Genomic DNA, 114,539 nt, shown 5'->3' on the forward strand with positions numbered 1-114,539 from the left:
GCGCCGCCAACCAACGTGCCATCAACCGAAGAGGAAGTCCGATGACCGAGCGCTTTGAAACCTTGCAGGTCCATGCCGGGGCCCAGACCGACCCCACCACCAACTCGGTAATTACGCCGATCTACAACACGACCGCCTACGCGTTCAACTCGGCCGAGCACGCGGCGAACCTGTTCGCGCTCACCGAGTCGGGCAACATCTACACGCGCATCATGAACCCGACGACCGACGTGCTCGAGAAGCGCGTCGCCGCGCTCGAGGGCGGCACCGCGGCGCTCGCGGTCTCGTCGGGGCAGTCCGCGGCACTCCTCGCGGTGCTGAACATCGCGGGTGCGGGCGACCACCTCGTCGTATCCTCGTCCATCTACGGCGGCACGTTCAACCTCTTTAAGTACACGCTCGGCCGCCAGGGCATCGATGTCACATTCGTGCGCGACCAGCAGGATGCGGCTGAGTGGCAGGCTGCCATCAAGCCGAACACGAAGCTGTTCTTCGCCAAGTCGATCGGTAACCCGTCGATCAACGTGCTCGACATCGAGCTCGTCTCCGGCGTGGCGCACGAAGCAGGCCTCCCGCTCATCGTCGACAACACCGTCGCGAGCCCGTACCTCACCCGCCCGTTTGAGCACGGTGCCGACATCGTCGTCCACTCAGCGACGAAGTACCTCGGCGGCCACGGCTCGGTTGTGGGCGGCGTCATCGTCGACGGCGGTAAGTTCCCGTGGAGCCAGCACGTCGAGCGCTTCCCCGGCCTCACCGAGCCCGACGTCACGTACAACGGTCTCAGCTACACCGGCGCGCTCGGCGACAGCATCGCGTTCATCATGAAGGCCCGCGTGCAGCTGCTGCGCGACATGGGTACCTCGATCGCGCCGCAGTCGGCCTGGCAGATCATCCAGGGCATCGAGACGCTCAGCCTGCGCATGGAGCGCCACGTGCAGAACGCGCAGGCGATCGCGGAGTGGCTCGAGGAGCACCCCAACGTCGTCAACGTGAACTACCCGGGCCTCGAGTCGAGCCACAACCACGAGCTCGCGAAGAAGTACGCACCTAAGGGCGCGTCGGCGCTCCTCACGTTCGAGGTCGCGGGCGGCCTCGACGCCGGCAAGCGCGTCGTCGAGGGTGTGGACCTCTTCAATCACGTCGTGAACATCGGCGATGTCCGCTCGATCATCACGCACCCTGCCTCGACCACTCATGCGCAGCTCAGCCCCGAGGCGCAGCTCGAGGCTGGCGTCACCCCGGGGCTCATCCGCCTGTCGGTCGGTATCGAGCACATCGACGACCTGATCGCCGACCTCGAGCAGGCAATCGGCTCCGCAGCGAACTAGGCTGTCCCAATGCAGTGGAGTGACTCACTTTTTCGGGAGAGCAATGCCTTCGGCTCGGAGTTGCCGGGCTCGCGGCGAGTCGCGTCCACGATCCGCCCTCCAGCCACGGGTGCGTGGCTGGAGGGCGACAACCCCGGCCAACGGAAGTTCGTCTCGGTCGGGGATTTCGAGTTTGAACACGGCGGTTCGGTGCCGGTGCGCATCGCGTACGAGACGTGGGGCGAGCTCAATGCCGACGCCTCGAACGCGGTGCTTGTCCTGCACGCGCTGACGGGTGACTCGCACGTCGAGGGTTCAGTCGGACCCGGGCACCCAACCGCGGGGTGGTGGCCTGGACTAATCGGCTCCGACCAGCCGCTCGACCCGACGAAATACTTCATCATCGCGCCGAACATGCTCGGCGGCTGCCAGGGCACTACAGGGCCTGCCTCGATCTCCCCCGAAGGCACCGAGTGGGGCGCACGCTTCCCCCGCACGACGATTCGCGACCAGGTCCGCGCGCAGGCACTCCTCGTGGATGCGCTGGGCATTGACCACCTCGTCGCGGTCCTCGGCGGCTCAATGGGCGGGATGCACACCCTCGAGTGGGGCGTCATGTTCGGCGATCGGGTCGACAAGCTCGCGATACTCTCGGCCCCGCCGGTCATCGACGCCATGACGATCGCGCAAAACACGCTGCAGGCGGATGCGATCCGACTCGATCCCGGCTGGTCCGACGGCGAGTACTACGACGCGGCCTCAGGCGACGGCCCGAACCGCGGCCTCGCGCTCGCGCGTCGCCTCGCGATGCTGATGTACCGCTCGGACACCGAGCTGGATGATCGCTTCGGCCGATCCTGGCAATCAGCACTTGCGCCAGACCAGGGCCACGGGCGCTACGCGGTCGAGTCGTACCTCGACTTCCACGGGAACCGGTTCACGCGCCGCTTCGACGCGAACAGCTACATCACGCTCACCACCGCGATGAACACGCACGACGTCGGTCGCGACCGCGGCGGGGTGGATGCGGCCCTCGCCACGATCCAGAACGAGACGCTCGTTGTCGGTATCGATACCGACACGCTCTTCCGGGTCGAGACGCAGCACCGCATCGCGGCGGGCATCCCGAACTCCATCACCGGCGATAACGCCTACGTGATCGAGTCGCCGTTCGGCCATGACGGATTCCTGCTCGAACTCCCAGAGGTCTCGGCGGCGCTCGCCCGCGTACTGAGCTAGCTGGCTAGGCGGACGGCGCCCTGCGTCACCGCGGGAATCGCTTCGACCAGGTCGTCAGGCGAAGCCTTGAGGTTGTTGAGCGCGACGGCGTGAATCGGGCCGTACATCCGATGGTTTGCGGCGAACGCCATCTGCTTGAGTTTGTTCGTGCCAATGTAGCTCTTGAATCGCTCCGGATCCGTGAGCACGAAGACGAGAAATCGCTGCCGGCTGATGGTCATGAACGCGAAGGCCTGCACTTCTGTCCATGGCACCAGGCCGTTCGGCGCCGCGCTCGACGTGCGCTCCGCGAAGCCCTCCGGGCGGAGTTCCAGGCCGGGACGCTTGCCGTTGCGGACGAAGTTTCGGATGATCTCGAACAATCCCAGGCCGAAGAGGAGCACACCGATCGGCCCGACGATGAGCGCGGTGATTCGCCGACCGTTGTCGCGTCCCGATAATGCACCGGGCTCTACGCCCAAGGCCCAGAAGAAGAGCAACGCCGACACCACGACGAACAGCACGGCGAGTACCATGAGCCCGATGATTTTCCCGCGCTTCAGCTGGTAGAAGTACCCCGGCCTCTCGCCACCTGGTCGTGATGTCGCTTGGCCTTCGCCGTGCGTGTTGTTCGGAGCGCCTGCAACGGGCGAGTACTCGTGGGGTCGCGAATGATCGGTCATATCTTCGACCCTATGGGGGTCCACAATCATTTGCGTCGGTCGGTGGTGCCCCGAAGCATCCTGCGCCCGGCTGAAACCTCTCTCGGCCCGGATGGCCACATCCGCCACACCGAGGCGACGAGCAGCCCCAGCACGAGCAGGTTGCGCACCAGCAGCGTCATGACGGCCCACGGCACCCCGGCCGTGACCCAGCCGTAGTACCACGGGTAAATAATCTGGGTGAGCGCCGCTATTGTGAGGCTCACGAGCGCGAGCCAGCGGAACCAGCGGCCGTCCCAAAGCAGCCCGATGATGATGACCGGCGCGAGCCAGGTGAAGAACTGGGGTGAGCCGACCTTGTTCACGAGGATGAAGGTGGCCACGAGCGCGAGCGTCAGGGACGGGAACGCGCGTGCCAAGCGAGTGCCAGCCAGTTTCGCGAGGATCGCGTACACGAGCAGCGCGCCCATGACCACGAACATGAGCGGCGTCAGGATCTCGGAGAATAACTGCGTTCCGGGGCCGGTGATCTGCATCGTGAGGATCTCGCGGTTGAACGCCACGCTGTAGCCCTCGACGCCCGCGGCACTCAGGGCCAACAGGATGCTCGCCGCGAACGACTCGACCTGCAGGCCGCGACCGGTCTGCCCGGTGATGAAGCTCGCGAGGTTGTCGATCGACCACCCCGGCACGAACAGCATGATCGGCACGAGCACGACCGCGCAGGCGAGCAGCGCGCCAACCACGAGGCGCCAGCGCCGACGCAGCAGCACGAATGCCGCTGCGAACGGCGCCGCAGGCCAGATCTTGAGCCACGCGCCGAACGTAAACGCGAAGCCGGACGCCACCGTGCGTTCCCGAATCGTCACGAGCGCGATGATCACGATTGGCACGGTGATCGCATCGATGCGCCCGATACCGATCGGCCCGATCGCGACCATGAACGCGACCCAGAACCAGGCGGTGACCCGGCGCATCCTCGCCCCGAACCCGAGCTGCCGCCGGAACGTCAGCCACCACAGCGCGAAGAGGTTCAGCGCGAGCACGATCACGACCCACGCTTGCGTGTAGTGCTTGTGCCCGCCGAGCACGTCCGCGAGCCACATCGGGAGGAGCGACGCGACCGGGTACACAAACGGTTCGTGGATGCCCGGAATCGAGCCGCTCAGCGTCGCGTGATCGAGCCAGCCGCGATACACGCTCGTCACGTCGTTGAGCGGGGTTGAGGCGTGCCACGACCCGACCCACGCGTAGAGCACGTGCACGAGCGCCATCGCGAGCCAGATCATGGCGTTCTCGAGGGTGATCGCGAGGCGGTGGCGCCTCGAGTAGCTGTGGACCGCGGATGTTACGAGCGGCTTGGCAGGAGCGTCGTTCACCGGGCCAGCACCGCGGCGATCACGGTGGGGATCGCTTCGGCCACGTCGAGGGCGAGGATGGGGGCACCGATGGGCCCGGCGAGCAGTTCTTCGGCCGGCGCGCACATCGCGGCGTGCGGCGGCTGCGCGCCCGCGTTGCGCTGCGCGGCGAGCCATCCGGCCCGGCCGTGCAGCCACACCGCGGCGGCCGCATCCAACGCGAGGTTCGCATCCTCCCCACGCGCGTGCCGCGCCGCGAGGATGCTCCCCAACAGGCCCGCGAGCACGTCGCCAGTGCCGGCCGTCGATAGCCAGGACGTCGGCGCCACCACGCGAAAGCGCGCATCCGCGCTCGCGACGTGCGTGGCTGCGCCCTTCAGCAGCACGGTGCAGCGAAGGGCGTCGGCCGCGAGGGACGCGGCGTGGGCCGGGTCGGCCTCGATGTCCTCACGCGAAAGCTCGGAAATCTCGAGCCGCTTGAACAGCGCAGCGAGTTCACCGGCGTGCGGGGTGATGACCGTCTCGCTCAGCCCGGGCGTCACGAAGGTGAGCGCGCCCGCATCCACCACCGCGGGATACGCGGACCGCCGCGGCTTCGGCATGAGTTCCTGGCGCTCATCCTCACGAATATCGGGGATGCCCGAGCCAATCACGAGCGAATCGCAGCGGCCCAGCCCGCGCACGACTTCGGGCCTTGCGGCAAGCACCGCGCGTCCGACGCGCTCCGGGCCGGTGTAGCGAATCATGCCCGCGCCGGCGCGGCCCGCGGCCTGTGCGCTGAGCACCGCCGCGCCCGGATAGGTCTGCGAGCCGGTCGCGAGCAGTACGACCCCACGGGTGTACTTGTTGTCGCTCGCACCGGGTGTCTGAAGCACCGAGCGCAGGTCGTCGAGAGAAATGTCACGCCACGTTGGGGTCGTCGCTTGTGCCATGCGCCTACCCTAGCGCCGCGCGGTTGCGTCGCGGACCTCGCCGACGAGCTCTTCGATGACGTCCTCAAGGAAAAGGATGCCGAGGGTCTTTCCCGACTTATCGATCACGCGGGCGAGGTGCTTACCCGTGCGGCGAAGCGAGGCGAGCGCATCCTCGAGTTCGGTGCCGACGTACATCGAGGTCAGCGAGCGCACGTCCTCCGCCGGGATCGGCTCGTCGTACAACGAATCTTCGCGCCCGATGAGGTCCTTGAGGTGGACGTAGCCGACCGGCTCGCCGTCGTGCGCGATGATGTACCGCGAGAAGCCCTTCTCGGCCACGGCGCGCTGCACGTCGTGCGGCGTCGCGCCCTCGTCGAGGAGGTAGATGTTCTCAATCGACACTGCGACCTCGCCGACCTTTTTCGTCGTGAACTCGAACGTGTTCGAGAGCGTGCCCGCCTCGTCGGTCAGCACGCCCTCGCGCTTCGACTGCTCGACGATGACCGCCACCTCGTCGAACGTGTAGGTGCTCGTCGCCTCGCTCTTCGGCGTGACCCCGAACGCGCGCAGCACGAGGTTCGCGACCTCGTTCAGGAACCAGATGACGGGGTTGAAGATGCGGGCGATGAACACGAGCGGAGGGGCGAGGATGAGCACGGCGCGATCCGGGATCGAGAACGCGATGTTCTTCGGCACCATTTCGCCGAACACCACGTGCAGGTAGGTCACGAGCACCAGCGTGATCACGAACCCAATGACATTGACCCACTCGGTGCTCATGCCCGTCCACGCGAGCGGGCCGACGAGCAGGTGGTGGATAGCAGGCTCGGAGACGTTCAGGATGAGCAGCGAACAGACCGTGATGCCGAGCTGCGAGGTCGCGAGCATCAGCGTCGCGTGCTCCATCGCGAACAGCGCGGTTTGCGCGGCTTTCGAACCCTGCTCGGCGCGCGGTTCGATCGAGCTGCGGCGGGCGGTGATCACCGCAAATTCGGCCGCGACGAAGAAGGCATTAATCGCCAGCAGGACTACGAGCCAGACGATGCCAATGAAGTCGGAGCTCATGCGCGCGCTCCCTTCTCGTCAGCTTCCCGCTCGCGGCGGATGCGTTCCTCGCGCGTCTCGTAGGTATCGTTCGGGATGAACCGGATGCGGCTAATGCGTCGGCCTTCCATTTCTTCGACGGTGAGGGTGCCCTCGTTCACGGAAATCTGGTCGCCCACCGCGGGGACGCGCGCCAGCTGATGCATCATGAACCCGGCAACGGTCTCGTAGGGGCCGTCCTCGTCGATGTCGATGTTGAGGCGATCGCGCAACTCGTCTGGCCGGAGCAGTCCGTCAAAGCTGATGCGGTCGCGCGTGCGAATGATGTCGACGTGGGCGTGGTCGTGCTCGTCGACGAGCTCGCCCACGATCTCCTCGACCAGGTCCTCGAGCGTGACGATGCCCGCGGTCCCGCCGTACTCATCCAGCACGATCGCGAGCTGGTAGCCCTCGCCGCGCAACTCGCCGAGCAGCGCATCCAGCTCGATCGTCTCGGGCACAAACACGGCGTCGGTCTTGATCGCGCCGACCGGCACCCCGGAGCGGCGCTCACGCGGCACGGCCACGGCGTACTTGAGGTGCGCGACGCCGATGACGTCGTCGATGTCCTCCCCGATCACGGGGAAGCGCGAGAAACCGGTCTGGTCGGCGAGCCGGATGAGCTCCTCCACCGAGGCGTCGGAGGCAATCACGGTCACGCGGGGCCTCGGCGTCATGACCTCGTCGGCCGTGTGCTCGCTGAAGCGGAGCGTGCGGTTGAGCAGCACGGCCTTGTCGGTATCGAGCACCCCGACGAGCGCGCTGCGGCGCACGAGGCTCGAGAGCTCCTCCGCGGTGCGCGCGCCGGACAGCTCTTCCTTGGGCTCGATGCCCATGCGGCGGATGAGCCAGTTTGCGGAATTGTTCAGGGCCTTGACCGGGACGCGAAACACGGCGGTGAACGCGTTCTGCACCGGCACGACGACCTTCGCGAGGGTATCGGGCAGCGCGAGCGCAAAGTTCTTGGGGATGAGTTCGCCGACGACCATCGAGAGGAATGTCGCGACCACCATCGCGATGATGGCCCCGACGCTGCTCACCCAGTCTTCGCTGACGCCGATCGATAGCAGCCAGTCACCCAGGAGCGACGTGATCGCCGGCTCCATCGTGTAGCCGGTGAGGAGCGTCGTGAGCGTGATGCCGAGCTGGGCGCTCGACAGGTGCGTCGAGGTTTCCTTCAGCGCGTTAATGACCGGCGTAAGCCGCTTCTCGCCCTTGGCCCGACGGGCCTCGAGCTCGTGGCGGTCAAGATTGACGAGCGTGAACTCGGTCGCGACGAAAATACCGGTTCCGACACAAAGCAGAAAACCGACGGCCAGCAGTATCCAGTCCATAGTTAGCGCACAGTCTACGGGAGCGACGGAACCTCGAATGCCAGCGCTACCAGGAAACCGGCAGTGGCTTGCCTTCCTCGTAGCCAGCCGCCGACTGGATACCGACCTTGGCTCGTTCGGCGAACTCCGCGAGGTTGCCAGCCCCGGCGTAGGTGCAGCTCGAGCGGACGCCGGTTGTGATGATGTCGATCAGGTCGTCGACGCTCGGCAGGTTCGGGTCCATGAGGATGGTCGAGTTCGAGATGCCTTCCGCGAAGAGCATCTTCCGCGCCCGCTCGTACGCGTCCAGCTTCCCGAACCGCTCCGTGACCGCGCGAGTCGAGGCCATGCCGAAGGACTCCTTATACAGGCGACCCGATTCATCCGTCTTCGCGACGCCGGGCGCCTCGCAGGTGCCCGCGAACCAGGAGCCAATCATCACGGCGCTGCCGCCCGCGGCGAGGGCCAGGGCGACGTCGCGCGGATAGCGCACGCCACCGTCCGCCCACACGCCCGCCCGGTGCGTGCGAGCCGTCTCGGCGCATTCGAGGACGGCCGAGAATTGCGGCCGGCCGACCGCGGTCATCATGCGCGTCGTGCACATCGCGCCGGGACCGACGCCCACCTTCACGATGTCGGCGCCCGCATTGACGAGGTCGCGCGTGCCCGCAGAGGACACGACGTTGCCCGCGACGATGGGAAGTCCCAGTTCCGCCTCGCGCACCGCCGTAATTGCCTTGAGCATAGAACCCTGATGCCCGTGCGCGGTGTCGAGCACGAGCACATCCGCGCCCGCCTCTTGCAGCACCTTCGCGCGGGACACGATGTCGCCGTTGATCCCGAGCGCGGCCGCGACCCGAAGGCGACCCTGGTCGTCGAGATTCGGGCGATAGAGCGTCGAGCGAAGCGCATCCCGCCGCGACAGCGCGCCGACAAGCTCGCCATCCTGCTCCACCGCGACGAACTTCTCCGGGACCTCCTCGAGGCGATCGAAGGCGATTCGCGCATCCCGCAACTCCTCTGCGGCCATCATCGGGGCCGCGAGGTGCCCCAGGTCGGCGAGGTGCGCATCCTCGGGGATGCGCTCGAGCCGGAACGCCTCGAGGATCAGCCTCGTCTCCCCCGCCTCCTGGACGGCGATGGTCTGCCCCTTCACTGCGGGTACTCGGCTCAGGACCTCTGCGACCGTGGCGCTGCCGTCGAAGGCGAACGGCGCCGTCCAGATCGGATGCTGCGATTTGACCCACGCGAGCCCGGCAACCAGATCGGCCTCGTCGAGATCCTGCGGCAATACGGCCAGCCCACCGCGGCGCGCCATCGCGCTCGCCATTCTGGGCCCCGTCACCGAGTTCATGTTGCTCGCGACGAGTGGAATCTGCATCCCCGTCTCGTCGTTCGTCGCGAGGTCGACACCGAGCCGCGAACCGACCTCTGAACGGGAAGGAATGAGGAACACATCCGAGTACGTCAAGTCGTGCTGAGGCTGCTGACCATAGAACTGCATGCCACAACCCTATTGCGTCCCGCGATTACGCCAGCGGAGATCGTGCCCTGCACGTTCAGTTTCGCCAAATTATCGGGCTATGCTGGTTGCTCGAGAGCGCCGAAGTTCACTTCACTTCCGGGCCCGTAATCGAGAAGCAGAAAAGGCGGCGATTCACGAGTGTCGACCCCCACATCCGGACTGGAAACCCCCAGTAACATGCCTGACTACGGAGCCAATGACTGGCTCGTAGCGGAGATGTACGCGAAGTTCCAAGAGGACAAAAACAGCGTTGATGAGGCCTGGTGGCCCACCCTCGAACGCTACGACGCTGCACAAAAACAGCAGCGAAACGGGACCACCACGGCAACACAGGTGAAGGCGCCGCCGGCACCGCCCGCGGCCCCTACGGGAGAGCCAGGCAAGACGCAGGCGAAGACGACGGCACGGCCGGCCCGCCAGCAGCCCATCCCCGCCGAGGCACCGACCGCGAAGAAGGAATCGGCACCCGAGCGCCAGGCCACAGTCGAACCGCTCAAGGGCATGTCGAAGGCCATCGCCAAGAACATGGACATCTCGCTCGAGATTCCGACGGCGACGAGCTACCGCGAGATTCCCGCGAAGCTGATGATCGACAACCGCATCGTCATCAACAACCACCTGCGCCGCACCCGCGGTGGCAAGATCTCGTTCACCCACATGCTCGGGTACGCGATCGTGCAGGCGCTCAAGATGTTCCCGAGCCAGAACGTCTACTACGACATCGTCGACGGCAAGCCGACCATGGTCACCCCGGCGCACATCAACCTCGGCATCGCGATCGACGTCTCGAATAAGGACGGTTCGCGCGGCCTCGTCGTCCCCAGCATCAAGCAGGCGGAGGACATGAACTTCCGCGAGTTCGTGGATGCGTACGAGCAGCTCATCGCGAAGGGCCGCAAGGGCACACTCACCGCCGCAGACCACGGCGGCGCCACGATCTCGCTCACCAACCCCGGTGGCATCGGTACCGTGCAGTCGGCGCCGCGCCTCACCAAGGGTCAGGGTGCGATCATCGGTGCCGGCGCGCTCGACTACCCGTCGGCGTTCCAGGGTATGGCGCAGGAGACCATCGACCAGATGGCGATCTCGAAGCGCATGACCGTGTCATCGACCTACGACCACCGCGTGATTCAGGGCGCGGGTTCGGGCGAGTTCCTCAAGATCGTCTCGGAGCTCCTCACCGGCGGACACAACTTCTACGAGGAAATCTTCTCCTCGCTGCGCATCCCCTACCGCCCGATCAAGTGGTCGAAGGACGTCCACGTCGACCTCGCCTCGGCGGTCAACAAGACCGCGCGCGTGCAGCAGGTCATCAACATGTACCGCGTCCGCGGTCACATGATGGCGGACATCGATCCCCTCGAGTACGTGCAGCGCACGCACCCGGACCTCGAGATCGAGTCGCACGGCCTGACCTTCTGGGACCTCGAGCGCGAGTTCGTCACCGCGGGCTTCGGCACGAAGCGCATGATGAAGCTGCGCGACATCCTCGGTATCCTGCGCGACACGTACTGCCGCACGATCGGCATCGAGTACATGCACATCCAGGACCCGGGCCAGCGCGCCTGGTTCCAGTCTGAGCTCGAGCACCCCTACGTTCCCCCGACGCACGAAGAGCAGCTGCGCATCCTGCGCAAGCTCAACGAGGCCGAGGCCTTCGAGACCTTCCTGCAGACCAAGTACGTCGGTCAGAAGCGTTTCTCGCTGGAGGGCTCGGAGTCGGTCATCGCGCTGCTCGACCAGATCGCAGCGGATGCGACCGAGGCCGAGCTTTCCGAGGTCGCGATCGGCATGGCCCACCGCGGCCGCCTCAACGTCCTCACGAACATCGCCGGGAAGACCTACAACCAGGTCTTCCGCGAGTTCGAGGGCGCCAAGGCCGGCAAGGTCACGGGTACCGGTGACGTCAAGTACCACCTCGGTATCGAGGGTACGTACACGGCCCCCGACGGCCGCGAGATGCCGATCTACCTCGCCGCGAACCCCTCGCACCTCGAAGCGGTCGACGGTGTGCTCGAAGGTATCGTCCGCGGTAAGCAGGACCGCTACGGCGAGCGCAACTACTCGGTGCTTCCCGTCCTCGTGCACGGCGACGCCGCGATGTCCGGCCAGGGTATCGTCTACGAGACCCTGCAGATGTCGCAGCTGCGCGGCTACCGCACCGGCGGCACGATCCACGTGATCATCAACAACCAGGTCGGATTCACGACGACGCCGCAGGACGGCCGCACCTCGATGTACGCGTCGGATGTCGCCAAGGCGATTCAGGCGCCGATCTTCCACGTGAACGGTGACGACCCCGAGGCGGTCGCCCGCGTCGGCCAGCTGGCGTTCAAGTACCGCCAGGAGTTCAACAGCGACGTCGTGATCGACCTCGTGTCCTACCGCCGCCGCGGCCACAACGAGGGCGACGACGCGTCGATGACGCAGCCGCTCATGTTCGACCTCATCGAGGCGAAGCGCTCGGTGCGTCGCATCTACGCCGACAACCTCGTCGGCCGTGGCGACCTGTCGATCGAAGAGTACGAGACGGCGCAGGCCGAGTTCCACGGCGAACTCGAGAAGGCTTTCGCCGAAACGCACAACGCGCACACCGAGTCCATCACGGCGGCCGAGCTGTCGACGGTCGGTTCGCGCGAATCGCAGATCGCATCCGTGCCCGAGACCACCGGCGTCAACCGCGAACTCGTCGAGGCGATCGGCGACGCGCACCAGAACGTGCCCGAGGGCTTTACGGTGCACCCGAAGCTGCAGCGCGTCTTGGATGCGCGGTTCCGGATGACCCGCGAGGGCGGGATCGACTGGGCCTTCGGCGAGTTGCTCGCGCTCGGTTCGCTACTGACCGAGGGCACGCCCGTGCGGTTCTCCGGTCAGGACTCGCGCCGCGGTACCTTCACGCAGCGCCACGCGCTGCTGCACGACCGCCTCACCGACCAGAACTGGCTGCCGCTGCAGAACATCCAGGACAACCAGGCGCGCTTCTCGATCTACGACTCGCTCTTGAGCGAGTACGCCGTGCTCGGCTTCGAGTATGGGTACTCGGTCGAGCGTCCGGATGCACTCGTGCTCTGGGAGGCGCAGTTCGGTGACTTCGTCAACGGCGCGCAGACCATCATCGACGAGTTCATCTCGTCCGGCGAGCAGAAGTGGTCGCAGCACTCGAGCGTCGTCATGCTGCTCCCCCACGGCTACGAGGGCCAGGGCCCCGACCACTCGTCCGGCCGGATCGAGCGCTTCCTGACGCTCGCCGCGCAGGACAACATGACGGTGTCGATGCCGTCCACCCCGGCGAACTACTTCCACCTGCTTCGCCGTCAGGCGTACGCGCGCCCGCGCAAGCCGCTCGTGGTGTTCACCCCGAAGTCGATGCTGCGTCTGCGCGGCGCGACCTCGTTCGTGGAAGACTTCACCTCGGGTCGCTTCCGCCCGGTCCTCGACGACACGCGCATCACGGATACCGCAGCCGTGCGCCGCGTCGTAATCCACTCGGGCAAGCTGCACTACGACCTCAAGCAGCAGCTTGAGAAGAACGGTGACACCTCGATCGCGCTCGTGCGCCTCGAGCAGTACTACCCGCTGCCCCTCGAGGAGCTGCAGGGCGTACTGGCCCGCTACCCGAACGCCGAGCTCGTCTGGGCGCAGGAAGAGCCGGCGAACCAGGGCGCGTGGCCGTTCCTGCAGTCGTCGCTCCTGCCGCACCTCGACCGTCCGGTGCGCGGCGTGACCCGTCCCGAGGCCTCCGCGCCTTCGGTCGGCACGATGAAGGCACACCAGCAGCAGCAGGCGGATGTGATCAGCGCCGCGATCAGCTAGCTAGCCCGCAGGCATGCAGAAGGCCGCCTCCCGATTCGGGAGGCGGCCTTCTTGCTGTAGCTCGTTGAGTAGCGCAGCGTATCGAAACGCTCGTTGAGTAGCGCAGCGTATCGAAACGCGCCCTGCGATACGCGGTTACGCCGCTACTCAGGGACCGGCCAAAGGCTAGTGACTGGTCGCACGCAGGGCTATGCGAACCCGCTCGTGCAGATCAGTGGGCGCAGCCTCGCTATTGCACGTGCGTCGCACGACCTCGGTCAGAACCGTGTGGATGTGTGCTTCGCTCGAGCACTCCTCGCACCCCTTGAGGTGCTCTTCAATTTCGGCCCGGAAGTCCGCGGCAACTTCGTTGCGCAGATAGTCCTCGAGTCCGTCCTTGGCTTTATCGCAACCGCAGTCGCTCACTTGTCTTCCTCCTTCTCGACTCCGATGCCGTACTCGGTCGCGTAGTCCTGCAGCTTTTCGCGCAGGAGCTTGCGACCACGGTGTAGGCGACTCATCACTGTGCCCACCGGGGTGTCCATAATTTCGGCAATTTCCTTGTAGGAGAACCCCTGTACGTCCGCGAGCAGCACGACCATCCGGAACTCGTCCGAGAGGTCGGCCAGCGCATCCTTCACCGCATCCGACGGAAGGTTGTCGAACGCCTCGGCCTCGGCAGAGCGGGCAGACGAGTCGGCGGTGTATGAAGTCGCGCCGCCCAGCTGCCAGTCCTCGAGGTCCTCCAGCGCGTTCGGATACGGTTCGCGCTGTGCCTTGCGGTACTGATTGATGTACAGGTTGGTCTGGATGCGATACAACCAGGCGCGCAAGTTGGTGCCTTGGCGGAATGACCTAAACGACTGAAAAGCCTTTGTATAGGTCTCCTGCACGAGGTCCTGTGCGTCTGCCGGGTTGCGTGTCATTCGCATCGCGTGACCGTACAGCTGATCGAGGAGCGGCATGGCCTGCTCCTCGAAGAGGGCAGCCAGTTCGTCGTCAGTGTATTCCGCGTTGCGAGTCTCGGAAGCGTTCATCACGCTCGAGTCTACGGCGGTACGCCGCAGAGTACTTACTGGCACTTCACCCTCCGTTCACCCGTGTTCGCCCGGTAAGGTGTGTAACCGATGGAGATCTTCAATTATTCCGGTCCCGACTTCGACATCTACGGCGATCAGCAGTCTGACCCGCTTGTTCTTGACGACGGCCCCTGGCCCGCACCGGTTGCGACCGAGCCGCTCGACGTCGAGGTCGAGGTTCCCGGTTCGAAGTCGATCACCAACCGCGAACTCGTGCTCTCGGCGCTTGCCAACGCTCCCTCCACGCTGCGACACCCGTTGCACGCGCGCGACACGCAGCTCATGAGCGAGGCAGTCCGCCAGCTCGGCGCCACGGTTGACGAGGAAGACGGCGGCGGCCGCTACGGCCCCAACTGGGTCATCACTCCCGCCGAGGAACTCGAGGGCGGCGTCACGATCGACTGCGGCCTCGCCGGCAACGTGATGCGCTTCGTGCCGCCCATGGCCTCGCTCGCGCTCGGCCCAGTGACGTTTGACGGCGACAAGGCCGCCCAGAAGCGCCCCATGTCGGGCACAATCCAGGCCCTGCGCGATCTCGGCGTCGACGTGAACGACGATGGTCGCGGTCGCCTCCCGTTCTCGATGTATGGCACCGGCGCCGTCGAGGGCGGCGAACTCGAGATCGATGCCTCCGCATCCAGCCAGTTCGTCTCGGGGCTCCTGCTTTCCGCCCCGCGTTTCGAAAAGGGCCTCACGCTTCGCCACACCGGCAGCTCGGTGCCGTCGCTCCCCCACATCGAGATGACGCTCGAGTCGCTTCGCAACCGGGGCGTGGATGCGCGGATGATCGACGAGCGCACGTGGGGCGTCGAGCCGGGCCCGATCTCGGGCATCGACATGACGATCGAGCCCGATCTCTCGAATGCCGCGCCGTTTATGCTCGCGACCGTCGTCGCGGGTGGTGAGGTGCGCATCCCGAACTGGCCCGACGAGACGACTCAGGTGGGCGACCTCCTGCGCGAGATTCTGCCGAAGTTTGGCGCCCAGGTGTCGGTGGCTGCGGATGGGCTGCTCACCTGCCGGGTCGAGCGCGGCATCATCCAGGGCGGCTCGTTCGAGGGCTTCACGATGGACTTCGCGGATGCGGGCGGGGAGCTCGTGCCAAACATCGCAGCGGTGTGCGCGTTCGCGTCTTCGGAGAGCCGGCTTACGGGCATCGGCCACCTACGCGGGCACGAGACCGACCGGGTCAAGGCGCTCGCGACCGAGCTCACGGCCGTCGGCTCCGACGTCGACGAGCTCGACGAGGCGTTGGTGATTCGCCCCGCACAGTTGCACGGCGCCGAATGGAAGTGTTACGCGGACCACCGCATGGCCACCTCCGGCGCGCTCGTCGGCCTCGCGGTCGAGGGCATCGCGCTCGACGACGTGCAGAGCACCTCGAAGACGCTGCCGCAATTCGTCGAGCTGTGGGAGGGGATGCTCGCGGGCGACACCTCCGCGCCGGTCGAGGTCGATGCGCCCACGAATGGGTTCCTCACGACCGAGCTCTAGGCCGGGGCGGACTTCATGAGCTGGGAACGCACGGACGCGTACGACCAATACGGCCGGTGGTCGGAAGACGATGTGCGCGTGCGCGCGAACCGGAAGGGATCGCGCCCGCGCACGAAGCAACGTCCCGACCACGAGGATGCGATCGACGGGTTCGTCCTGACGGTCGACCGTGGCCGCTACACCTGCCTCGTTGAGGAGGGCCACAAGAAGCGTGAGCGCACGGTGATTGCGACGACCGCGCGCGAGATGGGGCGGAAATCGGTCGTCGTGGGCGACCGCGTGTCGCTCGTCGGGGATGTGTCGGGCGAGCCCGGAACGCTTGCGCGCATCGTGCGCGTTGCCGAGCGCTCGACACTCCTGCGCCGCTCCGCCGACGACTCGGATCGCGTCGAGCGCATCATCGTCGCGAACGCGGACCAGCTCTGTGTAGTAGTCGCCGCGGCGCAGCCCGAGCCGCGGCCGCGGTTGATCGACCGCTATCTTGTCGCCGCCTACGACGCCGGGATCTCGCCGATCGTGATGATCACGAAGACTGACCTCGCCTCCCCCAAGCCCATTCGCGAGCTCGTCGCATCCCTCGAGGTGCCCGTGTTCGAGTCGGCCCTTGGTTCGGACCCCGACCCTGAGTTCCGCGCGATGCTGACCGATCACATCACCGTGATGGTCGGGCACTCGGGCGTCGGCAAGTCGACGCTCGTGAACGAGCTCGTGCCGAAGGCGGGGCGCGCGACTGGTCACGTCAACGTCGTCACCGGTCGTGGGCGGCATACGTCTTCTTCGTCGGTCGCGCTGCGGGTCGAGGATGCGTCGGGTGCCGATGGCTGGATCATCGACACTCCCGGCGTACGCTCGTTCGGCCTCGGCCACATCGACTCGGATGCGGTGTTCATGGCGTTCCCCGGCATCGCCGAGATTGTCGCGGAGTGCCCGCGCGGCTGCACGCACCGCGCCGATGCGCCCGACTGCGAGCTCGACGAGGCTGTGGCGGACGGCCGACTGGATGCGGTGGGCGCTGCCCGTGTCCCCTCGCTTCGGCGCCTGCTCGGGTCCATGGACCCGGACGACGCGGCGCCGGGTGCGCAGCAGGACGCCGAGCAGCCGCCCGAGTAGGCGGCCGCTCGGCCGGTTGCGCTAACCCCTACGGGCGCGGCAGCCCCGGTGGGTTGAGCAGCGACTCGTCGATCGCCTCATCCTGCAGCGACCAGCGGTCGATGACCTCGCCGTACGCGCCGTCCTCGATCGCCGACTGCAGCACGAGCTGCACCGGCTCAATCAGGCCGTTGCCCTTCGCGGTCGTCACGCCGATGTTCGCGGTGTCGGGCCAACCGCCGTTCAGCGTGCCGACGACCTCGGTCTCACCGGTCTGCGCCGCAGCGAACGCGAGCACCGCGTTGGGCGAGAGCAGTGCATCCACCCGGCCCGAGCTCAGCGCGAGCTGCGCGGCCGCGTTGTCGTCGTAGTAGACGAACTCGACGGGATCGAGGCCCGCGGCGACGTTCTCCTCATCCCACTTCTGCAGGATCGCCTCCTGGTTCGTGCCGGAGCCGACGACGATCTTCAGCCCTGCGACATCCTTCGCCTCGGTGATCGACTCGATCGGGCTGCCCGCCTTCACGGCGAAACCAAGCACATCCTCGCGATAGGTCGCGAAGTCGAAGAGGTCCTTGCGCTCCTCGGTGACGGTCACGTTCGAGATCACGACGTCGTACTTGCCCGACTGCACGCCGAGCGGCCAGTCAGCCCAGGCCACCGCCTCAACGTTCAGCTCGAGCCCGAGACCGTCGGCGACGAGCTGGGCGATGTCCGCCTCGTTGCCGAGCACGAGGTTCGGGTCGTCCTCGGCGGCGAACGACAGCGGCGCCACGTACGGGCTGATCGCGACGGTGAGCTGGCCTTCGTTGATCGGCTCGAAGCCGCTCGCCTCGAGCGCATCCACCGCCTCGGCGACCGGGTCGATGTGGGTGCGCGACTCGACATTGGCCGAGCTGAGGTCGACACCTCCGGTCTCGCTCGTGTCGGAATCCGCCGCCGAGGTCGGGTTGGTGCACGCCGTGAGCGCGAGTCCGGCCGCGGCGAGGAGCGGCAGCACCGCGGTGAGTCGCTTACGAATAGTCATTGAGTTCTCCTGAATTTGGGTTTGAAACGTTAGAGATAGCGCCGCAGGAACTCGCGGGTGCGTTCCTCGCGGGGATTGCCGAGCACCACATCCGGGGTGCCCTGCTCGACGATGCGGCCCTCCGACATAAAGACGACGCGGTCGGCGACCTCACGCGCGAACGAGATCTCGTGCGTGACGACGACGAGGGTGCGGCCCTGCTCGGCGAGTTTCCGGATGACCTGCAGCACCTCTCCCACGAGCTCGGGGTCGAGCGCGGAGGTCGGTTCGTCGAAGAGCATTACGTCCGGGTCGAGCATGAGCGCGCGGGCGATTGCAACCCGCTGCTGCTGACCTCCCGAGAGTTGGCGCGGATACCGATCCGCGAGGTGACCAAGGCCCACACGCTCGAGGAGCTCGAGGCCGCGAGCCCACGCATCCGACTTGCTCGAAAGCTTTCGGGACGTGACCGGAATCGTCACGTTCTCGAGCGCGGTGAGGTGCGGGAACAGGTTGAACTGTTGGAAGACCATTCCGATGCGCAGGCGACGGTTAAGGATCTCGCGCTCGGGTAGCTCGAGCAGCGCATCCCCGCGCTCGGCGTAGCCGATGAACTCGCCGTCGATCGTGATTTCCCCGGAGTTGATTGTCTCGAGGTGGTTGATCGTGCGCAGGAGCGTCGACTTGCCGGATCCCGAGGGTCCGAGCAGCGCGACCACCTCGCCCGGCTCGACGGTGAGGTCAATGCCATGCAGCACCTCGACGTCGCCGTAGGACTTGTGCACCTCGCGGATCTCGACCCGGCCGCGGGGGTTGGTGCGCAGGTTGGGCTGCGTGCCGGCGCTGGTCTGGGTTCTCGTGCTGGTGTGGCTGGCGGTGGTGGTCATGCTGGTCTCCTAGCGGCTCGGGGCGGATGCGAGCGCGGGCTCGGATGCGGCGGGCTCGGATGCGGGGGTCGGCGATGCGGGGGTCGCGGATGCGGTGGGCGGGCCGGATGCGGGAGTCGGCACCGGGTCGGGTCGCCTCGCGGCGAACCAGCGGCGGATGCGCTGCAGCGGCGTCGGCGGCAACTCGCGTTCGTGGCCCTTCGCGTAGTGGCGCTCAATGTAGAACTGCGCGATGTTGAGCGCCGTCGTGATGACCGCGTACCAGGCGACTGTCACGAGCAGCAGCGGGATCACCATCTGATTGCGGTTGTAGATGACTTGCGCGGTGTAGAACAGCTCGGGCAACGCGACGATGAAGACGACCGAGGTTCCCTTGACGAGGCCGATCACCGAGTTGAACGCGTTCGGCACGATCGAGCGCAGCGCTTGCGGCAGCACGATACGGAAGAAGCGGGTCGCGCGCGGCAGGCCCAGCGCACGGGAAGCCTCGAGCTGGCCCTGGTCGACCGAGAGCAGGCCACCGCGGATGATTTCCGCCGAGTATGCGGCCTCGTGGAGCGAGAGGCCGAGGATCGCGGCCGCGAACGCCGAGATGAGCGTGACGGTGTTGAACTCGTAGATCCAGAAGTTGGTGGTGAACGGGGTGCCGAAGCCAAGGGTCGGCCACAGGTACCCCAGGTTGTACCAAACCACGAGCTGCACGACGAGCGGCACCGCGCGGAAGAACCAGATGTAGCCGCTCGCGAAGCTCTGCAAGATCGGCGAGTCCGACATCTTCATCACCGCGAGCACGGCGCCGAGCACGAAGCCGATCACCGCGGAGATTGCCGTCAGCGCGAGCGTGAGGAGCACGCCATCCACGATCGCCTTCGAGAGCACGTACTCGGCGAACACATCCCAGTGCCAGTTCGGGTTTTTGAACAGCGACACCACGAACTGCGCGACGAGGAAGATCGCGATGGCCGCGAAGATCCAGCGCGCGTAGCTTCGGCGGCGGATGACGCGGCGGGCGGGCTTGTGCTCGCGATTCGGTTGGGACTGCGTGGCTTGGTCGGCGACAGGACGCCCGCCGTCGGCCTGGTCGCGGCCGTTTTCCGGAGCATCCTCACCACGGCGCCCGGGCGCTGCTGCCTCTCGAACTGAACCCGACGCATCCGCTTCGGGCCGCTTCATACCGACAAGCTCGTCGAACGACTGGGATACTGGATCGAAACCTGCGGGCAGCGTCGTGCCGTCGACGCCGTCTACGAGCGCCTTCGTGTACGGATGCACCGTGTTGGCACCCGGGCTGAAGTGCGCCGTGTAGCCGTTGCGCTCGTAAAGGCGATCGGCTTCGGGCTGCCGCGGACCGGTCGTGAGATACACCTTGCGATAGCCGAGGTCGCGCGCCGCATCCTCGAGCTTCGCGAGGAGTCGCGAGCCGAGCCGCTCACCCCGGCGATCCGGGTTCGTCCAGATCTTCTTGAATTCGATCGTCTCGGCATCGATGCGTTTGCCGGCACCCGACGCGAGCACCTCATCCCCGTCGAGCAGGATGAGGAACGTGCCGCCCCGCTCTTCGGTGTAGTTCTCGAGCCCCGTGTACACCTCGGCGCGGGAGTTGTGCCCCTCGATGTCGCCGTAGCGGGAGCTGTACTCGCGGACGAGGTCCTCAAGCACCGGCTGGACGCGCGCATCGCTCGGATGCACGATCTCGATTCGCGTCGTCGTGTCGACGTGTGTGTCGCTCATGAGGCCTCCTTGAGTCAGTCGGTTTCGACTTGCAGGAGGCAATTGTTGAGGCTGCGTGGATGCGCGCGCCACTGTGTGACGTCACATTTGCGCGGGTTCCTTCACGGAACGTCAATCGGCGTCACAAAGAGGTTTCGCCCTCGACAAATACGCGCGTTCGCGGGATAAGCGGCTCGCGCCGTCCCGCGCGCAGAAAAAAGTGCACGTACGAGCAACGTCACCGGCGCGTCGCCGCGTGTCGCGCGCATACGTGCACAATTTTCCCGCGGTGCTCGGGGCCGGCGGCGGCTCGCATCCGCAGGGAGGCGCAGCCACCGAATATTACGAATCGCTCGCGCTAGCTGAGCTTGGCGATGCCGTCGAAGTCGGGGGCGGGGCCGCGCACCGACTCGGGCAGCGCATCCGCGTTCGCCTCGGGAACCAGCGCCTTGACGTATGGATGCACGACGAACTCCGAAGCGTCGAAGTGCGGCGTATAGCCGGATCGCTGATACAGCCGATCGGCCTCGGGCTGCCGCGGCCCGGTCATGAGATACACCTTCTCGTAGCCCAACTCGCGCGAAGTCTCCTCGAGCTTGTCGAGCATCCGCCTGGCGAGGCCCTGGCCGCGACGCTCGGGATGCGACCAGATCTTCTTGAACTCTGCCGTCGTATCGTCGAGGCGGCGGATGCCTCCGGTCGCGATCGCGGTGTCGCCGTCGAGCAGTGCGATGAAGGCGCCACGCTCCTCCGGGAAGAATTTCTCGGCGCTGCCGTCGTATACCTCTGCACGAGCGTCGTGGCCATCGATGTCGCCGTAGCGATCGTGATAGTCGCGCACGAGTTCCTCGAGCACAGGAACGAGGCGCTCATCGTGCGGGTCGAGCATTTCGAACCGCTCGGTTGCAGTCGTAGTCGTCGTCAAGATCTCTCCTCGCTGCGTCAGTGGCTTGGTTTGGCGGCCCGGAATTTGGGCACCCCGACGATAACGCACGCGTCTTTGCGAGCATTCCCGGAGCGTTCAGGGTCCCAAAGCGTGTTGGCAGGCGATACTGAGGACATGGCCTACGAACTTCTCCACTCGATCACTGCCGACCTGCGTCTCGCCCGCCAACTCGCCGATATTGCCGACGAGATTTCGATGGACTACTTCAAGCGTCGTGACCTCGGGGTGTACGTGAAGGAGGACCGCACGCACGTCACCGATGGCGACCGCGCGGTCGAGGAGGCGATCCGTGCGAAGCTCGCGCAGGAGCGACCGAGTGACTCGGTGTATGGCGAGGAGTTCGGCACCGAGGGGTCTTCCCGCCGCCAATGGATCATCGACCCGATCGACGGCACCGCGAACTTCATGCGCGGCGTGCCGATCTGGGCCACACTCATCTCGCTCGTGATCGACGGCCGGCCCGAGGTCGGCGTGGTCTCGGCCCCGGCGCTCAACCGCCGCTGGTGGGGTGCGACCGGTCACGGCGCGTACCTCGATGACGACCTCGCCGATTCCGACACCGCGACCGACCGGCGCATCCAGGTCTCGGGCGTGGGTCGCCTCGAGGAGGGCCAATTCAGCTACGGCTCGATGCAGTATTGGCTGCAGGTCGGCAAGCTCGCGCCGATCGTCGAGTTCAACGAGCGGATGTGGCGCTCGCGTGCGATCGGCGACTTCTGGCCCTACATGCTGGTCGCGGAGGGCTCGGTCGAGGTCGCGTGCGAGATCGACCTGCAGCCGTACGACATGGCGGCGCTCGTGCCGATCATCGAGGAGGCCGGCGGCACGTTCACCTCGATCGACGGCAAGGAAGGCCCGTGGCACGGCTCCGTGCTGGCGACCAACGGCATCCTGCACGACGAAGCCCTGGCGATCTTCCGCGCCCATGAGAAGTAGCGTTAACCTTCCCCGTAGAGCTCGACCATCGCATCCTGGAAGTGCTCGAGCACGACGCGGCGGATGACCTTGGTCGAGGCCGAGATCTCCCCCTCGGCCTCCGAGAACGCACGGCGCACAATCGTGAACTTGCGGATCGACTCGGCGCGGGAGACCTTGCGGTTGGCCTGATCGATCGCGGTTTGCAACGCATCCCGAACCTCGGGGCTCACCCGAGCCTGCTCGAGCGACAGGCTCGGCAGGCCGCGGTTCGCGAGCCAGCCCGGGAGCATCCCCTCGTCGAGCGCGATCATCGCGCCGATGAACGGTTTCCCCTCGCCCACGACCATGACCTCGCTGATGAGCGGATGCGAGCGCAGCGCGTTCTCGAGGACGGCGGGCTGCACGTTCTTGCCGCCCGCGGTCACGATGATCTCCTTGCGCCGGCCGGAGATGTGAAGGTAGCCGTCGGCGTCGATGTAACCGAGGTCGCCCGAGTGGAACCAACCCTCGGCGTCGAGCGCCTCCGCCGTCGCTTCAGGGTTGTTGTGGTAGCCGCGGAACACACTCGCGCCGCCGATGAGGATCTCGCCGTCGTCCGCGATGCGCAGCTCGATACCCGGATACGGGGCACCAGCGCTGCCGAGCTTGATGTGCCCGGGCCGGTTCACGGATGCGGGCGCGGTGGTTTCAGTCGCGCCGTAGCCCTCCATCAGCTCGATGCCGAGGCCGCGGAAGAAGTGCGCGTGCCGGTTCGACAGCGCCGCGCCGCCCGAGATCGCGAAGCCGAGCTGCCCGCCCATGAGGTCCAGGATGCGGCCCAGCACGAGTTTGAGCGCGACCGTGCGTCGCCAGGTCTGCAGCGTGCTCGGGCCCTCGGCCGTGTCGAGCGCGAGCGAGTAGGCCTGCACCGCGTTGACCGCCCAGCGGAAAAGCCGTTTCGTGACGCCCGTGCCGGCCTTCGCATCCGCCGAGTTGTAGACCGTTTCGAAGACGCGAGGAACGGCGATGAACCAGGTGGGCCGGAACTCCTGCATGTCGTCGATGAGCTTCTTCGTGTCGGGCGCGTAGCCGATGATCGAGGACGACGCGAGCCCGAGGAACTCCACGAAGCGACCATACGAGTGCGCGAGCGGCAGGAACAGCAGCACGCGCTTCTGCGCGCCGTCCTCCACCGGCGTGACGACGAATCCGAGGCCCGGGTCGCCTGTGCCGTTCTTCACGTGCGCGAGAAGGTTCGCGTGCGTGAGCTCGACGCCTTTGGGGCGCCCGGTGGTGCCAGAGGTATAGCAAATGGTCGCGACGTCGGTGCTTCGCACGGCGGATGCGCGGGTCGAGATGGTCTCGTCATCGACGCCTTGGCCTTCGTTGCGGAGGTCATCGAGCGCGCCGTCGTCGATCACCAGCAGGTGCTCCAGCTGCGTGGTCTCAAGCAGCGGCGCGACCACCCCGTACTGTTCCGCATCCTCGACGAAGATCGTGTGGATGTTCGAGTCGGTCGTCATCCACTCCACCTGGTCCCGGGATGAGGTCTGGTAGATCGGCACGACGACGCCCCCGAGTGAGAGCACCGCGAGGTCGAGGACCGTCCACTCGTAGCGCGTGCGGCACATGATGCCGACGGTGTCGCCGGGTTCGAGGCCGCGCGCAGCAAAGCCCTTCGCCGTTGCTCGGACGTCCTCGTCGAGCTGACGGATGGTGATGGGAGTGAACGGGCCGCCGTCGATGCGTCGCTCCGCGAAGATCGATTCGGGGTTTTCGGCGAGACGCTCCGGGATGAGCATGTTTACGGACATCTCCGGCTTGATGTCGAACGTCGCGGGCGTGCTTGTCTCGCGCAGGGTCTCGGGCATGCGGGTCTCCATTGTTAACAACGTTCTGGACAGACTACTTGTGGGTGCGTGCGGTCTCGCTTTTCGACGGCGCGGTTGACCGAGAAACGCGTGCACGTTGCTCCGGCTACGTGAGCCTCCGTGAAGCTTGAAAGCCGAAGTTGGAGAGCGTAGCCTTGCAAGTGCCTCCCGTTACGACGGATCAGGAAGAAGGTCTTAGAATTCCAGCCGGACGACTGGGTCTAGGACCTTTCGTCATTCCCCTCTTGAACTGGGTGTATTCAGTCGAATACGCAGCGTTTCATTGAACGCTGCCATGTATTCGCCGTCGTCCAAGTACTGCACGTGTACAGTGCCGAGAACTGCATCTGAAATCCAGAGAAGCTGCTCATCACGACCGCGAGCATGATTTATCCTCAGCCTCGGGTCGAGTCCCTGGCCCTGGCCCTGGAGACTCACGATATGCGCCCGATCCAGCTTGTCTTGGTTAGAGCTCCGGCTCTCGAGCGTCGCGCCGAAGATCTGCCGTTCGACCAGCGTGTAGTAAAGAGTTTCAAGGCATTTTCGCCGGTACCGCTCGTCTTGTTTGCGCTGCTCATCTAGGTGAGAAACGACTATGGCATTGACATCAAGATCCGCAACCTGGGAGACGATCTTTCGCCTACGAGAACTCTGTTCATCGCTCCAATGGAGTTTCAACTGTCCCGGTAGCAGCAGCGTTCGTAGTGACTGACGAACTGCGTCAACCGCAGTTACCTCGACAAGCGCCGCGCAGACTAGATACTCCTGCTGTCCGTCAGGCCGCGGACCAGATGATTCGTCAATGAAAGCTCGAATATCACCCGCTGGCATGTGGGCACATTACCGAGTACCTACGACATGACCACGACGATTTACACAGCCCAGTTCGACCGCATGCCAGTCTCGTTCCGAGATCGGTACTCTTTCGAAGCCTGATGCCGACGTTTCGTATTACCCAATGCAACATGATCGAAGTCGCCGATGCGTCATCGGCATTCAAACTTGTCCGTGCTCACCCACCAAGCAACCCCGTAACCTCGCCCTCATACGTCACGATAAGCTCATCCCGCGCTCGGGTCGCCGACACGTAGAGCAGCGCCGTCTCGTGCCTGCGCCGCTCGGCCCGCACCGCCTCGGAGGCACCATTCATCGGCGCCGGGAATCGACCATTCGACATGTCGTACAGCAGCACCCGCGAGAACTCGTGGCCCTTCGACTGGTGCATCGTCATCGTCACGACCGAAACCTTCACGCCCTCGCTCGAAGCCTGCGCGAAACGCGCGGGTATGCCTACGTCCGACAGGAACGTCGCGATCGACTGCGCATCGTCTCGCTTCCGTGCGAGCACCGCCATCGTCAGCGCATCCACGCCGTCATCGATCCAGTGGCGCACGACTGCCTGCACGACATCGATTTGTTGGTGCAGATTGTGCCTTGACGCATCCGCCACGCGACGCTTGTAACCAGATAGCCGCGATGACGTGATCACACCCAATAAATATTGAACCAATTTCTGTGTCACTTTATGTACCAGTTTGGATAAACTGTGCCCATGTCAACAGCCGAAGTGATCACCAGCCACGCTGCCCGCGAGCAGCTACCCAGCACTCTCAAGCGCTTCCGCGAGGAGGGAATCATGGCTGAACCGCTGATCTTCGGACCGCACCGCAAAGCGGAAGCGGTGGTCATTCCGTTCGAGCTGTACGAGAAGTTGATTCCGGCGATTGAGGAGATTGAAATCGCGGAACTCGTTCGTGAACGCTCAAAGGCTGGAGAGCCGACACCGCTTGGCGATCTCGCTGAGTCCATCGGTCTCGATCCCGCCGATTACCGATAGTGGCGGCAGATCAGCGAAAGCGCCGCGAACTGAAGCTCACGGCGCTGCCCGGAGTTCAAGCCGACTTCGATCAGCTCCCGAATGACGCCGTGAGGAAAATGGCCCTCGACCAGCTCGTGCTGATTCGCGATGGCAAAGTCTCCGGAATGCCGTTGGGCGATCATGTCGACACCGGAGACCTGTCCGACTGCTACAAACTGTATTTCGACCCTGACGGCAGCCAGAAGCCTCGATTCAGGCTCGTGTACCGATATACACCGAACGAAATCCAAGCCGTAGCCATCGAGCCCGTTGCGGTCGGGCGGCGGCGTAACCATGAGGTTTACCAGATTACGAGTTCGCGTCTCAGACGACGCTAGCGAGTACGACCCCGTTGGCCGTGTAACGCTTGTGTGACCTACGTTCGAGGAAGTCCGGACCGTATCTTGCAACGCACCGGAACTCCTGATGGGGATGGTCGAGTAAAAGCTGACGATAGCTCAGCTACCCAATTCAGTTCGCGTCAGGTAGAGCATCGGGATCGACGGGCTCATCTTGGAGTCCAAACTCACGTTCAAGTTCTTCCATTGACACGGTAACCTCCGGCTCTTCCCCCAAATTTGCAAATCGATCCACGAAACGTCGTTCCCAGTCCATACTCGGGAGGTCGCCGTTTAACGTCCTCCCCACGATCTCGACACGCATCAATCGGGCGGCCTCGGCGAGTACGCCGCACTCGCCCACTTTGGTGCGTACCCTCATGAGGGTACGCACCAAAGTGGGCGACACGCGGCTCCGTATTGCCTATTTTTGGGCAACGTCATAGACTTGGTAACACGAAGGTGAGGACAAGGTCCCTCATCATGAGTGGAGAGAGTCTGCAGGACGATATGCGCCTGCAGGCTCTTTCGTTTTGACAGAACGCTAGCGTTGCGATGGCCTCCGGTTAAGGACTTCCGAAACTTTGCTGCCGCCCGTGACCCAGTTCGCCACTTCAGTATCGATGCTTCGAACAAGTTGGAACGCTTTCTTGACTTCATCCTGCACGTCGATATTTAGCAAGGGTTCCATATGGGACACCCGATTGCGAAGTTGGTGCAGGCGAGCCACGCGCCAGAACGTAATTTCCCCATCCGGGTCCTCCTCATTGGGGAACGCGTAAGTGAGTGCCTCCCGCCAGAGACGTGCTCGATTCGAGTTGTCCGTACTGTTCCCAGCGCCTGGCTGGTGATTCGGTAATAGGTCTTTCCAAATGCCAAACATCAGTTGGGCCAGGACATCATCATGGGACACGGTTTCGCCGTATCTGCGATGATTGGAATTCCGACGTTCCGCTTCTCGTGTTGCGGCTTCCAATGCCCGCTTCCGCTTGTTCGCTGAGAGACTGCGCAACGGCGCTGCCGGTTCCTCAAGTAGCCAACTACGCCGACCGCCGGTTTCCTTCGTATTCCAGCTCTGAAGTTCCTTGTCCATCGCGTTACGCAGGACAACCTCAGTCACACCAAGAACAGATTGGACCGCGGAAGTAAGCTCTAGGTGCCATTGATAAAGGGCGAGTGCGCGCTTTTCGTTATTGCCCGTAGCGTCGAGGTACGGACGCATACGCGACCGATGCAGAGCATTGATGATTCGCTTTTATGCGCATCAAGCGTCACCAAGCAACCCCGTAACTTCCCCCTCATACGTGACGACAAGCTCGTCGCGCGCCCGCGTCGCCGACACGTACAGCAGTGCCGCCTCGTGGCGACGGTGTTCATCCCGCACCGCCTCGGATGCACCGCGCAACGTCGCCGGGAACCGCCCCCGAGACATGTCGTACAGCAGCACCCGCGAGAACTCGTGGCCCTTCGACTGGTGCATCGTCATCGTCACGACCGAGCCCTTTACGCCCTCGCTCGAAGCCTGCACGAGCCGCGCCGGAATTCCGGCATCCGACAGGAACGTCGCGATCGACTGCGCATCGTTTCGCTTCCGCGCGAGCACCGCGATCGTCAGTGGGTCCACGCCGTCATCGATCCAGTGCCGCACTTCCGCCTGCACGACGTCGATCTGTGCGCCACCCGCCGGCGTCCCCACTAGCCTCGGCGCAGGCCCCCGCCGCGCAGACACGTAACCCGACGCATCCTCGAGGGTGCCCTCGCCGGTCTCCCAAGTCTCACCACGAAGCGCCTCAAGCGCGAAGTCGAGCGTCTCCTGCGTAGTCCGGTAGTTCAGTTTCAACCGCCGCGAACGGCCACGGAGATCAATCCCGACCCGCGCCATCCGCACCGGTCGACCGTAGATCCGCTGGTGCGCATCTTCAGCGATAAAGAGATCGTTGGCACCCGGCCGAGCCAGCGCCCGCAAGAACTGCCACTGCGGGGCGACGAGGTCCTGGCCCTCATCGACCAGCACGTGATCCGCCAGGCCGCCTTCCACGCCAGCCGCAGCAACCGCGCCAATTGCCGCGAGCTCCGGGAACGTCACCTCGCGGTCCACGCGCTCGCTCAGCCGATACTGCTCGATCGCATTCCACACATCGACCCGTTGCTTTCGCCCGAGCCGCACGCCGCTGCCGAGCCGAGAGGTTCGCAGGTAGTCGTCACGAGAGATGATTCGCTCACGCAGCACAATATCGAGGTACTCCTCGTCGAGAAAATCCGCGTCCGCGAGCGGGCCAAGCACGGCCTGCATGTTCTGCGCCACCGTCGCCCACTGCGTCGACTGCTTCGTGACAGGGTTCCGCCCCGCAATCGAAGATCCGATGACTTCGACGCTCGCCGCGTTGAACTGGCGCTTCCAACGCCGCTGCACCTCGGCCACGAGCTGATCGACGCCGCCGATGTAGATGCCCGCCTCGCCAAGCCTGTTCGCAAGCTTCAGCTTCGGGTCGAGCCGTTGGAGATCGCGGCTCAGCATCCGTGCGAGCGACCGCGTGAACGTCGTCAGCACGATCCGCGCATCCGGATTCGCAAGCGCGAGCCGCCGCGCGCGATGCAGCAGAATCACGGTCTTGCCAGTACCCGCGCCCCCGGTAAGGCGGAACGTCCCGGCGTAGTCGCGGTCAACGTAGTGCCGCTGGTCCGGGTGCAGAAACACCGTCCACGCGCCGAAGTCCTCGGCCTCGATCACGCGTCGCAGCTCATCCTGCCCCTCGACGTACGTGAACTGACGGCGAGCGGCCGGATGCTGGAAGCCACGCAGAATGCGCTCGTCCTCGGTCTGGACGTGGTCGGGCTCGGGGGTGGATGCGCGGGCTGGCTCGGCAGGTTCGTCGACGGCGTCACTTTCATCGATTTCGTCGACGGTGTCACTGTCATCGATGGGTTCGGTAATCTCCGCCAGGATGCCCTCGATCGGCTGCCCCTCGAGCATCGCGATCACCGCGAGCTCCTGCCAGGCATTGCCGAACGCATCGACCAGCTCGCTCAGCTCGGCCTCGTCGCGGGCCGCCATGAGGCGCTCGGCATCGGCCACCGAGAATCCGACGTCCTCGACGAGCCCCGCCAGGGTGTAGCCCTTGCGTTCGAGCACGGGGGTCACGATGAGCCCGGCCGCCGTCGCCTCGGCCGCCTTCTGCTGGGCCGCGGCGATCTCCTGCGCCTTCGCGACCACGTCGTCGACGTGCTGCGAGGCCTCTCCCGCGCCAACCTCGATGATCTCATTGACGCCATTAACCGGGTTCACCTGCAGCCTGCGGGTCTTCGCAATCTCGATCGCCTCGTCGTGCTCCCACACGCCGATGAACACGTACGTCACCTCACCGCCCGGCGGGTCGAGCCGGAACAGCACCGCGCGCAGGCCATCGTCGACGCGTCCGGTGCGCGCACGCGGATCGGCAGCGTTCACCATCGGCTCGATGTGCAGCCCCGGCGCGGTGTCGTCCTCGTAGAGCTTCGTCACGAAGTTGAACACCTTCGGCTTCACACTGCCGTCGATCTTGTTCGACTTCTGTTGCGCCCACACCACCTGCGGCATCACGCACCCCCTTGCTCGACCACAACGCGGTCGTTGAAGTAACCAATCACTCCGTCGGCGTCGCGCACGTCATACCCCGCGGAGGTCACTAGCTGCAATTCCTCATCACCCAGCTCCGGCGCAAACACGAGGTGCTCGTCCTTCCACAGCGCGAGCACCAGCACCCCCGCCGCGGCCTCATCGCCGACGACGGGCGGAGGCACGACGCCCGACTCGAGCAGCGGCGCAAGCGCCGTCTTCTCCTCGTCCAGGGCGTACTCGAGCGCATTGCTCCAGTCGGTCGCGAACACGATGTCCGCGCGGCCCCCCGGCCTGTCCTCGGCACCGGATGCGCGCCCCGCCGAAAGCGCAGGCTCCCGTTCATTTCCGGCAGAGCCCGTGGATGCGAACTCGGTCGCGCGCGGCACCTCAGCTTCCGACACAGCCCGCGCCGGCGCGGCACCCGCTGCCTCTCCCGCAACCACCGGTTCCCCGCTCAGCAGCGACCGCGTCGAAATCACGGTCTGCTCGGCGTCGAACCCGAGCACGTTGCCCCAGTGCAGGTACTCGCGCCACTGCTCACGGAACCCGACACTCGCAAGCGCATCGTTGCTGTCGTCGAGCACGAGTGCCGTTTCAAACACGGGCCCCGCCTTCACATACGCCGTCACCGCGACGAACGCACCGTCGCGGATCTGGGCGGACCCCCGGCCACCCGCGGGAAGCGGGCCGTCCAGCAGCGCGAGCGCCGCATCCGTCACCGACCTCCCGCCGAGGTCCGCGGCCGTATCGGGCCCAATCATGAGCGTCGGCAATGCCGGCAGGATGCGCGACCACGCCTCGCGGGCATGGCGCGGGTTCCGCATCCAGTCAAGGATGCGACGCATCGGGTTCTCGAAGAGCCGCTCGGTATCGCCCGCGTTCAGCCCAAGCAGAGCCCCGAGCTGGCCGAACGTCGGCCGGGACCGCGCCAACTCGGGCACCCGCGTCGGCACGCCCGCGAGGAAGTCCTGCACGTCGTCCCACGTGAGCGAGATCACCGAGACATCCGGCAGCGCCCGAATCTCTTCGCGCTTGCGGGCGTCTTCGGCGAGGCGATTCACTGCCTGCGTCGCATGGAACTGCATCCCGTCGAGGAAGACGGCGAGCTTCCCATCGGCGGCATTCTCGGATTCGAAGAAGAAGTCCGCGCGCGCATTCGCGATGTTCACCTCGGGCCGCACCGTCCGGCGCGGCTGGGAGGGCATCGTTACGGTGAGCGAGTTCCCGTAGGTTCCGGGCTGCTGCGTGACCGACGCGCCGAGCTCCTGCAGTCCAACGAGCAGCGCCTTGCGGAAGAGCTGCTCGAGCGCCGAGCCAGCCTCGACCTTTCCGGGGTCTTCCTCCACGACCTGCCACTTCGCGGCCCGCGAGGCAGCAGCATCCGCGGCATCCCGCCCCCACCCGAGCAGCTGCCGCAGCACGCGCACGGCGGTCTCGCGCCACACCGACTTCGTCGCCCCCGGGGGCGCGAACGGCAGCAGGCAGCGGTGGCAGGCCGAGCGACGCTCGTCGGCACACGGGCACGCCTCGACCACATCCAGCGCGGCCAACAGGATGCGCTCGAGCCCGTCACGCGTCGCGTGATCGGCGAGGTAGCCGGTGCCGCCGGGCACGCGGTCGTGCACGAGCAGGCTATCGAACGTCGCGGTGCCGAGGCCCGAGTGCGACACATCCTGCACCGCCGCGATGTCGAGGTGGCTCGGGTCGCCGCCGATCGTCTTGCGCAGGCCGAGCCGCAGCGCCGCGGCGAGCGACGGCAGCACGTAGGGGTCGCCAGCGGCCATCCCTTCGGGGAGCCGCACGAGCATCCCCTGTGTGGTGAGCGTGCGGCTGAGCGCGACGTTCACCGGATCCTCGTCGCGGTTCTTGCGGTGCGAGCACCACGGCCGGTGCTCGCGCCACGAGTTCTCGCCGGGCTGGGTGTCGAGCTGGCCGCACTCGCGACACACGCGAAACAGCGGCGCCTGCCGCTCGTTGCCGCCCAGGATGCGCTGCACCCCGCCGGCGCTCTCCCCCGAGCTGCCGAGGTTGAGGGTCCGCAGAGTCACCTCGCGCAGGTACTTCACCGCGATCCCCGTGTTCTCCTCGAACCACTGCGCGAGCACATTCTTCGGCTCGAAGTCGGCGAGCTCGACGCTCGTAAAGAAGCTCCGCACGCGGTCGTCGCTCGAGTCCGAGATGAGGTGCTCGTCGCGGCGCACCTGCGCCGACACCTTCTCGAGCTCGATCACATGCAGCCGCTGCCCCTTGTCCGCAAACGCGGCCTCGCCGCAGCGCGGGCAAGGCCCGATCGTGGTCGCGGTCGCCAGCCCATTGGATGCGGCGGTCAGGTCCTCGACGTATCCGCACCTCGGGCAGCAGGCCCAGTCGTGCACGGCCTCGCCGTTCGCGCCGGTTTCGACGCTGTCGATCTCGATCTCGAGCCCCTGCGCGTAGAACGTCGCGCCGGGCGCGAACTCGCGGATGGCGTTCCTCGCGTCCCGCGAGTAGGTGAAGGAGTCGGCATGGAACTCCTGCGTGTCAGCATCGATCCAGCTCACCCCGACGTCGAGGGTCACCGAGTCGTCGAGCAGCGTGTAGTTGGGCAGGATTCCTGCACGCTCGAGCGCGCTGACCCAGTGCATCCCCTCGAGGTCCTGCCGCGTGCGCGCGAGCATCCGCATCGTCGCCTTCGCCGCGCGCAGCTCGTCCTTGTCTTCCTCGGTCGGGGCGGGCCCGTCGACCTTGTCCTGCAGCTCCGCGATCGCCTTCGTGGTCGCGTTCAGGCGGTGGCTGAGCCCTTCGAGCTCGCTCGCAAAGCGGCGGGATGCGCTGCTCAGGTCCTCGTGAACGGGAACCATCCCGCGCTCGTCGGGTTGCAACCAGTCCCGCAGGCTCTGGATGCTGTCCTCGCGCAGCCCGCGCTGGCTGAGTACCCCGGGGCATTCCTCAACAACCCCAAAACTCCTCAAGAACCGCTCGAGCAGTTCCTCCCCGCGGGTCGAAATCTCCTCGCGGATATCCCCGAGCGGCGTGCCCGGCCCATCGGTGAGCAGCACATCCTTCGCCAGACGAACCGCCTGCTGCCCACCATCTGCGGCGACCTGGTCGAAGACCGCGGCGAGGAACTGCCGCTTCAGGATCTCCCCCGCGTCGAGGTAGGTCGCAGGCGGCGTCACCTCGCCGTCGATCAGCTCGAGCGGGTCCTGATACCACGCGAGCTGGTCGTGCCGCCCGGGTACGAACGCCAGTGCCAGCGCGCTACCGCTCAGTCGCCCGGCGCGGCCGACGCGCTGCACGTAGCTCGCGACGGTCTGCGGCAGCGACGCGAGCACGACGGTCGAGAGGTCGCCGATGTCGATTCCCATCTCGAGGGTGGGCGTCGCGACGAGCACGTTCGGCGCATCCGGCGCGGGGTCGGTGCTCTTGAACGCCCCCTCGTACGCCAACCGCACATCGTCCGGCAGCAGGCTCGTGTGCTCGCGCGCGACGACGCGGCGCATATCGGCCTCTTCGTACAGGCTGCGGTAGAAGTTCGGTTTCTTCAGCGCGTGGCGCTGCAGCGTGCCGCCCTCGCACTGCATCCCGGGGCATGGGCTGCCGGCGAGCTGGGCGACGGTCGTGGGGCTGCCCGCGGTGAGCGCACCGCAGCGGTCGCACTCGAGCATCGTGTTACCCGCCTCGCGGTCGGCGGCGGATGCGGGGCTCACCAGGATGCGGTCGGGCGTGATCCCGAAGGCGTGGCTCCCGCCGCCACGGGTGATCGGATAGGTATCGAGCAGCCCGCCCTCGGCGAGCGACTCGAACAGGCGCCGCGCGAGTCGACCGCCCGCGTCCTTCGGCACGCCGAAGAGTCGCGAGGTCCAACGCGCGTACCAGCCCTGCGGTGAGGCGAGGTCATCGAGTAGGAACTCGACCTTGCCCTGCTTGGGGTTCGCACCGACCCGCGCGAACGCGGGCGCGCTACGGCCGCGTGGGAATGCGGGCATGCCCTCGGCCTTCGGTCGGCCGCCCCACACGCGATAGCGCATACCGCTGTCGGCGATGTACGTCTTGAGCCACTGGTGATAGATGCCGCCGCGCGAACGCAGCTCCTCGAGCGTCCCGCGGGCCCACGCGACGAGCGTCGCTGGCGACACGACCCCGTCCGCGCCGAGCTCGGCGTCGAACTCGAAGCCGGTCACCGCATCCCGCGCGAGCCGCTCCAGCAGCGTCGCCGAGCCGGATACGACCTCGACGGTGACTGAGCCGGTGCGCTCGAGCGTGCGCGCGAACGACGACTGCAGCCCGAACTCGAGCTGCAGGTCGAACGCGAGGCGCTTCGCGACGCGCAGGCGCACGTTCACGTCGATGCTCGCGGCGTCCTCGGTATCCCAGAACGAGCGAAAGCTTTCGCGTTCCACGATGTCCGGCCCCAGCAGCCGGTACCGCTCCGAGCGGGTCTGCGCGCGGGCGACCAGCTCGGTCGAGAGCTCGTCGAGGGTGCGCGGCTGGTCGCCGAGCGCGCGGCGGATCGCGTTGCGCAGCCCAAACGTGTGCGCGCGGCTCTGCACGAAGCCGGCGCGGTGCGCGGCGTCCTGCACGCTGTCGGTGAAGACGAGTTCTTTCTTCTCGGCCTCGTCGAGATCCCCGTCGCCGAAGAGCGCGGTCGTGACGACCGAGAGCATGGTCGCGACTGCGGCACCCATGAAGCGGATGCCGTCGCGGCGACCGCAGGCGGGGCACGTCTGGCTGTTGGATTCCTTGCTCGCGTCTTCGCCGTCGAGCCAGCGCACGGGCAGGATGTTCGAGTCGGCCTGGCCGTGATCGCGCTCGTCGCCGGCGAGGTCGGGATGCGTCGCAAACACGCGACCGTTGGGCACGTCCCACCACCCGAAGCCGGGGACGGGTGCGTTGCTCGTGTAGTGCTGATCGGCCTCGCGGTCGGCGTAGATGAGCGCCCGGAACGTGCCGGTCCGCTTCACGGCCGTCTCGCGCGGGTTGACCTCTTTCTTCTCGAGGTCACGCCCCTCGCCGGTGCCCTTCGACGAGACGCCCCAGCCGCTGCGCCCACAGTGGCGGCAGTAGAGCGCCGGCCATGCGTCGCGGCCCTGCTCCGAGAATGCGTCGGCACCCTCTTCGACGATCGCCTCGCCGTCGTCGGTCCACCGGAATGCCACCGTTGGTCCGGCGACGCGATCGATGCGCGTGACCTCGCGGATCCACGCGTTCACGTCCACCGACGGTGCCGAGAACCCGACCGCCGCGCGCACCTGGCTAATCGCCGCGACGATCGCGTTGACGATGTCCGAGGCCGCATCGACTTCGACCGTCAGCGCATCGGCATGCAACTGCAGCACAAGCTCCTTCAGCGAAATGGGAGATGCGGTGTGGCGCAGAAGTTGTTGAACGGTGGGATGCACCCGCAACGCATCGTGCAACTCCTTGGCGCTCAAATCCGTTGGCCGAGTAGCCCGAACCTGGTCCGCTTGCCGAGTAGCCCGTTCCCCATCCGTTTGCCGAAGAGCCCGAAGGGCGTATCGAGGCCCCGCACCAGCTTCACCTTCCGCATAAAGCTGCGCCACAACCTCCCGAGCAATATCGAGCGGCCCATCCCCCGCACCCTCAACCGCGGCACGCATCGCCACAGCATCGATCGCTTCCGTGCCGACGCCGCCAAACGTCCGAGCAATTCCAGCCGGAACCAGCTCGGCAGCCCCAGCCCACTCCTCGACCGAGTGCCGCGTCTCCGACACGACACTCGACGCATCGAACCCGCCGCCAAACACGGTATTCGCGAAATCGACCATCACCATCGGATCATCGCCACCAAGCGTCGCCGACGTCGCGACGGGCGTGATCTTTCCGAGCGGCGCAGCTTCCGCCGCGTCATCGATCCCGAAGGCCTTGCGCGCCGCCGGGTTTGTGGGCCAGTTGCGCTTGAGTGCGAGCCCGAGCCGACGCAGCAGCATCGCGACGTCGGTACCCTGCGCGCCGTCGTAGGTGTGGAATTCGTCGAGCACGAGGTATTGCAGGCTCGTCGCGCTCTGCTTCCACAGCGACTGGTCGTCGGGGCGCAGCAGCAGCTGGTCGAGCATCTTGTAGTTGGTGAGCAGGATGTCGGGCGCCTTTGCCCGCATCACGCCGCGATCGGTGATGAGCCCGTCTTTGTTTACCTTCGAGGGCTTGGCGCCCTGCTCGCCGATGTACAGCCCGGCCGAGATTCCCGCCAGCTGCGGATCCTCGGTAATCAGTTTCGCGAGTCGTCGCGCCTGGTCATTCGCCAGCGCGTTCATCGGGTACAGGATGAGCGCCTTGAGCCCCGATTCCCCCGCCTTCTGCGCCCGCAGCACGTGATCGATGATCGGAAACAAAAACGCCTCGGTCTTACCCGACCCGGTCCCGGTAGTAACGAGCGTCGGCAGGGGCCCAGACCGCTCATTGAGTAGCGCGGAGCGCGTATCGAAATGAGCCTTACGTGCAGACGACAGCCGTTCAAACGCCGCCAACTGATGCCCGTGTGGTGGATACGCCGCCCCGTACCATTCGAGCACCGCATGCGCGTCGCGCTCGGCAGCCTTGAATGGCATCCGCGTGCGGATATACGGCCCCCGAAAGATCCCGGTCCGCTCATCCGAGAGGAACAGATCGAGCTCTTTCGCCACCTCGCGGTCGGCAAGCGCAAACGTCGTGTCGAGGTAGTCGCTGATCGACTGCCGGAACCGACCGACCTGCAGCGAGGGCAGCAGCGCGACCACTACCGCACCGCCTCGCGCTGCGCGGCCTCGTCAGTGCTGCCTCGCAGCGACGACCCGGCCGAATCCGAAGTCTCGTTCTCCGTAAACTTCCGCTCGAAGTATGCGTACGCCTCGCGCATCTCGGCCTCGCGGTCGAGCGTGCGGAACGGCAACTCGTACTGCGTCGGATTCCCCGCCGCGTTCTCGATGAAGAGTTCGTCAGGCGTCATGTCGACGTCGACGAGGACGCCGGGCGTGAGGTCGCCGCCGCGCTTGCGCCACTCGCGCACGAGGTGCACGGGCACTTCGCGACCGTTCATGTCATAGACGTACTTGTTCTTGTCGTAACCGTAGAGCACCGGGAACTGCGTACGGTAGATCGTGCAGAGCTCGTCGGCGGTAATGCCGAGGCTCAGCGCAACGATCGCGTCGATCTCGAGGAGCGCCTGGCGGCGTTCGGCGTCGAGCCGGAGAGGGACGGTGTCGTCCCATCTGCCCGGGAATGCGGCTTCGAGTGGTTTCGCGTCCTCCCACCATGGCGTCACCGCCCACTCGCGTGGTTCATCGCATTCTCGATATAGCTCGCTGTATTCGTACGTGAGGGCGGTGAGTCGACCAGTTCGCCACACAAGGTCCGCCCTGAGTGCTCTGAGCTCCGGGACAGAAAGCCGGCCGACAGTTGCGGCAGTGATCGTTGACTTCGGTACCAGTCGAAGCTGCATATCCGAGATCAGGGAGGAAAACACTCCACCGAGTTCGATGAGCCGGGACGAGGAATTTGAATCCGGATCGCCGATTGAGGTCACCGCGTTGATATGTGCGGTTCCGGGCGGAACAACTGCACCAATGAGCGTGCGTTCTCCAGTGTTCGCCGCCATGTTTCGCCACGCAAAGCGGAAGTATTCCCGCGCGCTCTTCTCGCCCCAGTGCGTGTACTGCGCGTCGTAGGCGGCGTCGCGGTACGGCTTGTACGAGGTCACCGGCAGCGCGTCGGGCGCGAGCGTTTCGAGGTCGACGCGCGTCCAATCCTGATTGTGCTTCATCGTCTCGTTCGGCGACTTGAAGAACGGGTGCGCGACGTGGAGGTGCACTCCCTGCAGAATCACATCGTCCCACGATGCGGCGGGACCCCAAGCGACGTCGAAGCGACCCTTCTGTCGGTCAGTCGTTTCGTTCCATCCTGTGGAAGACTCCAACCCAAGCGAACCAAGTCTCGGCTGCTCGACGAGCTTCTCAAGAACACCTTGCAGACTCGAAGTCACGGTGTAGACCATTGACGTCTCGACAGCAGGTACATCGAGGTCTCCTAAGAAATCCCGCCAAGAAGACAGAACATCGAAATCTACATTCGTGATCCGCGAAGCGTGCGGCCGCAAATCCCATCGACCTTCTTCATTCTTGATTCCTGGTTCGTCGCCTTCCCCGTTATGGATAAGTGATCCTTCAACGCTTTCCGGATGATAAAGGGATACAGCATTACGAAACTGAACGTCTTGCGTATGCCCATAGACGTGGATGCCGTATACAACCTGGTCGTCAATTTCTCCAAACAGCATCAGTTCATTCTTGAATTGCCAATGGCGTCGCAAGCGTACATAGACCGACCGTCGAAATGACCCACCTTTTGCATCGGTAAAGTGCGTATCTGGGTGAATCAATGAAGTCATGCCCGGATCCGAGCTGTGCCGCCACGTCGCCACCATGAAGCACCGATACAGATCAGGGGTCATTCCGGACAAGCTCGCATACTCGTTTCGACTGCCCACAAACGCAGCCGTTGAAAGCACGTCGCTCAATCCGTCGGCCACCAATTCAGGCATCCCGGGCAGGCTCAGCGCATCACCTCGATGAATGGCCTTCTGTTGCTGTGTCGCCTTGGGGTTCAACTGCCACCAAGGATCAGCTTCGGCATAGAGTGCCTCAATATCGGTCTGCGGACGCACCCACGGCGGGTTCCCCACCTGCAGGTCGAAGCCGCCGCGATTCGCCATGACCGACGCGAAGTCGAGATCCCAGTGGAAGAAACCCTGCGCATCCGCCACCGACCGCGCCGTGCGCAGCCACGGGTGATCGCGCAGTACGTCGTCCATCGGCATCGCGTTCGCGTAGCCGAGGTCGAGGTCCTCCGACTCCCCCAACCCTTCCCAGTTGGTGCCGATCAGGAAACCGGTCTGGCCCGCATCCTTCGCCCTTGTATTGGCCTCGAGGTGGACGCCGAGGATGTCCTTCAGCGCATCCAGCCACTGCTCGAATGTCGGCGGCACGTCGTTGCGGTCGCCGATCGGCACGGGCCAGAACCACAGCGCGCACCATGCGTTCATCACGAGCCGCAGGCGCTGATACGCGCCGTTCGGGTCGGCGAGCTTCCGTTCGATCTCCTCGCGACTGACTGAACCCGACGCATCCCGCTCGGCGTCGTGGCCGAAGATATCGATCGGGCGGCGGGCCTCGCGCTCGGCGATCTCGAGGCGACGCACCACGAACTGCCAGAGCCGCTCGACGCGCAGCGAGAGGTTCTGCAGCTGCTTGATCTGCGGGTTGGTGGGCTGCTTCGTCACCGTCTTGCGCCAGTCGCGCAACGCCTTCGCGCCCTCGGGCGAGAGGTACTTGACCTCTTTATTGTCGGCCGCCGCGGCCCAGCCCTCGGCGGGCAGCAGGAAGTGGAAGATCTTGCCGCTCGTCGCGGTGGCGAAGCGGTCGTCGCGGAGGTCGTCGGCGAGGGTTCTCGCCGAGATCTCGGTCGGCTCGGTTTTGAGCCAGCCACGCTTCTTGAGGTTGTCGGTGCTGTACATCGCGCGGCGGGCACCGATGAGCGAGTTCCCGCGGCGCAGGTGCAGGCCGAACCACGGCGCATCCAGACCCTTGAGCATCGTATCGAGCCACAGCGAAATCTCGGCAAGCTCGACCGCCGTCGCGTTGAGGTCGACGCCATACACCTGGTGCAGCGCGATGTGCGCCTTCACGCGCTGCAGCTCCTGCGGGTAACGCTCCGGGTCGATCGTCGTTCCGGTCTCTTGCTGCTTGCGCTTGAGGTACTCGGCGGCGAGCTGACGCGTCGCCTCGATCGCGAACGCGCCCGAGCCGAGCGCGGGCTCGCACACGGTGAGCTGCAGGATCTCGTCGGCCGGCGTAGTGGTGTCGTTCTGGTCGAGCAGCTCGGCGAGCGCCTGCGACACCGTGAACTTCGTGAGCACCTCGGGCGTGTAATACGACGCCGACTGCTGCCGCGCCCGGCCCGAGAGCCGGTACACGAACGTGCCGCGACGGTGCAGCACCTTCTCGGGTGCGCCGGTGAGCTCGTTCTCGGTCATCACGAAGTCGCTGTCGCTGAGGTGCCCGGCGCGGGCGACCGGCACAACCCACGAGCCCTTCGACGAGTCACCGTTCTTCGCGACCTCGTACAGGTCGTCCTCGGCGAAGAAGCCCGTGTACGACATGAGGCCCTCGTACACGGCGCCGAGCTGGTTGATGCCGAGATCGGCGTAGCTGATGAAGCCCCGATCCTGATTCTTCTGCTTCTTCGAGAGCAGCAGGCGGGCGAGGATGCGCGTCATCGCCCCGTCGCCGAGGCCCACCTCGCTGATGAGAGCGATCGCCTCGGGGCGGAAGAGGTCGGCGCGGAGGCTGTGGAAGGTGAGGCCTTCGGTTGTGGTTGCGTCTCGATACGCTTCGCTACTCGACGATCCTTGGCCGTGACCCTGGTCGACGAGGCGGAACAGCACATCCAGCGACTCGTAGACGTGCGTTGCCTCGCGGGCGCGCGTCGACTCGAGCTCGACGAGCGCGAGATCGCGCAGCCGGTCGACGCTGTAGCCCTCGCCATACTCGGGCGAACCGACCGGCAGCACCTCGAGCTCGGGCGAGGCCTCGGCGTAAAGCAGGAACAGGATGCGGTAAAGGTACCGCAGCGCTTGCACCGCGAGGGGCTGCGCCTGATCTTGTGGGAGCGGTGGGAGGTTTTGGTCGCGACGGCGGCGCACGACCTCGTTCGCGATGTCTTCGATCGAGAGCCGGACTCCTTCGCGGAGGTCCTCGGAGACGCCGACGGCGTGCTTCTTCGAGGCCTCGATGACCTCGGTCCACCACGGCGTGCCGGAGTTCTCGATGCCCGCGGGTTCGAAGCCCTCGACGGCGATCGCGGCAATCGCCTTGTCGAGCTCGCCAGCCTGCTTCGTGTCGTTGCGCTCGACGACAAGCTGCAGGTCGATCGCCAGGTAGCGGCCCTCGGGCCAGCGCTCGCGATCGGTGAGCAGCAGCCACGAACCCGCGAACACGAGGGCGTAGGGCACCTCGTTCACTTGGAAGATGCGCGAGAGCAGCCGCGGCACCGCGGTGATCGGGTGATTCTCGTCGTCCTCGGGGATGTAAGGCTCCGTGAGTGCGTGCTGGTCCGCGCCTGCCGAGCCGTTCGTTATGGCCCCGTTCGTGCCGTTGACCTTGCGGAGCAGCTCATCGACCGACTCGGCCGGCAGCGCCTCGATGATCGCGAGGAAGGGCGTGTCGACGCCGTCCTCGTGCAGCCAGCGCACCGGGCCCTCGCGGCGCTGCTCGACAAAGCCGGCGTTGACGCCGATCGCGGTGGCGAGGGTTTCGTAGAGGAGGTCGTCGAGTTGTTGGGTTGCGTCGGGGGCCTCGATACGCGACTTTGGCGCTACTCGGCCATCGTGGGTAGCCTTCGGCGCCACGCGGCTCTCGTCGGTCGACTGCATCCAGGAGGCGCTGCCGTCGGCCGCGAGCTGGCCGAGGGTGCTGTAGCCCTCGACGAGCTTGCCGCGCTGCGACTTGAAGCGGCTGCGCGCAGACTCGTGGCCCTCATCCTCGATCGACTTCCAGCGCTTGTGGCGGCGCTGCACCTCCGCCTTGAAAGACTCGGACTTCGCGTCGGTCGTGAAGAAGTGCTCGCTGAGCCAGCTCTCGCCGATGATCATTGCGTCGTCTGCCATGTCAGCGCGCCTCCTCGTTTTCTTCGTTCGCGTTTCGATACGCCGCTTCGCGGCTACTCAACGAGCCTTCGCTACTCAACGGGCCGCTCGAGCCGACGGGCCAGTCGACGGGGACGACCACGAGCAACGGGCGCACCGAGAGGTGGTGCGGGCGCATCGACTCGGCGAGCTGCGCCTCCTCGCTGATCTCCGACTTACGCTCGCGAAGCACGCGACGCTGGGCCAGCGCATCCGCATCCTGCTCCCACTCAGCCACGCGCTCGAGCCAGCGTTGCACCCGCTCCTCCACCGCATCCGCGATGCCCTGGAAGTGGCCGCGCGCGTATACCTCGCTCTGGTCGACCGCGGCGGTGATGAGGCCCTCGAGCGGGGCCGTGTCGACCGCGCCCGGGTTCACGAGCTGGTTCTCGGCGGTGAGCCCGAGGGTGGACAGCGCGGCATTGGCTTCCGGATGCACGCCCGTGATGAGCATGCTTGAGTCGTCGCCGAACTGCGTCTGCGTGAGGTGCATCGCGGCGACCGTGCGCGCTTGCCGATCCGAGATCGTCGCGAGGAGGTACACCGTGGGCTCGTCGACGTTGCCGCGCACCGCAAACACCTCGTTGCGTCCGAGGCTCGTGAGGGTCTTATCGGCGACCCAGTCGAGCATCGGATGCAGTGGGCCAAGATAGTGCTCGGCTGGCCAGAGCGACGGTGAGGTCACCGAGTTCTGCGCGTCGTTCAGCGACCGCTTCGCGACGTCCTTCGACGTGGTCGTCGTGAACTGCTCGGTGACGTGGCGCTCGGCGAGGTACGACTGCGGCAGCACCCGCAGCCGATGATTCAGATCGCGCGGCGGGGTGAGCGCCATCGTAAAATTGGTCGTGCTCTCGCGGAAACCGACCCCGTTGTGCTCGAGGCTCTCGCCCGGGACGGGATAGGCCGTCTCGAGGCCCGTGCGAAGGAACTCGCCGCTGTCGCGGAAGAGCCCCGGGGCGGGGATGTCGTCGGTGCGCGCCTGCGCATCCTGGCCGACTGTCCACTGGCCGTGTACAGCCTGCGTGTCTTGGGTCTCACCGACTTGGCCCGACGCATCCGTGCCGGGCCCTGCATCCTGTGGCCCTGCATCCTGTGCCTCTGCAACCTGCCCCTTGCCGCAGTTCGCGACGTCGACGAGGAACGCGAGGAAGGGGTCGTCGACATCGTCGCTTGCGAGAACCTCTTCCGGCGAGGCGACGACGTCGTCGAGCGACTTCGTGCCGCTCAGCACGCTGCGGATCTCGTCTTCTTCCGCCTTGGCGTTGTACTTGCCCATGAGCGACGCCGTGTCGCCGAGGGCGCGGTGAGCCTCATCCTCGCGCTCGATGAGCCGCGCGAGCACGTTCGCGTCGCCTTTGAAAAGCTCGTTGTCAAAGTCGAGTAGGAGCGTCGTAATCTGCGGCGGGGTGCGCTGACCGTAGCGGTCGATGCGGCCGTTGCGCTGCTCGATGCGGATAAGGCTCCACGGAATGTCGAAGTGGATGAGCTCGTGGCACTGCGAGTGCAGGTTCACGCCCTCCGAGGCGACGTCGCCGGTGATGAGCACGCGCAGCTTCGAGGACGCCTTGCGGAATTCGTCCACAATCTCCTGCTGCTCTACGTCGCTGAGGCCGCCGTGCAGCACGCGAATCTCGTCTGCGCTCAGTTTGAATCGCTGCTTGAGTTCGTTGTGGAGCCAGTTCAGGGTCGCGACGCGCTCCGAGAACACGACCGCGCGCTGGTCCTTGTGGTGGCCGATGCCGATGCTCTCAAGGTAGGTCTCGAGTGCCGCGAGTTTCGCCGACCCCTCGGCCAGCGCATCCTGGGCGAGGGCGCCGAGCTCATCGAGGGCCCGCTTTTCGCGCTCCTCGGCCGGGCTGCGCCCGAGCCGCTTGCCGCGCTCGCGCACCGTCTCGGCGAGCGCGACCGGGGACGAGAGGAATGCCTTCGCGAGCGTCCACGGGAACAGGCCCTTGTTCTCGCCCGAGTAGGGGCTCGGTGCCTGTCCGCCTTGACCCTGTGGCTTGAGCCATGTGGTAGCGAGGTGTTCGGCGAGGCGGTTCTCGGCGTCGGTCGCGGGGATGCGCAGGTTCAGCGGCTCCTTGCGCTCGGCCCAGTCGGCCCCCACCTCGGTCCTCACCTCGGGGCTGTGGCGGTGGCGGCGGAGGACGAGTCGCTGGACTGCCTTGCGGTCGACGGTGCCGTCGGGTCGCACCGCGCTCGGCTCGAGCAGGCGGATGAGCTCGGCGAACGACTCTGCCTTGCCGTTGTGTGGGGTCGCCGACGCGAGGATCAGCGCGTGGGTGTTCGGCGCGAGCGTGTGCGCGAGGCGGTTGTTGAGTGTCGCGCCGGTGATGTTGTGCGACTCGTCGATGACCACCGCATCCCAGTGGAACTTCTGCAGGTGCGCGCGGTACTGATCCTGCTTGAGCGTGTCGATCGAGATGATCGCGCGCTTAAAGTAGCTGAATGGGTTTCGCGTTGCCGGGAGCTGTTGGCGAACTCGTTGCAGACCGATCGAATCGAGGCGCACGAACGGGAGCGCGAAGCGGGTCCAGAGCTCCCGCTGCATCTGCTCGAGGACGTGCTTCGGCGTGACGATCAGGATGCGCTCCCCCTCGCCGCGTCTGACCAGCTCGCTCAGGATCATGCCGATCTCGATCGTCTTGCCGAGACCCACCGCATCCGCGATGAGGAGGCGGGGCCTGAGTTGCTCTTGGTCGAAGGCGCGTTTGACCGCCGTGAGCTGGTATTGCAGCGGGTCGGCGAGCATGTGCGTGCTCACCGTGAGCCGTGGCTCGGATGTGGGGATCGGCTGTCGTCTTAGCGTTGCTTCGAGCCAGAGCCTGGCGGTGCGGTATTGCGAGGAATCGTCGCCGATGAGTTTCGCCTCGCGAGTATTGAGCGGGATGATCTCGTCGAGGTCGGTGTAGAACGCGCCCGTGGTATCTCTGACGAGTTCGGAGAGGCCGATGCAGCGGACGAGCGTGCCGGAGGTCGTCGGCTCGGTGTTCGTGACGAGCCACTCCGCGTCACGGACGATGACGACCTCGCCGGGGGCCAACTGCGTGGCTGCGTGTTTCGCATTGGTTGCAGTGTCGGCTTGAGCAGTCTGGGTCACGTCATCGGCTCTTTTCTGGACTGGGTGCGCTTCTGACTACTTTAGGCGGCAAATGTCGGGCGTTCGGCCAGTGGTCCGGGTTTTGGTGGTGGTGCCATCAATGTCGGTGGGTCGGGTGATGATTGCGAACCCGAATTTTCCTCGAGGGGATTCCGATAATTCGATCTTTTATTCGAGTTTACTTTCTGGCCAGCTTGTATTTTTGTTCGACATGCCTTACGCTTGAACTCGTAGGACGTGCCGTGCGGGTCAACTTCTACTCCATTGGAAATCACCATGAGCGTGTTCGAATCCAATACCGATGCCCACTCTGAATCCCCTTTCAGCCACGACGACAACACCTGTTCTGCCGCTGACTTCAGCGGAGATCAACCGGACTTAGCCGATGACCGTGCGCGGCTCATCGCATCCTTAGAGACGGTCCTAGCGACCTGGGACGGCCTGGTCGCAAGCACAGGACTCCCAGATGTCGGCCTCGACGGGCAGGCAATACCGTTCGAAGATCAGATCGAACCGCTGTCCGATCTGCAGCTACTGGGGCTGACGAAAGTTCTCGCGAACCACCAGCGGCAGCTCACTGCGATGCTGTCGATCACCGCCCGAGAAGTCAGCATTCGATCGAAACCCCACCTGGGAAGCGAACGCCTCGCGTTCCGACACGGGTACCGCAACGCCGCGCAATGCGTGGCAGTACAGCTCGGCGTTGACAGTCGCGAGGCGAACTCGCTCGTCCGCGTCGGGGAAGCCATCATCGGAGACCGCGGCCTGACCGGCGAACGCGTGCCAGCACGCGCCGAGCATGTCGCTGAGGCTATTCGAGGCGGGGAACTTGGTCTCGCACCAGCGAACGCGATCGTCGAGTTCAAACAGAAGCTAACGAAGCGGTCGAACGTGGCGAGCGGTGACCTGCTTATCGCGGAGCGCGATCTCGTCAAGGCCGCGGCGAACGGCATGCCAGTGAAAGACCTCGAGAAAATGATGGTGCGACTCGAGGGGTACTTGGACCCGGATGGCCTCGAGCCAAACCTGGAGGAACAGCGAAAGAAGCGCAGCCTCTCATTCCGCACCGACCCGACGAGCGGGCTGGTGCTGGTAAAAGGCTCGTTCGACCCGGTCTCCGGCGCCTACTTACAAACCGCGTTCGAGGCCTACACCACCGGAGTCCTGCGCGCCTCGCGTGGGTCCAACCAGCCCGTCAGCGAGAACTCGGCCGAGGCAGCAACTGCCTCGCATAACGGCGGGGCTCCAGACCAAACCGAGAGCCCCGCGGCGGGCCCACGGTTCCGCCCCACGGCCGAGTCGGTCTACCGGCAGGACAAGGTCGGGCTCGAAGAACGCACTATCCCGCAGATACAAGCCGACGCGTTCGTGGACTTCGCGAAGCACATCCTCGGTTGCGACCATTCCAAACTCCCCGGCTCGTCAACCTCGGTGATCGTCCGAATCGACAGCCGTGACCTCCAGCCTGAACACGTCGAGTGCGACACCGAAGCCAACGTCGGCGCGGCCGGGGCGAGTGGTGGGAGCGTCGGGACAGTCGGGAACGGCGGGACCGGCGGGACCGGCGGGACCGGCGGGACAGTTAGGAACGGCGGGACCGGCGGGACATTCAGGAACGGCGGGACCGGCAGGAGCGGTGGCAAGGTGCCCGCCGGCCAGACGAAGGGTAGTCAGGCGTCGACTGGGCGACCCTCGGGCGTGGCGATGCTCGACAATGGCACCGTGGTGAGCGCCACCACGGCTCGTAAACTGGCCGCCTCGGCGGGTCTGATCCCAATGGTGCTCGGCACCGACGGGGTCGTGCTCGACCTAGGACGAGAAGCTCGCCATTTCACGAGGTCGCAGCGACTCGCGCTCATTGAACGCGACGGCGGGTGCGCGTTCTGCGGGCTCCCGCCCGGCATGACCGAGGCCCACCACATCCGCTGGTGGACGGCCCACGAAGGTCCGACGGATCTCGACAACGGAATCCTGCTCTGCACCAGCTGCCACCATCGCATCCACGATGGCTGGGACATCAAGATCGTCCACGGCTCGAGCCGGGAAGGCGGCCAGAATTCTGGCACCGGCCTCGGCCGCGGCGGAACAGTCTGGTTCATCCCGCCCTCGTCGGTGGACCCGTGGCAAGAACCACGGCTGGGCGGTCGCAAACGATTCGATATTGCCTACCGCCTCGAGAACCCACCAATCGCTATCCCCGGTCGCGAAAGCGAAAGTTGGATCGACACCGATAAGCAGCTCGTCGCCTAACACAGAGTGCGGCGGGCTAGACGAGAGAGGTCGTTTATCAGCACCAATGAAGTGTGCCGCGCGCCAGTTGCAGGGAACGAGTGACTAGGCGCGACGCCGTTGCCCTCGAAGTCGTCGAGGTGTTAGGTGGTCTCGTCGACGCTGCGATTGCCCCAGAAAACCTGAGGCATCTCAAAGCCAGATCGATGAGATCTCCACGTATCGGAATTCCCCGAGAGACTCTCTCATATCTATAAATCCAGATATGCCTACGTTTTCGGGAAATGCGGACGTCGCGCACCGAGGAAAGGACGCAAGTAACGCTCCATCACACCTCACGGATATGGACACCCGCCGACGTCGGTCCGGGCAATCAGTCGTAAATACTGTCGCGCTTGCCGATTTCGACAGCGACAATCACGAGCTCTTGGTCTCGAATGTCGCAAATAACGCGATAGTCGCCGACGCGGTACCGCCAGAGCCCATCCAAGCTTCCGGTCAGCGCCTTGCCGCGATCGCGTGGGTCATCCAGAACACTGACCGCCCGGAGTGCTTTCAGGATGCGACGAGCTCTCCCGCGGTCGGCTTTGCGCAGCCACTTCGTCGCGTCCTCCGACAGCTCGAGTTTCCACCTCATTCTGCGTCGGGCAGATCATCGGGTTCGACAGGCTCACCAGCCAGACCAAACTCGCGCTCGACCTCTTCGAGTGAAACCGTTGCCTCACGGCCTTCTCGCAGATCAGTAACGCGAGCAACGATGCGTTGTTCCCATTCCAAGTTCGCGATTTCCCGCTCCAGTGCTTCACGCACGATATCGCCACGCGTACGTCGCGTCGCGTCGGCCAATGCATCGACACGGCCCCGCAAGTCTTCTGGGAGCCGCACAGAAAAGGGACGGCTCAAAGGGGATGCTGTGCTCATGTACACATTGTATTACACGCTGGTTTCTTTCGGTTGAAGGTCACGTCCTGGTTGGACACATGTTTGCGCTGAGGCATCCCCGCGACGTAGCGACGGTGGTCGCGCGGTTCAACTCCAGCAAATACTCTCGAGACCATGACCACCGAACGCGAGAAACTCGAGCAAGGCCTCTGGTACGACGCCAACTTCGACGCGGAGCTCCTAGCCGAACGTGAGCGCGCCGCCGACCGGTACTTCCAGTTCAATCAGACGCCCCCATCCGAAACCGAACAACGCGAAGCGCTGCTTGATCAGTTGCTGCCACGGCGTGGTGCGAACGTCAGCATTGTGGCGCCCTTCTACACCGACTACGGGTACAACTGCGTCATCGGCGACGGTAGCTTCCTCAACGTGGGCTGCTATCTGATGGACGGTGCACCGATCACGTTCGGCAAGAATTGCTTCATCGGCCCGAGCTGTGGCTTCTACACCGCGAATCATCCGCTCATTGCCGAAGAGCGGAACGCTGGGCTCGAGAAAGCGCAGCCGATCACGCTCGGCGACAACGTCTGGCTGGGCGGGAACGTCACTGTTCTGCCGGGCGTGACGATTGGTAGCGGGAGCGTGATTGGTGCCGGGAGCGTCGTGACGAAGGACATTCCGGCGGGCGTAATCGCTGTTGGGAATCCTTGTCGGGTCGTGAGAGAGATCGCTGAGGATGATCGGGTCGGCCGGTAGGTCGCTGGTCATTTCGATGTGCGCCTCCGGCGCTACTCATTGACCGGGTTCTACGCGCCTGCGGCCGAACTCGATGACGTACGCGAGCTGCAGCCCGGCGAGTAGCGGCGAAGCCGCGTATCGAACCACCGTAGCTACGCCGTGCCCTCGCGCTTTTCGCGTTGGTCGATGCGCCAGTCCATGAACGCGAGGGCGATCGCAACGACACCCAGTGCGATGACGAACGTGATCGCCGCCGATGCCGCGTCCCGATAGGTCGCGATCGTATTCGGGTCCGTCGGGTCCGGCACTCCCCCGACGAGCGGCAGCGAGGCCACGATCGAGAAGAAGATCGACGTCGCGATCGCGATACCCATAGCGTTACCGAGTCGCTGGCCAACCTGCATGAACGAGCCGCCCACTCCGGCCGACTCGAGCGGGACGTGTTTCATCGCGCGCATCTGGTTCGCCGACATCACGAGCCCCTGGCCGATGCCGCCAAAGCCCAAGACGATAGCGAGCCACATCGGGGTATCCGCCGGCCCCACGAACAGGACCACCAGCACGATCCCGAGGATGGCGATCCAAAAGACCACGAGCCCGGAGAGCACGAGGGTCGTCGCGTGCTGGAAGGTGTACCGGCCCGACACTGCTGCCGAGATGGCCGACGTGAAGGCAAACGGAATCGTCACCATGCCGACCACGACAGCTGCATGCCCGAGACCCTGCTGCTGATACAGCGTCAACACGAAGAACAGCGGCGGCATCATGCCGAACATCAGGGTCGTGATGAGCACGCCGTTGCGATACGACGGCCACCTAAACAGCCCAAAGTCGATCACGGGCGACTTCCCGGCCGCAACGTAACGCCGCTCCCACCACACGAACGCGACCCCAAGCACCGCCGCAACGAGCAGGAACCACCAGCGCGCCGGGTCATCCTCCTCGCCACCGCTCGTGAGCACGAACGGCAGCATGACGAAGAGAACGGTGCCTGCCATCAGCAGCGTGCCGATGAGATCGAGGTCCTTCGACGCCTGGTGCTTCTGCTTGCCCGGAATCAGCCAGATCGCGAACGGCAGGATGATTAGGGCAAGCGGGACGTTCATCCCGAACGTCCAACGCCAGCCGAGCTCCGCGCCGAGCCCACCGATAAACAGACCACCGATCGTCGGCCCGAAGGCCGTGCCGATGCCAATCGAAGCGCCAAAGATGCCGAAGGCCTGGCCGCGCTCCTGCCCCTGGAACAGGTTCTGGATGAGCCCGATCACCTGCGGCATCAGGATGCCCGCAGCCACACCCTGAATCAGCCTCGCGATGACGAGCTGGGTCGCGTCCGGTGCGAGCGCGCAGTACAAGCTCGCGGAGGCGAAGACCACAAGCCCGATGATGAACATCGCCTTGCGGTTCCAGATGTCGCCGAGACGACCCGACGGCACGAGCAGGATGCCGAACGCGAGGACGTATCCCGCCACGATCAGCTGCGCCTGCGAGGACGTGAGCCCGAGGGTCTCTTCCATCGGCGCGATCGTTACGTTGACCTTCACGAGGTCAAGAATCGTGGTGACCGCTACCGCAATGGTGACGATGAAGGCAGGCCAACGATTTGACTGAGTTGTGGAAGTAGTGGACACTGCGCCAGCATAGCGCCGACCAGGGACGTTCTGGGGTTTCGCGGCCGTTCGATACGCTGCCCTACTCACGGGTCGGAAGGATGCACTACTCACGAGGTGAGGCGGCACGGGTCGATAGGCTGGGCCAATGAAGAAATCGCTGCTTGCCCCGTGCATCCTTGCGACGGCGCTGGTGCTCACCGGATGCGCTGCCAACGACGAGGGGACGCGGACGGTTCCGCTCTTCGACGCCGAGGTCGGCGAGTGCTTCACAACGGATGACGAGCAGACCACCGCGTTCGTCGCGCCGTGCGAGGTGGAGCACACCTACGAGGTCGCCGAGGCCCACTTGGTCGAGGGCGAGACCTACCCCGGCGACGAGGCCATCCAGCAGCAGGCCGACCGGGTCTGCCCCGAGGCATTCTTGGCCTACACGGACGAGCCGGCCGCCGCATCCACCACGTGGACCTCGATGGCCTTCGCCCCCGGCGAGGCGGGCTGGACCGAGAGCAATAACCACAGCATCCTCTGCGTTGTGACGCCGCTTAACGGCGAACAGGCAACGGGTTCCGCAAAGCAGTAGCGTTGGATCGTATATCACCTGAAGGGACAACATGACGCAGCCAAATCGCGATCGGATTCAGACCACGCACGTGGGATCGCTCCCCCGCACCGAGCGCCTGCTCCAGACCAATAAGCGCCACCAGGATGGCGAGATCGGCTGGGACGAGTTCACCGGCACCCTGCACGAGGAGGTCGTGGGCGTCGTGAAGCGCCAGGCCGACATCGGCATCGACATCCTGAACGACGGCGAGTACGGACACGTCATGACCCAGTCGGTCGACTACGGCGGGTGGTGGAACTACTCGTTCAGCCGCCTCTCGGGCCTCACCCCTGGTGACCAGGACCGCTGGGCCGCGGATGCTGCTGCCGAGCCCATCCTCTCGGAACCCGGCAAGGTGCGCCTCGCATCCTTCGCCCACCGACGCGACCGCGCCAAGTTCCGCGACGCGTATCTCAACCCCGAGAACGGCGTGCTCGCTGGCCGCAAGCCGACGGTGCAGCCTTCCGTGACCGGCGAGGTCAAGTACATCGGTCAGGATGCGGTGGCCGCCGACGTCGCTGGCCTACGTTCCGCACTCGACGAGCTTGGTGCATCCAACGAGGGCTTCGTCGCCGCACTCTCCCCCGGCTCGGCGGCTCGCCTGCCGAACGAGTTCTACGAGACTGACGAGGAGCTCGTCTGGGCTTGCGCGGATGCGCTTCGCGACGAGTACCGCGCGATCGTGGATGCGGGATTCACGGTGCAGATCGATGACCCGTCGATCGCGGAGTCGTGGGACCAGGTAGTTCCCGAGCCCGCGGTGGAGGACTACCTCGCGTTCACACAGGTGCGCATCGACGCGCTGAACCACGCGCTCGAAGGCCTGCCCGAGGACAAGGTGCGCTTCCACCTCTGCTGGGGTTCGTGGCACGGCCCGCACACCACCGACATCGAGTTCAAGTACCTCGTCGAGCAGATGCTCGAGGTGCGTGCTGGCTCGTACTCGTTCGAGGCTGCCAACGTCCGCCACGCGCACGAGTGGAAGGTGTGGCAGGACGTCAAGCTGCCCGCGGGCAAGCTAATCGTGCCGGGTGTGGTCTCGCACTCGACGAACGTGGTCGAGCATCCTGAGCTCGTCGCCGACCGCATCGAGCAGTTCGCGTCGGTCGTAGGTGCCGAGAACGTCATCGCGTCGACCGACTGCGGCCTCGGCGGCCGCGTCCACCAGGACATCGCGTGGGCGAAGCTCGAGTCGCTGTCGGAGGGCGCGCGCATCGCATCCGAGCGACTCTTCTAGGCTGCTGCTGTTGTTGTTGCTGGCCCTGCGCACCCGTGGTGCGTGGGGCCAGCGTCGATTGTAGGCCCGCTTCTTGTCCGAGCCCGCGCATCCTGGCCGAGCCCGCGCATCCTGGCTGAGCCTGCGCATCCTGGCCGAGCCCGCGCATCCTTTTCTCCGCCCGCCCGAAGAAAATTGTGCACGTATGAGCGCGACACGCTCCGACACGCCGTCGACTCTGCACGTGCGTGCACAATTTTCCTAGCGGGCGGGGGATTGAACCGCCGAGCATCCACCGAAAGGTTCGGGAGTTCTGAATTGCACCCCTACGCCGAGTGCGTGGGCCGAAGGTGGCCCTCCAGCCACTCGAGGGCGAGCTCGTAGCCGAGCGTGCCCGCGCCCGCGATCACGACGTTCGCGATCGGCGATACGTACGAGTGGTGGCGGAACGGCTCGCGCGCGTGCACGTTCGAAATGTGCACCTCGACCGTCGGCCGCTCCGCATATTCAAGCGCGTCGTGGATCGCCACGGAAGTGTGCGTGTACGCGGCAGGATTGATCACGATGCCGGCCGCCTCGGTGCGGGCCCGCTGAATCATCTCGACGATCTCGCCCTCGTGATTCGATTGGAAGAACTCGATCCGCAGACCCAGCGCATCCGCTCGCCGCCGCACCCGCGCCTCGACGTCGGCGAGCGTTTCGCGGCCATAGACCTCGGGCTTACGCGTGCCGAGCGTGTTGAGGTTGGGGCCGTTGAGCACAAAGATCTTCGGATGCATGGTTCGATGCTAACCGCCGAGCCGCCCGTTGCTCGGCAAAAAGCCCGGCCTCGCCGTGAAAGCGGGGCCGGGCTTTTGCTGGATGCGCGGGGCTAGCTCCCGAGTGTGGCTAGCTCCCGAGCGCTGCTAGCTACCGAGTGCTGCCGTCGCGAGATCCTGGATGTTCGTGACCTTGTCCGCGAACAGCGTTCCGAGGGAAGTGCCGGTCGTCGCCATCGAGTAGGCGCTCGGCTCAACCTTCTGCCACTCGGTAATGAGGTTGGTGTCCGCCTTGACCTCGGCGTCCGACACGGCTTGGCCGAGCCCGTCGAGTTCTGGGTACAGCGTCTCACCAACCGCGACCGTCGGCTCGGTCGAGCGGAGGTGGTCGACGATGGCCTGGTAGGCGTCGGCCGCCGCCTGGTAGTCGGTGGCGCCCACCGCACAGGCGTCGGCGAACTCGGACATGAAGCACTGATCCTTGTACAGGTTTGCGAGGCCCTCGTAGTACCCGACGTACGTGGTCTCCATCGCCGCCGCGAACTGCTCGCGCGTGTCGTCGTCGTAGAGGTTTGCACAGCCCTCGGGAGTGTCGCACTGGTAGTACACCGCGCCGTCCGAGGTGTCGATTCGGCCGCCCTCTTCGACGACGTATGCGTCTTCCATCACGCCCGTGACGTTGCTCTCGAAGGTGTCGTAGAGGTCCGCGTACGCCCCGTAATTGCCACAGAACTCGGACATCTGGGTGAGGTCCGTTTCGCTGCCGGCGAGGAATTCATCCGCCGAGGTGCGCTGGTCGGCAACCGTCTGCGCATCCTGCTGGGCCTGCTTGTAGGCCTCGGAGGCTTCTGCCGCGTCTTCCTGCGGAAGCGTCGGCACCGTCGTGTCGGCGAGTTGCTGACGCTGGTCGAGCGCAGGCTGGACGTCGGCGCACGCCGTGTCGAGCGCTTCACGATCGTCTGCGGCGAGGTCATACCAGGTGCGGTTTGCCGCGCTGATCGGGTCAGTGAGGTTCACGGCCGAGACTGCGGCGAGGTTGTCGGCGTTCCAGGTCGTGTTGTATTCCTCGAGCTGGTTGTTGAAGGTCGCGGCGAGGTTGTCACCACGATCAACGTTACGAGTGTGGATGATCAGCGGGATCGCGATCGCGGCAATGATGAGCACCGCGACGACCACGATTGCGGTAATGAGGTAGCTCTTCTTCTTGTACCAGGGCTTGCGCTTGTCATCCGACACATTGGCCGGTACGAAGCCACCGTTGCCGCTTCCGTCGCCCGGACCACCGGGTCCGCCCGGTCCGCCGGGACCTGGTTGCGCGTTCTGGAAGGGAACGTTCTGGTCGCCAGGGAATGCGGCCGGGGGTGCGCCGAATGCCTGGGTCGGAGCTTCGTTCTGCCCCTGCTGCCCGAAGGACTGGGGCTGCGCATCCTGGCCGAAGCCCTGCTGACCCGGCTGCTGGTTGAAGTTCTGCTCCTGGCCAAAGTTCTGCTGTTGGGTCGCGCCCTGATCCTGGCCGAAGTTCTGGCTTTGATCGAAATTCTGGCCCTGATCAAAGCCCTGGGCCTGGCCGAAGCTCTGGGTCTGGGCCGCGTCCTGGCCCTGGCCCCACTGATTCTCCGCGGGCGCGTTGTCGCCGCCCTGCTTCCAGGGCTGATTCGCAGCGGCCCATGCTCCCGCGCCAGCGGCTCCAGCGGCACCCGCGGCTGCAGCTGCGGTCCCCCAACCGGATGCGCCTTGACCGTCCTGGCTCTCGTCCGCGGGCTGAGCCTGGTCACCAAACTCGTTAGCGTTGAACGCTTCGGTCGGCTGGTTGTCAGTTCCGGAGGTGTCCGCGTTTGCGGAGCCGGATGCATCTGCCGGCCAAGCGCCAAAGGCCTCGGTGGGCTGGTTGTCATGTGCCGACACTGCGTCCGACGAAGCCTGCTGCGCGTCCGGCTCGTCGAATGCTGTGCTCTGCTGCTGATCGGCCGCTTCGTTGGCACCCGATTCGTCGGCTCCGCCGTCCGCAGCGACCGGCGTGGTCAGCATCTGGGTCGGAGGACCATATGAGCCCCAGTCGTCGGCACCCTGGTCGGCGCTACCGGTCGCCGCGAGTTCCGACTCCGAGTCTTCCGAGCCAGTGCCTTCAGTGTTTGCATCGCCCGGCTGGGGTTCGGGAGCGGCGGATGCGAATGCGGTCTGCTCTTCCCGTGCCTGCAATGCGCCGCCGTCGTGCGAGGCTGCAGGCTCGCCCTGTGCAGCTGCAGCGGTTGCGTCTTCGGATTCCTGCGACGCATTGAAGTTCGAGTAGCCGCCCGACCACGACGATTCGTTTTGCTGGGCGCTGTCGTCTCGGGGAGCCCCAAAGTTGGACTGCTGGCCCTGCCACTGGTTCTCGGCCGGGGCCTGCCAACCCGACTGCGCCTGCGCGTCTTGGCCGTGCGTACCCTGGGCCGGCTGCTCGCCAAAGTTGGGCTGCTCGCCAAAGTTCGGCTGCTGACCCTGCCACTGGCTCTCGGCGGGGGCCTGCCAGCCGGACTGGCCAGGAGCATCCTGGGTCGGCTGCTCGCCGAAGTTGGGCTGCTGGCCCTGCCACTGGTTCTCGGCCGGGGCCTGCCAACCTGACTGGCCTATTGCATCCTGCCCAGCCGGCTCACCAAAGTTCGGCTGCTCACCCTGCCATTGATTCCCGGCGGGAGCCTGCCAACCTGACTGGACAGGCGCATCCTGACCTGACTGCTCACCAAAGTTGGGCTGCTCACCCTGCCACTGGTTCTCAGCTGGTGGCTGCCAGGCCGCGTGGCTCTGGTCGGCTGGGGCGTCGTTGCCTAGCTGCTCGTTCTGCGACCCGGAATCAGACTGATCCTGCTCGCGCTGCCAGCCATCGGTTGTCCACGTTGGAGTCGACTCGTCGCCGTTCTTCTCACGATCCTGGTCATTCCCTTGATTCCAAGTCATGAGGTAAAGAATACGGCGACAAGGATGAGGAAACCCCCGCACCATGCGGAATCCCTCTCAGGTCGTAGTCGATTCAGGCAAGACAAGACGTGGAATCTGGAATATAGTAGTGAGTCTCAGGGTTACACCTGTTACAACTCAATAGCGCTGAGAGGTTTCAGCAGCAAACGGGAGTGATCGGTTTCGACATGGCTCGTGAAACTGCGTGAAGCGGGTCGAGGACGCGGGGTTATCTCGTAAACGCCCCTCGCAAACGATAAGTGCCAATAACAAGCGCACTGACTTCGCCCTCGCTGCCTAAGTAGCGAGCCCGAGTCCGTTAGCCCAGAATCGTGTTCGGTCTGGTTCCTAACGTCATTTAGAACACTTGCTGTGTAGCTGCGTTGCAGGGCTGCACGGGACTTTTACTGTGACTGGGTTTGTGTCGGCCAAGGTGTTTGCCCCCATGGCCGGAACCAAGTAACACGCTCGGCAAACTGCACCCGGAGAATCCGCAGAATCTCAGTCGTGGACGGGGGTTCAATTCCCCCCACTTCCACTCAAGACCCCGTCGGGGCGCGCGTTTGGTACTAGTAGGCCAACGTCGCGAACCGACGGGGTCTTCTCGTTTTCATGCGGAAGTAATAACGAAAGGCGCTACTATTATTAGTTAGAGTATTACCTAATAATTGACTTCGCCCCGGTTCGACGCTGTCGTGCGATTGGATGCGATCACGGAGGCAGGTGAGGTGCGGATGCAGTGGCCCCGGACATCCAGTGTCACGGAGATTTGGCGACCAGACCCAGGCAAGTGGGCGGACCAATCCCGCGTCCCGCACTTTGGCGAGCCCTACTCCGCCTCGATTCCGCCACGCATTGCCGAGCTCGACGTCGCACTGCCCGGCCGCATCGCGGCAGACCTTGAGACAGCCACCATTCGGTTGCGCGATTTCGACGTCGAGTTCGGCGCCTCGCTCTCCCCCATCGCCGCGCTGCTGATTCGCTCCGAGTCGCTCTCGAGCTCGCAGATTGAGAACGTCAATGCCCGAGCACGGCAGATCGTCGCCGCAGAAATCGGCGAGTCTGACAGCCGAAACGCGAAGCTCATCGCGGCGAGCAGTCGCGCGATGATCGACGCGATCGGCAACCCCGGCGAGATTAATGCTGACCTGGCGAAGCGCATCCAGGCGAGCCTTCTCGCATCCTCCCCTGAGCTGCGGCCGGGCGAGTATCGGACAGAGCCGATCTGGATCGGCACGAGCAGCGTTTCGCCGCACGGCGCGGAGTACGTCGCGCCACCTGTCGGCGAGCTTCCGGGGCTGCTTGCCGATTGGTCGCGATTTGCGTCCCGTACCGACGTGCCGATCCTCGCGCACACCGTCCTCGCTCATGCCCAGTTCGAGGCGATCCACCCGTTTCGCGACGGGAATGGCCGCACCGGGCGCGCGCTCATGCAGGCGATGCTGCGCAAACGTGGCGCCACTCGACACGTGGCGGTACCGATCTCATCGGGACTGCTCACGGAAACCGACCGATACTTCGCCGCGCTCCAGGCGTTCGAGGCGGGCGATCCCGTACCGCTCCTCGAGGCAAGCGTCGCCGCGACGCACAGCGCGATCGACAACGCGCGTGAACTTGTGGGAGCGATCGAACAGTTGCGTGAGCGACAGCGGGCCGCGATCGTTGCGCGCCGCGACTCCAAGGTATGGGAGGTGCTCGAATACACGATTCGGCAGCCGGTCTTCACGCCCAGCATGGTCGCGGATGCGTTGGGCATCACCACGACGAACGTCCAGCGCAATCTCGACGTGCTCGTCGACGCAGAGGTACTCATTGCTACCGCGAGCGTGCACAGGGCGCGCGGTCGGATCTACCGGTCCCAGGCGATTCTCGACGAGCTCGATCGGTTCGCCGAGCGCGCGACGCGGCGCACGGCGTAGTGTTCCTGCTGCGCTCGTTTCGATACGCCGCTTCGCGGCTACTCAACGAGCGGGGTAGTTCGCTTCGCGGCTACTCAACGAGCGACCCGAGCTACTCAACGAGCGCCGGGATGCGCTACTCCCCGACGTACTTGCGGGCCGCGATCGCGCGGTCTGCTTCGCGCTTGTCCTGCCGCTCGCGCAGCGCCTGACGCTTGTCGTACTCGCGCTTACCCTTCGCGACGCCGATCTCGAGCTTCGCGCGACCGTCCGAAAAGTACAGCTGCAGCGGCACGATCGTGTAGCCGCCCTCGCGAGTCTTCGCCGCGATCTTGCGGATCTGTTCCTTGTGTAGCAAGAGCTTGCGCTTGCGTCGCGGCGTGTGGTTATTCCAGGTGCCCTGGAAGTACTCGGGAATGTAGACGTTATCGATCCACATCTCGCCTCGGTCGACGTAGGCATACCCGTCGATGAGCGACGCGCGCCCCTCGCGAAGTGCCTTCACCTCGGTGCCGTGGAGGACCATCCCCGCCTCGTAGGTGTCCTCGATCGTGTAGTCGTGATACGCCTTCTTATTGCGCGCAACGACCTTCTGACCCTTCTCCTTGGGCATGTGCATCCTCCTTCCGGCAACCGTGCCTCGCGATCCCTGCGATAACCCGCAAACAGGACCAGCGTTCTAGCTTAGCGCGAGACGAGCTAGTGTGTTGCACCGTTAATTCGTTGCTAGTTTTGTAGAATGGAGTATGGCAACACGTGGACCTTCTCTTCCCGAACTGAAGCTCTCTGAAACTGAGCGTGACCAACTGGAACGGTGGGTGCGTCGCCGGAAGTCAGCGCAGGATCTCGCGTTGCGTTCTCGGATCGTGTTGGAATGCGCGACTGGGGCTTCGAATTCCGAGGTGGCCAATCGTATGGCGGTGTCGTTACCGACGGTGCGCAAGTGGCGTTCGCGGTTTCTGGAGCGGCGGCTGGACGGGCTCGTTGACGATCCGCGGCCGGGTCGCCCCGCGCTGATCAGTGTGGACCGTGTGGAACAGGTGGTCATCGACACGCTGGAATCGACGCCGCAGAACGCGACGCACTGGTCACGGGCGAAGATGGCGGAAAAGTCGGGGCTGTCGAAATCGACAGTGGGGCGGATCTGGAAGGCATTCGGGTTGAAGCCCCACCTGGAGGAAGGGTTCAAGCTCTCCAACGACCCGCTGTTTACTGAGAAGGTCTACGACATTGTTGGCCTCTATCTGAACCCACCCGAGTCGGCGGTGGTGCTCAGTGTGGATGAGAAAAGTCAGGTGCAGGCTTTGGCCCGCTCGCAACCGGCGTTCCCGATGATGCCGGGAGTCCCCGAACGGCGCTCACACGACTATGTCCGGCATGGCACCACGAGTTTGTTTGCCGCGCTGAACGTCGCTGACGGGACGGTGATCTCCTCAATTCATCGTAAGCATCGCTCGATCGAGTTCAAGAAGTTCCTCCAGAAGATCGACAAGAACGTCCCCGAACACCTCGACGTGCATGTGATCTGCGATAACTACTCCACACACAAGCACCCCACCGTTAAGGCGTGGCTTGCCAAGCACCCTCGGTTTCACATGCACTTCACGCCGACTTACTCGTCATGGATCAACCAGGTTGAACGGCTCTTCGCCGAAGTTACTCGTGATCTTTTACAGCGTTCCGATCATCGCAGCGTGCAAGCGCTCGAGAGAGACCTCCGCGGTTGGGTGAAGGCGTGGAACGAGAACCCGAAGCCGTTCATCTGGACCAAGACCGCCGAGGAAATCCTCGAATCCATCGCCAAATACCTGAAACGAATTAACGGATCAGGACACTAGACGCGCAGGTACCGGCGGATCGAAACCCACGAAGAGATCGCCGCGAGCAGCACGCCGAGCACAATCAGGACGCTGGCGGTAATGATCGCCTCCGGCCACACGCCCACCATCTGTACCCCGGGCATCCGCGGCGCGAGGTAGCCCTGCACGAACCAGTGCGCGCCGCCGATGACAGCACCTGACGCGAGCAGCGAGCCGACAAGTCCCGCAAACACACCCTCGAGGATGAACGGGGCCTGGATAAAGCCATTGGATGCACCGACGAGGCGCATGATGCGCAGCTCGCGTCGACGAGAGAATGCGGAGAGTCGGATCGTGGTCGCCACGAGCAGGACCGCGGCGACGAGCATGACCAACGCGATCGTGAAGGCAGCGAGGCTCGCGCCGTTCAGCACCGCGAAGATGGAGTCAAGGAACTGCCGCTGGTCGGTCACCGACTCGACGCCCGACATCCCCGACACCGTCTGCACGATGATCTCAGAGTCGGAGGGGTCGACGAGGTTCACCCAGAAGGTTTGGTTCAGCTGCTCGGGCTTCACGAAGGAGACCATCGGGTCATCCTTGAACTGCTCGACGAAGCGGTCGTACGCCTCCTGCTGCGTCTCGAAGTAGTACTCGTTTATGTACGGCGACAGCGCCGGGCCGGTCAGCTCGGCCTCGACGGCAGCAATCTGCTCCTCCGTCGCGACGCCGGCAGAGCAGTCGGGCGACGTGGAGAGATCCGTACAGAAGTCAACCGCCACCTGTGCGCGGTCGTACCAGTACGTCTTCATCGATTGAATCTGGAACTGCAGCATGAGCGCCGCGCCAACAAAGGTGAGCGACACGAAGGTCACCAGGATGACCGAAATCACCATCGAGGCATTTCGGCGAAGGCCCTGCCACATTTCGCCAAGAACGAATCCGAACATTAGCGGGCACCTCCCTCGTGCAGGTCCGCGTCGTCGTCTTCATCCGCATCCGGAAGTCTCGTCGTCGGGCTGTCAATGTCATCCTTGCGCGAACCCGGCCTGCGATCCGGCGCGGCGACGCGCTCGGCCATCGCCGCGGCGATCGTCTTGCCGCGCGGTTCCTCGGTCGCGACCTCGGGAGCCTCGGGCTCCTCGTACTTCACGACCTCCGGCGTGTAGACGCCGCCGGCCTCGTCGCGCACGAGCTCGCCATCCTTGAGCTCGATCACGCGCTGGCGGGCCTCATCCACGATCGACACGTCGTGGGTCGCCATGACAACCGCCGTGCCGTTCTTGTTAATGCGCCGCAATACGCGCATGATCTCGCGCGAGGTCTGCGGGTCGAGGTTACCGGTCGGCTCGTCCGCGAGCAGAATCGCGGGCTTGTTCACGACGGCGCGCGCGATCGCCACGCGCTGCTGCTCACCACCGGAGAGCTCGTGCGGGAGGCGATCTTCCTTGCCGCTAAGACCGACGGTCTTCAGCACATCCGGGACCGCCTGGCGAATATGCCCGCGCGACTTGCCGATCACCTTCTGCGCGTAGGCGACGTTCTCGAACACCGTCTTGTTCGCGAGCAGCCGGAAGTCCTGAAACACCATGCCGACATTGCGCCGGTAGTACGGAATCTTCCGGTTCGAAATCTTCGCGAGGTCCTGACCGAGCACGTGCACGTGTCCCTTCGTGGGCGAGTCCTCGAGCAGGATGTGCCGCAGCACCGTCGACTTGCCCGACCCTGAAGGTCCGACCAAGAACACGAACTCCCCGCGGAGTATTTCGAAGGTCACGCTGTCCAGCGCGGGCTCGGTTTGCCCGCGGAATACCTTGGAGACGTGGTCAAATCTGATCATGGCACGCCCACGGTACGTCTCGGGAACACAAATCGGCTGGCGACGCGCCCAGTGGCGCGTCGCCAGCCGATTTTCTCAGGATGCGCTTAGTCGCGATCCGTGCCGTTCTTGCGAAGGTTGATGGTCACTGCGACCAGCCCGCCCCACACGGTCACGAGCGAGATCACCATCATGGTGATTGCTATTGGAGTCATCGGCCTTGCTCCTTTCCGTGCTTGCCGTGTTCGCCGTGTTCGCCGTGTTCGAGCGACACGTATTCGATCTCGCCCTCGTCCGTCTCGGCGAGCTCGCCCGAAATGATGCCATCGATCTCGCGGTCGGCCTTCTCCTCATCAAAGACCGGCTGTACGCGCGTGGTCCAGGGCAGCAGGCTCAATAGGATGCCGCCGATGATGAGCACGATTGACATACCCCAGCCGTAGATCGCCACGAACTCAGCCGGGTAGCCGCCGTAAACCTCTTGCGTCTTCGAAATCAGCTCGGAAACGAGCATCCCGATCAGCGCGAGGGGCACGATGATGCCGATCAACACCATCCAGAGCCGCTTTGCCGGGAACGAGGACAGGCGAGTGAGGTGGCGCGACAACAGCGGGAGCTTGCGGGCGATCCACGAGACCGCGATCACCATCACGAGCGCGCCCGCGAGGATGCCGAACTGGTTCACGAAGGCATCGAGGACGTCGAGGACGTAGAGCCCCGAGGTTGTCGGGAACAGCATGAGCGAGATGATCGCCATCGGGATGACCACGACGGTCACCGCAACCCAGCGCTTGATGCCGAGCTTGTCGCGCACACCCGCGATAACCACCTCGATGATCGAAATCATCGAGGTAAAGCCCGCGAAGAGGAGCGATCCGAAGAACAACACCCCGATCAATGAGCCGAGTGGTGCTTGCGAAATGATCGTGGGGAAGGCCACGAAGGCAAGGCCGATGCCAGCATCCACGACGTCGTTGATCCCGGTACCCGCCGCGTTGGCCATGAAGCCGAGCGCCGCGAACACGCCGATGCCGGCAAGGATCTCAAAGCTCGAGTTGGAGAACGCAACGACGAGGCCCGAACCGGTGAGGTCGGTCTTGCGGCGCAGGTACGAGGAGTACGTGATCATGATGCCGAAGCCGACCGAGAGCGAGAAGAAGATCTGGCCGACCGCGGCCGCCCACACGCTCGGGTTGAGCAGCGCGCCCCAGTCCGGCGTGAAGAAGGCGTTAAGGCCGTCGAAGGCGCCCGGGAGGAAGAGCGAGACGATGACCATCGCGAGGAACATCACGACAAGCAGCGGCATGAACACGAAGTTCGCGCCCGCGATGCCCTTACGCACGCCGAGCAGCATCACGACGAGCACCGCCGCCCACACGAGCAGCTGCGGCCAGAACACGCTTGGCACGAAGTCGAAGCCAACGGCGACCTCGTCGGACAGCTGTAGGAAGTTGCCGAAGAAGAAGCCGTTGGCGTCATCGCCCCACTGCTGGGTGACCGAGAAGATTAGGTACATCGCCGACCACGCGACGATGACGGCGTAGTAGATGCCGATGATCACACAAACAAGCACCTGCCACCAGCCGAGCGACTCCATCCATCGCTGGATTCGCGCGAGCGACAGTGGCGAGGACCCGCCGTAGCGGTGACCGATCGCGTAGTCGAGGAAGAGGAGCGGAATACCCGCACACAGCAGCGCGACAAGGTAAGGGATGATGAACGCCCCGCCGCCGTTCTCGTAAGCGACGTAGGGGAATCGCCAAATGTTCCCAAGGCCGACGGCGGAGCCGATCGCCGAGAGAATGAATGCGTTGCGCGACCCGAAGGTTTCTTTCTTGGCCGCAGTTCTAGTTTTCGCCATCGTTGGCTCAACTCCTGACGAACTCGCTAAGTGGCCCGGCGAACGAAAGGACGCCGGGGGTTTTCATGCCCCGGATAGTAGCAGCAACCTGAGAGCCAGGCGCATACCAGTGTGGTAAGTCGCTAAGCCGCCTGCTGCTCAGTTTTACGCCAGCGGATGCCCGCTGCGATAAATTCGTCAATCCCGCCGTCGAAAACCTTGTCTGGGTTCCCGCTCTCGTATCCCGAGCGGAGGTCCTTCACCATCTTGTAAGGCGCGAGCACGTAGGAGCGCATCTGGTCGCCCCACGACGCGGTGATATTACCCGCGAGCTCCTTCTTCTGCGCTTCTTCCTGCTCCCGCTGCACGAGCAGCAGTCGCGACTGGAGCACGCGCATCGCCGCGGCACGGTTCTGAATCTGCGATTTCTCGTTTTGGCAGGAAACCACAATTCCGGTCGGGATGTGGGTGATGCGCACCGCGGAGTCGGTCGTGTTGACCGACTGGCCGCCCGGGCCGGAGGAACGATAGACGTCGACGCGGATGTCGTTCTCCGGCACCTCGATGTGATCGGTCTGTTCGATGAGCGGCACAACTTCGACCGCCGCGAAGCTCGTCTCGCGCGAACCCGCCGAGTTGAACGGGCTCATCCGCACGAGTCGGTGCGTGCCCGCCTCGACCGAGAGCGTGCCGAACGCGTACGGGGAATCGATCTCGATCGTGGCCGACTTAATGCCAGCCTGCTCGGCGTAGGAGGTGTCGAGGACGGTCGTCTTGTAATCGTGGTGCTCGGCCCAGCGGACGTACATGCGCAGTAGCATCTCGGCGAAGTCAGCGGCATCGACGCCGCCGGCGCCCGCGCGAATCGTGATGACGGCCGGCCGCGGATCGAACTCGCCGTCCAGCAGCGTCTGCACCTCGAGGTCGCCAACGACCTCGGTGATCGACTCGAGTTCCTTACGCGCCTCGGCCGCGGTGTCCTCGTCGTCCGCTTCCTTCGCGAGCTCGACGAGCACCTCGAGGTCGTCGAGTCGCTGCTCGATTCCGCGGATGCGCTTGAGATCGGCCTGAGCGTGCGACAGTTCGCTCGTCACCTTCTGGGCGCTCTCGGGGTCGTCCCAGAGGTCTGGCTGCGAGGCCTGCTGCTCGAGGTCGACGATCGCCGCTTCGAGCCCTTCCGGGTCCAGCACCTGGCTGATGTCGTTGAACGTTGACCGCAGGTTGGCGATGTCATCGGCGATATCGAGGTTGATCATGATCGTTCTAGGTTACCCGGCCCGCATGGTTCACGAACGCAGCCGCGCTCCGCTGTGCGCGATCGCGTGGCTCGCTACAATCGTGTCGTTCGGTCGGGGGTTGAGGGTATGGAAACCCCGAACCCCATTGTTCGGGACTTCCAGCTTGGGAAACTTTCGTACCGTCACTGGAACAGCGCGCGAGCCGAAACCTCGACGCCGAGCGGCACACTCACGGGGAGGAACACTCCGCCCACTTGCGATTGCCACTGCCCTTCAACATATATCGTTACCGAGTCCCCGTCGACAGTTACATGTGTAAGCATTGCCTCCCCGGCCGCGTGCGTCGCGAGATATTCCTCAGCCGCAGCCACGGCATTTTCGTGGTCGAGCTGAATATTTGGCGTTCCATCAGCGCTTTCGATTTCCGAGAACTCGAAACTATTCGCCGCCGCCAGCGCGGCCGCGTCGGCATGCGTGAGCAGCTGTTTGCGCTCGAGGTAGAGGTCGGCCGCGGCGAAGAGCAATAACGCTGCGGCGAGCGCGATTACGGCATAGATGATCGCGAGCGGGGTGATCGAGCCGCGCTCGCCGCGGATGCGTTGGCCGAGCCCCCGGATGCGCGTCACGGCACGGCCTCGAATCGCTCGCGCGGGAACGTGGCGCTCGCCTCAACGGGCACCGTGACGCTGCCGCCCGGGAGGAGCGGGAGCGTCACCTCGACACCGACGGTGAGCGTCAGAGTCTCCCCCAGCACCGCGCAATCGGGTGTCGGGGCACACGACATTGCGACGTTCGCCTGGTTCGGGTCGAGACCTTGGTCTTGCATCGCCCACGCAATCTGTTCCGAGGCGATCGATCCCTGCAGGCTCGGCTGCGCCTCGGCCACCAGCGTGCGCGCGCCGTTGCGAGCCGCGAGCTCGACGGCAAACATCGCCTGCTCGAGCTGCACGAGCGTGAGCATCCCATATGCGATGGGAATGAGCAGCAGGACGCCGATGCCGAGGAACTCGAGGCTCGCCGACCCGTCCTCGCGGGTGAGGATGCGCATCCACCCGCGAACTCGCGGTTTACTGGTCGTGCGTGAACCACGGGGCCAGCGCACACTACTCGACCGGCGCATGGGCGCTCACCTCGACTCCGTTCGGAAAACCGATTAGCCCGATCAGCGGCAGCGGCGCGCGCACCGTCACCTCGACGAGCGTGGTGCCGCGATGCACCGTGATGTCTTGCGCGTATTCGGACGAGACCGCCGTCGCAATGAGCTGCTCGGTGCGGTAGTGCCCGTCGGCCGCCGTCGCGTTTTCGAGTCCGGCCTGCCGCGCGCCCTCGGCCGCGGCATCGATGAGCGTCGTGCGAATGTGCATCGCGAAGCCGACCTGGAGCACCGCGAGAAACACGAGAGTCAGCAGGCCCGCGACGAGCGTCCATTCGACGGTCGCGGCACCCCGCTCATCCTCGAGCCTGGCGTGCAGTCTCCGCACGACTAGAAGTTTGCGGTCACGCGGTTGACCGCGTCCTCGAACACCTGCGACAGGAGCGGGCCCGCAACGGTCCAGAGCAGGATGACTATTCCCGCGCTCATTAGCGCGACCAAAACCCAGCCCGGAACGTCGCCGCGTTCCTCGGTGCGGGCGCGGTCGATGAGCTGGTCGAGACGGTTCTGAAGGTTGAGCAGGATGCGCATGTTGGCTGCTTTCTTGTGTGTGGGTTCGGGGTATGCGGAGCGGTGGTCAGAAAGTCGAGGTCAGTACGAAGTAGGACGGATAGACGGCGAAAAGCACCGTGACGGGGAGCAAAAGCAGAACAAGCGGGACCATCATGCGGATTTCTGATTTCCCGGATTCCTCGAGCAGGTCCCGCTTCGCGAGATCGCGCGCATCCTGCGCCTGGGCCCGGAGCACCTCGACGAGAGGGGCGCCGCGCTCCATCGACGTGACGATGTGGTCGAGGGTGCGCGTCAGCGGCGTGTAGGCAAGATCGCGGCCGAGCTCCCGCAGCGCCGCCGCCACCGGACGACCGGCACGCACCTGCACGATCACGCCGCCGAGCTCGCGCGAGAGCTCACTGCGACCCATCTTGCTGAGCCGGATGAGCGCATCGACGATGCCCTCACCCGCCGCGAGTGAGAGCGACATGAACTCGAGGACGGTCGGGTATTCGCTCGCGATGCGGCGAATGCGCGCGCTCGCCGCCTGGCGCAGGAGGAAGTCGCGGAGGGCGACCGCTCCCCCGGCGAACAGCACCGGCACGAGGATTGCCGCAAGGAGGTATTGCGCGGAAATGCGCATCAGGGCAATCGAGACGACGACGCCAAGGAGCGCGCCGACGAGCGCCCAGACCGCCTGTTCGGTGCGGAATCGTTCGAGCGACGTCTCGCTGCCGGACTGCCGCAGTCGCGTGCGAATGATGTCGTTGCCGCCGACGACCTCGCTCAGGACCGTCCGCAGCCACGTGATAATCGGCGAGGCGAGGGTGCCGAGCACCGGCAGCGGATCCATCGTGCCGCGGTTCGTGTGCTGGCGGGCCTCGTCGCAGATGTCCGTGACGTGGGGCGCGACGCGGTCGATGAGGCGAACGCGGGCGAGGCGCGGGATGGTGCCGACAAGCGACCAGAGCCCAATGCCGAGGCACAGGCCGAGCAGGGATGCGATGCCGAGCGATGCGCTCACGCGAACCACCGTCCCTCTTCGCGCAGGCGCCCGAGCGCGAGCATGAGCCGGTAGGCGATTACCGAGACGGCGACGCCGATCCCGATGACGATGACGCCGCCGGGTGTGTTGTACGCGGCCGCGGCCTCCGGCCTCGATGCGAGCATCACCAGCACGATCCAGGGTGCGACGACCCCGAGCCGAGCCGCGTTCAGCACCCAGCTCTGTCGTGCCTCCGCCTCGTGACGTACGCCTTGCTCCTCGCGCAAGAACGCGGAGAAGTCGCGCAGCACGCGGACGAGCTCGGTCCCGCCGACCTCGCGGGCCATCCGCAGTGTTTCGAGGAGCCGATCGGCGACCGGGTCGGCCAGCCGCTCCTTCGCCTCGTCGACCGCGAGGTTGAAGGAACCCGTCGCGCGATACTGCCGCGCGAACGCCGCAAAATCTTCCCGCAGCGGCTCCGGCCCGGTCTTCGCGAGCTGCTCAATCGCATCCGGAAGCCCGAGGCCCGAGCGCACCGACGCGATGAGGTGATCAACGACATCCGGCCAATACGCGCGGTTCGCGCGCCTGCGCTGCTGCGATCGCCAGCGTACGAGCGCGAGCGCGCCCCACATCCCGACGATGAACCCAATCAGGCCGAGCACCAGGATGCCCGTGGCGAGCACCGCGATCGCGCCAAGGATGAGCCCGATCACGAGTGCGAGAAAGAGGAAGCCGACCACGGGGATGCGCTCGAGGCCAGCCCGCGTGAGGTCCTCGCGCAGCCGCCGAATCGCCGCGGGCTCCCTGGATGCGCGTTTCATCGCGCTCTCGGTCGGCCCGAGGATCGCGGTGAGAATGAGAAGTAACCCGGCGCCCGCGACGAGGCCCAGGGCGATCGCGGTCACCATTCAGGCACCAGCATCGGCATCGGGTCGACGCCTCGGCGCACGTACTTCTCGAGCCGCGGCGGCTTCACCCCGGTGGCCGCGAGCACGCCGTGTTGGCGGTCGAACAGGGTGGATGCTTCGATCACCCCGGCGTGCACAGCGCCCGTCGGCGCGAGAATTTCGTGCACCTGGCGGCGACCGTTCGGGAGAATCTCGAGGTGCACGACGAGGTCGATCGCGGATGCGATGGTCGGCACGACGAAGCTCGAGTCGATGTTTCGGCCGGCAAGCAGCGGCAGCGTCGAGAGTTTGACGAGCGCGTCGCGGGCCGAGTTCGCGTGGATCGTGCACATCCCCGGCAGGCCCGAGTTCAGGGCGATGAGGAGCTCGAGACTTTCGGCCTCGCGCACCTCGCCGACGACCAGTCTGTCGGGTCGCATCCGGAGTGCCTCCTTCACGAGTCGCCGCAGCGTGATCTCGCCGGTGCCTTCGAGCGACGGCTGGCGGCACTGCATCGCGACGACGTCGCGCGCGACGAGGTCGAGCTCGAAGGTCTCTTCGACCGTGACGATCCGCTCGCTCACGGGTGCCGCGCCGAGCAGCGCCCCGACCATCGTCGTCTTGCCCGTGTGGGTCGCCCCCGCGACCAGGATGTTCGACCCGGCCTGCACCGCGCAGCGCAGGAATGCCGCGGCCTGTGCCGTGAGCGATTCGCGATCAACCAGCGCGTTGAGATCGCGGATGCGCCGCGCGAACTTGCGGATATTGATCGCGGGGTATCGGCTCGAGACATCGGGAATTACTACATGGAGGCGACTGCCATCCGGCAACGAAGCGTCCACGAACGGCGAGCTGACATCGAGCCGCCGACCGGTGGACAGCAGCATCCGGTCGACCAGGTCGCGCAGCTCGACCTCGGGGATGACCGTCGAGGTGAGCTCGGGCACGCCGTTTCGGGCGATGAAGACGCGGCTGGGCGCGTTCACCCAGATCTCTTCGATCTCCGGGTCGTCGAGGAACGGCTGAAGCGCGCCGAACCCGGTAATCTGGGCCAGCACATCCGCCGCGGTCTTTGCCTCGTCTAAGACCAGCGGGAGATCGCTCACGAGCGCGCGCTCGGCATAGGCGCGCACCTCGGACTGCACGAGCTGCTGCGCTTCTCGGCCCGCGGAAAGCTCGATGCGCTCGCGCTGGACGCGATCACGCACCCGCGCGGTAATGGACGACACTGCTTGGCTCACGTGCCGGATGATGCCCGATGGACTCAAACCAACAAAAAGTTATCCACAGTCGGGCCTGCCGACGCTCGCGCATCCCCGCTCAGGGCCTTCTCTGTCGAATGCTGGTGGAATGCCGATGTCTGAGGCAACGGAACCGAGGCAACCCAACCGAAAGGCCACCAATGACTTCCACGTCACGCAGCGAACTGCAGCTCGAAAACAACACCTTCCGCGTCACGAAGTGGATCATCGATCCGGGCGGTGTCATCCCGATGCACCGCCACGACTATCCCTATGTCGTCGTTCCGCTGATGACCGGCTCCATGACCGTGACGATGGCGGACGGCACGGTGCTCAGCACCGAGCTCGAGGCCGGAGCGAGCTACACCCGCCCGGCCGGTGGCGAGCACGAGGTCGCCAATCACAGCGAGGATGTGACCGTCGAGTTCGTCGAAATTGAATGGATCGGCTGACTCGCACGAGCGGCGCCGTCCACATCCGGGCCCGCGAGCCAGTAGACTGATCGCTGCGCGGGCGTGGTGGAATTGGTAGACACGCAGGATTTAGGTTCCTGTGCTTTTAGCGTGGGGGTTCAAGTCCCCCCGCCCGCACCAATCACGATCTCTCGTGTTGTGACCGCACGCAGGTAACGCTCATGCAAATGTTCATGCAATAGCGTCACGTCTTCAGCAAGACCGGAGCGGGCTTTTCGCTCGTCGCCGCCCGATCTCGCCGCCGGAAGACCTGGGTCAGCACCGTGAGGTGCGGGAACTCGATCAGCATCCCGAGCACGATCGCCGCAGCGACAAGCGGCTGTTCGGGGAATGCGGCCGTAGTGAGCGCGAGCATCAGCGGTGCGTTCCGTGCCGACGTCGTCATGGTGAGGAGCGCATGGGCACCGTGTTCAAGCCGGAATAGCCGCGCCACCGCTTCGCCGAGTGCGTAGGTCGCGACGAAGAACACGAATACCGCGAGCAGCACCCAACCGAAGTCGCCAGGATGCGACCAGATCGCTCGTGAGTTCGCGGCAAACAGGTACACGATCAACGCTGCGATCAGGTACGGCACGGCCGCATCCACCGCATCCAGCACCCGGGACCGGAGTTCCTGCGGCAGGCTCCGCAGCAGGAGCCGAAGCACGACCGCGACCGTTCGCGGGGCCGAGCGCAGGGCCCGCCAACCGTCGAAGCGCAGCGTGAAGAATATCGCGCCAACCAGGACGAGGATCAGCGGATCCACGAGGTCGCCGAGCGCTTCCCCCGCCGCCGGCGACGCCCAGCCGGTGAGCGTCCCGACAGCAATGGCCACGAGGAATAGCCCGGTGACGAGTGCCGGGCGTGGCGCCGACAACACGCCAACGACTCGCCTCAGCACGCGCATTCCGCGCCGCAGCAGGAGAGGTCGTCCGTGAGCATCCCGGCCTCACGCCAGGCCTCGAGCGCGCTCGTGTCCTTCCCGGATCGCTCACCGATAACTCGCGCGATGTGCGCGAATCGCTGGCGGAACTTGTAGATAAAGCAGAATTTCAGGCCGCCGTGGCGAATCGAGGGCCCAGAGAGGAAGAGCCCGGGCGTGATCGTCGATTGGTCATCCTCGTCGAGTTCCGGCCAACCATCAGGTCGTGCAGTGAAGAGCTGTTGCACCGGACCGAGCCCCGAACCAAAACCGGTCGCGGCGATGGGCTTCGAATCGCTGCGGATGTTCTCGCCGTCACTCAACTTCGTGGCGAAGCCATCGCCGACGGCATGCACGCTCACGGCCCGCGCGCTCACGAGGGAAAGCCGCCCCGTCGCGAGCGCCCGCTGGAGCCGGACGCGCGACCGTGGCGCGAGCCGGAACGAAGGATCCGAGCCGCTCCCCGCATCCCAGGGTGTGTTCTCGTCGACGACGGTGACGTGCGCGCCGTTCTCGACGTGAAGACACGCGATATCGATACCGGACTCATAGCCGCCGATCACGACGACGTCGCCCGAGCGAATTGCCCATGCCGCAGCACCGCTGGTGTGATCGGTCAGCGTGCTGCCCGAGATTCGTGGGACGAGCGGCTGCCCGAACTCGCCGCCAGCCCACACGAGTGAGCGTGCGCGGACCGACCCACGATTGCTAAACACTTCGAAGCCGTCGCTGCGCACGGCAACACCGGCTACCTCGACTTCCTCCATGATGGGAAGCTGGAAGTGTCCGGCGACGCTACGGAGATACTTCGCATACTGAGCGCCGTTCAGGTAGTCGACGCCGATGCTGAACGCCGGGGAGGTCTCGGGATGCACCGAGTTGAGGTCGGTCGCGCCGAAGCCATTCCCGGTGAACGATGGCGTGAGAAAGGTCTGCTGCTCCGGCCAATCGAGGAACGTCTGGCCGATCTGCCCGCGATCCAACACACCAAAGTGGAGGTCGTCGACCGCGGCGAGTGCGAGTGCCGTGCCGATTCCGGCGGGGCCGGCTCCGATGACGAGCGCATCGAGAGCCTGAGGTGAGGATGCCATGGAAGCACTTTCTAAGCGATACACGTTATTTGAGAATAATTCTCAATCGGCTATCGTAGTCGCAGGCGCCACTGCATCACCTCGCGACCGGCGCCACCGTGCGGGGATGCACGCGAGCGTCAGCGCGTGCATCCCCTATTCAGGACCGGTTCCGGGTCAGCCACCCGCGTAGAGCGCGGTCACCTCGGCAACGAGATCACTGACCCCGACAGGTCGTGAGTCACGCCACCACGCGAGTCGCACCTGCAGGGGCGGGCAGTCCCTGAGCGGCCGGTAGAAGATCCCCGGTCGCGGATGGTGGTAGGCCGTCGCGCTGGCGGTGATCCCGATCCCCTGACCGGCCGCGATCGCGTCAAGCCAGCTGTCGACGTCCGTGGAATCGACGAATGTTCTTCCCATTGACGTTGTGGACGCGGTCGATGGGTGATTTTCCTCGGATACCGGTATGGGGTCGGTGATGATTGTAATGATGGAGCCAGGCCGGATAGCTCTCGGCACGCTGCTGGTCTGAGGCGTAATGAGTGGCATAGGCCCATTCATCGGCGAGGGTGCGGTGGAACCGTTCGATCTTGCCGTTGGTCTGTGGCCGATACGGGCAGGTGTACAGGTGTTTCACGTCCTCACCAAGCGCAGTATTGAACGCGTTCGACCGGTAGCAGGAGCCGTTGTCGGTCATCACCCGCTGCACGGTAATCCCTTCGCTGGCGTAGAACGCGTTCGCCCGCTCCCAGAATCCGGCCGCGGTGTCTTTGCGTTCGTCGTCAAGGATTTCCGAGTACACCAGCCGCGAATTGTCATCGATCGCGGAATGCAGATACGTATAGCCGACACCGGAACGGTGTTTGCGCCCGGCGGGTCGCCCGAGGGTACGCCAGCCGCCACCGTCCGGGATACGGCCGAGTTTCTTCACATCCACATGCACCAACTCGCCCGGCGTCTCACGTTCGTATCGCACCGGTTCTGCCCGCCGGACCCGGACCCCGGTGTTCTTATCGACCTGCCCCAGCAGCGGCACGCGGTACCGGCGCAAGACTTTGGACACCGTGGACTGCGCCAAGTGCAGGTGATAGGCGATGCGGTGGGGTCCCCACCGGTGGGTGACGCGCAGCCCGATGATGCGTCGCTCAGTGCGTTGCGGGGTCCGTGTCGGGGAGGTTACTGGCCGGGAAGAGCGGTCCTGCATTCCCGCGCGGCCACCGGCACGGTAGCGGGCGACCCACTTGGAGACCGTGCTGCGGGCTACTTGGAAGCGTTCGGCGACCCGCGCTTGGGTCCAGCCTTCCTCGATCACCAGTCGAGCGATTTTGATGCGGCCTTCTACTGTGAGCGCGGCGCGGGCATGAGTAACGTATGACATGAGGACCTTCGTGTATTCGAGTGAGTGTGGTTACCCACATCGATACCGAAGGTCCTCACCTAATTCCCTTTGCCACGCTGCACACAACCTCCGTGGGAAGAACAACTAGGTCGGAGGCCGCGAAGTTCTTATGGTGGCGTTATGAGGAAGCGTCAGACCACGGTGACGGAAGCCGCAACACGGCACAGCGCCGGACCCCGCCGACAGGCCGAGGGGCTCGCGCTCATGATGGCGAGCCCGGCCGCAAGCCAGACCGGCGCGGCCTTCGGCGCAATGGCTTTCCCCGTCCTCGGTCCGGTCGGCGTGGTGGCGATCCGCCAGCTCCTGACCACTGCCGTGCTGTCCTCGCTCGTTCCCTACACGGCGGACCTGCAGGCCCTGCGCCGCGTCACGCCATCTGTCTTCGCCACGTTCACGAGCAGCCACCCCGTGTGGGCGGCGATCGCGGGCTGGGTCATCCTCCACCAGGCCCTCGAGGTCAGGGAATGGCTCGGCATCGGGCTCATCGTCGCGAGCAACACGGTCATTTCGCTGCATACGCTGCGGCGAGTGCCGCAACACGTCGGCTGACTCCACAGGGATGCGCAAGGTTTCCGGCAGAATTTGTCCATGGACGACGATTCCCTGCCCGATGCCCCTCCGGGGGTCCCGAAAGACCGCCACCTCTTGCGCGAGTGGATGGAGATGGGCATCTACATCGCGATCAGCCTGCTAGCATCGATCGGCACGATCGTCGAAACGGGAAACCCGGGCCAGAGCCCGCTGCCCGCGCTCTGGGGCATCATCATCGGCCTGCTGATTGCGCACACCTTCGCGTTCAGCCTCGCGTCAATCGCGACGGACACGAGGGACAACCGCCGCGAAGACCTGCTGCACTCGGCCTCCGGGGTCGCGGGCGGTCTCAGCGTCGGGGTCGCCATCACGATCGTGTCCCTCATCCTGCCTACACACTGGGAAACCGCGGCGATCTCGATCGTGTTGATTGTCTACCTCTCGCTGGCCGCAGTCGTCGTCGCTCGCAGCCGCAAGGCCAGCTGGTGGCGGACGGTGATCATCACGGCAATCGTGCTCGCCCTCGCGCTCGTCATTATCTTCGTCAAGCAGCAACTGTCGCACTAGCCGGGCGCGCGGGATGCGCCCCCAGGATGCGCTCCAACGTGCCACCAGGATGCGCGCTACAGCCCCAGCGACGACTTGAGCACCGGGATCAGCGCGTCGAAGGCCCGCCGGCGGTGACTCACCGCATCCTTCTGCTCGGGAAGCATCTCGGCAGCCGAGCGCGTCGATCCATCGGGGCTGAAGACAGGGTCGTAGCCGAACCCGCCATCGCCACGCGCGCTGCGGAGGATGGAGCCGTGCCACTTCCCGAGCACCGAGTCGGCGAAGCGCCCGGGCACGACGATAGCGGCCGAGGCCACAAACTGCGCGGTGCGCGCGAAGTCGGGTACGTCGTTGAGCTGCCAGAGCAGCAGCTGCCAGTTGTCTTCGTCGCTGCGATCGGGCCCCGACCAGCGGGCCGAAAAGATGCCCGGCATGCCGCCGAGAATGTCGACCGCGATGCCCGAGTCGTCGGCGATCGCGGGCAGACCCGTGTGGGCGGCCGCGGCGCGGGCCTTAATCAGCGCGTTCTCTTGAAAACTCAGGCCCGACTCGACCGGGGACGGCCCGTCATATCCCACGAGCTCGAGCGTCGGCAGCGCCGGAGTCAGGATGCGCCGAAGCTCGTCGATCTTGTGCTCGTTCTTCGTCGCGAGCACTACGCGCGTGGCGGGCGCCACGCCATCGGCGGAATTCATTGCGACAAGACCCCCGACTGGATGCGCGCAAGGTCCGCGTTGCCCTTGATGGCGAGCGCGAGCAGCTCGTTCAGCTCGGTGCCGTCGAACGGCTCCTGCTCCGCCGTGCCCTGCACCTCGACGAACTTGCCCGAGCCGGTCATCACGACGTTCATGTCGGTGTCGGCCCGCACATCCTCCTCATAGGGCAGGTCGAGCATCGGCACGCCGTCGATGATGCCAACCGAGACTGCCGACACCGAGTGCTTGAGCACCTCTGCCTTGCGGGTGATGTGCTTCCTGGCGCGCGCCCACTCGATCGAATCGGCCAGCGCCACGAAGGCCCCCGTGATGGCTGCGGTGCGCGTCCCGCCGTCCGCCTGCAGCACGTCGCAGTCGAGCACGATCGTGTTCTCACCGAGTGCTTTCATGTCGATCGCGGCGCGTAGCGAGCGACCGATCAGTCGCGAGATTTCGTGCGTCCGCCCGCCGATCTTGCCCTTGACCGCCTCGCGCTGGGAGCGCTCGTTGGTCGCACGCGGGAGCATCGCATACTCCGCGGTCACCCAGCCGGTGCCCTTGCCCGTGAGCCAGCGCGGCACGCCGGGCGTGAAGGATGCGGTGCACAGCACCTTCGTGTCGCCGAACGAGATCAGCGCCGAACCCTCGGCCTGCGCGCTCCAGCCTCGCTCGATCGTCACGGGGCGAAGTTCGTCGAGTGCACGGCCGTCGGCACGGTTAGTCATGAAGGCTCCTTCTAGGAATTGAGGGGGATATTGGCAGAACGGTGCAAGTACGACCGGTGCGGTCAGCTGCGGATCGTGGGGATGCGGCCCGTCTTGAGTCGTTCGACGTGACGGATATCGGAGCCCAGGAACCGGTTCGCGAGGGTCACGAACGCCTCGGTGTTTTCGCCCGTGGCTCGATAACTATAGGTGGGCGGAGTGTCGCCGGGGTTGAGCAATCCCTCAGTCGCGAGTGTGCGGTAGACGTCCTGCGCCGTCTCGACATCGCTCGAAACGAGGGTCACATCCGGCCCCATGACGTAGCCGATGACACCCTTGAGGAAGGGATAGTGCGTGCAACCGAGCACAACCGTGTCGACTTCGGCCTGCTTGAGCGGCTCGAGATACTCCCCGGCGAGCGCGACGAGCTCGGGACTCGTTGTGTCGCCGCGTTCGACAAACTCCACGAATCGCGGGCAGGCCTGCGCCGTGAGCTCGAGATTCACGGCCGCGGCAAACGCATCCTGATAGGCCTGCGAACCGATCGTCGCCTCGGTCGCGATCACGCCGACGCGGCCGGTGTGTGTCGAATGCATGGCGGCACGAACCGCGGGCACGATGACCTCCACAACCGGAACGTCATACCGTTCGCGCGCATCTCGCAGCATCGCGGCCGACGCGGTGTTGCACGCGATCACGAGCATCTTGACGCCCTCGGCGACGAGCTCATCGAGGATCTCGAGCGAATACTCTCGTACCTGCGCGATGGTCTTCGAGCCGTAGGGCGAGTGCGCCGTGTCGCCCACATAGGAAATGGATTCGCGTGGCAGCTGGGCCCGGATCTCGCGGGCCACCGTCAGGCCGCCAACGCCCGAGTCAAATATTCCGATTGGTGCACTACTCACGCAAAGGATCCTACGCGGCGCGCGTGGTTATGCTTAGCCCCATGACGCAGGATTCAGTGAACCGCACCCTCGGCATCCGCCCAGCCACTGCCCCCTCGACGGCGCTGTTGACGGACCACTACGAACTCACGATGGTCGACGCCGCACTGAAAGACGGCACCGCGCAGCGCGAATGCGTCTTCGAACTCTTCGCCCGAAAACTGCCGAACGACCGCCGCTACGGCGTCAGCGTCGGCATCGGTCGCGCCCTCGAGCTCCTCGAGCACTTCCGGTTCTCGGATGCGGAGCTCCAGTTCCTGAGCGACACGAAGGTCGTCAGCCCCGAGACGGTCGACTGGCTTGCGAACTACCGCTTCTCGGGTTCGATCCGCGGCTACCGCGAGGGCGAGGTCTACTTCCCGCAGTCGCCGCTGCTTGAGGTCCGTTCCTCGTTTGCCGAGGGGGTTGTGCTCGAGACGCTGCTGCTGAGCGTCTACAACTACGACTCGGCCGTCGCATCCGCCGCCGCCCGCATGGTCTCCGCCGCGGATGGCCGCCCGCTCGCTGAAATGGGATCGCGCCGCACGGGCGAGCGCAGCGCGGTCGCCGCGGCGCGCGCCGCGTACATCGCGGGCTTTGCCGCCACCTCCAACCTCGAGGCCGGTCGCGCGTGGGGTGTGCCGACGATGGGCACCGCGGCGCACTCGTGGACGCTGCTGCACGAGTCGGAAGAAGAAGCATTCCGCTCGCAGGTCGAGTCGCTCGGCGTCGACACGACGCTGCTCGTCGACACCTACGACGTCGAGCAGGGCGTGCGCAACGCCGTCGCCGCCGCCGGCACCGACCTCGGCGGCGTGCGCATCGACTCTGGCGACCTTCCGGTGCAGGTGCGCGAGGTGCGCGACCAGCTCGACGACCTCGGCGCTGTGAACACGAAGATCACCGTCACGAACGACCTCGACGAGTTTGCGATCGCCGCCCTCGCAGCCTCCCCCGTCGATTCCTTCGGCGTCGGCACGAGCGTCGTGACGGGCTCCGGTTCGGTCGCCTCAGGCATGGTCTACAAGCTCGTCGCCCGCAAGGATGCTAGGGACAACTGGGTGCCCGTCGCCAAGGCATCCCCCGGCAAGCACTCGGTCGGCGGCCTCAAATTCCCGGTGCGTCGCCGCGATGAAGGCGTCGCCTCGGGCGAGCTGATCTCAGTCGGAGGCCTGCCGGTTGGCGACGATGACGACCGTCCGCTCTACGTCGATTTCGTCGTGGACGGCGAGATCGACCGCCAGTGGATCGGCCCCGCGGGCGTCACCCGGGCGCGGGAGCACCACGCGATGGCCATCGCGGAGCTCCCCCGCACCGCGCGACGACTCGGCCGCGGCGAGCCCGCCCTCGCGACCTACTACATCGACGAGCACGGGAATACCTCGCTCGCGTAGGTTGGGCTGCGCCAATTACCGCTGCGCTGCCCGTATCCGTAGCTGCGCGAATTCGGCGTCGATCGACTCAGTGAAGGCGTCCGCTTCCCGGTCGAGCTCCGCGGCGAGGGCGGCGGCGGCGAAGCTCAACGAGCGCTGCCGCGCAATTCGGTGCCGATCATCCGGCGTCAGCCGACCGCTCAGCTTGGTAATTCGCGCCAGGGCGTCCGCTTCGGTCAGCACACCATCGAGGTAACCGCGTTCGCGCGCCACATCGGCACTCCAAATTTCCCCGCTGATAAACCACGAGTTTGCCGCAGCGTCGCCGATCGCGCGACGGACCATCGCCAACGCCCCTAGATCAGTCGTGAGGCCAAGCGAACCGAAGCCCGGCACGAATTTGGCCTCCGGGACCGCGAATCGCAGGTCACAGGCGCCCGCGATTCCCAGGCCAGCGCCCGCCACCGGTCCGCTAATGAGCGCAACCGTGAGCTGCGGTTGCGCGAGAATCCGCTCGACCAGCGAGGAGTTTTGACGCGTTCGCTGCGCGACGATTTCCGCCCCATCGGGTCCTCGACGCAGCTCAGCAAGCTCAAGCAGCGAGGTCATCGAACCGCCTGACGTGAAGGCCCTACTAGCGCCTCGAATCACGACCGTGGTCACGTCTTCGGCGGCCGCTGCCGAGTCGAGGTGCTCGTGAATTTCCACCAGCGCCTCGTCGTGAAGGGCGTTTCGAGTGGCCGGTTCGTTCAGGGTGATCGTCGCGATGGAATCTGCGATCTCGATATCTACCTGCATTAGTTGTCTCCAAAAGTAGGGCTATCGGGATCGTGGTCGATCAGCCGATGCAAAAGTCGAGTTAGCTCAATGACCTCGCCGCGGGTGAAGGCCGAAAGCCAGCGCTCCTGACGCGCCGCCGATGCTTTCATCGCCCGATTCGTCAACGCACGCCCCGACGGCGTCACGGTCACGATCGATTCGCGACGATTGGTCTCGTTCCGCCGCCGGTCGATGTGTCCGTCAGCCTCGAGCCGAGTCAGGATGCTCGTCACTGACCCGGGCGCGAGCCCAGTCAGATCACTCAGATCGCCCGGCCGAAGCGGGCCCATCGCGCACAGCGAAAAGAGGATGCGGTACGCCGAAAGGCTGAGCCCAACCGGACGATACGCGTTGAGGTCGAGATCTCGCTCGAACCGAGTCGTTGCCCGTGACAGCGAGAGCGTTAGCGCGAGCAGCGATGCCGCATCCGTTTGCCCACCCTGCGCCATCGTCGATTGGGCAGCGCGTTCAAACTCGCGGTGCGTCGGCGGACGATCGAGACGCGGTACCGCGCCCGACTCGGATTCGGCGAGGTTCTGGGCGTTAGTTCCCCGCAAGTTTCGAGTTACCCGTCGACGCGACCTTCTTCGACACGACTCCGTGCATCGACAGGTATGCGACCACTGTGCCGTCATCGTCGCGAACAGAGACATCGCAAATCACGTTGCGACCATAGCGATGGAGAATCTTGGCGGTAGCGCTGAGGACGCTCCCCTTCGCCGGTGCCGTGTAGGTCGTGTTCGACTGGTGTGTGACCATCGGCGTGCCCGCGGCCGTCCCGCTGAACGCGAACGCAGTGTCCGCGAGTAGGTACGGGAATCCGCCGTGCACGATCCCGAACCCGTTGCGCATCTCGTCGCGCACCGGGAGACGCAGCGTAACGCCGGTCTCTTCCACCTCAAGAAACTCGATCCCGAGCCACTGCACTGCGGCGTCGTGATCAATCTGGTGCTGCACGCGCTCCCGAGGAGTCTGCGTCGCGCTTTCGTTCTGTTCGCCGCTTTCGTCCTGTTGAACCGAGTCAGTCATGGCTATTTCCCTTTCCAAACTGGAGCCCGCTTCTCCGAGAATGCGCGGGGGCCCTCGACGGCGTCTTCGCTCGCGAGAACCTCTGCAAAAAGTCTATGGCTCAGGGCAACCTGATCGGCCTCTGTGACGCTCTTGCCGTCCTCGAGGTGACGCGCAATGCGCTTCGACGCGACGACCGGCAGGGGCGCATTTCCGGCAATCAGCTTCGCGACTCGCTCGCCCTCGGCCAGCGCTTCACCGTGTTCGACGATGCGACTCGCGAAACCAAGCTCGTACATCCGCTCGGCCGAGATCGCCTCGCCGGTCAGCAGCATGTCGAGTGCGACGGCGCGCGGCAGCATCGCGGGCAGGCGGTATACCCCGCCGGCGCCGGCGAAAATACCGACCTTCACTTCCGGCAGCGCAAACTCGCGGCCGCGTTCGACGATCACGACGTCGGATTGGAGCAGCATTTCTACGCCGCCGCCGTAGGCCGAGCCGTTGGCCGCGGCGACGATTGGTTTCGAGGTGGTCTTGTCGGTACTACCGCCAAACCCATACTCGGCATACGGCGCGTCTTGTGGAACAACGTTTCCGCCAGCAGCCATCGATTTGAGGTCGGCGCCTGCGCTAAAGACTCGGTCTCCAGCACCGCTGAGCAGCACGCAGCGCACCACTGGATCTTCTTCCGCGCGGATGAGCGCTGCGGCGATGCCGCGGGCGACTTCCACGTTGACGGCATTCAGCGCGTCGGGCCGGTTGATCGTGACGTGGAGGATGTGGTCCTTCAGCTCGGTCAGGACTGCATCGGTCAGTACAGCATCGCTCATGAAGTTGCCTCGTTTCGGTAGCCGTAGAAGCCCTTGCCGGTCTTGCGGCCGAGGTCGCCCGCGGCCACCATTCGCTTCAAGAGCTGCGGCGGGGCAAATCGTGGATCGTTCGACTGCTCGAAGATGCTGTTGCCCGCCCGCAGCGTCACGTCGACACCAGTCAGGTCCATCGTCGCGAAGGGGCCCATCTTGTGTCCGAACGCCAGCTGGCATGCCCGGTCGATTTCCTCGGGCGTCGAGAGCCCCGCTTCGACGAGGCGGGTCGCCTCTTGGACGAGGACAGTCATCAGTCGCGAGGTCACGAAGCCTGCATCGTCCCGATTCACGAGGATGGTCTCTTTGCCGAGCTGCTGCGCGAGCCCGAGGGCGCGAGCGACCGTACTGTCAGAAGTCCGGTATCCGCGTACAACTTCGCACAGCCCCATCGCGGGAACTGGCGAGAAGAAATGCATCCCGATGATGCGCTTGGCACCGCTCGAGGTCGCCGCGATCTCGGTGATCGGCAGAGCGGAGGTGTTGGTCGCGAGCACCGCGTCCGGCCGGGCGGCCTCCGCAAGTTCCGCGAAGACTCGCTGCTTCACGTCGATTAGCTCGATGACGGCCTCGATGACTGCGTCTCCCGCTGCCGCGTGACCGAGCTCGGTCACCGGCGTGATGCGTGCAATCGCGTCGTCCGCTTCCTGGCGCGCCATCCGTTCGCGCGCGACCCGCTTGTCGAGCTGCCGGGAGATGCCTTCGATCCCCCGTTCCGCGGCGCCATCCTGCGTGTCGAAGATTTTTACCGAAATGCCAGCAATCGCAGCGACCTGCGCGATTCCCGAGCCCATCAGGCCCGCACCGACAATTCCAAGTTCGCCTACGGGCGTTATCCCCGCTGGTGTTGAGCCTTCTAGCTCCGTTGCCATTTTCACGCTCCTGGTGTTGGTCCCTCGTTGGATAGTTCGACTCTAGACATTTTACGAAAGATTCGTCAATACATTGACATTTTGATTTCAGCGCGACTAACTTGGGCTTGACCGTGCAGCGAGGCATGGAACGGTCCGTCCGTTACCGACCTCATCCTGAAAGGACCACCGTGTCGGATTTTCAAGACAATGACGTCGTCATCGTGAGCAGCGCGCGCACACCCATCGGTCGTGCGCGAAAAGGCAGCCTCATCGATGTACGACCCGAAGACCTCCTGGTCACCGCCGCGCGCGGCGCGATCGAACGTGCCGGGAACGTCACCACCGCCGACTTCGACGATTTCCACGTCGGCTGCGCCGAGCCGGATGGCGAATCGGGCGACAACATCGCCCGCCGTGTCGCCATCCTGTTAGGGGATGACACGCTCCCTGGCACGACGATCACCCGCTTTTGTGCCTCCAGCATTCAAGCGACGCGGATGGCATTCCACGCCATCCGCGCGGGCGAGGGCAACGCGTACCTCATCGGCGGGGTTGAGCAGGTCTCGCGAAGCACACCCAACCAGGCGACCAAGCACCCCACATTCGCGGATGCGCCAGCGCGAGTTGAGACGCAGCTCGGTGGCGATACCTGGGTTGATCCCCGCGAATCAGGCCTGCTGCCGGACTACTACATCGCAATGGGCCACACCGCCGAGTTCGTGGCCCGAAAGACCGGCACCTCGCGCGCTGACCAGGATGCCTGGGCGCTGCAGTCGCAGACCCGCGCCGGCGCCGCAATCACAAGCGGGTACTTCGCGGAGGAGATCGTGTCGGTCACCCTCGCGGACGGCACGGTCGTCGAGACTGACGACTCGCCCCGCCCCGGCACCACGGCCGAGGCCCTCGCGGGGCTGGCACCGGTGTTTATCCCGAACGGCACTGTGACCGCGGGGAACGCCTGCCCGCTCAACGATGGCGCGTCCGCGCTCGTGGTGACCTCAGGCGCGTTCGCGCGTGAACGCGGGCTCACTCCTCTCGCAAAGATTCGCTCAACGGCCGTGAGCGCCCTCTCCCCCGAAATTATGGGGCTCGGGCCAGTCGCATCCTCGAAGATCGCGCTCGAGCGGGCGGGCATCTCCGCCTCCGACCTCGGTGCCGTCGAACTCAACGAAGCTTTCGCCGCCCAGGTGGTCCCCTCGATTCGCGAACTCGGACTCGACCCGGCGATCGTCAACCCTCACGGCGGAGCGATCGCGCTCGGCCACCCCTTCGGTGCCACCGGAGCGCGGATGCTCGGCACCCTCGCTCACGAGCTCACGTTACTCGATCGCGAGCTCGGTCTCGCGACGCTGTGCGTCGGTGGCGGCCAGGGCATGGCAGTCGTGCTTGAACGAGTCGGGAACTAAGACCGTGATCAATCAGAATTTGGAGAATACCGAGATGCTTGCAGGCCTAGACACCGACTACTACAACTACTGGGACGACTTCAGCGTCGAGGAGCAGGAGCGCCTCACCGAGCTGCGCTCCCTACTCGAGCGCGAAGCCAAGCCTCGCGTGAACGACCTGTGGGCGAAGGAAGAGTTCCCCTTCGACCTGGTCACGCCGCTCGCCGAGCTAGGGATCTTCGGGATGCTCTTCGACGAGAGCAAGCGCTTCGAGTCGTCCGCCCGCTTCCGCGGCTGGGTGACCCTCGAGCTGGCCCGGGTGGATGCATCCCTCGCGACCTTCTTCGGCGTACACGTCGGCCTCGGGATGAACTCGATCGGCATCCTCGGCTCGCCCGAGCAGCGGGCCGAGTGGTTGCCGAAAATGGCCCGCGGCGAAGTCATCGGCGCGTGCGGTATTACCGAACCACTTTCGGGCTCCGACACCGCGAAGGGCATCCAGGCGACCGCCCGCCGCGATGGCGACGACTGGATCCTGAACGGTCAGAAGCGCTGGATTGGTAACGCCACGTGGTCGGACATCACGATCATTTACGCGCGCGACGTCGAAGACGGCCAGGTCAAGGGCTTCATCGTGCCCACCGACACCGAAGGCTACAAGGCCGAGAAGATCGTCAACAAGCAGTCGCTGCGCATCGTGCAGAACGCTGACATCACCCTTACCGACGTCGTCGTCCCCGAGTCGCTCCGGCTCGCCAACTGCAATAGCTTCCGCGATGTGTCCCGGGTGCTCCGCCACACGCGCAGCGAGAACGGCTGGATCGCCACCGGCCTGCAGATGGGCGCAGTCGAGCTCGCCCGCGAGTACGCGCTCGAACGGGAGCAGTTCGGTCGTCCTATCGCCAGCTTCCAGCTCGTGCAGGATCTGCTCGTGAAGAGCCTCTCGAACGTCACGTCGTCCCTCGCGCTACTCGAGCGCCTCGCGACGGTCACCGACCGAGGTGAGCACATCGACGAGATGGCCTCGCTCTCCAAGGCCTACACTTCGGTCCGCGCCCGCGAGACCGTGTCATGGTGCCGCGAACTCTTTGGCGGCAATGGCATCGACCTCAACTACAGCATTTCCCGGTTCTTCTGCGATGCAGAGGCTGTCCACACCTACGAGGGCACCCGAGAGATGAACACACTCATCGTCGGCCGTGACTTCACCGGCATCGCGGCGTTCGTCTAAGGATTATCCATTGACTCAACACACATCAGACCACCCGTTCACTTCAACCGGCCCCACGCTTCTGCTCGACGGCCGGGTCATCCCGACCGACCAGACGCTCCTCGACATGTTCCGGGGCCACGTCGCCAATCGAGGCGACGTCACGGCGCTGCACTTCCTTGGTCGCGACTTTTCGTGGCGAGAACTCGATGACTCGAGCAACGCGTTTGCCGCGTATCTACGCGAGGTCGGCGTCCAGCCAGGCGACCGCATCGCCGTCCAGCTACAGAACTCACCGCAGTTCCTGATTGCGACCTTGGCCGCTTGGAAGCTTCGGGCTGCGATCGCACTCGTCGGCCCAATGTATCGCGTCGCCGAGACGAACAATCTGCTCAAGATCTCGGGCGCCACCGTTTTCTTGACGCAGATCGACAACTGGGCCGCCGACGGCCACGTGGCGATCAGGGACACCCAGGTGCGTCAGGTGATCACGAGCGACTTCCGCGACTTGGCCACGGCCGTGCCCGAATACCTGCAGTCGCCCGCGCGACTCACGAACCCGACGGATGCACCTGACTTCCTGGAGCTTCTCGAGGCACATCGCGGTGCCACGCCGCCAGATTCCGACGGCGCGCAACCTGAGGATCTCGCGATCATCGCGTTCACGTCTGGAACAACCGGGCCTGCCAAGGGCACGATCACGCGTCACCGAAACCTGGTTCACGGTGTCGCGTCCTGGACGAGCTGCTACGGCATCGACCACCCCTCGCACGTCATGCTCTCGCTCGCCCCATTCGTTCACATCACGGGCGTCGTGGGCAATATCGGCGCCTGGATCTGGTCGGGCTGCAAGATGGTCTCGCAGCCCCGATTCGCTCCCCTCGAGGCCCTGCGACTCGTTGAGGAACAGCGAGTTACCTGGATCGTGGGTGCCGCGACCGTGTACACGGCGCTCCTGCACGGCAGCACCGAGCAGTCCTTCGACACGACATCGCTTGTCCTGCTGATTTCGGGTGGCGCACCAATCCCCGCGACCCTCGAGCAGCGCCTGCAGGATGCTTTCGGGGCCGAACTGCGGCCCGGCTATGGCATGACCGAAACGACGACCTCGGCAACGCTGACATTCGCCGGGCAACGCACGCGACTCCACGAGGAGTCGGGTGTGATTTCGGTCGGGCAACCCGCCACCGGCGTCTCGATCCGCATCCTGGGCGATGATGGCGAACTCCACGGCCCCGGCGAGACCGGCGAGGTCCTGGTGCACGGCCCGAACGTCATCGATGGGTACTGGGAGCAGCCCGAGGCAAGCGCAGAGTCGGTCGTGGACGGCTGGCTGCACACGGGAGACGTCGGGTTCCTCGACGAGGATGGCTGGCTGTACTTGGTCGACCGAACGAAGAACATGATCATCGCATCCGGATACAAAGTCTGGCCCCGCGAGGTCGAAGAGGCGCTCTACAAGTTCCCGAACATCCGTGAGGCTGCGGTAATCGGCGTTCCCGACGCCTACCGGGGCGAGACGGTGAAGGCATACGTCTCCCTCCGCGATGCGAGCGTTGAGCTCGATGTAAAGGCTGTGGAGGCACACTGCCGCGAGCTACTTGCGGCCTATAAGGCACCTCGCATTATCGAGGTCGTCGACGAACTGCCGAAGAACCCCAACGGCAAGATTCAACACCTCGAATTGCGCAAGCGTCACGCGGATGCGCAGGCCCAAGCAAAGTAGGTAGGACAAGGATGCGACTGTGGGTGAGTACCAAATCGGTCCTCACCCACAGCCGCATCACCACCGGAGGACGCCGTCTCAGTCCCCCGCGTTCGCCATCTCCTTGAGGCGCAGCGAGTCGATCTTCCCGTTCGGGTTTTTCGGCAACTCGGGAAGGAACCGCACTGCCCGCGGCACCTTGTACGCAGCGAGGGCTTCTTGGCAATACTCGCGGAGTTCTTCCTCCGACACTGGCGCTTTCAGGGACACGTAGGCGACCACAGTCTCGCCCCGATACTCATCCGCGGCACCCACGACCGCGGCCTCGCGGACGAGCGGATGCGCGTAGAGCACGTCTTCGACCTGACGCGGCCAGACCTTGTAGCCGGATGCAATGATCACCTGGCTCTGTCGGCCCGCGATATAGAGCCAACCGCGATCGTCGCGAAAGCCCATATCGTTCGTCTGCAGCCAGCCGTCCGGGAGATACGCGGCTCTCGTCGCTACTTCATCTTGCCAATAGCCAAGCGTGCGCCCAGGACCGGCGACTTGGATGAGGCCCTCCTGATGAGGCTTCAGAGTCGCCCCGTGTTCATCGACGATTCGGACCGAAACGCCCGGGAGCGGTTTGCCGACCGAAACGATGCCGGTTTCTTCATCTACCCTCGTCACCTCGCCCACAGGGGTGGTCGTCACTGCCGCGGTCGACTCCGTGAGACCGTAGCCGGGGCCAAGTTCGACGCCGAGCGAGGCAGCGACTTCGCGTGCCAGCTGTGGTGGAATCGGTGCACCCCCGCAGCCCGCGTAGCGCCACGACGAAAGGTCAACGTTCTCGGCACCAGCTTTCATCATCGCCAGGTAGGCGGTCGCTGCTCCCGTTGTCCAGGTCACGTGATGCTCTTCGATCGCTTTGAGAAATGTCGCAGGCTCGAAGCGGTCGGCGAGCACGAGCTGGCACCCGGTGGCCAACCAGGCCCCGATGTGAAGCGAGAGGCCAGTGATGTGCACAAGTGGCGCCATCGCGAGCAGCACTTCGGCTTCACTGTCCACGCCGCTGGCCTGCACGTATGCTCGACCGATCGAGATGAGGTTCCCGTGGGAAACCCGAACACCCCTGGGACGCCCCGTCGAACCCGAGGTATATGCGAGGATCGCCTCCTCGCTTGGGCCCGGCGCATCCTGTTCACCCGCAAGGCCCCCTATCCGAGGTGGACTACCCAGGTTCGCTGCGATTTCCTTGGCGAAGCGAATGCCCTCGACGGGGCCGTCTCCGTCCTCCGCCTCGGCGATCCTCGGCTCGACTGATTCGCTGAACTCGCTCGTGCGCGCCGTCAAGAGCACCCTGAGGTTCGTGCCCGACACCGCGGCTTCGCCGTGCGCATCCCATTGCCTCGGCGTCATGAGCCATGCACGGGCCCCGCTATCGATGGCAATTGCCTTGACCTCGGCAGACGTGTACATCGGGCTGACGGGCACGATCGAGGCCCCGATGCTCCACGCCGCAAGCGTGGCGATCACGAATTGTGGGCCGTTCTGCTGTTGCACGATCATCCGGTCGCCACGCCTCATTCCGGCGCGTTCGAGGACCGAAGCCGCCGCGGCTACATCCCGCCCGAGTTGTGCGTATGACCATTCCCGACCGAAACACGCCATCGCGGTCGCGTCGGGCCTGCGACGAACGGAATGCCGAAACGCCGCGAGCGGCGTGGAGCTCTCGGTAACCCCAGTCGTGACTGGACTCACTGTGGATTCGTCGTTCGCAACTTCCTGGGACACCTTGGATCTCCTTTGATCTGAACTGTCTCGTCGTGGCTACGGCGCCGCCCCCTACGCGACACCCTCCGCACGAGCTGTGCACCATCGCACAGCTTCAATCTACTAGTGTTCTAGCTAGATACCTATCTATTTTGGGTTGAGTGACATCGATGTCGCTGAAAGGAATGCAATGACGCAATACCGTCCGACAACATCCAACCTGCCGTCAGAGTTACCAGGGTTACGTCTCGAGGAATTCGCCGAGTGGGTAGCGGATGCGCATCCCGAACTCGGTCGCGTCACGGGCGCGCGACGGCTTGTCGGCGGGCACAGCAACCTCTCGTACATCGTGGAGACAGACAACGGCAGATACGTCCTCCGACGCCCTCCGCTCGGCCACGTCATGGAGACGGCCCACGACATGCGTCGCGAGTTTCGAGTCCAAGCGGCTCTTGGCGGCACACCGGTACCCGTCCCGCAGACGAGGTTTTATGCCGCCGCAGACACCAGAAACACCGGGGTGGACACCGAGTTCTACGTGATGGACTTCGTCGAGGGCACGCCCTTTGGTGACGCCTCGGTCAATGCTGACCTCTCCCCCGCCACGGCGCACGAGCTCAGCCTGGAAACTGGCCGCGTGCTCGCGCACCTGCACGAGGTTGGCCCCGCAGAGGTCGGGCTCGCAGACTTTGGCAAACCGGGAGGATTCCTCGTCCGACAGGCCAATCGCTGGAACAAACAGCTCGTTGCGTCAGAGAGCCGGGAAGTTCCCGACACGCGACGGCTCGGTGAGCTTCTCGCGGCGAGCGCACCCGAAGATAGCGGATCGGCGATCCTGCATGGCGACTACAAATTGAACAACACGCTCGTTGATCTGACCGGGGCAATGCCAAGGATTGCGGCGTTGCTCGACTGGGAAATGTCCACACTCGGCGACCCACTCACCGACTTGGCGGTGCTGGGCATCTATTGGCGAATGTCCGAGATTCACCCGACCACGGCTGAGGCCTTTGCCTCGCCGGTCGATTTTTCCGCGGGCTACGCATCCTTCGGCGAAGTCTCGGCGGCGTATTTCGCGGCACGAAGCATCCCCGAGCCGCCTCACATGCCCTGGTATCACGCGCTTGCCGCCTTCAAGATCGCGGTCATTACCGAGAGCCTGCACTATCGCTTCGTGACTGGCCAGACCGTCGGCGACGACTTCGCGCGGATGGGCGAGATGACCGAGCCGATCGCGGCCGAAGGGCTCCGCGCGTTCAGTGCCCTCGATAGTGATGCCCTCGATAGTGGTGCCTCCTCCCAACCATACCCCAACAGCAGTTTTGGAGCATAACCGTGGATTTTGCACTCGACGATAAAACGAAGGCCCTTGCCGAGGTCGCGAAACGCTTCCTGCACGAGGAGGTGATTCCTGCCGAACCCCAGCATGCCGCTGACCTTCGTGATGCGGAGAATCCGTGGCGACGAACCCCGACGGCGCGACGGTTGGCAGCGCGTGCACGCGAACTCGGACTGTGGAATCTTTTCCTGCCGGGTGAAGACGGTGCGGGGCTCACGCAGCTGCAGTACGCAACCATTGCGGAGATCTCCGGCTGGAGCCCGAATCTCATGCCGCAGGCGATGAATTGTGCCGCGCCGGATTCCGGCAACATGGAAATGTTGCGCGATTTCGCGAGCCCCGAGGCCAAAGATCGATGGCTCAAACCTCTTCTCGACGGGGAAATCCGTTCCGCGTTCTGCATGACGGAGCCAGCCGTCGCATCCTCGGACGCGCGAAACATCCAGGCGTCGATGATCCGCGACGGTGACGAGTATCTGATCAATGGACGCAAATGGTTCACGAGTGGCGCGATGAACCCCGAGTCCGAGATCTTCATCGTGATGGGTAAGTCGGACCCGACTGGCGAGCCGCACCGCCAGCAGAGCATGATTCTCGTGCCGCGCGACACACCGGGCGTCACCATCCTGCGGCCGCTCACGGTATTCGGATACCTCGACCACGACCACGGTGGACATGCCGAGGTCGATTTCGTTGACGTTCGCGTGCCAGTCACGAACATTCTGAAGGGCGAAGGCGAAGGCTTCGCCATCTCCCAAGCACGGCTTGGCCCCGGGCGAATCCACCACTGCATGCGGCTGCTCGGAATGGCGGAACGGGCACTCGACCTCGTCGGGCACCGGGCCTGGGAGCGGAGTGCCTTCGGCAAGCCGCTCGCAAAACAAGGAACGGTGCGGGAGTTCGTCGCGAACGCGCGGATCACGATTGAGAGTCTGCGCTTGCTGACGCTGAAGACCGCGTGGTTGATGGACACCGTCGGTAACCGCGCCGCCCACACCGAGATTCAGGCCATCAAAATCGCCGTCCCGCGCGAGGTGCAAGCCATCATCGACGACGCCATTCAGCTCTTCGGTGGCGCAGGCCTGAGCCAGGACACTCCGCTGGCCGAACTCTTCGCCGCCGCGCGCGGGCTTCGTCTTGCGGACGGGCCGGATGCCGCGCACATTGCGTCGCTTGGCCGCAATGAACTGCGACGCTTCGAGCCCTCCGAGGCTGTCTAGCCACCGGACGGATCCTCACGTTAACCGCAGGTGAGTGGCCTCGCGAGAATCGCGAGGCCACTCACTTGCGCGCTCTGATCAGCCGCGCCGCTAGGGAGTCACGAGCGACAGTCCCCCATCGATGGCGAGCGTCTGCCCGGTCACCCACCCCGCCGCATCCGACAGGAAGAAGCACACTGGGCCGGCGACATCTTCGGGAACTCCGATACGTTCGGCCGGGTAGGCCGCGGCGAGCTCGGCCTCACGGCCCTCGTACATGGCCTTCGAGAAGTCGGTCTTGATCGCTGCCGGTGCGACCGCGTTCACCCGGATGTTCGGTGCGAATTCGACTGCGAGCTGTCGGGTGAGCGCAAAGAGCGCCGATTTCGACACCCCGTACATCCCGATTCCGGTGCTTGGTCGAAGCCCCGAAATCGATCCGACGTTGACGATCGCCCCGCGCCGCTCCCGAAGACCGAGCTCGTACCCGAGCCGACTCATCTTGAGTGCGCCAAGTACGTTCGTGTCGAGGATCTTCCGCGCGACATCGAGATCGAGCTGAACTAGCGGGCCAAACACCGGGTTCATGCCGACGTTGTTCACGAGATAGTCGATCCCGCCGAACTCATCCGTAATCGCACGGCGTAGGGCATCGTCATGTTCTGGCTGGCCAAGCTTTCCCGCCACGCCTCGAGCCCGATCACCGAGCTGCTCGAGCGCCGCATCCAGCGAATCCTGCTTACGACCGGTAATGATCACCGTGGCGCCGCCAGCGATCAGCTCCTTCGCGATCGCGAATCCAATCCCCCTGCTTCCGCCAGTTACAACCGCGACCTTCTGGTCAAACCTCATAAACCCTCCCCTTCGAGTGTCACGTGCAGATCAGCGCCATGATTCCACACTGTCGAGTATGGAATCACGGCGCTGATCGCAGGTGAATAGTTATTACTTAGTCGTTCGTTACGGCCGGGTTCGAATACGGGCCGTCCTCACGCGAGGCAATACCGCCCGGGGCCTCCGAATCGAGCTTGATGATGAATTCCTCCACCGTGGGCGACTTGCCGAGCTCGGTGTAGTCCATGTCGGGCATGACGCCGTCCGAGGTCAGCGTGCCGAGGTCGTTCTTGGCTGCCACGACACCCTCGGGCGTCAGGTCACCCAGCTCGCAGGCGCGATCGAGAATCTGGTGCATCATGGCCGCGGTGCCGTAGCCCATCGGTACCTGGTTCGTCTCAGGCGTCGACCCGAATTCCGCCTCGTACGCCGTGATAATTGGCTCACCGGCAGGAAGGTCGAACGTGGTCGCCATCGAGCCGGCGGTGAAGTGATCCTGCAGGTACTGGCCGCCGGTGTTGTTCATGAGCGAGGCGGTGTACGAGGGCCACGAGCCAGCCATTGCAACGTCCTCACCCGCAGCCTCGAGCACAGTCGCGACCGAGCTAGTGTGCGCCGGAACCGAAGCGATAAAGAACGCAGTGGCGCCCTGCGAGACCGCGTTGTTCACGGCGGAAGTCATGTCCGAGTCGGTGGGCTTAACCAGAGAATCGACGAGCGTAATGTCGTGACGTTCGGCAAATGCCTGGACGCCGACGTGCGCGGATTCGCCGTAGTCACCCTCGAGGTAGACCATGCCGATCGTGTCGCCTTCAGCGATGGTGCCCTGCTCCAGCATGTACTCAAGCACCAGCTCCGCGTCGAGGTTGTACAGCATTGCCGGAGTCAGGATGACGTCGGACTGCGCAAGGTGCTCGGTTGCCGAGCTCGGCACGATGAGTCGGTGGTCGGCCTCTGCCTGGTCGAGCACGGCGGCGGTCTGCGAGCCACCGACGAGTGCCTGGTAGGCGAGCACGTTCGGAGTCATTTGGTTGTACATGGATACCGAATTCTGGACGTTGTACCCGTGGTCCTTCGTGTCGAAGGCCACCTGGTAGGTGCCGCAGACACCGCCCGCGGCGTTGGCTTCGTTCCAGTAAAGAATGCTGCCGTTGTTCATTTCCGTGGTCAGCGCCGCGAAGGGTCCCGTCAGGTCACCGAGGAGACCAAGGGTGATCGTGTCACCCGAGATTCCGGCCCCGGTGAGAACGTCACCGGCTTCTGCGCTGCCGCCGTCAGCCTTGGTGCTGCATGCCGACATAGTCGCTACGAGTGCGGCAGCCCCGAGGACTGCACCGGCCCGGCGAATTAGTTTCTTGTTCATTGTCACTCCATCGTGAAGGGAATTGTGTTTGGGATTAGTAGCAATACCGTTCAGTTAGCAGCGACTGACGCTGATCGTCGTCTGCTTAGCAGGCTGGGGCCAGTCGGCGTGCTCGGCACGTTTGACGTGCCACTTCACGTACTTCCGTTTCACCACCCGGGGAGCAGAACGGCGTCGACGCACGGGATTGAGCCGCGCAAGGAGCCGGCGAAGGAACCCGAGCCAGCCGGGACCGTCGCGGTCATGCTGGTCAGGGGAAAAAAGCGCCCGGATGGGCGAGGGTTTGACGAGTGATCCGCAACGCAGCAACAAAACTCACCCGGTCCGGATCATGCCCTTGATGGGCGGCAGCCTCGCCCATCAAGGACCGGATCGCGAAGTGGCAGCACAAGTGTCCCCAGATCTCCTGCAACACCAGATCCGGAGACTTGGAACGCAGCACCGTACGCGGCCCTCGTTGGTGGGTCTTGAGCTCGTCGAAGGCCAGCTCGATCTCCCACCGCTGGGAATAACCGGCGGCCAGCTGCGTGGCAGACACCTCATCCGGATCAAGCAGGGTTGTGAACAGACGGTATCGCTCGGGATGTTCGCGGCCGTCATCGATCGTGTAGTCGATCACGCGCACGCGCATCGGCTCGGCCCGCCGGGCTGCGGCCGAGTGCGTCTGGCGCAGGTCAGCCAGCCACGACCCGTCGGGTAGATCCGCGACGTGGACCGGCTTCGGTGCGCTCTTGTCGGTGCGGATCCGCCACAACAAGTCCGCGCCGGTCGCGGTAGCCTTCCGCCACAGGGCGTAGGAGAAGAACCCGCGGTCGGCGGTGAGCACCATCCCCCGTTGCAGCTTCGGCACAAGCCGCGCAGCGAGGGTCGCTTCGGATTCGCGGTAGGGGCCGATCTCAGCAGCGAAGATGGCGTGGGTGCCACACTCCGCCAACGCCACGACCCGGGCTTGGGGGAACGCGGACTGCTCGCCCTTGCTGGTCGCAGGTCGACCGAAGTGCGCGTGGTTCACCGCAGTGTCGGCAACATCGAGGCACATTCCATCGATCGCGACCAGCCGACGGCCCGCCAACCAGACACCCGGCGTGCTCGCGTCACCGATCGGGTTCGCGACTCGCTCGAACAGCGCAGCCAACGGTTCGAACCCCAACCGGGCCCGAGCTTGGAAGATCGCAGACTTGCTCGGTGGTGTGTAGGTTTCGGTCCAGCCAGAGGCCCAGGACAGGCCATCGGTCAATTGCGACCAGATGTCCTCGTACGACCCCTCCGAGTACAGCGCCATTCCGATGGAGAAATACGCCATCACCCGCGCCGGTAGCGAGCGATGACGTTGCTCGGTACGACCTGTCTCGGCGATCACGTCATCGACCACGCCGGGCGGGAACACCCGCGTCAGCACACCGACCGACACCAAATCCGACAACCGACGTTCGGACTCCGACTTCTTCCACCCAGCTCTTGGCATACCACCAAACTACACCGCTGTAACCCTAACTGAACGGTATTGGGATTAGTAGGGATCAATTTCGAATGCGCGGATTTCGCCGCTATTTGGCGACGGCTACCACGCTCTTGGTCGTGAGATCGGGGCTGTCGTCATCGTCCGGGCGGAATCGTCGTTTGAGCCATCTGCCCAGGTCGTGCCAGAGTCCGGCGAGCCCAGTGGGTTTGAAGATGAGCACGAGGATGATCGCGGCACCATAGATGTAGTTGGACAGGTGCGCGGTCGTGATCCCGAACTGCGTCACGAACTCAAGCGAGGAAGAGTTCGCCTGGAGCACTTGCGGGAGCGCCACGACGAATGCCGCACCGACGACGGCACCGCCAACTGAGCCGAGACCGCCGATGACGATCATCGCGAAGAACTCCAGCGACAGCGACATGTCGAACGACTGTGGTGCGATGCTCCCGATGGCGAGCGCGTACAGGACACCGCCCATACCGGCATAGATCGAGGACAGGAAGAACACCTTCCCCTTGTGATCCATGACCTCGACACCGACGACGGATGCGGTCAGCGGCGACCCGTTAATGAGTTTCAGCGCACGACCGGTTCGCGAGTTCAGCAGGTTCTTGGCGAACCAGATACCGATCGCCAGGACTACGAGACCGAGATACCACTGGAGTTCGGCCTTACCGAACGGCACACCGGCGACCACGATCGGATTCTCACTGGCGCCGAACACGATTCCGAATAGTTCAAAGGTTGGGGCCGCGCGACCATTGAAGCCACCGGATAACGCGCTCGCGGTGTTCAGCACGTGCACACCGATGAACACGAGTGCGAGGCTTGCCACAGCCAGGTAGATTCCGCTGAGTCGAGCAGATAGCGGCGAGAACGCGAGGCCGGCGATTCCGGCGATAATCACCGCTCCGATCATTGCGAGCAGCGGCGGCCAGCCCAGTCCGATTATTGGCCCAAGCGAGGTCTCGCCAGATTCACCGGCGAGCACGACATAGGACAGCGCGCCGAGTCCCATGAAGAACGGGTGCGCCATCGACAGCTGGCCCGCCGTGCCGGTAAGGATGTTGAGCCCGATCGCGCCAATCGCGAGTGAGCTGACGAGGAAGCCAAGCTGCAACCAATACGCGCTGATATAGAGCGGCAGGATGAGCAGGATGATCGCGCCGACGATGAGTGCGCCGGCCTTGAGATAGTCCGAACGAGTGCGCTTCTTTCGCAGAATGTCAGGCACGAGAAATCTCCTTACGCCCGAAGAGTCCTTGCGGACGGATGATGAGGACGATGATCAGCACGATGAACGGGATGACGTCGCCGATGCCTCGTCCGAGGAACTCGAGCTGGGCTTGGTAGCCAGTGGCGAACGCCTCCGTCACGCCGATGATCATTCCGCCGACAAGGGCACCTGCCACCGAGTCAAGGCCGCCGACGATTGCGGCCGGGAACGCACGCATCGCCACTGCGGCGAGCGTTGGCGCGAGCCCCGGCGTTGGAGCTCCGGTGAGGAAGATTCCCGCGATCGCGGCAAGAGCACCCGCGATCGCCCACGAGGTGATGGAAATCTTGCCGAGCTTCATGCCGAGCAGCTCGGCGGTCTCGCGGTCTTCCGCGGCCGCGCGCATCGAGACGCCCCACGCGGAGTACCGGAACGCGAGGAGGAACACGACGACGATGACAACCGCGGTGACGATTGCGATCAGGCGGTTGATCGGGATGGGCGAGCCGAGAATCTCAACGGATGCGGAGCCCCACGGCTGGCCGAGTGGCAAGATATCCACGCCGATTTGGCGTACGAGCTCGGTGTTGAGGATCACCTCAAGTCCGATCGTCATGATCGTCAGAGAGATCACCGAAGCGTCGCGGATCGGGCGGACGAGCACGCGCTCGACGATCACTGCGAGCAGCGCCGCGGCCAGAATGCCGGCCACGACGGCGCCGAAAAAGCCGAGCACCTCCGACGTTCGCGCCGTCACGTAGGCACCGGCGACGACGAATGAGCCATGCGCGAAGTTGAGCACTTCCGACGTCTTGTAGATGATCACGAAGCCGAGCGCGACAAGTGAGTACACCGCGCCTAGCGACAATCCTGCGATGAGAACGTCAATCACGGCGTCTCCTTTGTGGCCGGGGTGCCGAGGTACGCACCAATGACTGCGGGGTCTTCCTGGATGTCCTTCGGGACACCGTCGGCGATGCTTCGACCAAAGTCGAGAACCGTGATCTGGTCCGAGATCGACATCACCATCTCCATGTCGTGCTCCACGAGGAGGATCGTGACATCGAGGGATTCGAGCACGACCTTGAGAAGCGACGAAACATAACGCTTCTCGTTGGCGTTCATACCCGCGACTGGCTCGTCGAGAAGTAAGAGCTTCGGCTCCATCGCGAGTGCTCGGGCGATCTCGACTCGCTTCTGTCCGCCATAGGACAGCTCGCCGACCGGGCTCTCCAGAAACGGCTCGAGGTCCAAGAAATCCGCAATCTCGTGCACGCGCTCGAGGTGCACGCGTTCCTCGCGAACCGCCGATGGGAGGCGAAGGCCGTTGGCCACGAATCCGGACTTCATCAGCGCATGGCGTCCGAGCATCAAGTTCTCTTGGACCGTTTGGTCACCCGAGAGCGCGATGTTCTGGAACGCACGGCCGACGCCGAGTCGGGTAATCCGATCTGCACGCATGCGCGTAATGTCTTTGCCCTCAAACTCCACGCGCCCCGCTTTGGTGCGGTATACGCCGGAGAGGACGTTGAGCAGCGTGGACTTTCCCGCGCCGTTCGGCCCAATCACCGAGTGGATCGTGCCGGGCTGTACCGAGAAGGTAACTCCATCGAGTGCCTTGACCGCGCCAAAGCGAACTTCGACTCCTTCGAGTTCGAGTAGTGCACTCATCGTGCTCCCTTCCACGGCGAAAGCTTCTTATCGGCAACGGCGTTGATCGCGGTCGTGTCGACGGCCGCATCTCCCCCGCCGTGGCCGAGGTAGAGGTGCTTGATCTCATCGGTCTGACGAAGATCTTCTGTCTCACCCTCGAGCGAGACGCGTCCACCTTCCAAGACGTAGGCGTAATCGGTAACGCCGAGCGCCATGTTCGCGTTCTGCTCGATGAGCAAAATCGCGGTGCCTTCGGCATTGATCTTCTTGATCACGTCGCCGACCTGCTCGACGATGATCGGCGCGAGGCCGAGCGACGGTTCGTCAAGCATGAGGAGCTTGGGCTTCGCCATCAGTGCGCGACCAATCGCGAGCATCTGCTGCTCGCCGCCGGACATGAGGAGGCCGCGCTGATTCGCGCGCTCTTTCAGTCGCGGGAATAGATCGTAGACGTGTTCACGAGTCTGTTCGATCGATTTGCGGCTCTGCCGCAGGCCGCCGAGGCGAAGGTTTTCCTCCACGGTAAGACGACCAAAGATGCGACGCCCTTCGGGCACCTGCACCACGCCCATCCCCACGATGGAGGGTGTGTCGCGCTTGTTCAGGATGTCGCCGTCGAACTTGATCTCACCGCCAACGATCTTGCCGCTGTGTCGCTTGAGATTGTTCGACACTGAACGCAGCAACGTCGTCTTCCCCGCGCCGTTACTCCCCAGTAGCGACACTGCTCCCTTTTCCGGCACGCGGATGCTCACATCCTTCAGTGCCGGCAGAGTCCCGCCGTATGTCACGGCGAGATTCGAAATTTCGAGCATCTTTTTCCCTTTCAAAACTGCGTTGTTCCCAGGGCGGATCAAATCTATCTAGATTTCTAGCTAGAGTTCTTACAACATAGCATTGAGACGGATGCTCATCAACCCACGACTCCGCCGAGCCACGCACCGACGCGTGCCCGGCAAAGCACTCAATGGCGAACTCGGAGTCACTCAGAGAGAGAATTAGGCCATGCCCAGTAACCAACCGAAAGTACTCAATACCCGACGCATCACACCGGGCGAGTACGAAGAGCTAGCGAAGTCCGCCGCCCTGGAAATGTCTGACGGTCAGGCCGACCTCGTGTTGACGAGTCTGATTTTCAATCTGATGCGCACGTCAAACCGGATCGTTCGCGACTTTGAAGTCGCCGTTTACAACACGGCGGAGCTGAGCTGGGCGGCGTATCAGCTGCTCTACACGCTCAAGTCGGTCGGGCCAATGCATCCTAAATCTCTCGCTCGGATTGCCGGAGTCTCAACCGCATCCATGTCGAGTCTCTTGAACACGATGACGAAGAAGAATCTCGTCACGAGGACTCCAGACCCTGATGATGGTCGCCGCCAGATCGTGACGCTGACCGAAGAGGGCGAATCGATCCTGCAGGTGATGTACCAGGAAAATCGCGACCGCGAGGAGGCCTGGGGAGAGGCGCTCACCCGGGATGAGGCCGAGCAAATGGTGACGCTCCTACAAAAGATGCTGCTGCACCGTCCACGACCGCACCGCATCCCGGAATGATCGCGAATAGCCGAGTGCGACCCGAACGGGTCGCACTCGGCTATTTAGTCCGCCGCGGAGGAACTACCTAGTGACCTCCTGCACGGCGCGCTTCTTGCCAGTCAATCGCAGCAGGAGGACGGCGCCGAGGCTCACGACGGCGAGCACCACGACGTAGGCGGCGACGTTGTAGATACCCCAGCCGTTGTCCAGGCCGACGAGCCACGTGGCGAGAAGCGGCGCGACCCCCGCGCCCAGGATTGACGAGATCTGGAACGTGAGCGACATTCCGGTGTAGCGATCCTCAGTGGCAAAGTGGTCGGCAAGGAACGCCCCGAGGGGTGACAGCAGTGCCGCCTGGAGCACGCCGTTCGCGAGGATGAACCCGAGGATCGTAACAGGAACGGAACCACTGGACAGGAGCATGAAGGCGGGGAATGCGAGCACAACATACGCAAGCGCTCCGAGCATCATCGCGCGAGAACGGCCGAGCTTATCGGAGAGGGCACCGAACCCTAGCGTCGTGAAGATCTGCAGGAACGTCGAGACCGAAAGGAGCAGGAGCGCGGTCTGTTGCGAGAAGTACCCCTGGCCAACGAGGTAGGGAACCATGAAGACGACCATCACACCGTTCAGGAACAGCGGCGCGAGTCCCGAAAGGATCAGCAGTACGGACGTGCCAGAGTAGCGACGAAGGATGCGCATCAGCGGCACTCCGGAGTGCACGCGACCGAAAGCGCGAGCAGCCTCGAACTCAGGCGATTCGCTCACGCGCGACCGCAGGTAGATGCCGATGATCACGAGTGCAGCCGACAGGATGAACGGCAGACGCCATCCCCAACTCATGAATGCGTCCTCGGGCAGACCCGAAACGAGCGCGAACACGATCGTACTGAGCAGGCTTCCCGTCGGGGAACCCGACAACGTGATAGCGGCACCAAAGCCGCGATTCTTTTCGCCCGCATGCTCCGCTGCCATCAGCGTTGCACCCGCCCACTCGCCTCCAACGGCGAGTCCCTGGATGATGCGCAGGAGCGTCAGCACGACTGGCGCAGCTGCACCGATCATCGCGTACGTCGGCAATAGGCCCATCAGCACCGAGGCTGCGCCCATCACGAACATCGTGACGACGAGGATGTTCTTGCGCCCGAATTTATCCCCGAGGTGACCGCAGACCAGCCCACCAATAGGCCTGGCGATGTATCCGCTCAACAGAATCGTGTAAGAGAGCACGGTGCCAATAACGGGGTCGAGGTCCGCAAAGAATAGATAGGGAAATACGAGACCGGCTGCTGCGCCGTAAAGGATGAAGTCGTAGTACTCCACGACGGTGCCAAGATAACTCGCGAGAAAGGCGCGGCGACGGTCGCGCTTAGTTTCGGTGGATGCACGCTCGGTTGTCGCGCGCACGTCCTCTACCTGCAATTGGGCGGACATTTTGGTTGGTACCTCCGGTCGAAGCAACGCTGCCTGGATAAGGATGGAGGGGATGCGAGACCAGCCCAGTCCCCCACTTGAACTTCCTTGTTCTTTCTCAAGAAATCTAGCTAGATCTCTAGCTAACACGACAAAACTAACAGGAGGACGGGCGCGCGGCAAGCACATTCTTCGCCCGAGCATTCGCCCACCACACAGCACGGACTCTGACCGCAAGGGGTGGCAGTCGTGCAGACGGTGCCGTTACACCTCACGCGTCCGCGACCACGGGGCGAGCTAATTCGACGACGAACGAGTCGTCAGTACTCTCTCGAGAAGATGCGTGAGCTGGGCCAATTCCTCTGGCTCCAGCCCACCGAACCAGTCCTTTGCAATGCCAATCTGGCCCTCGAGCGCTTCCCTCGCGACTTCGCGGCCTCGCTCCGTCAGCTGGATCACGAAGGTGCGGCGGTCATCACCCTGTTCACGAGTGATGAAACCGTCACGCTCAAGCGTCGTGATGACGAGCGACACTGCCTGTCTACTGACGCCAATAATGCGGGCAAGTGAGCGCGCCTCGAGCTGCCCGAAGATCGACAACGCGAACACCGTCGAAAAACCGGTCCAGCGCAGGTCCAATGGCCGATGAACCGTGCGCTCAGAATCCTGCTGAAATGCTGTTGCCAAACGAAGGACCAGCAGCCCCGATTGCATGAGCGATTCATCGGCGTCGGGGAACTCCTTGCGGAGATACTCATTCGATGCTCGCGTGAAGTCAGCGGCGCGGATAATTTCTTGTTGCTGGTTCTCCCCCGCTGGCCGGTCGCTCACGACCTAACCGCGCATCCGATCGTAGATTCGCTTGCAGTCGGGGCAGATCGGGAAGCGATCCGGGTTCGAGTTCGGCAGCCACTTCTTGCCGCAAAGCGCGCGAACGGGCTTACCGGTGATCGCCGACTCCGTGATCTTCTCTTTGCGAACGTAGTGGGCGAACTTATCGTGATCGCCCTCATCGATTTGTTCGTCTTCCAGCAGCTTTTCGAGCTCGCGATCGAGTACGTCGGTGCCACCTGCGGGGTTGTCACTGCCAGGAGAAAAGTCGGGGTTCTGAGGAGCCATACCGCCAATTCTACGAGACCAAGCCGAACGTCAGTAGCCCGCGCTAGTAGCTCTGGGCGAACTCCAGCAGCTTCCAGCTGCGCTTGCCGAACACACGACCGCCGATCTGCATTCCGATCAGGCACAGCAGCAGTCCTGTGGCCACGCCGATACTCAGCGTCGCCCACGCGAAACCCCAGTGCGCATCCCGAATCGCGACGATCGCCAACCAGATGACGTGCGAACAGAGCGCGATCTCGATGACACCGGCGAGGGGATGCATCACGAGGGCGTCGCCCCAGCTGCGGATCGGCTGCGAGAAGGGTGAATCGCCCGGACGCGCCACGGGGTATGGACGCCACGCCGACATGATCGCCGAGCCGCCAACCGCCGCACCGAGGAGCCCGAGGGCGACGCCGGCCGTTGCCACTCCGGCGATGCCGCTGTCGGCGAACCACATCGTGACCAGACCGCCGAGCAGCACCACGATGATGCCGAGGGTGAGTGTGGGGAGCGCCCGCCCGAACCGGTCGACGATCCCGCGCATCCCGCTCGTGACGTGTAGCCAGAGTGCCGTCGAGTCGTAAGCCGTGTCATTGTGCATCGCCCAGCCCAGTAGGAACGCGAAGATAGGCAGCGGCAAAACGGTCAGCCACGTGAGCGAGAGTCCGCCGAGCGCGATCGGGATCACCATCAGCACGGGAAGCAAGATTACGGTTGACAGCAGCACGCCATAGCGGCCATCGCGCAACCACGCGAGCCCGATGCGGGTGCCGACGGCGCGTGTCGCGTTACCGGCCGAGTTCTTGAACAAGCCAAGGCGGGTGCTGCCGCCGGGCGTGACATCGCGCATCGCGCGTCGCGCGGAATACCTCCCCAGGCCGAGCTCCAGGATGAGCAGCGCGAGGATGAGCCCGACGGTCCCGAGAATCGGGAGGACCGATCCGCCGCCATTACCGAGCAGAAGCATGCTGGCGGGCGGAAACCATTCCATAGCCTTGGTCGCGGCGTCGCCGCCGACTTCCACGGCTTCGCGCCACGGGAGAAAGAGTACGGCGTACGTAAGCGGCGCCGCGACCAGCAGCACCAAGTAACCCGCGAGCCGGCCAACCTCGCGCCCCCAGCGTCGACCGCTCAAACCACGCCCCGAACGAACGCCGAGCCGGGCGAGAAGCACCCACGTCAGTGCGATGAGCAGCGCGGCGACCACCATCTCCCACGGCGCGCTGCCGGGCATGGCGAGCAATACGACGAGCGCGGCGAGCCCAAGCAGTGCCAGCGGCGCAGGCGTCAAGAAGCTCGAAAACAGCGTGCCCAACGCGGCCGCGGTCGGCGACTTCCCCGCGAATACCACTGCCCGTTCATCGAGCGGGTCGGCCGCGTGCGTAATCGCTCCAACCGCGAAGCAGCCGATGCCAATGGCAGTGACGAGCGCGCCACGAATTAGCTGTCCACCCGCATCCGCGGATCCCGATGCCAGCTGGGTCGTGATCGCCACCACTAGGAGCCCGAACGCGATGGCGTAGACGCCAAACCAGGCGCTACCGCGAACCTGACCCCGCGGGGTGAACGACTGCGCGACGCTCCGCCAGCTCAGCGAAACGAGATGTCCAGCCAATCCAACCCCTCCGATTCCTCCGGGCCGCGCACGATGCGACGGAAGCGTTCCTCAAGCGTCAGCTCGCCACGAACCTCATCGAGGTCGCCCTCGGCGATGAGTTCCCCGTCGACGATGACCGCAATGTGATCGCAGACTCGCTGCACGAAATCCATCGAGTGGCTCGACAGCAGCACGGTGCCGCCGCGACTCGTGAAGGTCTCGAGCACCTCGACGATCGTGCCCGCCGAGACCGGGTCGATGGCATCGAGCGGCTCGTCGAGCACGAGCAGCTCAGGGTTGTGGATGAGCGTCGCGGCCAGGCCGAGCTTCTTACGCAGGCCAGACGAGTAGTCCACGACGAGACGGTTGACGTTGTCGCGAAGGTCGAAGGCGTCGACCAGGTTCTCGGTACGCTCCAGCACCTCGGACTTCGAGAGCCCGCGAATCGAACCCACGTACGAGAGGTACTGCGCGCCCGTGAGCTGCTCGAACATCCGCAGTCGGTCGGGTAGCGTGCCGATCCGCTTTTGCGCGCCCTGGCGGTCGCGCCACACGTCATCACCGAGCACCTCGACGCTGCCTGACGATGGCGGCAGCAGACCGGAGATCATCGAGAGTGTCGTGGTCTTGCCCGCACCGTTCGGGCCGACAATGCCCGAAAACGAGCCGCGTTCGACGGTGTACGTGATGTCCTTCACCGCGGTGGTTCGCCCGAACCTCTTCGTGAGGCCGTCAAGCCGCAGCGCGACGTCATCCGTCGTCGCCTCGATGTCGTCCTTCGCCGCGACTTCAGTGGCTGCGGGGTCAGCCGCATCCACTTGCTGCGATTCAGCCTCAGTACTCATTCCGTAAACGCTAGCAAGCTCTGGCAGCTTTGCTCGCTGCCAAGCCGATGAACTCAGTCCACCCGAGGGATGACTTGCGCGTCACCATACCGGCGAAGCTTCAGCGCGGGGTTTTGAGCGCGCACCGATTCCAACGTCTGCCGTTCGATCCACGCCACGGCCACGCCCTCCTCACTGCCGAGTCCGGCAACCGCGATGCCCCGCGGGTCGAGGATCGCAGATCGCCCCACTGCCACGGGCGGCGCCTGGTCCGCGCCGATGACATAGGCCGTGTTTTCGATCGCGCGCGCCTGCAGCAGCGTGGTCCAGTGGAACTCCTTGAGCGGCCCGCGGACCCACTCGGCGGGAATCGCGAGGATCTCCGCTCCGGCGTCGACCAGGCGGCGACTCGACTCCGGGAATCGCAGGTCGTAGCACGTCTGGAGGCCGACTCGGAACCCTTCGACCTCGACCACGACGGGCGCGGCCGACGGGTCCCCTGCATGTAACCAGTCGCTCTCTCCCCCGCCGAAGGCGTCATAAAGGTGTACCTTGCGGTAGCTGCCAAGCAACTCCCCCGTCGCGGAAACCGCAACTACCGTGTTGTACGGCTTCCCCGATTCCCCTCGCTCGAGCAGGCTCGCGATGATCGCGATGTCGAATTCCTGGGCGATTTCTTTGACACCTTGCAGAAACGGCCCGTCGAGCGGCTCGGCGTACTCGTGCATCCATTCGCCCTGGTCTTTCGCGAACGCGGCGGCGTACTCGGGCGCGACGGCAAGGCGCGCTCCACGGGCGGATGCGGTGGCCACGTGGCCACGCAAGGTCGCGAGATTCTCGGCCCGCTCGAGGCTCGGTGCGAACTGAATAATGGCGCAAGCGAAGGCATCTGACATGCGGCAAGGATACGCAAGAAGACTGGCCACGCCCGGGTGCTTGTGACCAGTGGTTTTGCGCGCTAGCGTCAGTGTCGAGCGGTGCACGGGGCGTCGCAATCGAGAGGATGCTGTCATGGCGAAATATGCCGTACTCATGCGCTATGAAGTCACGAGTGGTTTGGTCGTTGAGGCAAACAATGAAGACGAGGCAATTGAGATCGCTCAACAGTTTGAAGAGCGGGTCCACGATGGTGCCGTCGATGCCGATGGCATCAAGGTTTCGGCACGAATCTGGGGCGGCGGTTCCGCGGACGTAGAAGTGGCCGTCGACGAGGACGACGCAGAAGACCTCATCGATGAGTGGATCGACGAGCTCGAAAGCGACGAAGACGACTTCGAGGATTACGACGAGGACGAGGACGAGGACGAGGAGGAGTCGGAGGCTGACGGCCGTGAGGACCGCCACTCGGAAGAGGACCTCGACCCCGACGACGACGCCGACGAATACGACGAGAACAACAAGTAGCTGACTCCCGGGTGCGGTCACTGGCTCTCCGCAAATAACCACGGCAAATACCCACGACCAGCACCCACAATTCGGGCCGGTGACTCCGCAACGGAGTCACCGGCCCGAACTGATTTTTGCAGCCTCGACGTTAGCCCAGCATCTGCTTATCTGAGAGCACCGCCCCCTTGATATCGGCGAAGCGGCCCAGGAGGTCCTTGACCGTCGCCTTCTGCTTCTCCTCTGCCTCGAGCTGATGGATGATCTGGCCCTCGTGCATCATGATCAGGCGGTTACCGAGCGCAATCGCCTGCTCCATGTTGTGTGTCACCATCAGCGTGGTGAGGCCAGACTCGCTGACGATCCGCTCGGTCAGCTGCGTGACGTGCGCCGCACGCTGCGGGTCAAGCGCGGCGGTGTGCTCGTCGAGTAGCAGGATGCTGGGCTTCGTGAACGCGGCCATCAGCAGCGACAGTGCCTGCCGCTGACCGCCGGAAAGCAGGCCGACGCGCGCCGGCAGGCGGTTCTCGAGTCCGAGCCCGAGCTGCTCGAGCTGCTCCTTGAAGAACGCGCGACGCTTGGCATTGAGGCCGAGGTTGAGCCCACGCGACTTGCCCCGCTGCAGGGCAAGTGCCAGGTTCTGCTCGATCGTCAGGTCGGGGGCCGTGCCTGCCATCGGGTCCTGGAACACGCGGCCGTAGTAGCGAGCCCGCTTGTAGTCGGGCATCCGCTTGACGTCGGTGTTGTCGATCCAGATCTCGCCGGAATCAATCTTCATCCGACCGGTGATGGCGTTCAGCATGGTCGACTTGCCCGCGCCGTTCGACCCGATCACGGTGACGAAGTCGCCCTGTTCGAGCCGGAGACTGAGGTCAACGAGTGCCTTGCGCTCGTTCACCGTGCCCGGGAAGAAGGTCTTTGAAACGTCTTTGAGCTCAAGCATTAGCGCTGGCCTCCCTCACTGGCAGGGGCGGTGGATGCGGCGGCAGCTGGTGCTACCAACTCGGCATCCGGGGTCGGCGGCTTCGTACCCGAGCCGCTCGCGGTGCGGAATAACCCGGAAAGGCGCCCGCCGAGCCCGAATCGCGGCAGCAAGAGCGCGACGATCACGATGATCGCGGTGATGAGCTTCATGTCGTTCGGGTTGAGGCCACCGTAGGTCAGGGCAACGAAGATGATGAGACGGTAGAGCAGCGCGCCAACGATGACGCCGAGCGTTGCGAGCCAGACGCGGTTGTTGCCGAAGAACGCCTGACCGATGATGACGGATGCGAGGCCGATGAGGATCAAACCAACACCCATCGAGATGTCCGCAAAGCCCTGGTACTGGGCCACGAGCGAGCCGCCCGCGGCGACGAGACCGTTCGAGAGCGCGAGGCCGAGGATCTTCTGGTTATCGGTGTTCGCGCCGAGAGAGCGAATCATCTGCTCGTTGTTACCCGTGGCCTGCAGCGCGAGGCCGCGGTCGGTCGCGAGGAACCAGTCGATGATGAGCTTGAGGACGAATACGCCGATGAAGAGCAGCAGCGGACCAAACCAGGTGCCGAGCATCCCGGCTTCGCGCAGCGGTGTGAAGACCGTGTCCGAGCGCAGCAGCGACACGTTGGCAAGGCCCGGGCTGATGCCCGTACCCGACTCCGCGTCGAAGGTCGACAGCCCCATCAGCCGCAGGTTGACCGACCAGAGCCCGATCATGGTGAGGATTCCGGCGAGGAGTCCGTCGATCTTGCCCTTCGTATGGAGAAGACCCGTGATCGAGCCGGCAACGGCGCCGGCGAGGAAGGCGATGAGGGTCGAGGTGATCGGGTCCAGGCCCAGGGTGATGAGGGTTGCTCCCGTAGCACCACCGGTCGTGAAGCTACCGTCCACCGTGAGGTCCGGGAAATTGAGCACGCGGAACGTGAGGTACACGCCGAGTGCGACGACGGCATAGATGATGCCGAGCTCAAATGCGCCAATCATGACGATATTCCTTTCTGACGTGAGTCGGCGCCCGGGGTTCAGGGTCTCTGCCTCCGGGCGCCGAGCATCAGGTCAATTACTCGATGACGGTGTCCGCGCGGTCGAGGACCGCCTGCGGCAGCTCGACGCCCTGTGCCTCTGCCGCGGAGGGCGAGACAAAGAGTTCGAATTCCGTCTGCGACTCGACCGGCATGGTGGCGGGATCTGCGCCTTCAGTCAGGATCTTGACCGCCATCTCACCGGTCTGCTGACCGAGCTTTTCGTAGTTGAGGCCGAGGGTGCCGATTGCGCCGCGCTCAACGGTCGCGGTGTCACCCGCGAAGAGTGCAATCTTGTTTTGCTCGGCGTGCTGGACGACTGTCTCGAAGCCCGAGACGACCATGTTGTCGGTGGGGACATAGATCGCGTCGACGTCGCCGAGCGACTGCAGTGCCGTCGGGATCTCGTTGACCGCGGTGATCGTCGCTTCCTTGACGTCGATACCGAGTTCGGCTGCGGTTTCCTTCGCGATGTCGACCTGGATCTGCGAGTTCACCTCGCCCGAGGAGTAGACGACGCCGATGCTGGCGACATCTGGCACGATCTCCTGGATGAGCTTGATCTGGTCGGCGACCGGGTTCATGTCGTTCGTACCGGTGACGTTGCCGCCCGGTTCCTCATTCGAAGCGACGAGCTCTGCGGAAACGGGGTCGGTGACTGCCGTAAACAGGACCGGCTTGTCGGTGATTGCCTGCGCGGCTGCCTGCGCAGCTGGCGTCGCAATCGCGAGGACGAGGTCCATGTCAGCGTCCGACGCGAAGGTGTTCGCGATCGTCACGGCAGTGGCCTGCTCGCCGTTCGCGTTCTGCACGTCGAACTCGACATCGAGACCCGCGTCGGTGAACGCTTGCTGGAAACCCGCCGCCGCGGCGTCGAGCGCCGGGTGCTGCACGAGCTGCGAGATGCCGATCTTGTAGCTCTCGCCAGTTCCGGCACCGCCGGTTTCGGCATCCGTCGAAGCGGGCGATCCGCCACCGGCACAGCCGGCAAGGGTCAGCGACGCCGCCGCGACCAGCGCAAGACCGCCGAGGAACTTCGAAGTGCGTTTCATTGGGACTCCTTTGTCAGAATGACTTACTTCTCAACGATGAGATTGACAACCAAAACTATCAGAATGTTGCCCCATACTCGTAGCGGGTTGTACATTCTTACAACACTGTTGCCAAAATGAAGTACAACGGAGTACTACGATCATGGACCGACTCGACTATTCGATCATTGAGCTTTTCACCGAACAACCCGGCGTCAGCGTGCTGTCCGCGGCGCGTGAACTCGGCGTTGCCAGGCCAACGATCCAGGCTCGCCTCAATCGGATGCGCGAGAAGGGCATCCTCATCGACATCGTGCCGAAGCTCGCACCGGACCCGATGGGCTTTCCGGTACAGGCCATGACGATGTTACAAATTGATCAGCGCATCGGACACGGTGGACTGCATGACGATTTGCTCGCTGTCCCCGAAGTCATCGACTTCTCGACGATGGCGGGTCCGTGGGACATCCTGCTGCGCATCGTGGCGCGCTCGAATTCGGATCTGCAGCGCGTGATTGACAAGATCGCGCGCCTCGAGGCCGTCTCGCGCACGTCCACATCCATCGTGCTGCGTGACCTCGCGAGAAACCGACTCCTGCCGCTCATGGACGAGGCCACTAAAGACACCGGAAGCCCCGGTCGCTCGTCGTAATCACAACGTGCGTCCAGGGCTAGGGCCAGCGGCAGAAAGTGTCGGTGGCGCTAGGTATTCCCAGATCTCGATAACAAATCCGCCCCCAGTCTCGTCACGATCTGGTAGCTAATCGCGAACGGTGCTTCGAATTTCCAGTTTTCGCTGGCATGCTTTCTTTCGTGCTGCGCACGAGTGTGTCCGTATAGACGCGATATATCGCGACTAGCTGTGTGATTGACCAAGCCAATCCGCGGCGCAGCTCTGGAGGTGAACACCATGAAGATCAAAGCAACTCCCCTGACCGCAGAACAGCTCCGCGAAGAGGCCGCAAAGGCGCTCGCAGCCGAGCAGCGAGCAATGCTGAATCAGGGCGAGGACGCGTTCGTCGACGGCGCGCCCACGCGCGATTTCCTCATGCGCAGCCTCGACAAAATCCTTGTTGCCCAGCGCCCGACCGCAATTAGCTTCGTGCGTCGGATGCGCCGGAAGGCACCCCACGCCGCCCCGGCCGACCTCATTCGCGCCACCGACAACTGGTATCGACGCACCGCGATGGGCACCGGCGGCGGTGTCGGCGCGGCGGCCGCGATCCCCGGGGTGGGCACCGCGGCCAGCGTCGCGATCGTCTCGGCCGAGGTTGTCTCTTTCCTTGAGCTCACGGCGCTCTACGCGCTCGCGCTCGCCGAGATCCACGGCGACGCCACCGAGGATCCAGACCGCAGCCGCACCCTCGTGATGGCGGTCATGATGGGCGAGCGCGGCCAGAAGCTCGTGCAGGAGTTCATCGGCAAGCGCGGACCGGTCTCGCTCGTCGGCAGCAAGTTCTGGGGTGAACTGGTCACCCAAGCCATGCCACAGCTGCTCGTGAACGAGCTCGGCGGCAAGCTTGCGAACGACTTCCTCAAGCAATACACGAGCAAGCAGGTCGCCGGCACCGTGGGCAAGCTCCTCCCCCTTGGCATCGGTGTCGCGATGGGTCTGTTCGCGAACCGGGGCCTCGCCAACGAAGTAATCGCAACGGCACGGACCGCGTTCGGCCCCGCGCCCGCCACGTTCGTCGGCGACTTGAGCGACGCATCCCTCACCGTCGCGGATGTCGAGCGCCAGCTGCGCAAGCTCGAGAAGAAGATCAAGCGCAAGGAGCTGCGCAGCAAACCGCGTCGCCGCGAAATCACGAAGTAGGACTCGCAGGCAGGAAAGTGCCCCCCGCGGCACCCGCTGAAGGTTGGGCCGGTCACCAGGTCACCGGCCCAACCTGGTTAGAGTTATCAGCATGGGGCAAGAGGAATCAGCGCGTTGGCTTAGCGATCGAGAACGTGGCGCGTGGATGCGCCTGGTCGCCGTACTCGAGCTGCTCCCGTCGACGATCGACTCGCAGCTGCGGCACGACTCAGATCTCACCTACACGGAGTACTACGCCCTCGCGATGATCTCGGAGACCGCCGAGCGACGCGTGCAGATGAAGCGACTCGCGACGCTCACGAACACCACCCTGCCGCGGCTGTCACGGGTGATCTCGGGCCTCGAAAACGCGGGGTACGTGGCGCGCGTCCCGAACGAACACGACGCGCGCGCTACGGACGTGGTGCTTACCGAGCAGGGTTGGGATGCGCTCGTCGCCGCCGCCCCGGGGCACGTCACCAACGTGCGCCAGCTCGTATTCGACCCGTTGACCGATCGTCAGGTCGACGAGCTCATCGGCGTCACGGATGCGTGGCTCGACGTGCTCGATCCCGACCGCAAGATGGTGCGAAACTCCGAGGCTTGGCCAGACCGGTCGGAGTGCGAATAGCACATCTCGAGGTACACAGTGTTGTATTTCGGCACAATCGAACGCCATTGATTTACCAGATCGAACAATTGGTGTCAGAATGTCCGAGTCCCCACAATGGAGTACCTAGGAATATTTGAAATATGCTATCGCCTGCAACCGGAGTCATTCCGACGGTTGACGTCGTCACCGAAAAGATGAATCAGCCTGTCCAGCACAAGTCCGCTGGCCACGCAATTGTTGAGACGCTCGAGGCCCACGGGGTCAAGCGCGTGTATGTGGTTCCTGGCGAAAGCTATCTCGACGTCCTCGACGGTCTGCACGACTCGTCGATCGAGACCGTCATCTGCCGCCACGAAGGCGGCGCGGCGTACATGGCCGAGGCGGATGGCAAGCTGCTCGACGTCCCGGGCGTCGCGATGGTGACCCGCGGACCGGGTGCCGCGAACGCCCACGTTGGCCTGCACACCGCGTGGCAGGACTCGACCGCGATGGTGCTCTTCGTCGGGCTGATCCCATTCGAACACCGCGAGAAGGAAGCTTTCCAGGAGTTCGATCCGAAGCAGTGGTTCGAGTCCGGCGCGAAGCGCGTGATGGTCCTCGACCACCCGAACCGTGCGAGTGAGATCGTCGCCGAGGCGATGTTCGCGGCCTCGGCCGGCCGTCCGGGTCCCGTCGTTGTGGGGCTCCCGGAAGACGTCATCAAGGAAATTGTGGATGGCCGCGTCCACCCCCAGATTCCGGTCGCGACCGGTGGCATGACGGTCACGGACTGGAAATCGCTGCGCGACTCGCTACTCGAGTCGGAGCGACCGCTGTTTATCACCGGCGGTAACGACTGGACTGATGGGGCTGCCCGCGAGCTGTCGAAGTGGCTCGAGGAGCACTCGCTCCCCGCCGCCGCCGAGTGGCGCACCGAGGGCACCGTCCCGTTTGACTCCCCCTCCTACGTCGGCCCAATTGGCTACGGTCGCCCGAAGTTCTCGAACGACCTCATGGAAGACACCGACCTCATCGTGTTCGTCGGCACGGTTCCCGGCGACGTGATTACCTCGGGCTTCACCGGTCGACAGAACTGGAACCAGCGCAACTTCATCGTCACGATCGACCCGTCGCTCCGCGGCCGCTCGGGCCCCATCTCACACCAGATCACCGCGAAGCCGCACAGCTTTGTGCGCGACCTCATTCGCATGGACCTCCCCGTGCGCGACTCGTGGCGCGAGTGGACGAGCGGCCTGCGCAAGCAGCAGGAAGAGTGGTCGGCGCTGCCGTCGTCGACTCCGTCCGAAGGCCAGGCGAAGATGGCGACGCTCATGGCAAACCTCATCGAGCGCCTGCCCCAGGATGCGATGGTCACCTTTGGCGCCGGCGAGCACACCAACTGGGCGCACCGCTACTTCCCCACCCGCCAGTACGCGTCGATGATCTCGGCACGTAACGGCTCGATGGGGTACTCGGTGCCCTCGGCGGTCGCTGCCTCCCTCAACTACCCGGATCGCGTCGTGGTGACGATCGCGGGTGACGGCGAGTTCCTCATGAACGGCCAGGAGCTTGCCACCGCTGCACAGTACGGCGCAACTCCGCTCGTCATCGTGATGGACAACCAGGAGTACGGCACGATCCGCAGTCACCAGGAGAAGGACTACCCGGGACGCATCTCGGGCACCCAGCTCAAGAATCCCGACTTCGCGAAACTCGCCGAGTCCTTCGGTGGCGTCGGTTTCCGCGTCGAAAACGATGCCGACGTTCCCGCCGCCGTCGAAAAGGCGCTCGAGACGGTCCAGAACGGTGAGACGTTCGCGCTCATCCACCTGATCGTCGAGCAGCGCATCAAGGCGTTCTAGGCAAATTGCGGCAACACGGTCGAGGGCTCCGCAGACGCGGGGCCCTCGATTGTTTCCGACACGTTGCCAATTGTTAACTTTCCGCTGCTGCAATCCACTGAAGAGCTTGGGAAGGCAGCCGCGTGAAACTGAGAACACCGCATTTTATTGGGATTGGCCTTCTAGCCCTCGGCATAGTCGCGGTCCTTGTCGTCCAGCTCACGGGCATCGGCCGGGGCGGCACGCCCAAGTTCAACCTCACGGTTGTCGACGGCGTCGTCGGGTCCGAAAAGGCCGAGTTCTTCGAAGACCCAGCGGTGCAGGATGTCTTCGCAAGCCACGGGTACGACGTGCGCGTCACCAAGTCAGGCTCCTGGCGCATGGCCTCCCTCGACGGCGTGACCTCGAACGACTTCGCCTTCCCCGCATCCGAAATCGCCGCCGAGAACATCGCGAACACGCACGGCGACGCGGTGGTCTCGACCCACAAGCCGTTCTTCTCGCCCCTCGCGATCGCCACGTTCGAGCCCATCATGACGCTGCTCGAAACGAACGGCGCGGCCTCGAAGGATGCATCAGGCCGCTGGACGCTCGACATGGCCGCGTATCTCAAGCTGGTCGAGGACGACACCCGCTGGAACCAGCTGGAAGGCGCCGCGGGCTCCTATAACTCCCCCCGCAGCATCCTCATCACGTCGACCGACATCCGCACCTCCAACTCGGCCGGGATGTACCTGGCGCTGTCCTCCTACGTCTTGAACAACAACTCCGTCGTCTCCTCGCAAGCCCAGGCCTCGGAGCACATGGACCTGCTGACGAAGCTGTTCGTCTCGCAGGGCTATTCGGGTTCGAGCTCGACGGCACCGTTCGACGACTACCTGTCGCAGGGCATGGGTGCCGTCCCGATGGTCATGATCTACGAGGGGCAGTTCCTCGAGGAGCAGCTCAAGGAAAACTCGCGCATCCAGGACGGCATGGTGCTCGCGTATCCGTCGCCGACGATCTTCTCGGTACACACCGGCGTGACCTTCTCCGAAGAGGGCCAGGCCGTGATGCAGCTGCTCGAGACCGACCCGGAGCTTGCGACGCTGCTCGCCGAGCACGGCTTCCGGCCGCAGGGGCAGAACGCCGCCGCCTTCGAGACTTTCTTGCAAGAGGAACAGCTCACGAGCTACCCGAGCACCTCCGAGTTCGTGAATATCGCGTCCGAGCCGAGCTACGAGGTGCAGGATGCGATGCTCAAGCGAATTAGTGAGGCCTACGACATCTCCGGGGCACCGCCCGCAGTACCCGAAGAAGAGCAACCCACCGATGCCGATCCCGCGGCAACCGAGGAAGGCAATCCGTGATCAAGGCAATCCACCGCTGGTTCAAGCGAACGGGCGCCCGGCTGAGCGCCGTTCTGGCACTCGCGCTGACGCTTCCCCTCGCCCTCGCCGGGTGTGGCGCCTTCGGCTCGGGCGAGCCCCTGCGCATCCTCGCCGGCTCCGAGGTCCGCGACCTGGAGCCCATCCTCGAGGAAATGACCCGCGAGACCGGCGTGCAGATCGAGCTGGAATACATCGGCACGCTCGATGGCACGGAGGCGCTGCTCGAGGCAGGCAGTAACGGCGAATGGGACGCGACCTGGTTCCCGTCGAACCGCTACCTGTCGCTCTTCCCGGAGGGCCAGGATCTCATCGCGACCAGCGAGTCGATCATGCGCTCCCCCGTCGTGCTCGGGCTCAAGGCGGATGTCGCATCCTCGCTCGGCTGGTCGGCCGATGCCCCGCCGACGTGGCAAGAAATCATCGACGCCGTGAACGCTGGCACGCTGACGTACGGGATGACGAGCCCGATCTCCTCCAACTCGGGGTTCACGACGCTCGTGCAGCTCGCGACCGCGCTTTCCGGCACCGGCACCGTGCTCGAGCCCGGTGACGTCGCTGCGACCACCGCTCCCCTGCAGGACTTCGCGAAGGGCCAGCAGCTCGCCTCCGGTTCCTCCGGGTGGCTCCTCGACAAGTTCATCGAGGACCCCACCGTCGTGGACGGAATCTTCAACTACGAATCGGTGCTGCAGAACGTCGAGGTCGACGGTGAGCCGCTCACGGTGCTCATCCCCTCGGATGGCGTCATCACGAGCGACTACCCGCTGGCGCTGCTGAGCGGTGCGGACGAAATGAAGACCGAGCAGTTCAACCTCATGACGGACTACCTGCTCTCCACCGACGTCCAGCAAAAGATCGCCGATGACACGCACCGCCGCACGAGCGTGACGCCGCCGGCAACGGACGCGAGCGTATTCGAGCTGCCCTTCCCGAACCAGCTCGGTACCGTGCAGTCGCTGCTGCAGACGTGGATCGCGGACGTCAAGAAGCCCTCGCACATGGTCTTCGCGATCGACACCTCCGGCTCGATGTCCGGTGACCGCATGACGCAGCTCGACGACGCGCTGCAGGTGCTCTCCGGCATCGATAACCAGGGCACCGGGGCTTTCCTCAAGCTGCAGCCGCGCGAACAGATCACCTTCCTCGAGTTTGCGAGCAGCGTGAAGTCGGACGAGTCGTTCGCCCTCCCCGCCGATCAGTCGGGTTACGAGGAGGCGATGGCCTCGATTGGCGAGCACATTTCGACGTTCGAGCCTGGCGGCGGCACGTCGGTGTACACCACCTTGGCCCAGGCGTACGAGAGTGCCGTAGCCGGCGCGGGCGAGGATGCGATCTCGTCGATCGTGCTCTTCACCGACGGCCAGAGCAACGAGGGCATGTCGTACGAAGAGTTCGAGTCCTGGTACGAGGGCTTCGTCGCGGAGAATCCCGAGGCCAAGTCGATCCCGGTCTACACCGTGCAATTCGGCGACGCCAACCGCAGTGAGATGGAGTCGATCGCGACGCTCACCGGCGGCCGCCTCTTCGACGCAACCGAAGATTCACTCGCCGCGGCGTTCCGCGAGATCCGAGGCTACCTGTGACGCAAGCAAACCGGGCCATGGCGTCCATCGGGATTGGCGTGGTCGTCGGCGCTGCGGCCGCGGCGGCCTGCATCTTCCTGCTCGGCATCGTCTGGCCTCTCGGTGTCGGTATCGGTGCCGCGGTCGGCGTCGGGGCGGGGCTGCTTTTGGCACCAAC

The 114,539-nt window shown here is 64.6% G+C and carries 99 protein-coding genes, 1 tRNA gene and 1 other RNA gene (1 of these 101 cut by a window edge); 33 read left to right on the forward strand and 68 right to left on the reverse strand.

Going from position 1 to position 114,539, the window contains the following annotated elements:
- Positions 1-41 precede the first annotated feature (41 nt).
- Both GMOLON4_RS05765 and metX read left to right on the forward strand, forming a co-directional pair.
- The gene (locus GMOLON4_RS05765) at positions 42-1,331 is read left to right on the forward strand and encodes an O-acetylhomoserine aminocarboxypropyltransferase/cysteine synthase family protein (RefSeq protein ID WP_026935572.1); all 1,290 of its coding nucleotides are present in this window, start codon (positions 42-44) and stop codon (positions 1,329-1,331) included.
- Positions 1,332-1,340: 9 nt separating this feature from the next.
- Positions 1,341-2,549, forward strand: coding sequence for a homoserine O-acetyltransferase MetX (gene metX / locus GMOLON4_RS05770; protein WP_026935571.1), 1,209 nt, complete (start codon positions 1,341-1,343; stop codon positions 2,547-2,549).
- On the opposite strand, the gene GMOLON4_RS05775 is transcribed toward metX, so the two are convergent.
- Genes GMOLON4_RS05775 through guaB1 form a run of 6 tightly spaced genes read right to left on the reverse strand, consistent with a single transcriptional unit; the run spans position 2,546 to position 9,362 of the window.
- Positions 2,546-3,211: an STM3941 family protein gene (locus tag GMOLON4_RS05775; RefSeq protein WP_026935570.1), complete on the reverse strand. Its 666-nt coding sequence runs from the start codon at positions 3,209-3,211 to the stop codon at positions 2,546-2,548. The genes metX and GMOLON4_RS05775 overlap by 4 nt on opposite strands.
- A 26-nt stretch (positions 3,212-3,237) precedes the next feature.
- Positions 3,238-4,569: a glycosyltransferase 87 family protein gene (locus GMOLON4_RS05780; RefSeq protein WP_051265771.1), complete on the reverse strand. Its 1,332-nt coding sequence runs from the start codon at positions 4,567-4,569 to the stop codon at positions 3,238-3,240.
- On the reverse strand, positions 4,566-5,480 hold the full coding sequence (locus tag GMOLON4_RS05785; RefSeq protein ID WP_051265768.1) for an ADP-dependent NAD(P)H-hydrate dehydratase: 915 nt from the start codon (positions 5,478-5,480) through the stop codon (positions 4,566-4,568). Before GMOLON4_RS05785 ends, GMOLON4_RS05780 begins: the two co-directional genes overlap by 4 nt.
- Before the next feature lie 9 nt (positions 5,481-5,489).
- Entirely contained in the window at positions 5,490-6,527 is a 1,038-nt protein-coding gene (locus GMOLON4_RS05790) for a hemolysin family protein (RefSeq protein WP_026935568.1), read from the reverse strand.
- Positions 6,524-7,879, reverse strand: coding sequence for a hemolysin family protein (locus GMOLON4_RS05795; protein ID WP_035731254.1), 1,356 nt, complete (start codon positions 7,877-7,879; stop codon positions 6,524-6,526). Before GMOLON4_RS05795 ends, GMOLON4_RS05790 begins: the two co-directional genes overlap by 4 nt.
- A 46-nt stretch (positions 7,880-7,925) precedes the next feature.
- Positions 7,926-9,362 (reverse strand): GMP reductase, encoded by a 1,437-nt coding sequence (gene guaB1, locus GMOLON4_RS05800; RefSeq protein WP_026935567.1) that lies wholly within the window; start codon positions 9,360-9,362, stop codon positions 7,926-7,928.
- Positions 9,363-9,560: 198 nt separating this feature from the next.
- Here guaB1 and GMOLON4_RS05805 point away from each other — a divergent pair, with 198 nt between their 5' ends.
- A complete protein-coding gene (locus GMOLON4_RS05805) occupies positions 9,561-13,196 on the forward strand; it encodes a multifunctional oxoglutarate decarboxylase/oxoglutarate dehydrogenase thiamine pyrophosphate-binding subunit/dihydrolipoyllysine-residue succinyltransferase subunit (RefSeq protein ID WP_181244088.1) in 3,636 nt (1,211 codons plus the stop codon).
- Positions 13,197-13,361: 165 nt separating this feature from the next.
- On the opposite strand, the gene GMOLON4_RS05810 is transcribed toward GMOLON4_RS05805, so the two are convergent.
- The gene (locus GMOLON4_RS05810) at positions 13,362-13,601 is read right to left on the reverse strand and encodes a zf-HC2 domain-containing protein (protein ID WP_026935565.1); all 240 of its coding nucleotides are present in this window, start codon (positions 13,599-13,601) and stop codon (positions 13,362-13,364) included.
- The gene (locus GMOLON4_RS05815; protein ID WP_026935564.1) at positions 13,598-14,212 is read right to left on the reverse strand and encodes a sigma-70 family RNA polymerase sigma factor; all 615 of its coding nucleotides are present in this window, start codon (positions 14,210-14,212) and stop codon (positions 13,598-13,600) included. Before GMOLON4_RS05815 ends, GMOLON4_RS05810 begins: the two co-directional genes overlap by 4 nt.
- 90 nt (positions 14,213-14,302) lie before the next feature.
- Between GMOLON4_RS05815 and aroA the strand changes: the two genes are divergently transcribed.
- On the forward strand, positions 14,303-15,748 hold the full coding sequence (gene aroA / locus GMOLON4_RS05820; protein WP_026935563.1) for a 3-phosphoshikimate 1-carboxyvinyltransferase: 1,446 nt from the start codon (positions 14,303-14,305) through the stop codon (positions 15,746-15,748).
- A 15-nt stretch (positions 15,749-15,763) separates the two neighbouring features.
- Positions 15,764-16,858, forward strand: coding sequence for a ribosome small subunit-dependent GTPase A (gene rsgA / locus GMOLON4_RS05825; protein ID WP_051265765.1), 1,095 nt, complete (start codon positions 15,764-15,766; stop codon positions 16,856-16,858).
- Positions 16,859-16,886: 28 nt separating this feature from the next.
- Here rsgA and GMOLON4_RS05830 read toward each other — a convergent pair whose 3' ends face one another.
- The 4 genes from GMOLON4_RS05830 to GMOLON4_RS05845 all read right to left on the reverse strand — a co-directional run bounded on the left by GMOLON4_RS05830 (position 16,887) and on the right by GMOLON4_RS05845 (position 21,365).
- On the reverse strand, positions 16,887-17,864 hold the full coding sequence (locus GMOLON4_RS05830; protein ID WP_026935562.1) for an ABC transporter substrate-binding protein: 978 nt from the start codon (positions 17,862-17,864) through the stop codon (positions 16,887-16,889).
- Positions 17,865-17,893: 29 nt separating this feature from the next.
- Positions 17,894-18,730, reverse strand: a complete 837-nt coding sequence (locus tag GMOLON4_RS05835; RefSeq protein WP_084147249.1) for an amino acid ABC transporter ATP-binding protein — start codon at positions 18,728-18,730, stop codon at positions 17,894-17,896.
- Positions 18,731-18,739: 9 nt separating this feature from the next.
- Positions 18,740-20,461, reverse strand: a complete 1,722-nt coding sequence (locus GMOLON4_RS05840) for an ABC transporter permease subunit (protein ID WP_084147248.1) — start codon at positions 20,459-20,461, stop codon at positions 18,740-18,742.
- A 337-nt stretch (positions 20,462-20,798) separates the two neighbouring features.
- Complete coding sequence (locus GMOLON4_RS05845) at positions 20,799-21,365, reverse strand: GNAT family N-acetyltransferase (RefSeq protein ID WP_051265762.1); 567 nt, start codon at positions 21,363-21,365, stop codon at positions 20,799-20,801.
- Between the two features lie 135 nt (positions 21,366-21,500).
- Between GMOLON4_RS05845 and GMOLON4_RS05850 the strand changes: the two genes are divergently transcribed.
- Positions 21,501-22,322, forward strand: a complete 822-nt coding sequence (locus GMOLON4_RS05850) for an inositol monophosphatase family protein (RefSeq protein WP_026935560.1) — start codon at positions 21,501-21,503, stop codon at positions 22,320-22,322.
- Positions 22,323-22,324: 2 nt separating this feature from the next.
- On the opposite strand, the gene GMOLON4_RS05855 is transcribed toward GMOLON4_RS05850, so the two are convergent.
- The 3 genes from GMOLON4_RS05855 to GMOLON4_RS05865 all read right to left on the reverse strand — a co-directional run bounded on the left by GMOLON4_RS05855 (position 22,325) and on the right by GMOLON4_RS05865 (position 25,643).
- Positions 22,325-24,154: an AMP-dependent synthetase/ligase gene (locus tag GMOLON4_RS05855; protein WP_051265759.1), complete on the reverse strand. Its 1,830-nt coding sequence runs from the start codon at positions 24,152-24,154 to the stop codon at positions 22,325-22,327.
- Between the two features lie 234 nt (positions 24,155-24,388).
- Entirely contained in the window at positions 24,389-24,985 is a 597-nt protein-coding gene (locus GMOLON4_RS05860) for a hypothetical protein (protein WP_181244089.1), read from the reverse strand.
- 181 nt (positions 24,986-25,166) lie between these two features.
- Positions 25,167-25,643, reverse strand: coding sequence for a 3'-5' exonuclease (locus GMOLON4_RS05865; protein WP_146137436.1), 477 nt, complete (start codon positions 25,641-25,643; stop codon positions 25,167-25,169).
- A 63-nt stretch (positions 25,644-25,706) separates the two neighbouring features.
- Here GMOLON4_RS05865 and GMOLON4_RS05870 point away from each other — a divergent pair, with 63 nt between their 5' ends.
- A complete protein-coding gene (locus GMOLON4_RS05870; RefSeq protein WP_026935557.1) occupies positions 25,707-25,991 on the forward strand; it encodes a type II toxin-antitoxin system Phd/YefM family antitoxin in 285 nt (94 codons plus the stop codon).
- On the opposite strand, the gene GMOLON4_RS05875 is transcribed toward GMOLON4_RS05870, so the two are convergent.
- The 6 genes from GMOLON4_RS05875 to GMOLON4_RS05900 form a co-directional block, all read right to left on the reverse strand.
- Entirely contained in the window at positions 25,982-26,308 is a 327-nt protein-coding gene (locus GMOLON4_RS05875; RefSeq protein ID WP_026935556.1) for a hypothetical protein, read from the reverse strand. The two genes, GMOLON4_RS05870 and GMOLON4_RS05875, sit on opposite strands and share 10 nt — an antisense overlap.
- A gap of 586 nt (positions 26,309-26,894) precedes the next feature.
- On the reverse strand, positions 26,895-27,572 hold the full coding sequence (locus GMOLON4_RS05880; RefSeq protein WP_026935554.1) for a hypothetical protein: 678 nt from the start codon (positions 27,570-27,572) through the stop codon (positions 26,895-26,897).
- A gap of 42 nt (positions 27,573-27,614) precedes the next feature.
- Complete coding sequence (locus tag GMOLON4_RS05885; RefSeq protein ID WP_026935553.1) at positions 27,615-29,927, reverse strand: 3'-5' exonuclease; 2,313 nt, start codon at positions 29,925-29,927, stop codon at positions 27,615-27,617.
- Positions 29,927-36,664, reverse strand: coding sequence for a DEAD/DEAH box helicase (locus GMOLON4_RS05890; RefSeq protein WP_051265753.1), 6,738 nt, complete (start codon positions 36,662-36,664; stop codon positions 29,927-29,929). Before GMOLON4_RS05890 ends, GMOLON4_RS05885 begins: the two co-directional genes overlap by 1 nt.
- Positions 36,664-41,586, reverse strand: a complete 4,923-nt coding sequence (locus GMOLON4_RS05895) for a DNA methyltransferase (RefSeq protein WP_051265750.1) — start codon at positions 41,584-41,586, stop codon at positions 36,664-36,666. Before GMOLON4_RS05895 ends, GMOLON4_RS05890 begins: the two co-directional genes overlap by 1 nt.
- A 1-nt stretch (position 41,587) precedes the next feature.
- On the reverse strand, positions 41,588-44,704 hold the full coding sequence (locus GMOLON4_RS05900; protein WP_084147247.1) for a helicase-related protein: 3,117 nt from the start codon (positions 44,702-44,704) through the stop codon (positions 41,588-41,590).
- Between the two features lie 276 nt (positions 44,705-44,980).
- Between GMOLON4_RS05900 and GMOLON4_RS05905 the strand changes: the two genes are divergently transcribed.
- Entirely contained in the window at positions 44,981-46,954 is a 1,974-nt protein-coding gene (locus GMOLON4_RS05905) for an HNH endonuclease (protein WP_026935552.1), read from the forward strand.
- Between the two features lie 352 nt (positions 46,955-47,306).
- On the opposite strand, the gene GMOLON4_RS05910 is transcribed toward GMOLON4_RS05905, so the two are convergent.
- On the reverse strand, positions 47,307-47,570 hold the full coding sequence (locus GMOLON4_RS05910) for a type II toxin-antitoxin system RelE family toxin (protein WP_026935551.1): 264 nt from the start codon (positions 47,568-47,570) through the stop codon (positions 47,307-47,309).
- Positions 47,567-47,854: a type II toxin-antitoxin system RelB family antitoxin gene (gene relB / locus GMOLON4_RS05915; RefSeq protein WP_084147246.1), complete on the reverse strand. Its 288-nt coding sequence runs from the start codon at positions 47,852-47,854 to the stop codon at positions 47,567-47,569. The genes GMOLON4_RS05910 and relB overlap by 4 nt, the downstream gene beginning before the upstream one ends.
- A gap of 135 nt (positions 47,855-47,989) precedes the next feature.
- Here relB and GMOLON4_RS05920 point away from each other — a divergent pair, with 135 nt between their 5' ends.
- A complete protein-coding gene (locus tag GMOLON4_RS05920) occupies positions 47,990-48,571 on the forward strand; it encodes a sugar O-acetyltransferase (RefSeq protein ID WP_026935550.1) in 582 nt (193 codons plus the stop codon).
- A gap of 134 nt (positions 48,572-48,705) precedes the next feature.
- On the opposite strand, the gene GMOLON4_RS05925 is transcribed toward GMOLON4_RS05920, so the two are convergent.
- On the reverse strand, positions 48,706-50,184 hold the full coding sequence (locus tag GMOLON4_RS05925) for an MFS transporter (RefSeq protein WP_035731237.1): 1,479 nt from the start codon (positions 50,182-50,184) through the stop codon (positions 48,706-48,708).
- Positions 50,185-50,311: 127 nt separating this feature from the next.
- Here GMOLON4_RS05925 and GMOLON4_RS05930 point away from each other — a divergent pair, with 127 nt between their 5' ends.
- A complete protein-coding gene (locus tag GMOLON4_RS05930) occupies positions 50,312-50,746 on the forward strand; it encodes a septum formation family protein (protein WP_026935549.1) in 435 nt (144 codons plus the stop codon).
- Between the two features lie 31 nt (positions 50,747-50,777).
- Positions 50,778-52,004: a cobalamin-independent methionine synthase II family protein gene (locus tag GMOLON4_RS05935; RefSeq protein ID WP_026935548.1), complete on the forward strand. Its 1,227-nt coding sequence runs from the start codon at positions 50,778-50,780 to the stop codon at positions 52,002-52,004.
- Positions 52,005-52,309: 305 nt separating this feature from the next.
- Here GMOLON4_RS05935 and aroQ read toward each other — a convergent pair whose 3' ends face one another.
- Both aroQ and GMOLON4_RS05945 read right to left on the reverse strand, forming a co-directional pair.
- Positions 52,310-52,762, reverse strand: a complete 453-nt coding sequence (gene aroQ / locus GMOLON4_RS05940; protein WP_026935547.1) for a type II 3-dehydroquinate dehydratase — start codon at positions 52,760-52,762, stop codon at positions 52,310-52,312.
- Between the two features lie 126 nt (positions 52,763-52,888).
- The gene (locus GMOLON4_RS05945; RefSeq protein WP_026935546.1) at positions 52,889-55,678 is read right to left on the reverse strand and encodes a hypothetical protein; all 2,790 of its coding nucleotides are present in this window, start codon (positions 55,676-55,678) and stop codon (positions 52,889-52,891) included.
- A 169-nt stretch (positions 55,679-55,847) separates the two neighbouring features.
- On the opposite strand from GMOLON4_RS05945, the gene ssrA reads away from it, so the two are divergent.
- Both ssrA and GMOLON4_RS05955 read left to right on the forward strand, forming a co-directional pair.
- Positions 55,848-56,219, forward strand: a transfer-messenger RNA (tmRNA) gene (gene ssrA, locus GMOLON4_RS05950).
- A 127-nt stretch (positions 56,220-56,346) separates the two neighbouring features.
- Positions 56,347-57,597, forward strand: a complete 1,251-nt coding sequence (locus GMOLON4_RS05955; protein ID WP_106486577.1) for a Fic family protein — start codon at positions 56,347-56,349, stop codon at positions 57,595-57,597.
- 115 nt (positions 57,598-57,712) lie between these two features.
- Here GMOLON4_RS05955 and smpB read toward each other — a convergent pair whose 3' ends face one another.
- Entirely contained in the window at positions 57,713-58,189 is a 477-nt protein-coding gene (smpB, locus tag GMOLON4_RS05960) for an SsrA-binding protein SmpB (RefSeq protein WP_026935545.1), read from the reverse strand.
- A gap of 133 nt (positions 58,190-58,322) precedes the next feature.
- Between smpB and GMOLON4_RS05965 the strand changes: the two genes are divergently transcribed.
- Positions 58,323-59,414, forward strand: coding sequence for an IS630 family transposase (locus GMOLON4_RS05965; protein WP_265415367.1), 1,092 nt, complete (start codon positions 58,323-58,325; stop codon positions 59,412-59,414).
- Here GMOLON4_RS05965 and ftsX read toward each other — a convergent pair.
- From ftsX to GMOLON4_RS06025, 12 genes are all read right to left on the reverse strand, one after another.
- Positions 59,411-60,325 (reverse strand): permease-like cell division protein FtsX, encoded by a 915-nt coding sequence (gene ftsX, locus GMOLON4_RS05970; RefSeq protein WP_026937709.1) that lies wholly within the window; start codon positions 60,323-60,325, stop codon positions 59,411-59,413. The genes GMOLON4_RS05965 and ftsX overlap by 4 nt on opposite strands.
- On the reverse strand, positions 60,325-61,215 hold the full coding sequence (gene ftsE / locus GMOLON4_RS05975) for a cell division ATP-binding protein FtsE (protein WP_035733633.1): 891 nt from the start codon (positions 61,213-61,215) through the stop codon (positions 60,325-60,327). The genes ftsX and ftsE overlap by 1 nt, the downstream gene beginning before the upstream one ends.
- An 86-nt stretch (positions 61,216-61,301) precedes the next feature.
- A complete protein-coding gene (locus GMOLON4_RS05980; protein WP_084147659.1) occupies positions 61,302-61,409 on the reverse strand; it encodes a methionine/alanine import family NSS transporter small subunit in 108 nt (35 codons plus the stop codon).
- On the reverse strand, positions 61,406-63,055 hold the full coding sequence (locus tag GMOLON4_RS05985) for a sodium-dependent transporter (RefSeq protein ID WP_084147658.1): 1,650 nt from the start codon (positions 63,053-63,055) through the stop codon (positions 61,406-61,408). The genes GMOLON4_RS05980 and GMOLON4_RS05985 overlap by 4 nt, the downstream gene beginning before the upstream one ends.
- A gap of 122 nt (positions 63,056-63,177) precedes the next feature.
- Positions 63,178-64,290 carry a peptide chain release factor 2 gene (gene prfB / locus GMOLON4_RS05990; RefSeq protein ID WP_026937708.1) on the reverse strand — a complete coding sequence of 371 codons (1,113 nt, stop codon included), beginning with the start codon at positions 64,288-64,290 and terminating at the stop codon, positions 63,178-63,180.
- Positions 64,291-64,454: 164 nt separating this feature from the next.
- Positions 64,455-64,898: a pilus assembly protein TadG-related protein gene (locus GMOLON4_RS05995; RefSeq protein WP_035733630.1), complete on the reverse strand. Its 444-nt coding sequence runs from the start codon at positions 64,896-64,898 to the stop codon at positions 64,455-64,457.
- The gene (locus GMOLON4_RS06000) at positions 64,895-65,320 is read right to left on the reverse strand and encodes a hypothetical protein (RefSeq protein WP_051267312.1); all 426 of its coding nucleotides are present in this window, start codon (positions 65,318-65,320) and stop codon (positions 64,895-64,897) included. The genes GMOLON4_RS05995 and GMOLON4_RS06000 overlap by 4 nt, the downstream gene beginning before the upstream one ends.
- A 55-nt stretch (positions 65,321-65,375) precedes the next feature.
- Positions 65,376-65,753, reverse strand: coding sequence for a TadE/TadG family type IV pilus assembly protein (locus GMOLON4_RS06005; protein WP_026937707.1), 378 nt, complete (start codon positions 65,751-65,753; stop codon positions 65,376-65,378).
- Between the two features lie 2 nt (positions 65,754-65,755).
- Entirely contained in the window at positions 65,756-65,956 is a 201-nt protein-coding gene (locus GMOLON4_RS06010; RefSeq protein WP_026937706.1) for a hypothetical protein, read from the reverse strand.
- A gap of 46 nt (positions 65,957-66,002) precedes the next feature.
- The gene (locus GMOLON4_RS06015; protein WP_026937705.1) at positions 66,003-66,941 is read right to left on the reverse strand and encodes a type II secretion system F family protein; all 939 of its coding nucleotides are present in this window, start codon (positions 66,939-66,941) and stop codon (positions 66,003-66,005) included.
- Positions 66,938-67,813, reverse strand: a complete 876-nt coding sequence (locus GMOLON4_RS06020) for a type II secretion system F family protein (protein WP_035733627.1) — start codon at positions 67,811-67,813, stop codon at positions 66,938-66,940. The genes GMOLON4_RS06015 and GMOLON4_RS06020 overlap by 4 nt, the downstream gene beginning before the upstream one ends.
- Complete coding sequence (locus GMOLON4_RS06025; protein WP_026937703.1) at positions 67,807-69,033, reverse strand: CpaF family protein; 1,227 nt, start codon at positions 69,031-69,033, stop codon at positions 67,807-67,809. The genes GMOLON4_RS06020 and GMOLON4_RS06025 overlap by 7 nt, the downstream gene beginning before the upstream one ends.
- 161 nt (positions 69,034-69,194) lie before the next feature.
- On the opposite strand from GMOLON4_RS06025, the gene GMOLON4_RS06030 reads away from it, so the two are divergent.
- Positions 69,195-69,485: a cupin domain-containing protein gene (locus GMOLON4_RS06030; protein WP_026937702.1), complete on the forward strand. Its 291-nt coding sequence runs from the start codon at positions 69,195-69,197 to the stop codon at positions 69,483-69,485.
- Between the two features lie 57 nt (positions 69,486-69,542).
- A tRNA-Leu gene (locus GMOLON4_RS06035) sits at positions 69,543-69,626 on the forward strand.
- Positions 69,627-69,690: 64 nt separating this feature from the next.
- Here the strand turns inward: GMOLON4_RS06035 and GMOLON4_RS06040 are convergent.
- The 4 genes from GMOLON4_RS06040 to GMOLON4_RS06055 all read right to left on the reverse strand — a co-directional run bounded on the left by GMOLON4_RS06040 (position 69,691) and on the right by GMOLON4_RS06055 (position 72,855).
- Positions 69,691-70,386: an arsenic resistance protein gene (locus GMOLON4_RS06040; RefSeq protein ID WP_146137545.1), complete on the reverse strand. Its 696-nt coding sequence runs from the start codon at positions 70,384-70,386 to the stop codon at positions 69,691-69,693.
- Positions 70,380-71,498 (reverse strand): NAD(P)/FAD-dependent oxidoreductase, encoded by a 1,119-nt coding sequence (locus tag GMOLON4_RS06045; RefSeq protein WP_026937701.1) that lies wholly within the window; start codon positions 71,496-71,498, stop codon positions 70,380-70,382. The genes GMOLON4_RS06040 and GMOLON4_RS06045 overlap by 7 nt, the downstream gene beginning before the upstream one ends.
- Before the next feature lie 156 nt (positions 71,499-71,654).
- Entirely contained in the window at positions 71,655-71,897 is a 243-nt protein-coding gene (locus tag GMOLON4_RS06050; protein ID WP_035733622.1) for a type 2 periplasmic-binding domain-containing protein, read from the reverse strand.
- Positions 71,851-72,855: an IS481 family transposase gene (locus tag GMOLON4_RS06055; protein ID WP_026937700.1), complete on the reverse strand. Its 1,005-nt coding sequence runs from the start codon at positions 72,853-72,855 to the stop codon at positions 71,851-71,853. Before GMOLON4_RS06055 ends, GMOLON4_RS06050 begins: the two co-directional genes overlap by 47 nt.
- A 141-nt stretch (positions 72,856-72,996) precedes the next feature.
- Between GMOLON4_RS06055 and GMOLON4_RS06060 the strand changes: the two genes are divergently transcribed.
- Positions 72,997-73,425 (forward strand): EamA family transporter, encoded by a 429-nt coding sequence (locus GMOLON4_RS06060; RefSeq protein ID WP_084147657.1) that lies wholly within the window; start codon positions 72,997-72,999, stop codon positions 73,423-73,425.
- A gap of 39 nt (positions 73,426-73,464) precedes the next feature.
- Positions 73,465-73,974: a hypothetical protein gene (locus GMOLON4_RS06065; protein ID WP_026937698.1), complete on the forward strand. Its 510-nt coding sequence runs from the start codon at positions 73,465-73,467 to the stop codon at positions 73,972-73,974.
- A 56-nt stretch (positions 73,975-74,030) separates the two neighbouring features.
- Here the strand turns inward: GMOLON4_RS06065 and rdgB are convergent, their stop codons facing one another.
- The 3 genes from rdgB to murI form a co-directional block, all read right to left on the reverse strand.
- Positions 74,031-74,651, reverse strand: a complete 621-nt coding sequence (gene rdgB, locus GMOLON4_RS06070) for an RdgB/HAM1 family non-canonical purine NTP pyrophosphatase (protein WP_035733618.1) — start codon at positions 74,649-74,651, stop codon at positions 74,031-74,033.
- Entirely contained in the window at positions 74,648-75,376 is a 729-nt protein-coding gene (rph, locus tag GMOLON4_RS06075; RefSeq protein WP_026937696.1) for a ribonuclease PH, read from the reverse strand. The genes rdgB and rph overlap by 4 nt, the downstream gene beginning before the upstream one ends.
- A 62-nt stretch (positions 75,377-75,438) precedes the next feature.
- On the reverse strand, positions 75,439-76,260 hold the full coding sequence (murI, locus tag GMOLON4_RS06080) for a glutamate racemase (RefSeq protein WP_026937695.1): 822 nt from the start codon (positions 76,258-76,260) through the stop codon (positions 75,439-75,441).
- A 41-nt stretch (positions 76,261-76,301) separates the two neighbouring features.
- Here murI and GMOLON4_RS06085 point away from each other — a divergent pair, with 41 nt between their 5' ends.
- Complete coding sequence (locus tag GMOLON4_RS06085) at positions 76,302-77,672, forward strand: nicotinate phosphoribosyltransferase (protein ID WP_051267306.1); 1,371 nt, start codon at positions 76,302-76,304, stop codon at positions 77,670-77,672.
- 15 nt (positions 77,673-77,687) lie between these two features.
- On the opposite strand, the gene GMOLON4_RS06090 is transcribed toward GMOLON4_RS06085, so the two are convergent.
- Genes GMOLON4_RS06090 through GMOLON4_RS06110 form a run of 5 tightly spaced genes read right to left on the reverse strand, consistent with a single transcriptional unit; the run spans position 77,688 to position 81,213 of the window.
- Positions 77,688-78,449, reverse strand: a complete 762-nt coding sequence (locus tag GMOLON4_RS06090; protein ID WP_026937693.1) for an enoyl-CoA hydratase/isomerase family protein — start codon at positions 78,447-78,449, stop codon at positions 77,688-77,690.
- A complete protein-coding gene (locus GMOLON4_RS06095; protein ID WP_026937692.1) occupies positions 78,449-79,027 on the reverse strand; it encodes a MarR family winged helix-turn-helix transcriptional regulator in 579 nt (192 codons plus the stop codon). The genes GMOLON4_RS06090 and GMOLON4_RS06095 overlap by 1 nt, the downstream gene beginning before the upstream one ends.
- Positions 79,014-79,499 (reverse strand): PaaI family thioesterase, encoded by a 486-nt coding sequence (locus GMOLON4_RS06100; protein WP_051267304.1) that lies wholly within the window; start codon positions 79,497-79,499, stop codon positions 79,014-79,016. Before GMOLON4_RS06100 ends, GMOLON4_RS06095 begins: the two co-directional genes overlap by 14 nt.
- A 2-nt stretch (positions 79,500-79,501) precedes the next feature.
- Positions 79,502-80,308 carry an enoyl-CoA hydratase-related protein gene (locus GMOLON4_RS06105; RefSeq protein ID WP_026937691.1) on the reverse strand — a complete coding sequence of 269 codons (807 nt, stop codon included), beginning with the start codon at positions 80,306-80,308 and terminating at the stop codon, positions 79,502-79,504.
- Positions 80,305-81,213, reverse strand: coding sequence for a 3-hydroxyacyl-CoA dehydrogenase family protein (locus GMOLON4_RS06110; RefSeq protein WP_051267301.1), 909 nt, complete (start codon positions 81,211-81,213; stop codon positions 80,305-80,307). The genes GMOLON4_RS06105 and GMOLON4_RS06110 overlap by 4 nt, the downstream gene beginning before the upstream one ends.
- 170 nt (positions 81,214-81,383) lie before the next feature.
- Between GMOLON4_RS06110 and GMOLON4_RS06115 the strand changes: the two genes are divergently transcribed.
- The 3 genes from GMOLON4_RS06115 to GMOLON4_RS06125 are packed head-to-tail and all read left to right on the forward strand — an operon-like array spanning position 81,384 to position 85,516.
- Positions 81,384-82,601, forward strand: coding sequence for an acetyl-CoA C-acyltransferase (locus GMOLON4_RS06115; RefSeq protein ID WP_026937689.1), 1,218 nt, complete (start codon positions 81,384-81,386; stop codon positions 82,599-82,601).
- 34 nt (positions 82,602-82,635) lie between these two features.
- The gene (locus tag GMOLON4_RS06120; protein ID WP_026937688.1) at positions 82,636-83,811 is read left to right on the forward strand and encodes an acyl-CoA dehydrogenase family protein; all 1,176 of its coding nucleotides are present in this window, start codon (positions 82,636-82,638) and stop codon (positions 83,809-83,811) included.
- Positions 83,812-83,821: 10 nt separating this feature from the next.
- A complete protein-coding gene (locus GMOLON4_RS06125; protein WP_051267299.1) occupies positions 83,822-85,516 on the forward strand; it encodes a class I adenylate-forming enzyme family protein in 1,695 nt (564 codons plus the stop codon).
- 78 nt (positions 85,517-85,594) lie between these two features.
- Here GMOLON4_RS06125 and GMOLON4_RS06130 read toward each other — a convergent pair whose 3' ends face one another.
- Entirely contained in the window at positions 85,595-87,271 is a 1,677-nt protein-coding gene (locus tag GMOLON4_RS06130; RefSeq protein ID WP_084147654.1) for a class I adenylate-forming enzyme family protein, read from the reverse strand.
- Positions 87,272-87,440: 169 nt separating this feature from the next.
- On the opposite strand from GMOLON4_RS06130, the gene GMOLON4_RS06135 reads away from it, so the two are divergent.
- Positions 87,441-88,583 (forward strand): phosphotransferase family protein, encoded by a 1,143-nt coding sequence (locus GMOLON4_RS06135; protein WP_084147653.1) that lies wholly within the window; start codon positions 87,441-87,443, stop codon positions 88,581-88,583.
- Positions 88,584-88,585: 2 nt separating this feature from the next.
- Positions 88,586-89,809, forward strand: coding sequence for an acyl-CoA dehydrogenase family protein (locus GMOLON4_RS06140; protein ID WP_026937687.1), 1,224 nt, complete (start codon positions 88,586-88,588; stop codon positions 89,807-89,809).
- Between the two features lie 90 nt (positions 89,810-89,899).
- On the opposite strand, the gene GMOLON4_RS06145 is transcribed toward GMOLON4_RS06140, so the two are convergent.
- From GMOLON4_RS06145 to GMOLON4_RS06175, 7 genes are all read right to left on the reverse strand, one after another.
- Positions 89,900-90,640 (reverse strand): SDR family oxidoreductase, encoded by a 741-nt coding sequence (locus GMOLON4_RS06145; RefSeq protein WP_026937686.1) that lies wholly within the window; start codon positions 90,638-90,640, stop codon positions 89,900-89,902.
- A gap of 97 nt (positions 90,641-90,737) precedes the next feature.
- Positions 90,738-91,985, reverse strand: a complete 1,248-nt coding sequence (locus GMOLON4_RS06150; protein ID WP_026937685.1) for an ABC transporter substrate-binding protein — start codon at positions 91,983-91,985, stop codon at positions 90,738-90,740.
- A 250-nt stretch (positions 91,986-92,235) separates the two neighbouring features.
- A complete protein-coding gene (locus GMOLON4_RS06155) occupies positions 92,236-93,450 on the reverse strand; it encodes an IS4 family transposase (protein ID WP_026937887.1) in 1,215 nt (404 codons plus the stop codon).
- A gap of 82 nt (positions 93,451-93,532) precedes the next feature.
- Positions 93,533-94,681: a branched-chain amino acid ABC transporter permease gene (locus GMOLON4_RS06160; protein WP_051266274.1), complete on the reverse strand. Its 1,149-nt coding sequence runs from the start codon at positions 94,679-94,681 to the stop codon at positions 93,533-93,535.
- Complete coding sequence (locus GMOLON4_RS06165; protein WP_026936111.1) at positions 94,674-95,555, reverse strand: branched-chain amino acid ABC transporter permease; 882 nt, start codon at positions 95,553-95,555, stop codon at positions 94,674-94,676. Before GMOLON4_RS06165 ends, GMOLON4_RS06160 begins: the two co-directional genes overlap by 8 nt.
- Positions 95,552-96,334, reverse strand: coding sequence for an ABC transporter ATP-binding protein (locus GMOLON4_RS06170; protein WP_051266277.1), 783 nt, complete (start codon positions 96,332-96,334; stop codon positions 95,552-95,554). Before GMOLON4_RS06170 ends, GMOLON4_RS06165 begins: the two co-directional genes overlap by 4 nt.
- Complete coding sequence (locus GMOLON4_RS06175; protein ID WP_051266280.1) at positions 96,331-97,131, reverse strand: ABC transporter ATP-binding protein; 801 nt, start codon at positions 97,129-97,131, stop codon at positions 96,331-96,333. Before GMOLON4_RS06175 ends, GMOLON4_RS06170 begins: the two co-directional genes overlap by 4 nt.
- Before the next feature lie 190 nt (positions 97,132-97,321).
- On the opposite strand from GMOLON4_RS06175, the gene GMOLON4_RS06180 reads away from it, so the two are divergent.
- The gene (locus GMOLON4_RS06180; RefSeq protein ID WP_084147338.1) at positions 97,322-97,870 is read left to right on the forward strand and encodes a MarR family winged helix-turn-helix transcriptional regulator; all 549 of its coding nucleotides are present in this window, start codon (positions 97,322-97,324) and stop codon (positions 97,868-97,870) included.
- Between the two features lie 63 nt (positions 97,871-97,933).
- On the opposite strand, the gene GMOLON4_RS06185 is transcribed toward GMOLON4_RS06180, so the two are convergent.
- From GMOLON4_RS06185 to GMOLON4_RS06210, 6 genes are all read right to left on the reverse strand, one after another.
- Entirely contained in the window at positions 97,934-99,286 is a 1,353-nt protein-coding gene (locus GMOLON4_RS06185) for an MFS transporter (RefSeq protein WP_051266283.1), read from the reverse strand.
- A gap of 276 nt (positions 99,287-99,562) precedes the next feature.
- Complete coding sequence (locus GMOLON4_RS06190) at positions 99,563-100,096, reverse strand: MarR family winged helix-turn-helix transcriptional regulator (protein ID WP_051266286.1); 534 nt, start codon at positions 100,094-100,096, stop codon at positions 99,563-99,565.
- 3 nt (positions 100,097-100,099) lie between these two features.
- Positions 100,100-100,384 carry a DUF3039 domain-containing protein gene (locus tag GMOLON4_RS06195; protein WP_026936116.1) on the reverse strand — a complete coding sequence of 95 codons (285 nt, stop codon included), beginning with the start codon at positions 100,382-100,384 and terminating at the stop codon, positions 100,100-100,102.
- Positions 100,385-100,427: 43 nt separating this feature from the next.
- Positions 100,428-101,981 (reverse strand): hypothetical protein, encoded by a 1,554-nt coding sequence (locus GMOLON4_RS06200; protein WP_026936117.1) that lies wholly within the window; start codon positions 101,979-101,981, stop codon positions 100,428-100,430.
- The gene (locus GMOLON4_RS06205) at positions 101,957-102,808 is read right to left on the reverse strand and encodes an ABC transporter ATP-binding protein (protein WP_084147339.1); all 852 of its coding nucleotides are present in this window, start codon (positions 102,806-102,808) and stop codon (positions 101,957-101,959) included. The genes GMOLON4_RS06200 and GMOLON4_RS06205 overlap by 25 nt, the downstream gene beginning before the upstream one ends.
- 53 nt (positions 102,809-102,861) lie before the next feature.
- Positions 102,862-103,683 (reverse strand): carbon-nitrogen hydrolase family protein, encoded by an 822-nt coding sequence (locus tag GMOLON4_RS06210; protein WP_026936118.1) that lies wholly within the window; start codon positions 103,681-103,683, stop codon positions 102,862-102,864.
- A 115-nt stretch (positions 103,684-103,798) separates the two neighbouring features.
- Here GMOLON4_RS06210 and GMOLON4_RS06215 point away from each other — a divergent pair, with 115 nt between their 5' ends.
- On the forward strand, positions 103,799-104,191 hold the full coding sequence (locus GMOLON4_RS06215; protein ID WP_026936119.1) for a hypothetical protein: 393 nt from the start codon (positions 103,799-103,801) through the stop codon (positions 104,189-104,191).
- A gap of 130 nt (positions 104,192-104,321) precedes the next feature.
- On the opposite strand, the gene GMOLON4_RS06220 is transcribed toward GMOLON4_RS06215, so the two are convergent.
- The 3 genes from GMOLON4_RS06220 to GMOLON4_RS06230 form a co-directional block, all read right to left on the reverse strand.
- Positions 104,322-105,113, reverse strand: coding sequence for an ABC transporter ATP-binding protein (locus tag GMOLON4_RS06220; RefSeq protein ID WP_026936120.1), 792 nt, complete (start codon positions 105,111-105,113; stop codon positions 104,322-104,324).
- Positions 105,113-106,132 (reverse strand): ABC transporter permease, encoded by a 1,020-nt coding sequence (locus GMOLON4_RS06225; protein ID WP_026936121.1) that lies wholly within the window; start codon positions 106,130-106,132, stop codon positions 105,113-105,115. Before GMOLON4_RS06225 ends, GMOLON4_RS06220 begins: the two co-directional genes overlap by 1 nt.
- A gap of 76 nt (positions 106,133-106,208) precedes the next feature.
- A complete protein-coding gene (locus GMOLON4_RS06230) occupies positions 106,209-107,222 on the reverse strand; it encodes an ABC transporter substrate-binding protein (protein ID WP_026936122.1) in 1,014 nt (337 codons plus the stop codon).
- Between the two features lie 142 nt (positions 107,223-107,364).
- Between GMOLON4_RS06230 and GMOLON4_RS06235 the strand changes: the two genes are divergently transcribed.
- The 7 genes from GMOLON4_RS06235 to GMOLON4_RS06265 form a co-directional block, all read left to right on the forward strand.
- Complete coding sequence (locus tag GMOLON4_RS06235) at positions 107,365-107,853, forward strand: Lrp/AsnC family transcriptional regulator (protein ID WP_035731990.1); 489 nt, start codon at positions 107,365-107,367, stop codon at positions 107,851-107,853.
- Positions 107,854-108,111: 258 nt separating this feature from the next.
- Entirely contained in the window at positions 108,112-109,017 is a 906-nt protein-coding gene (locus tag GMOLON4_RS06240) for a hypothetical protein (RefSeq protein WP_051266289.1), read from the forward strand.
- Between the two features lie 91 nt (positions 109,018-109,108).
- Entirely contained in the window at positions 109,109-109,627 is a 519-nt protein-coding gene (locus GMOLON4_RS06245) for a MarR family winged helix-turn-helix transcriptional regulator (protein ID WP_035731993.1), read from the forward strand.
- 176 nt (positions 109,628-109,803) lie between these two features.
- Positions 109,804-111,450, forward strand: a complete 1,647-nt coding sequence (locus GMOLON4_RS06250; protein WP_026936125.1) for a thiamine pyrophosphate-dependent enzyme — start codon at positions 109,804-109,806, stop codon at positions 111,448-111,450.
- A gap of 122 nt (positions 111,451-111,572) precedes the next feature.
- The gene (locus tag GMOLON4_RS06255) at positions 111,573-112,778 is read left to right on the forward strand and encodes a hypothetical protein (RefSeq protein ID WP_051266293.1); all 1,206 of its coding nucleotides are present in this window, start codon (positions 111,573-111,575) and stop codon (positions 112,776-112,778) included.
- Positions 112,775-114,382: a VWA domain-containing protein gene (locus GMOLON4_RS06260; RefSeq protein ID WP_051266300.1), complete on the forward strand. Its 1,608-nt coding sequence runs from the start codon at positions 112,775-112,777 to the stop codon at positions 114,380-114,382. The genes GMOLON4_RS06255 and GMOLON4_RS06260 overlap by 4 nt, the downstream gene beginning before the upstream one ends.
- Positions 114,379-114,539, forward strand: the 5' portion of a protein-coding gene (locus tag GMOLON4_RS06265; protein ID WP_146137424.1) for a YtxH domain-containing protein. It continues 568 nt past the right edge of the window; 161 of the gene's 729 nt are visible here — the first part of the coding sequence; the start codon lies at positions 114,379-114,381; its stop codon lies beyond the right edge, outside the window. Before GMOLON4_RS06260 ends, GMOLON4_RS06265 begins: the two co-directional genes overlap by 4 nt.

This window comes from Gulosibacter molinativorax (genome assembly GCF_003010915.2).
Classification (GTDB): domain Bacteria; phylum Actinomycetota; class Actinomycetes; order Actinomycetales; family Microbacteriaceae; genus Gulosibacter; species Gulosibacter molinativorax.

Excerpts from the sequence above, each read along its gene's own strand:
- GMOLON4_RS05850 (WP_026935560.1), top strand. The coding sequence starts at position 21,501 with ATGGCCTACGAACTTCTCCACTCGATCACTGCCGACCTGCGTCTCGCC.
- GMOLON4_RS06105 (WP_026937691.1), bottom strand. The coding sequence starts at position 80,308 with ATGAGCGATGCTGTACTGACCGATGCAGTCCTGACCGAGCTGAAGGAC.
- GMOLON4_RS06205 (WP_084147339.1), bottom strand. The coding sequence starts at position 102,808 with ATGAGTACTGAGGCTGAATCGCAGCAAGTGGATGCGGCTGACCCCGCA.
- GMOLON4_RS05855 (WP_051265759.1), bottom strand. The coding sequence starts at position 24,154 with ATGCCCGAGACCCTGCGCGAGACAAGCACGCCCGCGACGTTCGACATC.
- GMOLON4_RS06110 (WP_051267301.1), bottom strand. The coding sequence starts at position 81,213 with ATGGCAACGGAGCTAGAAGGCTCAACACCAGCGGGGATAACGCCCGTA.
- GMOLON4_RS05765 (WP_026935572.1), top strand. The coding sequence starts at position 42 with ATGACCGAGCGCTTTGAAACCTTGCAGGTCCATGCCGGGGCCCAGACC.
- GMOLON4_RS05985 (WP_084147658.1), bottom strand. The coding sequence starts at position 63,055 with ATGGCGAAAACTAGAACTGCGGCCAAGAAAGAAACCTTCGGGTCGCGC.
- rsgA (WP_051265765.1), top strand. The coding sequence starts at position 15,764 with ATGAGCTGGGAACGCACGGACGCGTACGACCAATACGGCCGGTGGTCG.
- GMOLON4_RS05880 (WP_026935554.1), bottom strand. The coding sequence starts at position 27,572 with ATGCGTCCGTACCTCGACGCTACGGGCAATAACGAAAAGCGCGCACTC.
- GMOLON4_RS05860 (WP_181244089.1), bottom strand. The coding sequence starts at position 24,985 with ATGCCAGCGGGTGATATTCGAGCTTTCATTGACGAATCATCTGGTCCG.
- GMOLON4_RS05935 (WP_026935548.1), top strand. The coding sequence starts at position 50,778 with ATGACGCAGCCAAATCGCGATCGGATTCAGACCACGCACGTGGGATCG.
- ftsE (WP_035733633.1), bottom strand. The coding sequence starts at position 61,215 with ATGATCAGATTTGACCACGTCTCCAAGGTATTCCGCGGGCAAACCGAG.
- GMOLON4_RS05945 (WP_026935546.1), bottom strand. The coding sequence starts at position 55,678 with ATGACTTGGAATCAAGGGAATGACCAGGATCGTGAGAAGAACGGCGAC.
- GMOLON4_RS05875 (WP_026935556.1), bottom strand. The coding sequence starts at position 26,308 with ATGGTTACGCCGCCGCCCGACCGCAACGGGCTCGATGGCTACGGCTTG.
- GMOLON4_RS05805 (WP_181244088.1), top strand. The coding sequence starts at position 9,561 with ATGCCTGACTACGGAGCCAATGACTGGCTCGTAGCGGAGATGTACGCG.
- prfB (WP_026937708.1), bottom strand. The coding sequence starts at position 64,290 with ATGATCAACCTCGATATCGCCGATGACATCGCCAACCTGCGGTCAACG.
- GMOLON4_RS06195 (WP_026936116.1), bottom strand. The coding sequence starts at position 100,384 with ATGGCTCCTCAGAACCCCGACTTTTCTCCTGGCAGTGACAACCCCGCA.
- GMOLON4_RS06215 (WP_026936119.1), top strand. The coding sequence starts at position 103,799 with ATGGCGAAATATGCCGTACTCATGCGCTATGAAGTCACGAGTGGTTTG.
- GMOLON4_RS06225 (WP_026936121.1), bottom strand. The coding sequence starts at position 106,132 with ATGATTGGCGCATTTGAGCTCGGCATCATCTATGCCGTCGTCGCACTC.
- GMOLON4_RS06170 (WP_051266277.1), bottom strand. The coding sequence starts at position 96,334 with ATGAGTGCACTACTCGAACTCGAAGGAGTCGAAGTTCGCTTTGGCGCG.
- GMOLON4_RS05895 (WP_051265750.1), bottom strand. The coding sequence starts at position 41,586 with ATGGCAGACGACGCAATGATCATCGGCGAGAGCTGGCTCAGCGAGCAC.
- GMOLON4_RS05840 (WP_084147248.1), bottom strand. The coding sequence starts at position 20,461 with ATGAGCGACACACACGTCGACACGACGACGCGAATCGAGATCGTGCAT.
- GMOLON4_RS05980 (WP_084147659.1), bottom strand. The coding sequence starts at position 61,409 with ATGACTCCAATAGCAATCACCATGATGGTGATCTCGCTCGTGACCGTG.
- GMOLON4_RS05965 (WP_265415367.1), top strand. The coding sequence starts at position 58,323 with ATGGCAACACGTGGACCTTCTCTTCCCGAACTGAAGCTCTCTGAAACT.
- GMOLON4_RS05835 (WP_084147249.1), bottom strand. The coding sequence starts at position 18,730 with ATGACCACCACCGCCAGCCACACCAGCACGAGAACCCAGACCAGCGCC.
- GMOLON4_RS06030 (WP_026937702.1), top strand. The coding sequence starts at position 69,195 with ATGACTTCCACGTCACGCAGCGAACTGCAGCTCGAAAACAACACCTTC.
- GMOLON4_RS06090 (WP_026937693.1), bottom strand. The coding sequence starts at position 78,449 with ATGCAGGTAGATATCGAGATCGCAGATTCCATCGCGACGATCACCCTG.
- GMOLON4_RS05870 (WP_026935557.1), top strand. The coding sequence starts at position 25,707 with ATGTCAACAGCCGAAGTGATCACCAGCCACGCTGCCCGCGAGCAGCTA.
- GMOLON4_RS06120 (WP_026937688.1), top strand. The coding sequence starts at position 82,636 with ATGCTTGCAGGCCTAGACACCGACTACTACAACTACTGGGACGACTTC.
- GMOLON4_RS05830 (WP_026935562.1), bottom strand. The coding sequence starts at position 17,864 with ATGACTATTCGTAAGCGACTCACCGCGGTGCTGCCGCTCCTCGCCGCG.
- smpB (WP_026935545.1), bottom strand. The coding sequence starts at position 58,189 with ATGCCCAAGGAGAAGGGTCAGAAGGTCGTTGCGCGCAATAAGAAGGCG.
- GMOLON4_RS06010 (WP_026937706.1), bottom strand. The coding sequence starts at position 65,956 with ATGCGCATCCTGCTCAACCTTCAGAACCGTCTCGACCAGCTCATCGAC.
- GMOLON4_RS06155 (WP_026937887.1), bottom strand. The coding sequence starts at position 93,450 with ATGCCAAGAGCTGGGTGGAAGAAGTCGGAGTCCGAACGTCGGTTGTCG.
- GMOLON4_RS06100 (WP_051267304.1), bottom strand. The coding sequence starts at position 79,499 with ATGACTGACTCGGTTCAACAGGACGAAAGCGGCGAACAGAACGAAAGC.
- GMOLON4_RS06060 (WP_084147657.1), top strand. The coding sequence starts at position 72,997 with ATGAGGAAGCGTCAGACCACGGTGACGGAAGCCGCAACACGGCACAGC.
- GMOLON4_RS06175 (WP_051266280.1), bottom strand. The coding sequence starts at position 97,131 with ATGCTCGAAATTTCGAATCTCGCCGTGACATACGGCGGGACTCTGCCG.
- GMOLON4_RS06210 (WP_026936118.1), bottom strand. The coding sequence starts at position 103,683 with ATGTCAGATGCCTTCGCTTGCGCCATTATTCAGTTCGCACCGAGCCTC.
- GMOLON4_RS05785 (WP_051265768.1), bottom strand. The coding sequence starts at position 5,480 with ATGGCACAAGCGACGACCCCAACGTGGCGTGACATTTCTCTCGACGAC.
- GMOLON4_RS05790 (WP_026935568.1), bottom strand. The coding sequence starts at position 6,527 with ATGAGCTCCGACTTCATTGGCATCGTCTGGCTCGTAGTCCTGCTGGCG.
- GMOLON4_RS05815 (WP_026935564.1), bottom strand. The coding sequence starts at position 14,212 with ATGAACGCTTCCGAGACTCGCAACGCGGAATACACTGACGACGAACTG.
- GMOLON4_RS06240 (WP_051266289.1), top strand. The coding sequence starts at position 108,112 with ATGAAGATCAAAGCAACTCCCCTGACCGCAGAACAGCTCCGCGAAGAG.
- ftsX (WP_026937709.1), bottom strand. The coding sequence starts at position 60,325 with ATGTTCGGATTCGTTCTTGGCGAAATGTGGCAGGGCCTTCGCCGAAAT.
- rdgB (WP_035733618.1), bottom strand. The coding sequence starts at position 74,651 with ATGAATTCCGCCGATGGCGTGGCGCCCGCCACGCGCGTAGTGCTCGCG.
- GMOLON4_RS06000 (WP_051267312.1), bottom strand. The coding sequence starts at position 65,320 with ATGCGCATCCTCACCCGCGAGGACGGGTCGGCGAGCCTCGAGTTCCTC.
- GMOLON4_RS06235 (WP_035731990.1), top strand. The coding sequence starts at position 107,365 with ATGGACCGACTCGACTATTCGATCATTGAGCTTTTCACCGAACAACCC.
- GMOLON4_RS05910 (WP_026935551.1), bottom strand. The coding sequence starts at position 47,570 with ATGAGGTGGAAACTCGAGCTGTCGGAGGACGCGACGAAGTGGCTGCGC.
- GMOLON4_RS05930 (WP_026935549.1), top strand. The coding sequence starts at position 50,312 with ATGAAGAAATCGCTGCTTGCCCCGTGCATCCTTGCGACGGCGCTGGTG.
- GMOLON4_RS06230 (WP_026936122.1), bottom strand. The coding sequence starts at position 107,222 with ATGAAACGCACTTCGAAGTTCCTCGGCGGTCTTGCGCTGGTCGCGGCG.
- GMOLON4_RS05885 (WP_026935553.1), bottom strand. The coding sequence starts at position 29,927 with ATGCCGCAGGTGGTGTGGGCGCAACAGAAGTCGAACAAGATCGACGGC.
- GMOLON4_RS06050 (WP_035733622.1), bottom strand. The coding sequence starts at position 71,897 with ATGGGAAGAACATTCGTCGATTCCACGGACGTCGACAGCTGGCTTGAC.
- GMOLON4_RS06065 (WP_026937698.1), top strand. The coding sequence starts at position 73,465 with ATGGACGACGATTCCCTGCCCGATGCCCCTCCGGGGGTCCCGAAAGAC.
- GMOLON4_RS06220 (WP_026936120.1), bottom strand. The coding sequence starts at position 105,113 with ATGCTTGAGCTCAAAGACGTTTCAAAGACCTTCTTCCCGGGCACGGTG.
- GMOLON4_RS05795 (WP_035731254.1), bottom strand. The coding sequence starts at position 7,879 with ATGGACTGGATACTGCTGGCCGTCGGTTTTCTGCTTTGTGTCGGAACC.
- GMOLON4_RS06250 (WP_026936125.1), top strand. The coding sequence starts at position 109,804 with ATGAATCAGCCTGTCCAGCACAAGTCCGCTGGCCACGCAATTGTTGAG.
- GMOLON4_RS06055 (WP_026937700.1), bottom strand. The coding sequence starts at position 72,855 with ATGTCATACGTTACTCATGCCCGCGCCGCGCTCACAGTAGAAGGCCGC.
- GMOLON4_RS06150 (WP_026937685.1), bottom strand. The coding sequence starts at position 91,985 with ATGAACAAGAAACTAATTCGCCGGGCCGGTGCAGTCCTCGGGGCTGCC.
- GMOLON4_RS06045 (WP_026937701.1), bottom strand. The coding sequence starts at position 71,498 with ATGGCATCCTCACCTCAGGCTCTCGATGCGCTCGTCATCGGAGCCGGC.
- GMOLON4_RS06020 (WP_035733627.1), bottom strand. The coding sequence starts at position 67,813 with ATGGTGACCGCGATCGCCCTGGGCCTCGTCGCGGGCGCCGGGTTACTT.
- relB (WP_084147246.1), bottom strand. The coding sequence starts at position 47,854 with ATGAGCACAGCATCCCCTTTGAGCCGTCCCTTTTCTGTGCGGCTCCCA.
- aroA (WP_026935563.1), top strand. The coding sequence starts at position 14,303 with ATGGAGATCTTCAATTATTCCGGTCCCGACTTCGACATCTACGGCGAT.
- GMOLON4_RS06180 (WP_084147338.1), top strand. The coding sequence starts at position 97,322 with ATGCCCAGTAACCAACCGAAAGTACTCAATACCCGACGCATCACACCG.
- rph (WP_026937696.1), bottom strand. The coding sequence starts at position 75,376 with ATGACTAACCGTGCCGACGGCCGTGCACTCGACGAACTTCGCCCCGTG.
- GMOLON4_RS05905 (WP_026935552.1), top strand. The coding sequence starts at position 44,981 with ATGAGCGTGTTCGAATCCAATACCGATGCCCACTCTGAATCCCCTTTC.
- GMOLON4_RS06145 (WP_026937686.1), bottom strand. The coding sequence starts at position 90,640 with ATGAGGTTTGACCAGAAGGTCGCGGTTGTAACTGGCGGAAGCAGGGGG.
- GMOLON4_RS06245 (WP_035731993.1), top strand. The coding sequence starts at position 109,109 with ATGGGGCAAGAGGAATCAGCGCGTTGGCTTAGCGATCGAGAACGTGGC.
- GMOLON4_RS06135 (WP_084147653.1), top strand. The coding sequence starts at position 87,441 with ATGACGCAATACCGTCCGACAACATCCAACCTGCCGTCAGAGTTACCA.
- metX (WP_026935571.1), top strand. The coding sequence starts at position 1,341 with ATGCAGTGGAGTGACTCACTTTTTCGGGAGAGCAATGCCTTCGGCTCG.
- guaB1 (WP_026935567.1), bottom strand. The coding sequence starts at position 9,362 with ATGCAGTTCTATGGTCAGCAGCCTCAGCACGACTTGACGTACTCGGAT.
- GMOLON4_RS05775 (WP_026935570.1), bottom strand. The coding sequence starts at position 3,211 with ATGACCGATCATTCGCGACCCCACGAGTACTCGCCCGTTGCAGGCGCT.
- GMOLON4_RS06185 (WP_051266283.1), bottom strand. The coding sequence starts at position 99,286 with ATGTCCGCCCAATTGCAGGTAGAGGACGTGCGCGCGACAACCGAGCGT.
- GMOLON4_RS05920 (WP_026935550.1), top strand. The coding sequence starts at position 47,990 with ATGACCACCGAACGCGAGAAACTCGAGCAAGGCCTCTGGTACGACGCC.
- GMOLON4_RS06085 (WP_051267306.1), top strand. The coding sequence starts at position 76,302 with ATGACGCAGGATTCAGTGAACCGCACCCTCGGCATCCGCCCAGCCACT.
- aroQ (WP_026935547.1), bottom strand. The coding sequence starts at position 52,762 with ATGCATCCGAAGATCTTTGTGCTCAACGGCCCCAACCTCAACACGCTC.